This window comes from Pseudoalteromonas fenneropenaei, from assembly GCF_042643375.1.
GTDB lineage: Bacteria > Pseudomonadota > Gammaproteobacteria > Enterobacterales > Alteromonadaceae > Pseudoalteromonas > Pseudoalteromonas fenneropenaei.
This window is the reverse complement of the sequence record NZ_JBHRSD010000014.1, coordinates 57,672-173,014: the sequence shown is the minus strand read 5'-3', so window position 1 is coordinate 173,014 and position 115,343 is coordinate 57,672. Positions and strand designations below refer to the sequence as shown.

96 protein-coding genes and 1 CRISPR repeat array (2 of these 97 cut by a window edge) are annotated in these 115,343 nt (G+C 45.3%); of the genes, 42 read left to right on the top strand and 54 right to left on the bottom strand.

What is annotated here, in order from left to right:
- Together ACFOEE_RS08955 and ACFOEE_RS08950 are read left to right on the top strand one after the other, a co-directional pair.
- Window positions 1–243 carry the 3' portion of a ParB N-terminal domain-containing protein gene (locus ACFOEE_RS08955; RefSeq protein WP_377123355.1) on the top strand. 153 nt of this gene lie to the left of the window's left edge, so only the last 243 of its 396 coding nucleotides appear in the window; its start codon lies off the left edge, out of view; it ends in the stop codon at window positions 241–243.
- Between the two features lie 63 nt (window positions 244–306).
- Window positions 307–2,439 (top strand): TonB-dependent receptor, encoded by a 2,133-nt coding sequence (locus ACFOEE_RS08950; protein WP_377123353.1) that lies wholly within the window; start codon window positions 307–309, stop codon window positions 2,437–2,439.
- An 88-nt stretch (window positions 2,440–2,527) separates the two neighbouring features.
- Here ACFOEE_RS08950 and ACFOEE_RS08945 read toward each other — a convergent pair whose 3' ends face one another.
- Complete coding sequence (locus tag ACFOEE_RS08945) at window positions 2,528–3,247, bottom strand: DUF4097 family beta strand repeat-containing protein (RefSeq protein WP_377123351.1); 720 nt, start codon at window positions 3,245–3,247, stop codon at window positions 2,528–2,530.
- A 266-nt stretch (window positions 3,248–3,513) separates the two neighbouring features.
- On the opposite strand from ACFOEE_RS08945, the gene ACFOEE_RS08940 reads away from it, so the two are divergent.
- From ACFOEE_RS08940 to ACFOEE_RS08925, 4 genes are all read left to right on the top strand, one after another.
- A complete protein-coding gene (locus ACFOEE_RS08940; RefSeq protein WP_377123349.1) occupies window positions 3,514–6,519 on the top strand; it encodes a diguanylate cyclase in 3,006 nt (1,001 codons plus the stop codon).
- A gap of 556 nt (window positions 6,520–7,075) precedes the next feature.
- Window positions 7,076–9,451, top strand: coding sequence for a response regulator (locus tag ACFOEE_RS08935; RefSeq protein WP_377123347.1), 2,376 nt, complete (start codon window positions 7,076–7,078; stop codon window positions 9,449–9,451).
- Window positions 9,441–10,676: a hybrid sensor histidine kinase/response regulator gene (locus tag ACFOEE_RS08930; protein WP_377123345.1), complete on the top strand. Its 1,236-nt coding sequence runs from the start codon at window positions 9,441–9,443 to the stop codon at window positions 10,674–10,676. The genes ACFOEE_RS08935 and ACFOEE_RS08930 overlap by 11 nt, the downstream gene beginning before the upstream one ends.
- A 134-nt stretch (window positions 10,677–10,810) precedes the next feature.
- Window positions 10,811–11,377, top strand: coding sequence for a hypothetical protein (locus tag ACFOEE_RS08925; RefSeq protein ID WP_377123343.1), 567 nt, complete (start codon window positions 10,811–10,813; stop codon window positions 11,375–11,377).
- A 348-nt stretch (window positions 11,378–11,725) separates the two neighbouring features.
- On the opposite strand, the gene ACFOEE_RS08920 is transcribed toward ACFOEE_RS08925, so the two are convergent.
- From ACFOEE_RS08920 to ACFOEE_RS08900, 5 genes are all read right to left on the bottom strand, one after another.
- Window positions 11,726–12,739, bottom strand: coding sequence for a twin-arginine translocation signal domain-containing protein (locus ACFOEE_RS08920; protein WP_377123341.1), 1,014 nt, complete (start codon window positions 12,737–12,739; stop codon window positions 11,726–11,728).
- 2 nt (window positions 12,740–12,741) lie between these two features.
- Window positions 12,742–13,683 (bottom strand): hypothetical protein, encoded by a 942-nt coding sequence (locus tag ACFOEE_RS08915; protein ID WP_377123339.1) that lies wholly within the window; start codon window positions 13,681–13,683, stop codon window positions 12,742–12,744.
- A 34-nt stretch (window positions 13,684–13,717) separates the two neighbouring features.
- Window positions 13,718–15,409, bottom strand: a complete 1,692-nt coding sequence (locus ACFOEE_RS08910) for a thiamine pyrophosphate-binding protein (RefSeq protein ID WP_377123337.1) — start codon at window positions 15,407–15,409, stop codon at window positions 13,718–13,720.
- Between the two features lie 9 nt (window positions 15,410–15,418).
- Window positions 15,419–16,900, bottom strand: a complete 1,482-nt coding sequence (locus ACFOEE_RS08905; RefSeq protein ID WP_377123335.1) for a flavin monoamine oxidase family protein — start codon at window positions 16,898–16,900, stop codon at window positions 15,419–15,421.
- Between the two features lie 312 nt (window positions 16,901–17,212).
- Window positions 17,213–18,034, bottom strand: a complete 822-nt coding sequence (locus tag ACFOEE_RS08900; protein ID WP_377123333.1) for an alpha/beta hydrolase — start codon at window positions 18,032–18,034, stop codon at window positions 17,213–17,215.
- 286 nt (window positions 18,035–18,320) lie between these two features.
- Here ACFOEE_RS08900 and ACFOEE_RS08895 point away from each other — a divergent pair, with 286 nt between their 5' ends.
- Entirely contained in the window at window positions 18,321–20,882 is a 2,562-nt protein-coding gene (locus ACFOEE_RS08895) for an Ig-like domain-containing protein (RefSeq protein ID WP_377123331.1), read from the top strand.
- A 46-nt stretch (window positions 20,883–20,928) separates the two neighbouring features.
- Here ACFOEE_RS08895 and ACFOEE_RS08890 read toward each other — a convergent pair whose 3' ends face one another.
- Complete coding sequence (locus ACFOEE_RS08890; RefSeq protein ID WP_377123329.1) at window positions 20,929–21,831, bottom strand: LysR family transcriptional regulator; 903 nt, start codon at window positions 21,829–21,831, stop codon at window positions 20,929–20,931.
- Window positions 21,832–21,932: 101 nt separating this feature from the next.
- On the opposite strand from ACFOEE_RS08890, the gene ACFOEE_RS08885 reads away from it, so the two are divergent.
- Window positions 21,933–22,394 (top strand): carboxymuconolactone decarboxylase family protein, encoded by a 462-nt coding sequence (locus ACFOEE_RS08885; protein ID WP_377123327.1) that lies wholly within the window; start codon window positions 21,933–21,935, stop codon window positions 22,392–22,394.
- A 48-nt stretch (window positions 22,395–22,442) separates the two neighbouring features.
- Here the strand turns inward: ACFOEE_RS08885 and ACFOEE_RS08880 are convergent, their stop codons facing one another.
- Entirely contained in the window at window positions 22,443–23,810 is a 1,368-nt protein-coding gene (locus ACFOEE_RS08880) for a pyridoxal phosphate-dependent decarboxylase family protein (protein ID WP_377123325.1), read from the bottom strand.
- An 89-nt stretch (window positions 23,811–23,899) separates the two neighbouring features.
- Between ACFOEE_RS08880 and ACFOEE_RS08875 the strand changes: the two genes are divergently transcribed.
- On the top strand, window positions 23,900–25,318 hold the full coding sequence (locus tag ACFOEE_RS08875) for an aminotransferase-like domain-containing protein (RefSeq protein ID WP_377123323.1): 1,419 nt from the start codon (window positions 23,900–23,902) through the stop codon (window positions 25,316–25,318).
- On the opposite strand, the gene ACFOEE_RS08870 is transcribed toward ACFOEE_RS08875, so the two are convergent.
- Window positions 25,284–25,754 carry an OsmC family protein gene (locus ACFOEE_RS08870; protein ID WP_377123321.1) on the bottom strand — a complete coding sequence of 157 codons (471 nt, stop codon included), beginning with the start codon at window positions 25,752–25,754 and terminating at the stop codon, window positions 25,284–25,286. The genes ACFOEE_RS08875 and ACFOEE_RS08870 overlap by 35 nt on opposite strands.
- Before the next feature lie 132 nt (window positions 25,755–25,886).
- Between ACFOEE_RS08870 and ACFOEE_RS08865 the strand changes: the two genes are divergently transcribed.
- Together ACFOEE_RS08865 and ACFOEE_RS08860 are read left to right on the top strand one after the other, a co-directional pair.
- A complete protein-coding gene (locus ACFOEE_RS08865; protein ID WP_377123319.1) occupies window positions 25,887–26,792 on the top strand; it encodes a LysR family transcriptional regulator in 906 nt (301 codons plus the stop codon).
- Between the two features lie 98 nt (window positions 26,793–26,890).
- A complete protein-coding gene (locus ACFOEE_RS08860) occupies window positions 26,891–27,334 on the top strand; it encodes a YaiI/YqxD family protein (RefSeq protein WP_377123317.1) in 444 nt (147 codons plus the stop codon).
- 38 nt (window positions 27,335–27,372) lie between these two features.
- Here ACFOEE_RS08860 and ACFOEE_RS08855 read toward each other — a convergent pair whose 3' ends face one another.
- A complete protein-coding gene (locus ACFOEE_RS08855; RefSeq protein ID WP_377123315.1) occupies window positions 27,373–29,799 on the bottom strand; it encodes a TonB-dependent receptor in 2,427 nt (808 codons plus the stop codon).
- A 412-nt stretch (window positions 29,800–30,211) separates the two neighbouring features.
- Here ACFOEE_RS08855 and ACFOEE_RS08850 point away from each other — a divergent pair, with 412 nt between their 5' ends.
- A complete protein-coding gene (locus tag ACFOEE_RS08850; RefSeq protein WP_377123313.1) occupies window positions 30,212–30,391 on the top strand; it encodes a hypothetical protein in 180 nt (59 codons plus the stop codon).
- Between the two features lie 63 nt (window positions 30,392–30,454).
- On the opposite strand, the gene ACFOEE_RS08845 is transcribed toward ACFOEE_RS08850, so the two are convergent.
- Window positions 30,455–30,784: a winged helix-turn-helix transcriptional regulator gene (locus tag ACFOEE_RS08845; RefSeq protein ID WP_377123311.1), complete on the bottom strand. Its 330-nt coding sequence runs from the start codon at window positions 30,782–30,784 to the stop codon at window positions 30,455–30,457.
- Window positions 30,785–30,876: 92 nt separating this feature from the next.
- Here ACFOEE_RS08845 and ACFOEE_RS08840 point away from each other — a divergent pair, with 92 nt between their 5' ends.
- The 3 genes from ACFOEE_RS08840 (at window position 30,877) to ACFOEE_RS08830 (ending at window position 32,895) form a co-directional block, all read left to right on the top strand.
- Window positions 30,877–31,164 (top strand): YciI family protein, encoded by a 288-nt coding sequence (locus tag ACFOEE_RS08840; RefSeq protein ID WP_377123309.1) that lies wholly within the window; start codon window positions 30,877–30,879, stop codon window positions 31,162–31,164.
- A 218-nt stretch (window positions 31,165–31,382) separates the two neighbouring features.
- Window positions 31,383–31,949 (top strand): ribosomal protein S5-alanine N-acetyltransferase, encoded by a 567-nt coding sequence (gene rimJ / locus ACFOEE_RS08835; protein ID WP_377123307.1) that lies wholly within the window; start codon window positions 31,383–31,385, stop codon window positions 31,947–31,949.
- A gap of 231 nt (window positions 31,950–32,180) precedes the next feature.
- Window positions 32,181–32,628: a CRISPR direct-repeat array (repeat unit 28 nt; unit sequence TTTCTAAGCTGCCTGTGCGGCAGTGAAC).
- A 138-nt stretch (window positions 32,629–32,766) separates the two neighbouring features.
- Complete coding sequence (locus ACFOEE_RS08830) at window positions 32,767–32,895, top strand: hypothetical protein (protein WP_377123305.1); 129 nt, start codon at window positions 32,767–32,769, stop codon at window positions 32,893–32,895.
- Between the two features lie 116 nt (window positions 32,896–33,011).
- Here ACFOEE_RS08830 and ACFOEE_RS08825 read toward each other — a convergent pair whose 3' ends face one another.
- The 8 genes from ACFOEE_RS08825 to ACFOEE_RS08790 all read right to left on the bottom strand — a co-directional run bounded on the left by ACFOEE_RS08825 (window position 33,012) and on the right by ACFOEE_RS08790 (window position 40,018).
- Complete coding sequence (locus ACFOEE_RS08825) at window positions 33,012–33,938, bottom strand: prohibitin family protein (protein WP_377123303.1); 927 nt, start codon at window positions 33,936–33,938, stop codon at window positions 33,012–33,014.
- 350 nt (window positions 33,939–34,288) lie between these two features.
- Window positions 34,289–35,197, bottom strand: a complete 909-nt coding sequence (locus ACFOEE_RS08820; protein ID WP_377123301.1) for a hypothetical protein — start codon at window positions 35,195–35,197, stop codon at window positions 34,289–34,291.
- A 147-nt stretch (window positions 35,198–35,344) separates the two neighbouring features.
- A complete protein-coding gene (locus tag ACFOEE_RS08815) occupies window positions 35,345–36,079 on the bottom strand; it encodes a helix-turn-helix transcriptional regulator (protein WP_377123299.1) in 735 nt (244 codons plus the stop codon).
- 58 nt (window positions 36,080–36,137) lie between these two features.
- Window positions 36,138–36,452 carry a hypothetical protein gene (locus tag ACFOEE_RS08810; RefSeq protein ID WP_377123297.1) on the bottom strand — a complete coding sequence of 105 codons (315 nt, stop codon included), beginning with the start codon at window positions 36,450–36,452 and terminating at the stop codon, window positions 36,138–36,140.
- A 252-nt stretch (window positions 36,453–36,704) separates the two neighbouring features.
- Window positions 36,705–38,063 (bottom strand): sulfite reductase subunit alpha, encoded by a 1,359-nt coding sequence (locus ACFOEE_RS08805; RefSeq protein WP_377123295.1) that lies wholly within the window; start codon window positions 38,061–38,063, stop codon window positions 36,705–36,707.
- A 3-nt stretch (window positions 38,064–38,066) separates the two neighbouring features.
- Window positions 38,067–38,891: a DUF4198 domain-containing protein gene (locus ACFOEE_RS08800; RefSeq protein WP_377123293.1), complete on the bottom strand. Its 825-nt coding sequence runs from the start codon at window positions 38,889–38,891 to the stop codon at window positions 38,067–38,069.
- Between the two features lie 10 nt (window positions 38,892–38,901).
- Complete coding sequence (locus ACFOEE_RS08795; protein WP_377123291.1) at window positions 38,902–39,423, bottom strand: DUF2271 domain-containing protein; 522 nt, start codon at window positions 39,421–39,423, stop codon at window positions 38,902–38,904.
- 10 nt (window positions 39,424–39,433) lie between these two features.
- Window positions 39,434–40,018, bottom strand: a complete 585-nt coding sequence (locus tag ACFOEE_RS08790) for a PepSY-associated TM helix domain-containing protein (protein ID WP_377123289.1) — start codon at window positions 40,016–40,018, stop codon at window positions 39,434–39,436.
- Window positions 40,019–40,745: 727 nt separating this feature from the next.
- On the opposite strand from ACFOEE_RS08790, the gene ACFOEE_RS08785 reads away from it, so the two are divergent.
- Window positions 40,746–41,045, top strand: coding sequence for a hypothetical protein (locus tag ACFOEE_RS08785; RefSeq protein ID WP_377123287.1), 300 nt, complete (start codon window positions 40,746–40,748; stop codon window positions 41,043–41,045).
- A gap of 97 nt (window positions 41,046–41,142) precedes the next feature.
- On the opposite strand, the gene ACFOEE_RS08780 is transcribed toward ACFOEE_RS08785, so the two are convergent.
- The 7 genes from ACFOEE_RS08780 to ACFOEE_RS08750 form a co-directional block, all read right to left on the bottom strand.
- On the bottom strand, window positions 41,143–43,746 hold the full coding sequence (locus ACFOEE_RS08780) for a TonB-dependent receptor plug domain-containing protein (protein WP_377123285.1): 2,604 nt from the start codon (window positions 43,744–43,746) through the stop codon (window positions 41,143–41,145).
- 451 nt (window positions 43,747–44,197) lie between these two features.
- Window positions 44,198–45,172, bottom strand: a complete 975-nt coding sequence (locus tag ACFOEE_RS08775; RefSeq protein ID WP_377123283.1) for a TrmH family RNA methyltransferase — start codon at window positions 45,170–45,172, stop codon at window positions 44,198–44,200.
- 138 nt (window positions 45,173–45,310) lie between these two features.
- Window positions 45,311–45,745, bottom strand: a complete 435-nt coding sequence (locus tag ACFOEE_RS08770; RefSeq protein WP_377123281.1) for a hypothetical protein — start codon at window positions 45,743–45,745, stop codon at window positions 45,311–45,313.
- Window positions 45,742–46,716 (bottom strand): GlxA family transcriptional regulator, encoded by a 975-nt coding sequence (locus ACFOEE_RS08765; protein WP_377123279.1) that lies wholly within the window; start codon window positions 46,714–46,716, stop codon window positions 45,742–45,744. The genes ACFOEE_RS08770 and ACFOEE_RS08765 overlap by 4 nt, the downstream gene beginning before the upstream one ends.
- A gap of 22 nt (window positions 46,717–46,738) precedes the next feature.
- A complete protein-coding gene (locus ACFOEE_RS08760) occupies window positions 46,739–47,281 on the bottom strand; it encodes an isochorismatase family protein (protein WP_377123277.1) in 543 nt (180 codons plus the stop codon).
- Window positions 47,282–47,434: 153 nt separating this feature from the next.
- On the bottom strand, window positions 47,435–48,433 hold the full coding sequence (locus ACFOEE_RS08755; protein WP_377123275.1) for a cytochrome d ubiquinol oxidase subunit II: 999 nt from the start codon (window positions 48,431–48,433) through the stop codon (window positions 47,435–47,437).
- Window positions 48,426–49,769 carry a cytochrome ubiquinol oxidase subunit I gene (locus ACFOEE_RS08750; protein ID WP_377123273.1) on the bottom strand — a complete coding sequence of 448 codons (1,344 nt, stop codon included), beginning with the start codon at window positions 49,767–49,769 and terminating at the stop codon, window positions 48,426–48,428. Before ACFOEE_RS08750 ends, ACFOEE_RS08755 begins: the two co-directional genes overlap by 8 nt.
- Window positions 49,770–50,546: 777 nt before the next feature.
- Here ACFOEE_RS08750 and ACFOEE_RS08745 point away from each other — a divergent pair.
- Entirely contained in the window at window positions 50,547–51,470 is a 924-nt protein-coding gene (locus ACFOEE_RS08745) for a LysR substrate-binding domain-containing protein (protein WP_377123271.1), read from the top strand.
- On the opposite strand, the gene ACFOEE_RS08740 is transcribed toward ACFOEE_RS08745, so the two are convergent.
- Window positions 51,450–51,920: a DUF523 domain-containing protein gene (locus ACFOEE_RS08740; protein ID WP_377123675.1), complete on the bottom strand. Its 471-nt coding sequence runs from the start codon at window positions 51,918–51,920 to the stop codon at window positions 51,450–51,452. The two genes, ACFOEE_RS08745 and ACFOEE_RS08740, sit on opposite strands and share 21 nt — an antisense overlap.
- A 24-nt stretch (window positions 51,921–51,944) precedes the next feature.
- Window positions 51,945–52,829, bottom strand: coding sequence for a TetR/AcrR family transcriptional regulator (locus tag ACFOEE_RS08735; protein WP_377123269.1), 885 nt, complete (start codon window positions 52,827–52,829; stop codon window positions 51,945–51,947).
- A 124-nt stretch (window positions 52,830–52,953) separates the two neighbouring features.
- Between ACFOEE_RS08735 and ACFOEE_RS08730 the strand changes: the two genes are divergently transcribed.
- The 3 genes from ACFOEE_RS08730 (at window position 52,954) to ACFOEE_RS08720 (ending at window position 55,915) form a co-directional block, all read left to right on the top strand.
- Window positions 52,954–54,723 (top strand): ABC transporter ATP-binding protein, encoded by a 1,770-nt coding sequence (locus ACFOEE_RS08730; RefSeq protein ID WP_377123267.1) that lies wholly within the window; start codon window positions 52,954–52,956, stop codon window positions 54,721–54,723.
- A gap of 197 nt (window positions 54,724–54,920) precedes the next feature.
- On the top strand, window positions 54,921–55,151 hold the full coding sequence (locus ACFOEE_RS08725) for a hypothetical protein (protein ID WP_377123265.1): 231 nt from the start codon (window positions 54,921–54,923) through the stop codon (window positions 55,149–55,151).
- Between the two features lie 299 nt (window positions 55,152–55,450).
- Window positions 55,451–55,915: a GNAT family N-acetyltransferase gene (locus ACFOEE_RS08720; protein WP_377123263.1), complete on the top strand. Its 465-nt coding sequence runs from the start codon at window positions 55,451–55,453 to the stop codon at window positions 55,913–55,915.
- Here the strand turns inward: ACFOEE_RS08720 and ACFOEE_RS08715 are convergent.
- The 4 genes from ACFOEE_RS08715 to ACFOEE_RS08700 form a co-directional block, all read right to left on the bottom strand.
- Window positions 55,905–56,150, bottom strand: coding sequence for a Rho-binding antiterminator (locus tag ACFOEE_RS08715; RefSeq protein WP_377123261.1), 246 nt, complete (start codon window positions 56,148–56,150; stop codon window positions 55,905–55,907). The two genes, ACFOEE_RS08720 and ACFOEE_RS08715, sit on opposite strands and share 11 nt — an antisense overlap.
- Window positions 56,151–56,261: 111 nt before the next feature.
- Window positions 56,262–56,609 carry a hypothetical protein gene (locus tag ACFOEE_RS08710; protein ID WP_377123259.1) on the bottom strand — a complete coding sequence of 116 codons (348 nt, stop codon included), beginning with the start codon at window positions 56,607–56,609 and terminating at the stop codon, window positions 56,262–56,264.
- A gap of 119 nt (window positions 56,610–56,728) precedes the next feature.
- A complete protein-coding gene (locus ACFOEE_RS08705; RefSeq protein WP_377123257.1) occupies window positions 56,729–57,298 on the bottom strand; it encodes a uracil-DNA glycosylase family protein in 570 nt (189 codons plus the stop codon).
- Between the two features lie 222 nt (window positions 57,299–57,520).
- Window positions 57,521–57,769, bottom strand: coding sequence for a hypothetical protein (locus tag ACFOEE_RS08700; protein WP_377123255.1), 249 nt, complete (start codon window positions 57,767–57,769; stop codon window positions 57,521–57,523).
- A 15-nt stretch (window positions 57,770–57,784) separates the two neighbouring features.
- On the opposite strand from ACFOEE_RS08700, the gene ACFOEE_RS08695 reads away from it, so the two are divergent.
- Together ACFOEE_RS08695 and ACFOEE_RS08690 are read left to right on the top strand one after the other, a co-directional pair.
- Window positions 57,785–59,365 (top strand): PepSY-associated TM helix domain-containing protein, encoded by a 1,581-nt coding sequence (locus ACFOEE_RS08695; protein ID WP_377123253.1) that lies wholly within the window; start codon window positions 57,785–57,787, stop codon window positions 59,363–59,365.
- Window positions 59,362–59,709 carry a DUF3325 domain-containing protein gene (locus ACFOEE_RS08690; RefSeq protein WP_377123251.1) on the top strand — a complete coding sequence of 116 codons (348 nt, stop codon included), beginning with the start codon at window positions 59,362–59,364 and terminating at the stop codon, window positions 59,707–59,709. Before ACFOEE_RS08695 ends, ACFOEE_RS08690 begins: the two co-directional genes overlap by 4 nt.
- A gap of 460 nt (window positions 59,710–60,169) precedes the next feature.
- Here the strand turns inward: ACFOEE_RS08690 and ACFOEE_RS08685 are convergent, their stop codons facing one another.
- Window positions 60,170–61,885, bottom strand: coding sequence for a hypothetical protein (locus ACFOEE_RS08685; RefSeq protein WP_377123673.1), 1,716 nt, complete (start codon window positions 61,883–61,885; stop codon window positions 60,170–60,172).
- A gap of 60 nt (window positions 61,886–61,945) precedes the next feature.
- Window positions 61,946–63,826 (bottom strand): alkaline phosphatase PhoX, encoded by a 1,881-nt coding sequence (locus ACFOEE_RS08680; protein ID WP_377123249.1) that lies wholly within the window; start codon window positions 63,824–63,826, stop codon window positions 61,946–61,948.
- Window positions 63,827–64,071: 245 nt separating this feature from the next.
- Between ACFOEE_RS08680 and ACFOEE_RS08675 the strand changes: the two genes are divergently transcribed.
- On the top strand, window positions 64,072–64,632 hold the full coding sequence (locus ACFOEE_RS08675) for a DUF6942 family protein (protein ID WP_377123247.1): 561 nt from the start codon (window positions 64,072–64,074) through the stop codon (window positions 64,630–64,632).
- Between the two features lie 227 nt (window positions 64,633–64,859).
- Here ACFOEE_RS08675 and ACFOEE_RS08670 read toward each other — a convergent pair whose 3' ends face one another.
- On the bottom strand, window positions 64,860–65,468 hold the full coding sequence (locus ACFOEE_RS08670; protein ID WP_377123245.1) for a MarC family protein: 609 nt from the start codon (window positions 65,466–65,468) through the stop codon (window positions 64,860–64,862).
- Window positions 65,469–65,783: 315 nt separating this feature from the next.
- Between ACFOEE_RS08670 and ACFOEE_RS08665 the strand changes: the two genes are divergently transcribed.
- Entirely contained in the window at window positions 65,784–66,194 is a 411-nt protein-coding gene (locus ACFOEE_RS08665; protein WP_377123243.1) for a response regulator, read from the top strand.
- On the opposite strand, the gene ACFOEE_RS08660 is transcribed toward ACFOEE_RS08665, so the two are convergent.
- From ACFOEE_RS08660 to ACFOEE_RS08645, 4 genes are read right to left on the bottom strand one after another with little or no spacing between them, the layout of a single operon-like run.
- Window positions 66,136–66,804, bottom strand: a complete 669-nt coding sequence (locus ACFOEE_RS08660; RefSeq protein ID WP_377123241.1) for a class I SAM-dependent methyltransferase — start codon at window positions 66,802–66,804, stop codon at window positions 66,136–66,138. The genes ACFOEE_RS08665 and ACFOEE_RS08660 overlap by 59 nt on opposite strands.
- Before the next feature lie 11 nt (window positions 66,805–66,815).
- Window positions 66,816–70,481, bottom strand: a complete 3,666-nt coding sequence (locus ACFOEE_RS08655; protein ID WP_377123239.1) for an AAA family ATPase — start codon at window positions 70,479–70,481, stop codon at window positions 66,816–66,818.
- Window positions 70,478–71,689 carry an exonuclease subunit SbcD gene (gene sbcD, locus ACFOEE_RS08650; protein WP_377123237.1) on the bottom strand — a complete coding sequence of 404 codons (1,212 nt, stop codon included), beginning with the start codon at window positions 71,687–71,689 and terminating at the stop codon, window positions 70,478–70,480. The genes ACFOEE_RS08655 and sbcD overlap by 4 nt, the downstream gene beginning before the upstream one ends.
- A 56-nt stretch (window positions 71,690–71,745) precedes the next feature.
- Window positions 71,746–71,985 (bottom strand): hypothetical protein, encoded by a 240-nt coding sequence (locus ACFOEE_RS08645; protein ID WP_377123235.1) that lies wholly within the window; start codon window positions 71,983–71,985, stop codon window positions 71,746–71,748.
- A 396-nt stretch (window positions 71,986–72,381) separates the two neighbouring features.
- Between ACFOEE_RS08645 and ACFOEE_RS08640 the strand changes: the two genes are divergently transcribed.
- From ACFOEE_RS08640 to ACFOEE_RS08615, 6 genes are all read left to right on the top strand, one after another.
- A complete protein-coding gene (locus ACFOEE_RS08640) occupies window positions 72,382–74,820 on the top strand; it encodes a M1 family metallopeptidase (RefSeq protein WP_377123233.1) in 2,439 nt (812 codons plus the stop codon).
- Window positions 74,820–75,320, top strand: coding sequence for a DUF6702 family protein (locus tag ACFOEE_RS08635; protein WP_377123671.1), 501 nt, complete (start codon window positions 74,820–74,822; stop codon window positions 75,318–75,320). Before ACFOEE_RS08640 ends, ACFOEE_RS08635 begins: the two co-directional genes overlap by 1 nt.
- Before the next feature lie 90 nt (window positions 75,321–75,410).
- Window positions 75,411–75,998: an HAD family hydrolase gene (locus ACFOEE_RS08630; RefSeq protein ID WP_377123231.1), complete on the top strand. Its 588-nt coding sequence runs from the start codon at window positions 75,411–75,413 to the stop codon at window positions 75,996–75,998.
- Between the two features lie 75 nt (window positions 75,999–76,073).
- A complete protein-coding gene (locus ACFOEE_RS08625; RefSeq protein ID WP_377123229.1) occupies window positions 76,074–76,799 on the top strand; it encodes a YebC/PmpR family DNA-binding transcriptional regulator in 726 nt (241 codons plus the stop codon).
- 170 nt (window positions 76,800–76,969) lie between these two features.
- Window positions 76,970–77,938, top strand: a complete 969-nt coding sequence (locus tag ACFOEE_RS08620; protein WP_377123227.1) for a sensor domain-containing diguanylate cyclase — start codon at window positions 76,970–76,972, stop codon at window positions 77,936–77,938.
- Window positions 77,935–78,330, top strand: a complete 396-nt coding sequence (locus ACFOEE_RS08615; RefSeq protein WP_377123225.1) for a VOC family protein — start codon at window positions 77,935–77,937, stop codon at window positions 78,328–78,330. The genes ACFOEE_RS08620 and ACFOEE_RS08615 overlap by 4 nt, the downstream gene beginning before the upstream one ends.
- A gap of 110 nt (window positions 78,331–78,440) precedes the next feature.
- On the opposite strand, the gene ACFOEE_RS08610 is transcribed toward ACFOEE_RS08615, so the two are convergent.
- Complete coding sequence (locus ACFOEE_RS08610) at window positions 78,441–80,618, bottom strand: malate synthase G (protein WP_377123223.1); 2,178 nt, start codon at window positions 80,616–80,618, stop codon at window positions 78,441–78,443.
- A gap of 237 nt (window positions 80,619–80,855) precedes the next feature.
- On the opposite strand from ACFOEE_RS08610, the gene ACFOEE_RS08605 reads away from it, so the two are divergent.
- The 3 genes from ACFOEE_RS08605 (at window position 80,856) to ACFOEE_RS08595 (ending at window position 85,431) form a co-directional block, all read left to right on the top strand.
- Entirely contained in the window at window positions 80,856–82,460 is a 1,605-nt protein-coding gene (locus ACFOEE_RS08605) for an isocitrate lyase (RefSeq protein ID WP_377123221.1), read from the top strand.
- A gap of 320 nt (window positions 82,461–82,780) precedes the next feature.
- A complete protein-coding gene (locus ACFOEE_RS08600; RefSeq protein ID WP_377123219.1) occupies window positions 82,781–84,868 on the top strand; it encodes a tetratricopeptide repeat protein in 2,088 nt (695 codons plus the stop codon).
- Window positions 84,869–84,936: 68 nt separating this feature from the next.
- Window positions 84,937–85,431, top strand: a complete 495-nt coding sequence (locus ACFOEE_RS08595; RefSeq protein ID WP_377123217.1) for a hypothetical protein — start codon at window positions 84,937–84,939, stop codon at window positions 85,429–85,431.
- 62 nt (window positions 85,432–85,493) lie between these two features.
- Here ACFOEE_RS08595 and rmuC read toward each other — a convergent pair whose 3' ends face one another.
- The 6 genes from rmuC to ACFOEE_RS08565 form a co-directional block, all read right to left on the bottom strand.
- Window positions 85,494–86,951 carry a DNA recombination protein RmuC gene (gene rmuC / locus ACFOEE_RS08590; protein ID WP_377123215.1) on the bottom strand — a complete coding sequence of 486 codons (1,458 nt, stop codon included), beginning with the start codon at window positions 86,949–86,951 and terminating at the stop codon, window positions 85,494–85,496.
- A gap of 59 nt (window positions 86,952–87,010) precedes the next feature.
- The gene (locus ACFOEE_RS08585) at window positions 87,011–87,700 is read right to left on the bottom strand and encodes a response regulator (protein WP_377123213.1); all 690 of its coding nucleotides are present in this window, start codon (window positions 87,698–87,700) and stop codon (window positions 87,011–87,013) included.
- A gap of 24 nt (window positions 87,701–87,724) precedes the next feature.
- A complete protein-coding gene (locus ACFOEE_RS08580) occupies window positions 87,725–87,925 on the bottom strand; it encodes a hypothetical protein (RefSeq protein ID WP_377123211.1) in 201 nt (66 codons plus the stop codon).
- A 266-nt stretch (window positions 87,926–88,191) separates the two neighbouring features.
- A complete protein-coding gene (locus ACFOEE_RS08575; RefSeq protein WP_377123209.1) occupies window positions 88,192–91,314 on the bottom strand; it encodes a DEAD/DEAH box helicase in 3,123 nt (1,040 codons plus the stop codon).
- Between the two features lie 154 nt (window positions 91,315–91,468).
- Complete coding sequence (locus ACFOEE_RS08570) at window positions 91,469–92,434, bottom strand: transcriptional regulator (RefSeq protein ID WP_377123207.1); 966 nt, start codon at window positions 92,432–92,434, stop codon at window positions 91,469–91,471.
- Window positions 92,435–92,445: 11 nt separating this feature from the next.
- Window positions 92,446–93,684 carry an AAA family ATPase gene (locus ACFOEE_RS08565; protein WP_377123205.1) on the bottom strand — a complete coding sequence of 413 codons (1,239 nt, stop codon included), beginning with the start codon at window positions 93,682–93,684 and terminating at the stop codon, window positions 92,446–92,448.
- A 733-nt stretch (window positions 93,685–94,417) separates the two neighbouring features.
- Between ACFOEE_RS08565 and ACFOEE_RS08560 the strand changes: the two genes are divergently transcribed.
- Entirely contained in the window at window positions 94,418–95,629 is a 1,212-nt protein-coding gene (locus ACFOEE_RS08560) for a replication protein A (RefSeq protein WP_377123203.1), read from the top strand.
- Between the two features lie 42 nt (window positions 95,630–95,671).
- Here ACFOEE_RS08560 and ACFOEE_RS08555 read toward each other — a convergent pair whose 3' ends face one another.
- The gene (locus ACFOEE_RS08555) at window positions 95,672–96,541 is read right to left on the bottom strand and encodes a DNA replication terminus site-binding protein (protein ID WP_377123201.1); all 870 of its coding nucleotides are present in this window, start codon (window positions 96,539–96,541) and stop codon (window positions 95,672–95,674) included.
- A 371-nt stretch (window positions 96,542–96,912) separates the two neighbouring features.
- Between ACFOEE_RS08555 and ACFOEE_RS08550 the strand changes: the two genes are divergently transcribed.
- Window positions 96,913–98,277, top strand: a complete 1,365-nt coding sequence (locus ACFOEE_RS08550; RefSeq protein WP_377123199.1) for a class II 3-deoxy-7-phosphoheptulonate synthase — start codon at window positions 96,913–96,915, stop codon at window positions 98,275–98,277.
- A 35-nt stretch (window positions 98,278–98,312) separates the two neighbouring features.
- On the opposite strand, the gene ppsR is transcribed toward ACFOEE_RS08550, so the two are convergent.
- Window positions 98,313–99,122 (bottom strand): posphoenolpyruvate synthetase regulatory kinase/phosphorylase PpsR, encoded by an 810-nt coding sequence (gene ppsR / locus ACFOEE_RS08545; RefSeq protein ID WP_377123197.1) that lies wholly within the window; start codon window positions 99,120–99,122, stop codon window positions 98,313–98,315.
- Window positions 99,123–99,264: 142 nt separating this feature from the next.
- Here ppsR and ppsA point away from each other — a divergent pair, with 142 nt between their 5' ends.
- Window positions 99,265–101,643, top strand: coding sequence for a phosphoenolpyruvate synthase (gene ppsA, locus ACFOEE_RS08540; RefSeq protein WP_377123195.1), 2,379 nt, complete (start codon window positions 99,265–99,267; stop codon window positions 101,641–101,643).
- Window positions 101,644–101,685: 42 nt separating this feature from the next.
- Here ppsA and ACFOEE_RS08535 read toward each other — a convergent pair whose 3' ends face one another.
- Window positions 101,686–101,895: a hypothetical protein gene (locus tag ACFOEE_RS08535; RefSeq protein ID WP_377123193.1), complete on the bottom strand. Its 210-nt coding sequence runs from the start codon at window positions 101,893–101,895 to the stop codon at window positions 101,686–101,688.
- A gap of 140 nt (window positions 101,896–102,035) precedes the next feature.
- On the opposite strand from ACFOEE_RS08535, the gene ydiJ reads away from it, so the two are divergent.
- Window positions 102,036–105,089, top strand: a complete 3,054-nt coding sequence (gene ydiJ, locus ACFOEE_RS08530) for a D-2-hydroxyglutarate dehydrogenase YdiJ (protein ID WP_377123191.1) — start codon at window positions 102,036–102,038, stop codon at window positions 105,087–105,089.
- A 113-nt stretch (window positions 105,090–105,202) separates the two neighbouring features.
- Here the strand turns inward: ydiJ and ACFOEE_RS08525 are convergent, their stop codons facing one another.
- Window positions 105,203–106,417: a tyrosine-type recombinase/integrase gene (locus ACFOEE_RS08525; protein WP_377123189.1), complete on the bottom strand. Its 1,215-nt coding sequence runs from the start codon at window positions 106,415–106,417 to the stop codon at window positions 105,203–105,205.
- 99 nt (window positions 106,418–106,516) lie between these two features.
- Window positions 106,517–107,425 (bottom strand): DUF808 domain-containing protein, encoded by a 909-nt coding sequence (locus ACFOEE_RS08520; RefSeq protein WP_377123187.1) that lies wholly within the window; start codon window positions 107,423–107,425, stop codon window positions 106,517–106,519.
- A gap of 118 nt (window positions 107,426–107,543) precedes the next feature.
- Here ACFOEE_RS08520 and ACFOEE_RS08515 point away from each other — a divergent pair, with 118 nt between their 5' ends.
- Window positions 107,544–108,854 carry an alpha/beta hydrolase-fold protein gene (locus ACFOEE_RS08515; RefSeq protein ID WP_377123185.1) on the top strand — a complete coding sequence of 437 codons (1,311 nt, stop codon included), beginning with the start codon at window positions 107,544–107,546 and terminating at the stop codon, window positions 108,852–108,854.
- Window positions 108,855–108,864: 10 nt separating this feature from the next.
- On the opposite strand, the gene ACFOEE_RS08510 is transcribed toward ACFOEE_RS08515, so the two are convergent.
- Together ACFOEE_RS08510 and ACFOEE_RS08505 are read right to left on the bottom strand one after the other, a co-directional pair.
- Complete coding sequence (locus ACFOEE_RS08510; protein WP_377123183.1) at window positions 108,865–109,332, bottom strand: hypothetical protein; 468 nt, start codon at window positions 109,330–109,332, stop codon at window positions 108,865–108,867.
- The gene (locus ACFOEE_RS08505; RefSeq protein WP_377123181.1) at window positions 109,332–110,477 is read right to left on the bottom strand and encodes a PepSY-associated TM helix domain-containing protein; all 1,146 of its coding nucleotides are present in this window, start codon (window positions 110,475–110,477) and stop codon (window positions 109,332–109,334) included. The genes ACFOEE_RS08510 and ACFOEE_RS08505 overlap by 1 nt, the downstream gene beginning before the upstream one ends.
- A 344-nt stretch (window positions 110,478–110,821) precedes the next feature.
- On the opposite strand from ACFOEE_RS08505, the gene ACFOEE_RS08500 reads away from it, so the two are divergent.
- Window positions 110,822–112,942 (top strand): TonB-dependent siderophore receptor, encoded by a 2,121-nt coding sequence (locus ACFOEE_RS08500; protein WP_377123179.1) that lies wholly within the window; start codon window positions 110,822–110,824, stop codon window positions 112,940–112,942.
- 94 nt (window positions 112,943–113,036) lie between these two features.
- On the opposite strand, the gene ACFOEE_RS08495 is transcribed toward ACFOEE_RS08500, so the two are convergent.
- On the bottom strand, window positions 113,037–113,390 hold the full coding sequence (locus ACFOEE_RS08495) for a DUF3147 family protein (RefSeq protein ID WP_377123177.1): 354 nt from the start codon (window positions 113,388–113,390) through the stop codon (window positions 113,037–113,039).
- 171 nt (window positions 113,391–113,561) lie between these two features.
- Here ACFOEE_RS08495 and ACFOEE_RS08490 point away from each other — a divergent pair, with 171 nt between their 5' ends.
- The 3 genes from ACFOEE_RS08490 to ACFOEE_RS08480 form a co-directional block, all read left to right on the top strand.
- Window positions 113,562–114,437 carry an NAD-dependent epimerase/dehydratase family protein gene (locus tag ACFOEE_RS08490; RefSeq protein ID WP_377123175.1) on the top strand — a complete coding sequence of 292 codons (876 nt, stop codon included), beginning with the start codon at window positions 113,562–113,564 and terminating at the stop codon, window positions 114,435–114,437.
- Between the two features lie 17 nt (window positions 114,438–114,454).
- On the top strand, window positions 114,455–114,610 hold the full coding sequence (locus tag ACFOEE_RS08485; RefSeq protein WP_377123173.1) for a hypothetical protein: 156 nt from the start codon (window positions 114,455–114,457) through the stop codon (window positions 114,608–114,610).
- Between the two features lie 306 nt (window positions 114,611–114,916).
- Window positions 114,917–115,343, top strand: partial view of a hypothetical protein gene (locus ACFOEE_RS08480; RefSeq protein WP_377123171.1) — the 5' portion only. It continues 80 nt past the right edge of the window; 427 of the gene's 507 nt are visible here — the first part of the coding sequence; it begins with the start codon at window positions 114,917–114,919; its stop codon lies off the right edge, out of view.

The following is a 115,343-nucleotide window of genomic DNA, read 5'->3' as shown; positions in this document are numbered from 1 at the left end:
ATTATGGATGGCCATCATCGTTACACGGTGGCAATGCAGTTAGGCTTAAAAAGAGTACCTTGCCTGTTGCTGCCTTATGAAGAGGTGGAATTTTGGAGCACGCACCCAGACCTTGAGCTGACACCGCAAATAGTGGTGGAATACGCCAACGCGGGAGTGCGCTTACCGCCCAAAAGCACCCGCCATCAATTTAAAACACCGTTACCAGATTGTAACGTGTCCCTTAAACTGCTTCATTATTGATAATTGTTATCATTTGAATTATCATGCGTGTAATTTAATACGGACTAAGGAAATGCTCCCGCTATGAATCGCACGCTCTCTGCTATCACACTTGCGCTGGCCAGTACTTTGGCAATCTCTTCATTCCACGCTCATGCGGATGACGACGGTATCGAACGCATTGAAATCCATGCTGAACGTATGCCCAGTGAACTCAACGCCATTGCGCGTAATGTGACTGTAATTGATGAAGACACGTTACGGCAACAGTTCGCCACCGCTGCAAACTTAGCGGAAGTGCTCGCAAAAGTTGTGCCCGGCATGGCACCTCCTACTCCGGCTTTAACTAACTTCGGCACCACCTTACGTGGTCGTAATGCGCTGGTATTAATTGATGGCGTGCCGATGAATACCAACCGCAACATTTCGCGCGACTTACACAATTTACATCCAAGCCAAGTCGATAGAGTGGAAATTTTCCGTGGTGGTAATGCTTTATTTGGCAGTGGCGCAACGGGTGGGGTTATCTACATTCACACTAAAACGGGTCAACCCCAAACAGCTCAGCAAACCACTGTAGGGCTCAAGTCTAGCCTAACCGAAATTGATGGTGATGGTTTGAGTTATCTTGCTGGTCACACAGCTAGCGGCCAAGTACAAGGCTGGTTATACCGCGCCGCAGGCAGCATTGAACAAACCAATGGGTTTTATGATGCCGATGGTGACCGCTTAGCGCCAGAGCCAAGCCAAGGTGATAACTACGACAGCACCATTTACAGCTTTGATGGCAAACTGAGCAAAGAGTGGGATAACCAAAGCTTAACCTTATCTATGTTGTGGTATGCTTTAGATCAAGACTCAGATTATGCCAGTGATCCGAGTGCGGCTAAAGATCCTTACATCACCAAAGCACGCGCTATCAAAGGTTTGTCTCTTGATAAGCAAAATGAGATCAATAACTTAGTTTTAAATGCGCAATATCACAGAAATTTAACGGCTGATCACAGCGTCAATACCCAGCTTTATTATCGCGATTATGACGCACGTTTTGCGCCATTTGATGGTCGTAAGTTTGCCACTTGGAACCATTTGGCACAAACCTACCTTGAAAGCAGTAATCTTGGTTTACGCGTGACCTTTAACTCTAAGTTAAATGACAAGATTGAACTCGACTGGGGTATCGACGCCAGTGACGAGCGCAGCGAAATGCCAGTAACCACCTTTGATAGTGACATCTATAATGCATCACAAGGTTTAGTATTTAAGTCGCTGGGTGATAAAGCATTTGTGCCTGAGATCAGCCACAAGTCGCTTGCCGCATTTGTCCAATCACGCGCCAAAATCAGTGATGCAGTAGCACTTGAAGCGGGTGTACGTTACGAGCGTATCGACGCGAGCTTTAAACCGTTTACCACCCTTGGCTCACAAACTGCGGTAACAGGCAGTGCTTATGATTACAGCTCATTTGTGTACAACTTAGGCGCGACCTATAACTTAAATGACGACCATACTTTTTATATCGCCGCCAATGAAGGCTACGAGTTACCAGACATAGGTTTGCAAATTCGTTATGCCAACAGTCAGTTTGATTTAAGCCAATCTAATTTAGAGCCAGTTGAAACCACAGATTATGAACTCGGTTGGCGCGGTGTGATTGGCCCAGTGTCAGCAAACTTGGCTTACTTCACCTCAAGCTCTGACTTAGGTGGAGTTAAGAGCGAGAATATGGGCCTTAGTTTGACCCGTAACAAAGTTCGTATTGACGGCTTTGAAGCGTCGGCTAAATACTTAGTCCATGCCGCATGGGCACTAGAGCTGAATTACAGCCAAGTAGATGGTGAAGAAAAAGCCCAAGGCAAAACTGCATATACAGTGATGAACGGCTTTAGCATTCCACCAAGTAAGCTGAGTGCTGTGGTGAACTACGACGCAGGTAATGGCTGGACAAGCCAATTGACTTGGCTAAATGTCGCAGGTGACGATTATCGTATCGATGGCAAAAATGCCTTTGCACGCCGCGATACGCAAAGCTACAACGTGGTTGATTGGCAAAACAGCTTTGAGCTTGGCCAAGGCACCCTGACTGTGGGGATTGAGAATTTACTGAACAAGCAATACTTCTCGCTATACAGCCAGTTGCAACGCAACGGCAACAACACCAGCTCTATTCCTGGCCGTGGTCGGACCCTTGCGGTGCAGTATCAGTTTAACTGGTAATTTAACTCAGTCAGAGTAACTCAAGATAAACCCACGCGTGACACTCAGTTGCGCGTGGGTTTTGTTTGCTAATACAATTAGTCAGCGACTAGTCAGCGACTTTGACGTTACCTTTAACGTTGTGAATGCTCAAGTCACCAGAGCCTGCGTCGGCTATGGTAAGCCCATTAGCGCCATCTATGTGAATATCACCAGAGCCGTCATTAATATAAACACTGCCCTTGATGTTTTTCACCAGCATATCGCCACTGCCGTCTTCAATCGATACATCCCCTGTCGCATTCGATACCAAAATATCGCCCGAATCATCGTGGATAGTCACTTTAGCACCGCCACTGAGGACGATGTCGCCTGAGTCGTCTTCAATTGTAATGTCGCCCTGCAAACCGCTAATCGCAATATCACCGCTGTCATCATCGAGATCCAATGTAAAGCCTTGCGGTACACGCACCACTAAATCAATGCGTGGGCTGTTTCCTGAGTACCACGCAAAACCAGCAGGCTCTTTACCCCGTGCTTTGGCTATCAATTGCGCTTTGTCACCGTCGCGCTCGAGCGTAATAAGGTAACCGCGCGCATCCGTTGTTTGTATCTTTGCTAAGATTTCAACCTTATCTAGACCCTCGACGCCTTCAATACTTATATCACCCGCGTCAGTATCCGCAACTAAGCCCCGTAGCCCCGTCGCATCAAGCTGCAATTGTTCTGTTTCGCGCACATCTGCACGTTTACCGCTCTTACCATCAATATGAATAACACAGCCCGATAGTATTGCTGTCATGACAGCTGCAGAAAGTAACTTATACATGGTTAATCCTTAAAACTAATTATTATTGCTATAAACACAGTCCAGCAAATCACATACCAATTTTTATATACATATATTTCAGTAAGTTAAGAAAATGCTCATTCTTAATTTAAAGCTCTCTTGGTCAAACAAACCAAATTATTGTCAATTTGCCTAACTGTGTTGACTCCCTAGTCGTCAATAAAACCGCTTAAATCCTATGAAAAATTTGCGCTTTTTCAGCCGTTCGCCAACAATTTTCATAACATCTTATTGTGGTTAGGAAAATGATCCGCGTATTTGTGGTGCTTTATTTACTGATATGGAACGCTTACTTTGCCTGTACTCATGCGAAAGCCACTGAATTTTGGCCTTTGCAGCAATACGACTTACGTAATTGGACCGTCAACGACGGCTTGCCGCAAATTTCGGTCTACGACATTGTACAAGACGACAACAGCTATTTGTGGCTTGCCACTGAAAAAGGGGTCGTGCGTTTTGATGGTGAGCAATTTCGCACCTTTAACCGCAGCAATACCCCATTGTTGGAAAACCCTCGCATTCAACGTTTGTTGTGGACCAACCAACAACAAATGCTGATAGCCAGTTCGAGTGCGCTGACGCTCTGGCAGGACGACGTATTTACCGCTATAGAACTGAACCAAACCGAGTCTCGACGCGTGACAGATATGATCCAACTACCAAGCGGAGAGGTGATAGTCGCAGCAGGTCAACTTTATCGCTTAGAGCAAAATTCACTGCATCTTTGGCATACCGAAATTAATGATGTACAAAAGTTGTTGTTATGGGACCAGCAACTCTGTGTGATTAAAAACAACCATCTAGCCTGTTTGCAAGGCGCGCAATTTCAACTCCATGGCATGCCGATTGCCGACAATTTACAAGTTAACTTTGCCACTGAATACTTCGGGACTATTTATGTTGGCACGCAGGAGGGTTTATACAAACTTGCTGGCGACCAATGGTATGCGGTGACTTTACCTGAGCAATCCGCTATTCAAACAATGTTTACCGAATCGAATAAGACGCTTTGGGTCGGTTCAGACCATGCCTTATATCGGTTTGTCGATGGAAAGTTCACCGAAGCGTTAGATTACACCTCAAACTCACCTTTAAACCGTATTCGTAGTGGCTTTATCGATAAGCACCAGCGCCTGTGGCTCGGCAGCCAAACCTCGGGCTTGTTACGCCTGCATCTTAACCCAGCGTTGAATCTTGGCTCAGATCACGGGTTTCAAGAACCTTTTGTGTGGAGTATCTCCACCGCCGAGCAAAAGCTGTTAATAGGCACCAATGAAGGGCTTTATCAAGAAACCGCACCGCAGCAATTTGCGCCGTTATCGCTCCAGCCGCAACCCGATAATATGGCAATTTATACTCAATGGCTTAACCCGAAAGACAGCACCCTGTGGCTCGGTACTAAAGCTGGACTTTGGCGTTATCGATGGCCGGCGCTCACTTTGCTGGACACCTTCGACGCCCTTGCAGGGATACAAGTTAATGGTGTCATGGCAGACTCTACAGGCACCATATGGATAGCGACTCAGCAAGGGCTGTGGCGTTATGAACAACAACAGCTTACTGAAGTGGAAGAGTTCGCCGACAATCGTTTTGCAGGCATCCGGTATTTATATCAAAGTGGTCCAACCCTTTGGATTGGCACCGAAAAAGGCTTACTGCGTTATCACCAAGGGCGTTTCTCTGCGGTAGCACAAGAAACTCTCGCCAACGCGTTTATTTCGTTTATTGGCGAGATGCATGATGGCAAGCTGATGGTTGGCACATTTCAGCATGGTTTGTGGATACGCCACACTGACCACTGGCAACAATATAGCACCCCACAAGGCTTACCTATGGATAATGTCACCTATGCTGAGGATACTGGCAAGTATTTACTCTGGGCCGGCTTACAAGGGGTGATGAATATTGAACGCAGCAGTTTGCTACAGCCACCTCTGTTATTTGAATTGATCATTGACAATACCGGCTTTGACACCCGCAATGAGTTTCATCGCTGTTGTAACGGCGCCGGTATCGGAAAGGGCCTTGGGCGTGGCAACAGCAGCTACCTGCCCTCCGTGACGGGTTTAATAGAAATTCAACATGACTTATTGCATTCACCCAGCCGTCTAACCCCCCCTATCATTGAACAGTTTTTTGCCAATGATCAACTCGTCTCAAGCCCTGTGGTGTTATCCCCTCAGCAGCTCGATTGGCGCATTGAATTTACCGTCCCACACTATGAGCGTAGTGCTGGTATGGAGTTTCGGTATCAATTACAAGGTTATGATAAAGAATGGAAATACGCGCGGGGACTAAGAGAAGCACGCTACACTAACTTATCCGGTGGCAATTACTTATTTTTAGTTGAAGCTCGCCACAAAGGCTATCCAGTTTGGAGTACCGCCGCTACTTTACCTATAGTAAAACAACCTTTCTGGTTTGAAACTTGGTGGTTTTATATACTTACCATTTGTGCCGTGTCAATGCTGATAATATTGAGCTGGAAATGGCGAGCAAGGACTTTGCTTTCACGCCAAAAATCGCTCGAATTACAAATAGCCAACCGTACTGAAGAATTGCGCGAAGCCAATGCGCAATTACAAAAAGCGAATCAACAATTACTCCATGCCAGCTTGCGCGATGCACTGACGGGCCTACATAATCGCCGTTACTTAGAGCAAACTTTACCCACTTTATTAGTTGATGCGCGGCAAAAACAAATGCCGCTTGGGGTTATCATAGTGGATATAGATAACTTCAAAGCCATCAATGATGAGTTTGGCCATCATATCGGCGATGCAGTGCTCATCGCTATGGCAGATATTCTATTGCGTCATAGTCGTATGAACGACCATGTGGTCCGCTGGGGCGGCGAGGAGTTTGTGATCCTCACGGAAAATAGTAGCGACTTGGCTGCACTCATCGAACGTTTGTTTACTACCATTCGCCAAGCGCATTGGCCGCACGGAAAAACGGTGCGTTGCTCAGCGGGGGTGAGCTGTCATCCTTGCGATAGTGACCAATATTGGAGTATCGACCACACCTTTGAGCTGGCGGATAAAGCCTTGTATTTAGTTAAAAAACAAGGGAAAGACGACTGGTTGTGGTTACAAAGTAAATATCCTAATGAACCACAAGCAGCCGCTAACTTAGCACAGACAGACCCGCAAATGCTGTTGCAAAACCCAGCGATTACGGTAATTCGCTCTGGCAGTCAAAAGATGGCGGTGCAAAACAGACGCAGCCAATCCCAGCAAACGCCTGATTAAAGCTAGTTAGTCAGTAAAGTTTGGACGTATAGCATTGATATAGCGATACCAAAAACTACCTGCGCCACTTAAACGATATGTAGGTTCTGGCGTCCAACCAGCTGTTTGCGCTTCATCACTTAACCACTTGCTGGCACTAACTGTGTGATAGTCAAAAATGTTGTCGTAAGTAATCAGGTAAGTTCATTACGCTAACTAATTACATATCTGCACCAGCACGCTGGTAACTAAATTGTCATGACGTTTCACTTCAGTGGCATATATTTGATAGTCAATAAACCAAACCGAGCGCAGCAAGATTTAGACTCTCGCGTGGCGCGTTTTTCGGCAGTGGGTTTAAAGCATTTCACCAAGCGTTATGGTATCCACATCTGAGGGTGAAGTTGAGTTCCCCCAAGCTACTTTGAAAACCCAACCACACTGTATAACTCCTCAACCTTAGCTAAAAAGTAGCTTCCCTTAATAATTGGGCATTGCTAAGCGTTCGACTACACTTATTTAAGTGCTATTGATGCAGTGCTGGCAAGTTAAGCACCATCAACCGGAGACCGCAACCATGAGTGAGTTTGAATCCTTGTTTGGAGGGGAAGAGCAACAGGAAGCCAGCTCAACAACATCGACTTGGAAAGTGCTTATCGTTGATGATGAGCCGGATATTCACGCGCTCACCAAATTGGCACTGTCTAACTTCAAATTTGCCGATCGCAGTTTAGTCTTTATTGACGCTTATGGCGGCCAAGAAGCCCGTGACATGTTAGAACAACATAATGATATAGCCGTTATTTTACTTGATGTGGTGATGGAAACCGACACAGCAGGGTTGGAAGTCGCGAAATGGTGTCGAGAAGTCAAAGGTAACAAGTTAACTCGCATCATTTTGCGCACAGGTCAACCTGGAAGCGCACCCGAAAAACAAGTCATGCAAAAATACGATATCAATGACTACAAAAATAAAACCGAACTCACCAGTGAACGACTTTTTGCCACCCTCCTTGGCGCGATTCGCAGTTATGATGAATTAACGCGCCATGCGGGGTTTCACCAAGCCTTGTATAACATTGTGGAATGCAACCAAGCCTTGTTGCAATCCGCCAACGCTGAACAATTCATCAACACCTTAATTCTAACCTTACCCGATATGCTGCCGTTACTCAGTCGCGCAAAAAATCAAGTTGCACTGGCACTCTACGAATGCGATAGCAACAATTGCAAACAATGGGCAAGCCACGCCGATGCCAACTGGCACGGCTTAATTGAGCGACTACCGGGTTTAGAACACACCCTCAATTTACCCCTTCAGCAGCTTAATCCACAGCAAGTGTTGATTTGGTTGCACGACCAGCAAGCCGGGGAGCGTTTATTTCTAGCACTGAATTACCCAGCCGCCATCAGTGAAGACGAAATGCTGTTACTACATACCTTAGCCTCCAGCCTTGCAACGGCATGCAACAATATTTGGCTCACTGAGACGCTCTCACAAATGAACGATGAGCTAGAACTCAAAGTGGCAGAACGCACCCAAGAACTCACCATCGCCAATCAAAAAGCAGAGCAAGCAAGCGTTGCTAAAAGTCAGTTTCTTGCCAATATGAGCCACGAAATTCGCACCCCAATGAACGCCATTTTGGGGTTTGCGCAAGTGATGGCGCGCTCTAACCAACTTGCTACGGAGCATGTTGCGACATTAGATAAAATCACCAAAGCAGGGGAGCACTTACTCGATATCATCAACGATGTGTTGGAGATCTCTAAAATTGAAGCAGGTGCCATGGTGTTAAAACCGGTGAGTTTTTCGCTGATTAATTTACTGACTGAGCTTGGCGCTATGCTGGGGCTAAAATGCGAGCAAAAGGGGCTCAAATTTATCTTTGATAATCAGGTTGGTAAAGAAGTCGCGGTGTTTGCTGACCAAAGCAAAATCCGCCAAGTGATGATAAATTTACTTGGTAATGCGGTGAAATTCACCGATTCCGGCACCATTACGCTGCGTTTAAGCTACCAGCAGTCTCAGTTTTTATTCGAAGTGATAGACTCAGGCCCAGGGATAAGCTCACACGAACAAACACGGCTATTTAGCAATTTCAGTCAAGGTGAAGCGGGTCTTGCCAAAGGTGGCACCGGACTTGGGTTGGCGATTTCAGCACGGCAAGTGAAGCTGATGGGTGGCAACCTTGCGGTTGAATCAACACTGGGGCAAGGCGCACGTTTTTACTTCAGCCTACCTTTAGATGCAAGCCACGAACCAGTAGCCCACTCTCAACAACCAGATATTATCCAACTCCAGCTCAAACCCGGCCACTTTTTGCGCGCATTGATTGTTGATGACAATCAAGACAATCGCGAGGTGTTAGCCTCAGTACTACGCGGCTGTAACATTCAATTTGATGAAGCAGCCAATGGCGCTGAAGCATTACAACGTATTCAAGATATTCAGTACGACATTGCCTTTGTCGATTTGCTGATGCCTGTGATGCGCGGCGATGAACTGATAGAGCGCCTGCGGCAAGACTCAAGATTTGATAAGCTCATTTGTATTGCGATTTCCGCATTTAGCCTCAGTCACGAAATTCAGTACTATTTAAGTATTGGTTTTAATCAGTTTATTCCCAAGCCCTACCGCTTTAAAGAGATCTATGAATGTTTAGAGCATTACTTTGCCGAACAATTTATGGTGACGCGCCAACAGCCACAACTACCTGAGCTACCACAAACCGTCGTGTGCCTTAATTATCATTTGAGTCCAGCGCTCTATGACGAAATTCAACAAGCTGCGGCGATGAACCGCCTGTCAAAAGTGCGCGAGCTCATTACCCAGGATATGTTAAATAACCCAGATAACCGCCGCTGTGCTGATTATCTACTCGGGTTTATCGAAAACTATGATATGGAAGGGTTGCTAAGCGCCCTAGGAACGGTGGACCATGCGCAATAGTGGTTTGAAACTAGCTGGCAGCAAGATCCTAGTGGTCGATGACAAAAAAGAAAACCTTGAACTCATCACCCGTATTCTTGAAGCGGAAGGCTATGAAGTGGCCTTTGCCTTAAGTGGCGAAAAGGCCCTGCATATCGCCACGCTGTATTTACCGGAACTGATCCTGTTAGACGTTATGATGCCGGGCATAGATGGCTTTGAAACGTGCCGACGAATGAAAGCGCTGAGCGACTTAAAAGACATTCCAGTGATATTTGTCACTGCCAAAACGCATATCAGCGACATAGTTGAAGCTTTCCACAGTGGCGCGGTCGATTATGTGACCAAACCTATTCGTCAAGAAGAGCTGTTAGCACGGGTGTCGACTCACTTGCAGTTACGGCAATTGTTAGTGCTGCGGGACGACTTGATAGATCAACTGCGTGAACATAATTTGGAACTGGCTGAACTGAATAAATTACGCGAAGCACAACTCGAAGAATCAGAACGGCTCAGTCATTTAGGCGAGCTTGTTGGTGAGCTCACCCATGAACTTGGTACACCTCTTGGGGTTACAAATACCGCGATTTCCAGCATGCGTGACCATCTGTTGGATATCGAAACCGCTTTTAACGCGCAATCCTTAAGTAAAGAGCAATTGCTTGAGTTTATTCATTATGGCAAAGAATGTACTAAGCTGTCTGGCTCCAGCATGCACTACGCCAACCAACTCATCGCGAGTTTTAAAGATATCGTAGTGGGAGAGTTTAACGAAGCGGTAGTAGAGTTACAGCTACATCATTACTTGAATGATATTAAACACTTACTTATGCCCAAAGTAAAACGCACACCACATCACATCGACATTAAATGCGAACCGGAGCTCGCGATTACCACCCAAGCAGGTTCACTGTCACAAGTGATCATCAACTTAGTGAACAACGCCTTATTGCATGCCTTCGCAAACGACAGCCACGGCAGCATTACCGTTTCCGCAACCCAGCAGCAAGACTGTGTAATGATCTGTATTCAAGATAACGGACAAGGCATTGACGCTGAGTTATTACCTAAAGTGTTTGATAAATACTTTACCACTCGATTAGGGTCTGGCGGCAGTGGCCTTGGACTCTTTATCGTTCGTAAGCTCGTCGAAGATAAGTTGGCTGGCAGTATTACTTTGCACAGTGAAAAAAATCAGGGCAGCTGCTTTACACTGACTTTACCACTAAAACCACCATCACATTAAAGGGTTATATTTACTCAACAGCGTAATCCGAAATATTTAGCCACTTTTTATTTAATCATTACTTAAAAATAATATATCATGACGAGCGAGCAGCAATTGCTCGGTTTTTATTTAATTTAAGGAAGAATTACCTCATGAGTCTATTTAACAAATTCAAAACCCAAGCACAATCTATTGGCTCTAGCATTAGCGAGTCTACTAGCAAACTATCTAGCGATATTATCTCTTCTTCTAAAGACAGCGCTAAACTTACTGGTCTTAAAGCTGAAATCACCTCTATCGAAGGTCAATTGAATATTGCTTACCAAGACATTGGTAAAAAATACGTAGACAACTTAGTTAAAAATAACGGCGAAAAAGTTGAGCAAGTTTTGCAAGACACACTTAACCGCATTGAACCGCTGTTAGAGCGCAAAATGGCGCTCGAAGAAGAGTTGATCGAGATTGAAAAGCTGATGAAAGATCAAATTGTTATACAGGAAAAGGCAATTTTCCAAAAAGAATTTGATGATGAGAAAGAAAAGCTAGAAAAAGCCCTGAAGCTAGATGTGATCTCACAAGGAGAGTTTGAGACCAAATTAGCTAAAGCACGTGTGAAGTTAGATAACTTCGATAATATTCGCAAAACCAAAAAGCAACATGAAATGGGCCTGATCAGCAAAGAAGAAATGCAAGAGAAGCTCGCCGCACTCGGTGCATAATGCTTACATGCATAGCTTTTTCTCGCTCATATTTTTGAGTTAAAATAAACAAACTCGATTTTATATTCGAGTTTGTTTACATAAAAATCAACATTAAACACCACTAAACTAGGCAAAAAATAGAAAATTGATTAAAAAACCTCAAGCATTGCTTAAAATCAAATATTATTCTCCTTTATTCATATCCTCATTTCAATTTCGCTCCAGTACAGCAAAATAACACTGCAATTTATAAATTTCGCAGTTAATCGGACACAATTGCGCGATGTTGGATAGTGGCAGCCTCTGTCAGTGATTTTACGTCTGCGCTTATATCGGGTTGGTGGTAAACACCAACCCATAAAACCATTAGGCTGACATGGTTTGCTCGACGCGCTTTAAGCGAATGCCCGCTCTTAACAATCGTCGCTCAACTCCAGCTATCGTAACCGGATCGAGCGACTGTGCCACAGTGAGCCATTCTAATTGGTGAGAAATGAGCGGATTGGGTGCAGAGGGCGCCGTCACTGTGTGCAAATAACTGTCGACAAACAACTGCTGGGTATGAATATCGCTCGACATCACCAATAAACCGGGATGAAGATGCTTAGTAGTTAAGGTCTCTTTTGCGATCACCATTGCAGTATTACTAACAACCAAAGCGATTTTATTGAGTAGCGCCGCTTGTAACTGCTGGCTTTGTAACATCTGCGCCGTTAATTGCGAATAATCACGCTGAGTTTCGTCCGCAAACGCCAACTTGCTCAGTTGTGAGAAAATATGGCTAGACCCTCCTTGCGCATCCGTAGATTGTGTTAAGCAAATCAGCTCGTCTGCTTGCCCAACCACTTTGGCAAGCTTCACGGCTGGTAACTGTTTGGCCACCGACAGCAATTGCCAATCACAGTTGTCAGCTAAATTAATTAGTTCAGGCCAGCTTGCGCCCTGCTCAGCCGCTTTATTGGCAACAAATTGCGTGATGCGACGAGTCGCCGCTAAGCTTTGGCTGTGGTATGCAATAGTCACATTGGCGATTGGCACTTGCTGCATTTGTAAAGATGCCACGGTCGCCACCAATAACCTCAGATCCGTCGACCTTGGATAAGGGTGATCGGTGATTTCTCCAAGCAATATCAAGGTGCGACGTGAGGTACTGGCACGATAGCCAAGCGCGCTGGCTAAGCCCTGAAAATGCTGATTAAACTGGTTTTGCTCTAATAGTCCTGCATTGACTATGGCGGCCGTCGCAACACGCCCTTGCGAAGCCTTGGCAAATGAATCCAATGCCAAACTAGCAGTACTGGTAGACAATAATCCGACCCCAAGCCCTGCTCTTTTAAGAAATGCTCTTCTCGATAGCGGTAACGCTAAGCTTTCTTTCATTGTTAACTTACCTTCTGATAAAAAACGACATACTCGGGTAATGCAGCATGTTGATTAACTCGCACTCGATGTGTTTCGCTAAAGCCGTGGGCGGCAAACTCAGTCTGCCACCCAGATAAGGACTTCTGACGTGCACGATGGGTGAGTGCCTGTTGCCAACTTTGTCCCTCTAGCAGCAGCTGCCAATCAGCAATTACAGCGGCGAAATGGCTTTGTAATGGTGCACTCACATCGTACAACCGTGTTGCTAAGATGCCGTCGGCACTAAGACAATGGTGTAGATTGCCGAGCAAAGTGGTAAACGCGGCGCTGCTATAGCGCTCAGGACTTTGGTGCAGTGCAACACAATCGAAAGCCCCTGCATTATGCTTGGTGAGCTGCTCTAGCTGCGCTAAAGGCAGCTCTTCGACACCTGCGGTGCCGACTTTAGTGGCATAATTGGGCAACAAGTAATCGGCAGCTATCGGGTTGGTTAGCGCAACTTTTGGCCCCATAATATTGGCGCAATTTTGCACTGGGTCATAATCGCTATGGGGCAAGCCAATGCTCATGTAGCCTTGTACTCGACGCGCACCAAGATGTTGATTAAACAGCTCTGCCGCATGAGCTTGCCAAGCGCTGAAACGTTGCTGATTAGTTAAAGCCAAATTTAAGGGATGCTCAGCAAGCAAAGCCTGTAACCGAGCAAACACCAGCATTTCTTCGCTTTCCTCGCCACTGATAGTCTGCGCTTTGGCGTGAATATCAATGTCTTCAAACAGATAAAACTGTGCAGCCATAAAATTCAGCAAGTGCTGATACCACTGTGGATGTTGGTATATCACTTGATAACTATGTTGCTCGCGCAATACGCTGCGTAGCAGCGGTGAAGCAGAAAGCTCCATCGTTGCCATGCTACTGAGTGCCAACGCGCCTTTGATAAAATCCCGTCGCGAAAGGGACATTATTTCTTCCTTGTACATGTGATAACTCGCGTATTTACTCAAGTCCTAAAAAACGGCGGTTTTCTGCGGGTAAATCTTTCATAGGGATTTGCGCGGCAATAACGCAAGGTTGGTCAGGCCGTGCATGCGCATAGTTTAAGGCGCCGAGTAATCCAGCATAATCCGTTACCCGCAGCCCTAGCCCGCCATTATAGACATGAGGCATATTTTCGTATTTCCAGCCATTGAGCAGCACGTAAGGCAGTGCTTCGACATCTGGCTTGGTAAAGAAGCTTTCGTCTATCAGGAATTGTTCAATCGCGTATGAACCGTTATCAATGATCACAATAATGGCCGGAATGTTATATTTCACAAACGTTGAAAACGTCTGTGCGACCATTTGGAAGCCGCCATCACCCGTTACGATAAGCGGCCGTTTGCCAGTGGCGAAATGGGCACCAAGCGCCGCTGGCGTACCTTGTCCAATAGATAGCCATACTGGGTTAGCTAAAAAGCATTGTACGTCGGTCAACGGAATATCGGCCCCAGGGAAACTCGCCAAGCAGGTATCCAAACAAACATAGTAAGGTGCTGTTACTTCAGTAATAAATTCGCCGATAGCAGCAAAGATATCATCATGACCAAGCCCAAAAGGCTTACGCGCAAGTTTACCTTGCCACTGTGCACGGCGCTCAACGTAACTCAGCCCAGCAACCGATGGGATATGACGCGCGGTGGTATTGAGTAGCGGTAAAGCATTTAAGGTTTCAAGCGCTGCGCCTAACGACAGCGCGGGCAGGACTGTTTTCCCCTGCATGGCTTTGTGATACGCAACGCGGCACAACTTATTGCCGAGCGTCACCACTAAATGACGATGATCTATGCCAAACAAACAGCCTAATGCTATCACCGCATCAGCCGATTCAACCCCTTGAGTAATGGTCGACGGCGCTAAATCACTGTCATAAACACCACAAAAAAGCGGATGATCTTCACTTACCAAAGATTTTGATAACATGGTGGTGTAAAACGGCAATTGCTGAAATTCAACAAAGCGCATCGCTTCTTCAACTAGGCCAAAGCGGATAAGCTCTGCACCCAATAGCACTACTGGCCGCGTTGCAGTACGCAACAGCGAATGAGCAGTATGGTTAAATTGTGCTTGCCCAGCCGTAAAGCGTTTTGGCGTGTATTGTAGGTTAGGTGAAAACTCGCCAATCGGCTGCTTCCACAAGTTTTGAGGAATTTCCAAATAAACCGGACCAGAACCCTCAATAGCTGTGGTCAACAACTCATCAATAATGGCTGCGGCGTTGTCGAGTGTACGAATTTCCTCAGCGGCAAGGGCGAGGCTGGCAAAAACTTTTAAATCAGTTTTGCCAAACCCTGTACCATGGGAAAAGCGCACATCATATTCAGCTTCAATTCGCCAGTCTTTATCGGTTGGGCCGCCATTTATCACAATCAAAGGCACGCGCTCGGTTAGCGCACTTGCGATACCATTGGCCATACTCAACGTGCCAACCCCGTAAGCAACCGTCACTGCGCCCAACGCACCTTGGCGGCCATATCCGTCAGCAGCATAACCCGCTTCAAGCTCATTAACGGTATTGATAAAGTGCATATCCTCGTCAGCCATTAGGGCATCGATAAAATCGGAGCAAGAAGTTCCGGGCACACCGAAGACATGGCGGCAACCCAGTTGCTTTAAGCGCAAGGTGATAAATTCTGACACCGTATAAGACATGGTATTTCCTTATTTAAACTGATTTTTTAGGTACTGAATGGTGTTCCAAGCTGAGAGTAAAGCGCCTTGGATCCATGAGTGGTATAACGAACAATGTTCACCGGCAAAGCACAGTCGGCCTTCCGGTTCTTGCATTGCAGCAAAGTAATCGTGCTGATCACTTGGATTAAAAAACGCATAGGCGCCTGCGGAGTGCGTATGATTACCCCAACTCCAACGCATCACGCTCAGAATGTCGGTGAGTTCCAGATAAGGGTGCACTTTTTTTAATTCGAGGAAGATAAATTCTTTCAACTCTAAGTTGTTCATCGTATCTATGCGCCGTGCATGTTGCCCCCAAGTGTACGATGCCAATAAATAGCTCGGCGCATTGGAAATTCTGGGATCCTTGGCGCTGGCGTTGTCGGCGGGATACCAAGTGTGGCCTAAACCCGCATCGTATATGTTACCGCCACCATAGATTTTCTCGTTAAGCTCCCAAAAACGATTTTTAGTGCGGATCAACACCTTAGTCGCGGAGTCATAATTCACTTGGGAAAATGCCCGTTGTTTAACATGACTAATGCTGTTGGCAAAATCGATTTTCCCGAGTACCCCAAACGGTAGCGTACAAATGGCAAAATCCGACGACATTATGGATTTAGTCCCATCACGCAGCTGATAGCAGACATCAACTCGGTCGCTCTGATTATGGATTCCAACCACTTTGGCGCCCTGGTAGTATTTTATTTTCCCTTGCATGGCTGCAAACATACGCTGTGGTAATAGATCCGTTCCACCCACCACTTCGTCAAATCCGTTAAACCAAACGCCCTCTAATTCTTCGCGCAAATGCTCAGTGAGCGCGGTTTGCATCAGCGTGGAAACCCCATAAATCACCGTCACATATTCTCTGGCTTCGGCACTGAGACCCGCTGCGATAAAGGCATCTTTCAAAGACATGCGGTCTAATTCAATTAACTTTGGCGAAGTAAAGCGTTTGCTATAAAGCGCCTGTTTTTCATCGAGCGTCAAGCCGTCCAATACCGAAACAACCGCCAAATGCCACATATCGTCAACGGACATCAAACGCTCACTTTCGGTCAATGCGTATTTGGCCTTTAGTGCCTCATAGCCCGCCGCATTGCGCGCCACTTTTTGGCCTCGCGCCAAAGCAAAGACCTTGTCGCTTTCTTGCACAAATGGCCGCAGTTTAAGTCCAAGTGTTTCAAGATAATAACGGGTTAAATGGTGTCCTTTTGGGATACGCATTGCGCCCAACTCAGCGTATAAAGTGTCGGACTCTCGTAAAGTGCGAATACGACCACCAATATGTTGTGGGTCTGCCTCTAACAAAGTGACCAAAACACCCAGCTTTTGTAATTCGTAAGCACAACATAATCCGGTGATCCCAGCGCCAATAATCGTCACACTGGTAGGTGCAGCAAGCGGTTTGCTGTGCCGTAGTTGTTGGAGCCCAGCAATAGCTCGCTCAATAACAAGGTTATTCATGTAATATCCTTTACAATCGGGCTTTCAGACCCTTTTTTAGCACTCTTAGCCTATTTAACACGCCCTCCCGTAGTACCACAGCCATAGCTTCGCCCAAACGCGCAAAATTGGCGTTGTTCGTCGTCACGATGAAGAGCGCATGGTGTACACGGCGTATCTGGTCGTTACCAAACCAAGATAGGCAATTTAGGGAAGGTTAAGTTCACTACAGGCAGGCGCGAATAAGGTCAGCGACCTTATGTTTGCCTGCTCGGTTATACCCTGCCAACTTGAAGTAGCTTGGGTATATAAGAACTATTAATATGTACGCAATCACATACGCACTGCAGACTTAATCGCTTCTGATAATTCTTTTGGCTGAGATAGCATTGGCAAGTGGCCTGAATTTAAAATATATAAAGAAGCTGGATTGATAGAGTTGGCAATAGCGCGCTGACTCTCTATTGATATAATCTCATCATTGAGCGCAAAGATATAATGGGTTTTAATATTATTTAAATCTTTCAAAGTAATATTAACTTCACCATCACCAGTCACTGCTGGTTCATCAACTGCATTATTCAACACTTCATCACGCACCTGTTGCGAGGTCGAATTGGTAAAGGTATTTACAAAGGCTTGTTTGTCTGTTACCCGCAGCCAACCGTCACTATAAGTGACTCCTTTAAAATAACTTTCTTCATCTTTTTTACTCAATAGCGCAAAAGGTTTAGCGCCATCAAGCGGCGCCACGGCGGTCACATAAACGAGATCTGACACCACCACTTGCGGGCACTCTTTGAGCGCCGCATGAGCAACGGCACCGCCCTGGCTATGTACGACCAAAACCACTGGTTGCGGCTTAGCGACCAAGACTTCACAGAGCGCTTTAGCTGCCACGGGCAAAGTGATGCTTTTAGGGTCAATATCCGTGTGCCGGCCGGGTAAATCCACAGCAACACTCGCAATGTTACTGTATTTTAAATAGCTTTGTACTTGCTGCCAGCCAGATGCTTTAAAATGAGCGCCGTGGACAAATACGATATTTTTTTGCACAGTATTTGTTGGTTTTGCTAAGTTTGTGTTTTGCGCCTGACTTAGGCCAGAAATAACCAATCCACTACAAGCTAAAATGAGAGTTGCACGACGTAACATAAAACCTCCTTATAATAAAACTGCGTCATGATACCCAAAACAAATACAAAACAAAATCAAAAACAGCAATTAAATTAATGATTTTTTAACATAATTAAATAAAGCAAAATAAATAATAAACTGCATTATTGACCTAGCTTATAAAAACTCATGCATTGTAGTTACAAACTCACCTTGTACGCCGTATTTCCGTGAACTGAATGCAATAGTTTTCATTTGCTTAACACTTTACTTACCTATAAGCTGATTAAGCTTTGAGCAATAACAACATGTAAAGGAGTCAATCATGACAAAACGCACATCTCACTCGCGGCGCACTTTTGCGAGTGTCGCCACGCTTGCCGCACTTGGCATAGCACAGCCTGTGTTTGCATACGACTGTACCGGTCTTGCGGCATGGCAAAGTAATGCTGTTTACACTGGCGGTTCTAAAGTCACACTTGAAAATCAAGCTTTTGAAGCAAAATGGTGGACGCAAAACCAGTCTCCAGCAACCAATAGCGATAGCTATGGTGTGTGGAAATTGCTAGGTAACTGTAGCGGTAATCAAGCCCCAACGGTTGCTATGACCTCGCCTGCCAATAACAGTGTTTTGGCTGAAAATGACAACGCTGTCCTGAGAGCGAACGCAGCAGATAGTGATGGCACTATCGCTTCGGTTGCCTTTTTTGTCGATGGGCAATTACTCAGTACAGATACCACGAGCCCATTTGAAAGCAACTGGGTGGCAACTTTAGGCCAGCACCAAATTACCGCTACAGCTACCGATAACAGCGGTGCAAGCAGCACTAGCACGGCAGTGTCGGTAACGGTGCAAGCAGCCGATGGCAATATCCCACCGACAATTAGCATTCAAAGTCCAATGAGCAATGCGCAACTTGATCTCGACACCCAAGTGACATTGAGCGTCAATGCTGCAGACAGTGATGGTGCAGTAGCCCAAGTGACATTTTGGCTTGGTGAAACCTTATTGGCGACCGACACCAGTGCGCCGTATGAGCATCAATGGCAAGCGGCACCAGTTGGTGAACACACCTTAAAAGCCATTGTCAGCGATAACCAAGGCGCCACAGCGATGAGCACGGTAAATGTTAAAGTCGTTGCGAAACAATCGGGTGGCTGCGCGGGGCTGGCTAACTATGTTGCAGGCCAAGCTTATAGCGCAGGGCAACTGGTAGCACACAACAACTTAAAATATCGCTGTGATGTCGCAGGCTGGTGTAGTTCAAACGCGACATGGGCGTATGAACCAGGTGTTGGTCAATACTGGCGCGATGCTTGGACAGAAGCCGGCCTTTGCGCCGCAGTGCCAACAGTACAATTCCAATCACCCGCCCCAGACAGCACTGTGTTACAAGGTGCAGCAACGCAAATTTCAGTAAGCGCCAATGATGCCGACGGGCAAATTAGCCAACTTGATGTCTATGCTAACAACACTTTGCTGACCTCAGTGGCACAATCTAGCACCAGTTTTAGCTGGACGCCGACCACGCTGGGTAATGTGACTTTAAAAGCGCTAGCAACAGACAACGAAGGCAATGTAGGGCAAACTGAGCAGCAGCTTACTGTGACGGATAAAGCGCTAGTGACTTCACTTACAGCACCCACTCCGGGTAGCCGTTTGGTGCTTGGTAAAGCGGCGCAGTTGCAAGCTAATGCCACAGCTCTGGCTGGGCAAATCAGTGAAGTGCGTTTTTACGCCAACGGTGTGCTGCTAGGCAGCGACAATGCCGCGCCATACCAATGGACTTATACCCCAGCAGTAGTTGGTAATGTAACGCTTAATACAGTCGCCAAAGATACCGCGGGCAATGAAGCATCAAGCCAAGGGGTGGCGGTGGAAGTGGTCGATGCACCGCTTGGTAAAACCCATAAACTGATTGGTTATTGGCATAACTTTGTTAATCCGGCTGGTTGCCCCATCCCGCTGTCAGAGATGTCACCTGCGTGGGATGTGATTGATATCGCATTTGCAGAAAACGACCGTAACTCAACTGGCACGGTTCACTTCACCCCGTTTGAAAAAGACATTCGTTCCACTTGCCCAGCGATAGATCCAGTTAAATTCAAAGCCGACATCAAAGCTCTGCAAGCGCAAGGCAAAATCTTTGTCCTGAGTTTAGGCGGCGCAGAAGGCACTATCACCTTAAATACCGACTCTGATGAAGCCAACTTTGTCAGTAGCCTTACTGCTATCGTGCAGGAATGGGGTTTTGATGGTTTAGACATTGACCTTGAAAGCGGCTCGAACTTAGTGCATGGCTCACAGATCCAAGCCCGTTTACCGCGCGCGCTAAAACAAATTGAGCAAAATCTCGGTGGCAACATGTACCTGACTATGGCACCTGAACATCCTTATGTTCACGGTGGCATGATTGCCTATTCAGGCATTTGGGGCGCTTATATTCCACTGATTGATGCGCTGCGCGATACCTTAGACTTATTGCACGTGCAGCTCTATAACAATGGCGGTTTACCTAACCCGTATGAAGCCGGCAGTGCACCAGAAGGTTCTGTGAACATGATGGTGGCCCATGCAAAAATGCTGGTTGAAGGCTTTACCCTTGCCAATGGCCAACAATTTGCACCGCTACGTGATGATCAAGTCGCGATTGGCTTGCCTTCAGGGCCAAAATCCGCCAATTCAGGGCAAGCGCCAACGGCGAATATCATCGCTGCGTTGGATTGTTTAACCAAAGGTACACAATGCGGCACCATAGTACCTGCGAAACAATACAGCCAATTCGGTGGGGTGATGACGTGGTCAATCAACTGGGATAAATACGATGGCTACAACTTCTCTAAGCCTATCGGCGATAAACTCACGCAAATGAATCAAGGTCAGTAATAATTAACCTTAGATAAGTAAGGCCAGCAGCCTCGCTGGCCTTAATTTAACTCAATTCGCTTTGTAGCTGCTCTACTAGAAAATCTAAAAACGCCCGTAACAAAGGATTCGGAAACGCCTGTTTTACATAGACCGCATAGATACTGCTGTCATGGGCATCATTTAAACTCACTCGCCACGCGGGTAATAACTGCTGTAGCTCCCCTTGTTGCAACGCTGTTTGCACCATCCAACTGGTGAGTTGCGCCACCCCTAAACCTTGAATTGCCGCCTGCAGCAAGGGTGTGCCACCCGCTGAGGTCAAATTCCCTTTCACTTGCACCCGCAAGGTTTGTTGCGGAGTTTGAAAGTGCCAGTAGGTGTTTTGTCGCCCGCGATTCAAACATAAACAGTTGTGCGCTTCTAAATCATTCGGTGTCGTGGGCTGCCCATATTTTGCAATATAGCTGGGAGCGGCCACCAGTAAAGTATGGTTGGTCACTAACTTGCGAGCAATTAAACTGGAGTCCGCCAAAGTACCAATACGAATGGCTAAATCAATATTACCACTGTATAAGTCTTGCACTTGATTATCTAAGGCTAAATCAATCTGCACCTCAGGGAAACGAGTCAAAAATTCGGTCACGAGCGGTGCTATCCAAAGTCGGCCAAAACTCTCCAACACTGATATCCTAAGCCGTCCTGCAACGGTTTGCTGAGTTTGGTCGCTAAGCTGATGCAGTTGCTGATAGTGCTGCAACATTTGCTCTGCCCCAGCAATAAACTGCTCGCCTTTTTCAGTCAGAGTTAAGGCTCTAGTACTGCGAGTAAACAAGGTCAATGCAAAATGCTGTTCAAGCTTTTCGATATTACGTGCCACCGAAGAGGGCGCCATGCCCAGCACAGCACCTGCCTTGCTAAAGCTACCTTGTTCAACCACGGTGAGAAAAATTTGGATATTGTCGATCATATCTTTGCTTAATATGCAAAACAGTTTCAGTCATTATTTGGATTCTAGCCATTTACGCAAAAGCCTACAATCCTAGTCACTTACTAACAGGAGTATTACACATGTCGAACATCAGTTATCAAGCAGTACCTGGTCGGTTATTTGACTCAATGCTGACTTTACAACAACACATCAACCACCATTGTCCTCTTGATATCAAACAATTGGAACTGATCTACTGTTATGTTTCGAGTTTAAACCAGTGCAGTTATTGCCTAGATATGCACATCAAGGAAGGCCTAGCAGCGGGCGAAACTGCACTGCGTTTACAAATGGTAGCGTTATATCGCGACTGCGACTTTTACTCAGAAAGTGAAAAAGCGTTATTGACCTTTGCGCACACGCTGACGGTGTTAACTTTACCACAAACAGAACGCGACCAAGCATTTGTGGCTTTGAAAGCATTCTTTAATGAGCAAGACATTGCTGAAATCAGCCTAGCGATTGCCCAAATCAACAGCTGGAACCGCCTAATGAAGGCGTTTGCATTCCCTGCGGGGCATTACAAAGTTAACGCTCAGTAATACCAAGGCCCTTCACCCTTGGTGAAGGGCTTTCCCTGTCAAGCCCCTTTACAGCCGTTCAGCCAACTCACCCAATAATTTGATAACAAGCGCAACGTCCTCGTCCGTGGTTGACCAATTGCTAAATGCTGCCCTTATCGCCGCGCGCCCTTGCCATCGCCCTGGGGTCATAAACACTTGCTGAGTTGCATTAATGTCGGCCAGTAATTGCCTTACTTGCGCATCATCGCCGTGCTTTAAAGCAAACACCACCACGTTTAACTCACAAGGTTTAAGCAATTGATAGGCTTGTGACTGCGCCAGCCAATCTGCTAATTGCTTGGCTTGGTTCATATTTTTCTCAATTTGCGTTTTAATGCCTGCTTTACCGTAAGTATATAAGGTTGCAAATGCAGGTAAGGCGCGAAACCGTCGCGAGTTTTCAATGCCAAGCGACATAAACGGAATTTCGTCATCATCATTCGCCAAATAAGGCGCATCCACATGGCAAGTGGCTTTCAATACATCAATATGCTGGGTTAAAAATACCCCACAATCGTACGGCACATTAAGCCATTTGTGACAGTCTAAGGTGATGCTATCAGCAAATTCTAACCCTTGAGTTTTACCGTCTGCCCCAAACACCAAACGCTCGAAAATTCCGAATGCGGCATCGACATGTAACCAAGTTTGGTATTCATGGCAAAGCGCCGCAATGGCAACTAAATCATCATAATCCGTGCCTGTCACGGTTCCGGCACTGGCAATGACTATCGCTGTACTTGCGGGGTTATTGCGTTGGTGTGCCGCCAGCTGCGCGGCTAAATCGGCCACATCCATCGCCTCAGTACCCGCTAAACGCGCCACTTGCTGACATTGCTGTTGACCAAAGCCGGCAAAGCCGAGCGCCTTTTGCATACTGGCATGGGGCGTGGCACTAAACACTTGGCACGCCACACCATAAAACCCTTGTAGCGCCACGTTAATACCTTGCTGCTGGCCGGCAAATTGCCGCGCCGTCAACGCACCAAGCACATTGGCACTGGTCGCACCGGTGGTAAATAGGCCATCAAACTGGCTTGGCAGGGCAAAGAGCTCCGTTAACCAACGTACGGTGTGCCGTTCAATTGTAGAAGCGATTGAATCACCACCCTTAGAGACATTTTGATTAAAACTACTAACCAACCAATCGGCATAGGTCGCTACAGGATTAGCGCCCCCAGTGACAAATCCCCAATACCGCGGGCCGTTGCTGGCTGATAATTGCGGCGCGATGGTGGAGTTAAATGCTTCGCAAAATCCGCTAAAACCTTGCCCTAGCTCCGGTAATGGCTGATATGGATAGTGGCTGCCCGCCACGGTGACCGGTCTTGTGGTGACATTGGCCTGCTGGCTCAACTGTTGTTGTAAAGCGGCGATTAAATCCTGCTCTGTCATGCTGTGCTCCTCACAAGTGTTGACCTAATCAGTGTAAATCGGTGAGGATTAGATAACAGATACAGATTTTTTAAATTTTTAGATAACAGATGACAAAATCGGCTAAGTATCAACAACTCGCCCAGCTTTTACAAAACAAATTACAGCAAGGGGAGTATCAACCGGGGCAAGCTTTGCCGTCGCTGCGCCAATGTTGTGAATTACATCAAGTCAGTATGACCACTGCACTTGCTACCTATCGCCAGTTGGAATCGTTAGGGCTCATTGTTGCCAGCAATAAACGCGGGTATTTTGTTGCCCCCACACCGAAAATCACCAAGCAGCACTTTCCCAACTTTGTCGCGCAAACGGCCACCCCATTGCTGCGCCAACGTTTAGCGCAAGAACCCTTATTTGGTTTTGCCACCGCACAGCTCGATGAAACGTTAATGGACAGTGAGCATTTAGCAGCCAGCATTGCCAGAGTCAATCGCCACAGCAGCAAGTTGTTTAACTACGCTAACGTCGCGGGCAACAGCCAGCTACGCGAGGCGCTGTGCCAGCATTTTGCGGCGCAAGGTTTTAACTGCCAAGCCGCACGTTTGGTGATCACCCAAGGTTGTTTGGATGCAGTGATGACAGCGCTGCAAGTCACCACTCAAGTGGGAGATGTGGTCGCGGTTGCCTCCCCTTGTTATTCTGGTTTATTAAATACCTTGGCACTGTTGCAGCGTCGCGTATTGGAGATCCCAAGTACACCCGAAGGCTTAGATCTCACCCAACTCGAGCACGCGCTTGCCAACAACCAAGTACAAGCGTGTTTACTCACGGTTAATCAGCAAAACCCCACTGGTCATAGTCTGTCTACCAGCCAAAAACAGCAGTTGGCCGCCTTAGCCAAACGCTATCAGTGCCCGATTATTGAAGACGACGTATTTCGTGAGCTCAGTCACGGCGCTGCGATACCGCTGCCGCTAAAATATTATGATGAGGCTGGTTGGGTACTGTGGTGCAGCAGTGTGTCAAAAACCTTAGCACCAGGACTTAGGATTGGTTGGTGCGAGCCGGGGCGTTTTTATCAGCCATTTGTTGATTGCGTTGCCACTCGCTCATTGGGGGGCAATCAGCCACTACAGTTAGCGCTCGCCGATTATTTACAGCGCGGTCACTATGCGCGCCATTTACACCAAGTGAATCGCACTTTGGCAGCGCAAACTGAGCAATATTTGCAAGTCATGCAAAGTGAATTGCCTGCACCGTTAATTCCCCAAAAACCCCATGGCGGCTTAGTGTTTTGGCTCAATCTTGCGCCATTGATCGCCGTAGATATACAGCAATTACTCGCCAAACAAGGGATTGCCGTGCGCGATGGCGATGACTTTTCGACCACGCCGCTCTATCGCCATTATTTACGCTTAAACTTTGGCTTAAAGCTTACTGCTGAAATCGAAGCACAATTACGTTTAGCGCTGCGACTCATCAAAGCCGCTTATCTCAAGGCAACACAGGCTCAATCAAAATGTCAGTAAGGACTGAATTGGCAAGAAAACACAGCTCGTGTGCCTTATGATGCAAGGCATTAAGCTGTGCCTCGGTGACCTCAGTGCCTGCGGCAAAGAGCGCTTGCGGGCGCAGCCAAACTTGCGTCATGGCCATTCTCCCTTGCGGGTTTTTTGCCATTAACCCTTCAGCGTTATCTTGATAACGCTCCACCTGCCATTGTTGCTTGGCAGCAAGGCTGAGAAAAAACAACATATGACAACTGGAGAGCGCCGCCACAAAGGCTTCTTCTGGGTCAACATTGGCCGCCACGGCATGAGGCTCAGGGACGATACTAGGCGAAGCCGATGCAGGTACCACCACACCCCCATCAAACTGCCACTGATGAGCACGGCTGTAGCGGTTATCAATAAACGCTTCGTCCAAGCCACGTTGCCAGAAAACGGTTGCACTATACTTCGACATAACTCTTCTCCTAAATAACCTCACTACTTTTAAGGCGATTATCTTGCTGCAAAAGCAAAAAAGAACAAAGCGATCATTTCTCACCCTAACATGAGTTAAACTCACAACACTCGTTTAATTGTGGTGACCTTTATGGCCTTTTCCTACTCTGCCATTCATACCTTTACCGTGGTGGCAGAAACTTTAAGCTTTTCCAAAGCTGCGCTACTTTTGCATATCACGCCAAGCGCCGTGAGCCATCAAATGAAATTATTGGAGCAACAATTAGGGGTAAAATTATTTGTCCGCCAAGCCAAAGGTGTGCAGTTAAGTGCCGCAGGGATGGCCTTGATTGAACAGGCAAACCGCGGCGTAGCCATGATCCAGCAAGGCGTTCAAGCATGCCAGAGCGAAACGTGCTACATCACCATACAACTTGCCGCTATCCCCTCTTTTGCCCAGCACTGGTTAGTACCACGGCTGCCACGGTTTTATCAGCGCCACCCACACATCAATATTGAGCTCCATAGTCGCGATCAATTGGTTGATTTTGCGCATAGCCACTTTGATGCCCATTTGCATTTTGGCGATGGCCATTACCCGCAACATCATGTTGAGTTTTTATCACACGAATATGTTTTACCTGCTTGCCATAATGCGCTTTTACAAAGCTTATCTGTGCAGAATGAACTACAGACATTGCAGCATTTACTCATGCACCATGACCGCTTGGAATACCATGCTGGGCTTGAAGATGCGCCGGGCAACCTCAATTGGCCGTACTTTCTACGCCACTTGCAATGCAACTCGTCGCTGGCGGGCAAATTAAGACGTTTTAGCCATATAAATTTGGTGCTGGCAGCAGCAGAGCAGCAACAGGGGATAGCGCTTTTGTGGCAACGCTTAGCCAGTGACGCCTTGAACTCTGCGAATTTGCACGGCTTTAGTGAGTTACGTCAACGTTTGCCTTATCAATATTATTTGGTGTCGCCAAAACGCGCGCAAAGCCACGAGCTCGCGCTCTTTCGCGCTTGGTTAGTGGCAGAATTTAATCACTAACTTGAGCTTGCCTCAGCCTAAACTCACTGCGCTTGGCGGGGAAAACTGCTAAGCTGCGGCAAATAAACCAAACCAAGCTGAGTTTAAGAGCAAATATTATGCAAATTTGGGTAGATGCCGACGCGTGTCCTGTCGTCATAAAAGAAATTCTGTTTCGTGCCGCTGAGCGTAAACGTTTAGTCACCACTTTAGTGGCTAACCAGTCGCTACGGGTGCCGCCTTCAGCATTTATTAAAACCTTACGGGTGCAAGCGGGCTTTGATGTGGCAGACAACGAAATTGTGCAGCGCTGTGAAGTGGGTGACTTAGTTATTACCGCTGATATTCCCTTAGCGGCAGAGATCATCGCCAAAGGCGGTCAAGCGTTAAGTCCGCGTGGTGAGCTTTACACCCCAAACACCATTAAAGAGCGGCTCAATATGCGGGACTTTTTTGATACGTTAAGATCAAGTGGAATTGATACTGGTGGGCCTGCGGCACTCAATCAACGTGACCGAAAAGCCTTTGCCGATGAGTTAGATAAAATTCTAGCGCGGGTGTAATGGGCGCCACCGCGCCCATCCTAGTTTGCAGTGATTGCTTAGAACTGATAACTCACAGTCACTTTCGCATTGCGCTCGTTACCCGGTAAACCACCTAAAAATAGCGCTTTGCTATAGTAATGCTGGTTAAATAAGTTCTCGATATTGAACTGAACTTTCACTTGCGCGTTTTGATAGCGTAGCGCCGCATCCCAACGGGTATAACCGTCAACATACGCTTCTGGAATACCAAACGAGACCGAATTAATCGAACGCTCACTCTCGTAACTCATACCTAAGCTCAGTTCTAGTTGATCTTGCGCATCAAACACTGGCATGTGATAACTTAACCAAGCACGCGCCATCTGCTTTGGCACCCCTTTGGTTTGGCCAGAACGGGTGTTTGCACGGATCTCAACCGCATCTTGCACAATGCCGTTAAGGTTAAGCTTCCAACTGTCTGCTAGGGCCAAGTTTAAGTCAAGTTCAACGCCTTTGGTTGAATCCTCATCATCAAAGAAGTAGCGCGGTACATTGATGTTAAACTCAGGGTCGTTTGGATTGTCGTTATAATCTGGGTTGTTATAACGCAAGTTAGTGCGGCGGGTATCAAACCACACCAGCGAGCCTAATAAATCTTCCTGCAACGCGGTAAAACGAATACCAACATCAAACGATTTTGATTCAGAGTCAGGGCGGTTGGCTTCGTTGCTGGTGCTTTCATCTACCACACTACCCAGCACACTATAAGCGGTGCGCCCTTTAGCATAGTTCACAAAGGCTGCAAACTGTGGCGTAAACTGGTAGTTAACCCCCAAGTTATAAGTTACACCCGCATCGTCACTGTCTGCTTCTTTGGCAATTTCAGGCGCTCGGTCAGTACCTTTATGCTGGTAAGCTTGTTCTACTCGCGTGTAAGCCACACCAGCACGGGCAGTTAACGCATCGGTTAAATACAATACTTCTTGGAAGCTCGCCCCGTAAGCGCGCAGCGACTTATCGTAGTTGCTGGTCAGTACCGGTGAGTAATCCATAAAGTCGCCCGTAGGCCAGTTTGGTTGGCGGATGTCTAAAATATACGGAATGGCATTGGCACCCTTTTTCGCGCCATCGGCGTCATATGCCGACCAGCTTTTTACCGCCATATCGCGGTTTTCAACATTTACACTTAGCAAATGTTCACCTACCACGCTGCCCATATCCCAGCTTAGTTGTAAGTCCGCAAAGTATTGCCAAGTGCGCTCTGACGATACCTGACGACGATATTCCTGACGGCGCGCGGCAAATGGGTATAGCTCGCCATCAACCACTAACGGCGCACGCGGGTTAGCATTAACCACGCCACTACGCTGCCAATATACATAGTTATAGGCACCCGTTTGGCGCACAAAATCCGACTCATAATCGCGCCATAACAGCTGTTGCGTCAGTGTGCTGTTGGCGTCTAAATACCAATCGTGGCGTACCTTAGCGCGTAGCTCTTTACCCTCATTGGGCATTGACAGTGGCGAAATTAAATCACCTTTGCCTAAACGAAACGGCGACGTACCATCGCTTGGCAAAATCGAATCGGCCAATTGTTGACGCTGCGCGTCACTCAGCTGTAAGCCTTTTCCTTTTGCGTCGTTTGGTAATTGGTCAGCAGTTACAGGGCCTTGACCACCCGCAATATTGTCCCAGTTGATGATCCGCACTGGGTCGCCAATTGAATCAACTTGGTTACTATCGTCGATATACGCAGTTGAAAACAGTAAATTTTGGTTAGCAGCGGCTTTAAAACGTAAGCTGGCATAGACTTCGTCACGGCCACTACTCAAGGCGCGAAAACCATCGCTACGCTCATGATTAGCCACCAAACGGTAAGCCCAATCCTCATTTAGTGCATTAGTCGCGTCAAAGCCAACGCCATAGGTGTTCCACGCACCCGCTTTGGCATTAAGTTGATACGCGGCTTGGTCTTGCGGTTTTTTCTCGACCATATTGATCACCCCACCTGCCGCGCCAATGCCGTATAAACCCGTCGCAGGGCCTTTTAGCACTTCAAGGCTTTCAACGTTAGTCATAGAGCGGGTTGGGTTAAAGCTGTTGCCTAAATCCGCGCCGCCGTACATGCCATCATAGGTGTAGTTCACACCTAAGCCACGCATAATTAACGTGTCGCCAATACCGTAATTGTTGCCCGCTTGACCTAAACCACTGACATTACGCAGGGCTTCTTGCAAAGTGGTATTGTTTTGGCTATTCAATAATTCGCTGTCTACCACTACTACCGCTGCTGGCGTTTGCATCAGCGCCATGTTTGATTTAGTTGCCGTGCCTGAGGCCAAAATCAATTTATTGTGTTTACCGTAAACACTGATTTTTTCGATGGCTTGCTGGTCTTGTTCAGCACTGGCTAACGGGCTTGTCAACAAACAACCGACTAACGCGAGCTGTACAGCTTGCGAAAGTGGCGAGCGAGAATAAGTGGTGCGCGAGAATTGCATAAGTCACTCCAGACAATCAATTGAGAGTAATTATTCTAAAGAAGGCGCGCAGCTTACCACGCAACACAAATGATAACAACTCTCATTTGCGTTTCAATAAAGTTATAATTGTTATCAATTTGGGGGCATTTAGGCTGCGGTTTGCAACTCACTTAGTTTGTTTGCAATTTAGACACAATTACAGCTTAACCAACAGAATAAATGCGCTTTTTTAGCAGTTATCGAACTTACAGCTAAACTTAAATCACCGCGCGAGCTGGTTGCAATTGTGTGGGTTTAGCGCCGCATAATGTGTGTAGCCAATTTTCTGGTGTTAAGGATGTTGTCAGGTTAAGCACGGCAAACTTACTGCTTATTATCCTGATTTAGCCAACGCTGACAGGGCACTTAATGAGTCACCAAGGTTTAATTTATGAAAACATTAATATTAGCATTTTGTAGTCTCAGCTTACTGGCGGGTTGCCAGTTAACCCGCGTTGAGGGTGAAGTAAGCGACGTGAAAGTGAAAGTCGCTACCGACGATAACAACAAAAGTGAAAATTCCGACGGTAAATTCTGCCCACCGGGTCAAGCTAAAAAAGGCAAGTGTTAAGCTTTAGCTTAAAACAAGTTATGCGAAGGGCTTGCGCACTATACTGTGTGAGCCCATCACACCTTAACTGCTAAAACCCTTTTCCCATTCCGCTGCCCATTCTCGTAGTGGATTTAGCGTCTGCATTAACGCACTGCCCTGCGGGGTAAGTTGATATCCTTCCGTCGTTTTTAACACCAAATTGGCCTCACTGAGTTGCTTGATACGGCTATTTAACACCGAAGGCGACATATCATCGCACTTTGCCTGCAGCCCACGAAAACTGTGCGGTTGGTGGTTTAGCTCCCACAAAATACGCATGTTCCACTTACGTCCTAGCAGGTCAAATACCGCCATAATTGCAACGCCACTACTGGAACCTCGTACTGGCTGATTGGGGATAGGTGTGGTCATAACTGTTGCGCTTCTAAAAAAGTAGCGGTAAAGTTCGCTACGAAATACGTAGCACTTATTTTATACCGACCCACTTAAAAAGCGAGGGAATTATGTTTTTAGTCGATATGACCTTTACCGATGTCAGCCAAATTACCCCTGAATTAACCGAACAACACCGCAACTATTTAGCGAAAGAGTATCAATCACAAAATTTGCTATTTGGTGGCCGCAAAGAACCCAGAACTGGTGGGATCTTGCTCTCCAAGCACAGCAATGAAGCCACCCTTAAGCAAGTTTTGGACAATGACCCTTTTATCAAAAGAGGCCTTGTCCGCTATCACATCACCGAATTTACGCCAGTGATGGCATCCACTGACTATGTGCATTTGCTGGCGTAAGTAAGCCTAAATCGTGCTTTGCAACTTTATGTTTTGCAAAAACGGGTTGGGTAGCACAGTGTAAAGTTACCCCTGCGCATAGTGGGGATACCTTCACTCATGGTTAAATGCCGCTTTCAGCGCTAAAATAGCGGCTATTTCACAGGTCAATTAGGGTCGTTTTAACTTGAGACCGCTGTGATACCTTCTGTAATACAATCGCTTAGAAAGGAATGACTATGTCACCCGCAATTCCAGAAATAAGTACTGATAATCTTGTGATTACGCAGTTATTACCGCAAGATTTCCCGCTACTGGCCAAATACGAGCGAGAAAACCGAGCACATTTAGCCCCGTGGGAACCAAGTCGCGACAAAGACTATTTTAGCGATGCGGCCATTGAAAAAAGGCTGACACAGTTATTCGCTCAATTTCAGGCGGGCAATTCGCTTTTTTTGGTTGGCCTAAACCACTCTCGCAGCCAAATAATCTGCGTCTGTCATTTTTCCAACATCGTCTATGGTGCGTTTCAAGCCTGTCATTTAGGTTATTCCATCGCCGCCAGCGCGCAAGGCAAAGGCTTAATGTTTGAAATGCTTAACCCCGCTATTGACTATGTGTTTAAAAACTATGGGTTACATCGCATTATGGCCAACTACTTGCCACACAATCAACGTAGCGAAAACTTATTAATGCGACTTGGCTTTGAGCGCGAGGGCTACGCTAAATCCTATCTAAATATTGCCGGCACATGGCAAGACCATGTGCTAACTGCCAAGTTAAATCCAGAGCATATTGAGTCATAGAGAGGATCAATGGCGGTGAGCATGATCTATCGCCTATCCATCCTTGGAGCTTGGTTACTTCGGTCATTGCCTAAATGGATTTAGGTACTTAGGTTTTGTCGGGAACAAAAAACCTGCCATGACCTCACTTCCTAGCTTCGAAACTGCGTTGACTTCAGGCATCCTGCCTTACGCCAATAAGGCCGGCTACGCCGTTCAAAAATATTCCCGATATTTTTGTCGGTCGCTCGTCACCTAAGCTGCCTGTGCGGCAGTGAACTAAAGCTAATCAACCAAAACCCTGCAGTAAAATTTCTAAGCGGCCTGTGCGGCAGTGAACTAACGGGAGTACTGACCAACATTGGTTCAAATTTTCTAAGCTGCCTGTGCGGCAGTGAACACGGACTAAAACACCTTGCTCCGGGTGAGAATTTTCTAAGCTGCCTGTGCGGCAGTGAACAAGTGCTAAATCAGTACTTCGTTACACCGACTTTTCTAAGCTGCCTGTGCGGCAGTGAACATATTCCAACCACTGGGCAGGCTGGTGAACTGTTTCTAAGCTGCCTGTGCGGCAGTGAACCAGTTGCAGCGTAAACGCTAATTCCGCCAAATTTTCTAAGCTGCCTGTGCGGCAGTGAACCTTGGTTGAGCCTTTACCTTACTTGAATCGCTTTTCTAAGCTGCCTGTGCGGCAGTGAACTATAGAATAAATCAAAAAACGTAAGTTGCAACATGAGGTTAGGGCAAAAAACCGCTTTTTACCTATTAAAAAATCATATACTTTAACTTGTTGAATTAAAAGCACATTTTTAAAGAGCGAAAAAATAGGGTAAAAGTTGTGCGGGAAGTATTACTTAAACCCATTTTGATGGAGTTTTCAACTGCGCGGTTGTTGACCTTGATTTTGGCCTGTTATTTGGTGGTGATGTCTACTGTAGAGCAAACAGTGTTGAACAGCGCGATATAAAATCGCGCCGACAGCGTCAATCGCTTACAAGGACACCTCTTTGTGGTGTTCTTTAGATAAAATCGCGCCTTTAATTCTCTCAGATAAAGGCGGATTTTGTTCCCCGCTGCTGCAGTTTATTTACCTGATTCTTTCATATTCCACAGAATGCCTTGGCCTTCGCCCATAATGGTGGTGGGCATTTGGCCGTTCCACTGTTGGGCCTTGGTGTATTCCACCAGCATCTTGTTATTGTTTAGCGCTTCAGCTTTTTTGTGCATGGCTTCTGCTTCTGCCAAGCCTTTTAGACGAATCGCTTCGGCTTCAGCCTCGGCTTGTTTTAGGGTGGCGTATGCTTGGCCATCAGCACGGGCTTTAGCCGCATCACGGGCGGCTTCGGCGGTGTTTACTTCGCGCTGAGCTTCCAGTTTTTGGCGCTCTAAACGGTGTTTTTCCGCATCTGCTAAGTTCTTTTCGGTTTGTTTGGTTTCAATGCTTTGCAGATATTTTTCTGGCAGCACTAGGTTCTCAATTTGCACGCTGTCGAGTTTAACTGGGAACTCTTTCATGGTTTCAAGTAAGGTTTCTTCAATTTGCTGAATTACCTGCCCTCGGTTTTGCACGATTTGCTCGGCTTTATAATGGGCCAAGGCTTCTTTGGCTGCTGAGCGTAGTTTAGGGTCGAGAATACGGTTTTCAAACTGATCTAAACCACCGTAATTTTTAAAGAGTTCAAACGCTTCGCTGCGCACCACAGTCCAGTTAACCGAGACTTCAGCGTCAATTGGCATTTGTTCAAATGTTGCCGCGCGTAACCGCTCCACATTTTTACGGGTGCGGATCTCTAACCGCTCAACCGAGTCCGCCAATGGTACTTTAAACTGTAAACCAGGGTTCACCTGCTGTTTTGCTTCACCAAAACGTTTAACAATGCCAACATGGCCTTCATCTATAGTGTAAAACACCGAGGAAAGGGCAATCACTACCGCAAGCCCTATTGCCGCTTTGCCGAGATGTTTGCCAAAATTTGGGGTTTTTATTCGTGGGTTAGTATTACTGAGCATAGAAGTTCCTAACTGTATTTTATATTCCAAGTGATTGGGTAGAGAACATCCCTGCTTGATCGCCATAAATACTTTTAAAACAGTTACATAATAAGTGTGGCGGGGTGAGTTACCCAATTAAAGTACAGAGTACTCAGTTTTAGCCGTATCGGCAATAAGAATTATTGCGATTAACACCTATCTATTTTGAAAATAACATTTGTAATGTCTGTAATAGAGGTATTAGCCCAAGCTAACTACTCAAAGAAACCTGAGCTAACAAACAAGTACTAAAAACGCGCATTCTTAATCCCCCAATCACATAGGATATCTATGCTCATGGGGATTCGCTTACAAGATAACGCTGTACCTTAGTCAAAAGTAAACAACCCTTCGCTGTTTAGCTTAACTGGTGCGAGGCTTTGCTGCGTCTTTCTTTTGACTGTCACCCACACTCCGGTATCAACATAAGGTCGTGATGACCAGCTGCTACCAACACAGCCAAACTGACCGCCTGGCTGATAGTTGCGAAGCGAATCAAAATAAGTGCTATCACTACTGAGCGCCACCCAATGTAATGAGTTTACGGGTGTCGAAACTAACACTAAATTGAGTTCATCCGCTTGAGGTATTGGCATAGGAGAGTTTGTTACAGTAAATTTCTGCGGATCACCAAATACAAACGCTAACACCTCCTGAGGACTCGCGGTGGAGCCTAGTTCTTTTATCATTTTCTGTGCCAGCGTAGCAAAGTTGTCGTAAGCATCCGATGTAACAAAAAGTGTTGCTTGCAGACCTAAACTCTCTGCCACTTCAGCAACTCGTCTTGGCATACTTCCGCCTTTTTTAGCCTCTTCGAGCACACGTGCGACTTTTTCTGATCTTTCGGACTCACATTTAAGGTCAAATAATTTTTTGATCTCTTCAACATCAAACCGCGTCAAGGTAAAGAGTTTTAGCGCTAAAGTGCTGAAGTTGTCGTCACAGCTCAATGTGACCTTGGATGGGCAGCCCTCGCCTCGGGTAACTGCGATTGTTTTGTCTTCAGGTAGGATCCCAAACGTCGCTGCGACGGCAGTCAAGCTATAAGCCGCACAATATTGCGACGTGAGCGGTTGAGTCATACTTAAGCGGATCAAATCAAACGGTGCTGGTGAATATGCGTGAGCCATTTCATTGTAGTTGTGCAATTGCTGCTCAATTTGCTGTGGTGTATTCGGCAACTCGTTGATGCTAAAATTTTTAATATTACTCAAGCTGGTGTAGGTGATAATTGCCATGGTTATTCCTTGTGATATACGTTCAATGGACAACGAGCAGCATAATGCTCAAACAAGAAAAAACCATTACGGGTGATTACAAGCTAGGTACCTTATTGGTAAACCATCAGCAAACTCGGGTTCTAAGATAACGGCCAAACCAATCACTTAACTATTTTGTGCTACTTGCTGACAGGTTTCGGCTTCTTTGGCCATTTGCGCATAGCGAGCACGTACTAACTCTACATAATGGCCCATACATTTATCCGCAGAGGTCACAAACGAAGTTCGACTTAGGCTGAGTTCAACCATACGGTCAAGGCGAAATTCCCGATACCCTTGACGCAAACGGCAAAATGCCACCAGCGTCCATTTTCCGCCCCAAAACACCATACCCAATGGTTCAATCAACCTTTCGGTTAGCCGCTCCTCAACATCACGATAATGCAGCATTACACACAGACCTTGATTAATGGCGAGCCGCAGATCACGGTTGAAGTGTTGTTGCTGCAAAGAATAACCACTGCCAGCCACCATATAAGGCGAGTCATCTAACTGCTCTTTGAGCGCGCCAGGCAAGATTGCCTCGATTTTAGCCAGCGCACTTTGTGCTTGTTCGGCAAATAATGGATCAGTCCAGCGGCTCACCATTTTACTGCCCAGCAGTAACGCTTGCAGCTCAGCGATAGTGAACATCATGGGGGGTAAGTCGTACTCAGTAAGAATATAGCCAACGCCCGCTTCACCGCTGATGGGCACGCCTTGGCTTTGTAAGTCTTGGATATCGCGATAAATAGTACGCTCCGACACCGCTAATTTATCTGCCAGTTGCCGTGCGCTAATGGCAAGTCGGCGGCCACGCAACAAGTTGACCAATTGGAATAAACGCTCAGACTTATGCACCCTACCCTCCTTACCTAAAACAGGGTATTACGGCTCACGCCGTAATACCCAAGGCAGCTTAGCCATTACACGGGGTTTGTGCAATGATATGGTTAAGCGTCATCACCACACTGTCGGCGTCAATCACTGTCATCAGTGCTTGGCAGCGCGGTTCGGTGGCAAAAGCTTGTTGAACCCGCTCTGCATCAGCAAGACTGGCCCAATATACGACATCCACATAGGTGTCGCTGTCCGCTTGTTTGGCTAACGAGCGATACAGCAGACCCGGCATCGAATCCAAATAAGCTTGAAACGCATCATGCGTTTTGACAAAGTCTGTCTCATTAACTCCATTAGCCAGTTTAAAAGTAACGATTTCTAGCACATTGCTCATATTTGATCTCCTTGTGATTAGTTGAATTGCTTAGAGCACAACTAGTAGACCATAAGGCACTGTCAGGGAATGTCAGGAGTGATTTATATCGACCTACTTTGCGCCTACCCGCAACGCCAAGTCATGTAAGTACGCAATAGGGTTTTGCATAGGGCTAAGCACATTTATCGATTCAAACAGGGGGTTAAATAAGAGAATTTTAAAAGGAGATTTAAATCAGGCCGCACTGTGCGACCTAATTTACTGAAGAGGTTAATAAACGTCGCGGCAATAGCGGCCTTGCGCTTCCAGCGCACTTAAACCACGTTCACCGAGTAGTTCGGTAAATAGCGCCTCAACATCACCCGCCATGCCTTGCAGGCTGCCACAAATGTACACCGCAGCACCTTCTTCTAACCATAACAGCAGTTGCTCGCTGTGGCTGCGCAGCACATCTTGCACATACCCTTGTTGCACTCGACCAGCAAGTACAGGCAAAGGTAACGCCGCGCGCGAAAAGGCACGGTCAAGCTCCGCCAATACGCCAGTTTTCAGCCAGGTTTGCAACTCGTCATCCCAAGGTAAGTCATGCTCGGGGCTACGCTCGCCGTAAATCAACCAATTATCGTAATGACCCTGCAGCGCTCGCTGTTTAATATGCGCACGTAATCCGGCTAAGCCACTGCCATTGCCAATCAAAATCATTTTGCGATTGGTTGCAGGGGCATGAAATTTTACATTACGGCGAATACTCAATAGACTCGTTGCGCCAACTGGACTACGTACACATAACCAGCCAGAGCCAAGCCCTAAACGCCCATCAGGATGACGCTGTTCACGCACTAATAAACGTAATTCCCCCTCAGCTGGAACACTGGCAATACTGTATTCACGCATTTTGTGGTCGAGGTGCAAACACGCGATATCACCTGCTTGCCAAGTTACATCGGGCGGGAGCGAAAACGCGATGTCATACAAAGGAGCGCCTTGGCTACCAACGTTGAGCCACTGACGCCGAGCGAGAGTAAATTCAGCGCCAAGGTAGGCCTTAGGCTTTAGCGCTGCAGGCTCTGCTGCCAAGATCTGGGCTTGTTGTAAGGCTTGATACCAAGTATGTAAGCTGTCGCTTGCCAATTTATCCACCAACACTGGGGCAAATAACGCTGTAGCGCCACGCTCCGTCAGTGCGGCATCCAAGTTAAGGCCAAATTGACAAAACTGCGGGTAATCTCGGTCGCCAAGCGCCAATACGGCATAGGCTAAATGATTAAGCGTAACTGCGCTGTGTGTTAAACGCGCAATAAAATGCCGACCATTATCGGGGGCTTCGCCTTGGCCGTAAGTGCTGGCTAGCACCAATAATTTTTGTGTTGTGCTTAGGGTTTTATCGGTCAGTTGGTTTAAGGTTAAGCATTGGCATGATAAGCCTTGGGCGACTAATTGCTGACTTAACTGCTGGGCCAATGTTTCTGCAGCGCCACTTTCACTGGCATAAGCAACCACCAAAGGTACGGTGCCGTGCTGATTGCGCAGCCAACGTCTTTGTAGCGATGCTCGGTAACACCACAGGGTAAAAACAGTGTAGCCAGCCACTAATAGGCTGGCATAAAGATATGGCGCTGCGCTTAACATAGCTTAGTCTGGCAATACCTCAAGCACCACGACATACGTACCACGACGCTGCGTTGCCGGCGCTGCCGCCGCGGTGTCTTGGTATTCTGCTTCTAAGAAATAGCGACCTGCACCATTCCATTTAACGCTGACTTCGCCTTGCGCATTAGCTTGCATCACAATTTCTTCTTGGCTGTTGCGATAGCGCGTGCCTTCACGAATTGCGGTCACCTCGGCACCAATAGCAGGCTTGCCATCAATCAAAAACTTAAACGTTGCCACTTCGCCAGCATAAAGCTCATTTGGATGAGTTACCGCAACCAGTTCAAGACCGGCATTGGTTGGCTGTAAGGTATTTTTGCTTGGCGCGCCTAACGTTACAAAGGTTTCCATGCGGCGCGAGAACTGCGTTACCGCCAGTTTATCGGCACTTTTTGGCACGTTTTGCTCAAACCCAGCTTGGCTGAAAGTTTCGCCGCGGCCTGGGTACATACGACGTTTGCCGTTCTCTTCCCAGCTTGCCTGTAAGCCACTGCTGGCCGTAAATACGCGATAGGTGCCTGATTTTTCTAATGGTAAATCGAACACAGTACGGTATTTACCAACATGCAGATTTTGCACCGCAGCTGCGCTACCATCTGGTGCCTGCACTTGTACGCCGCTAAAGCGACCTGCGTTATGATTGGCAAGGAAAATATCATTCGACACCGCAGCATCAAAGCTCACCCAACGGTTCTCACCTGAAAGTAAAGTCTCTTGTGGCACAATCCACGCACGGTGGGCTTCAACACTCAGGCTGCTCAGCACTAAGCCACCCAATAACAATGATTTAAATACAGTTGCCTTCATGTGGTTTTCCTTATGGATTTATCGTTAATGCAATATCGCCAAGCTCAGAATTGCCCGACGCTTTGAGTGTCACAGCAGCTTGCTGTGGCCAGCTAAATGGAATGTTTAATAGCTCACGGCCACCGACTTCACGCGCGGCTTCGACGCGTAATTGGTAATCGCCCGCCGCTAAACTTTGTAGTGGGGCTTGTCCTAAAGTAAATTGCAGTGCGTGTTGACCCGGCCCGCGAGTGGCACCAGTCACACCATCTACTGGCATAGTGAGCGTACGACCAGTACGACGCCACCATTGGCGCATGTCTTTAAGCCATTTTTCGCCTTCGCCGTTACGCATGTCTTCGTCGTACCACACCGCCAGATTGCTCACTACCTGATTTTGGCTGTCTTCAATCCATACTGCGAGGTAAGGTTTATGGTATTCAGCAACAGACATTTTAGGTATTTCTACTGTCACGTTTAACTCGCTGGCCGCTGCGCTGAACGTCGCGGCAGCTAAAAACAAAGGCGCAACCACACCTTGCTTGATATTCATAATCGCATCCTTAATGAGCACTCAGAATCAAAATCAACAGCGGCGCTAATGCCCCCGCCAAAACCAGCGGCCATGTACTGGGTCGCTGACGCGCATAACGCACCAATAACCACATGCCACTGAGGGAAAAAATGACGCATAAAGCGGAAAATACATCAATAAACCAGCGCCATGCTGTGCTGGTGTTGCGGCCTTTATGCAAATCGTTAAGATAAGAGATGATTCCCCTATCTGTGTCTTCAAACAGCACTCGACCAGTTTCTAACTCAATGCTCAGCCAAGCATCACCACCGGGTTTGGGCATGCCAAGATAGACTTCGTCGGCTTCCCATTCCGCATCTCGCGCTGGGGTGGCAATATCATGTTGTTGCAATAACCATTGCCGTACTGCAAGTGGCAGTGGGCCTTGTTCACGGCCTTGCAAGGCCATTCGTAGCCCTTCGCTCAGCTCTAATTCCACAGTGCGAACTTGCGGCTCGGCGCGAATATCTGCCGCGTGATTGAGCGTGATGCCAGTGACAGCAAACAACAACATGCCGATTAAACAGATTGCCGAACTAATCCAGTGCCATTGCCGCACAGTGCCCAAAAACATTTGATACTTCATTGAAATTACGGTCTGGATAAGTCTGAATAATAAAGATTTCGCCAGTATAACAAATACTATACTAATGATAAGTATTTTTATTTATTAAATAATTTAACAATAATCGTCTTCAAGCAGGCTTATCGAACCATCGATGGACGTAAAATGCGCAACAGTTCCTTTTTATACAACAAATCTAAGCGTTATCTAGGGCTTGCGTTGTTACTTCTTCAATCACTTACAACGGTTAGTGATATTAATTCGCATTAGCATTGATGTTACTTTTATTCCCATTTAGAGCACAACGACTTTTGATTTACAGATATTCAAGAGATTAAACCTTATGTATTCACCTCTGCGCCTTACTCTCCTTGCTACCGCGCTTGCCGCAACTTACGCCCCTAACCTCGCCGCGAAAACACATTTAAACGATAAAATTGAGCGTATCGTGGTTAAGCGTCAGTGTGACCTTCTAATCTTAGCCAATTTATCGGCGCCGCCTTGGCGCCGATAAAAACCTTTGCCAAGAGCGCAGCACTTTGCTGCGCCTTTCTTAAACGTCTACCCAAACTACTTGCAGTTGCAGATAGGCGGCAAGTGCGTAATTCCCTATAAACAGAGATCTCCTATGTGGTTTGGGTGTGCAAACGCAGCCGACAGCACTGCAACTTTAAATAGGCGGGTAAAACAGAAATTTTCAGCTACGCTTAAGACTCCACACCATGGAGGAACGAATATGGCTGATTTTTCCAAGATGCATAAACATTCCGAACCTTTATTGCAACAACTGATGAGCGCTTTTCCGGCAGCGTTTACACCTAGCTATCAAGCGGTGCATGGCGATACAGGTTCTACTGAAGACGAAAACACCTTAAAAGAAGTGGTGCAGTTTTTCCTTACTGAAGGCTTAGTGAGGCCAAGCCAAACACAAGCTGCAGGGCTAGTATTAACAGCGAAAGCGTTTGATTTGGTGGGCTGTGGCTTAAACGATATTTTGAAGCCGAAGCGGCTAGCAAAAACCACTCGCTATGGGTGATGAACAGTTGCGAGCGGAACCATTAAAATTGCTCGCTAGAAAGATTGCAGATAAAAAAGCGCAAGCCTTGGCTTGCGCTTTTTTGAGCGAAAACAGCTTAGAAGCTGAAAGTCACTTTAGTATAAATATAGCGACCACGCGGGTTATGTACTTTGCCAACATAACCATAGAGGTCGTCATCACCGTTACCAATTGCAAATGGTGGTTCTTCGTCCAGTAAGTTATTCACGCCGAGTACCAGTTTTACGCCATCATTGAGGCGATATGAACCTTGTAAATCAAGCAGAATTTGTGAGTCGACCTTACGTGTTGAGTGTTGCTCAAAATCCAAGGTACCATCAAAGTCAAAATCAGGTTGATCTTCAAACTCGCCGATATAACTGATGTTTAAGTTCACAGCCATATTGTCTAGCATCCAGCTGTTGGTTAATACCCAACGGTGTTGTGGATAGCCATATTCGCCAGTGTAATCCAAGTCGTCTTTTTCAAAGTTATCCAGGTAGCTGTATTCCAAGTTGAATTTCAGGTCACCGTTGTCACCCATGCTGTACAAGTAGTTAGCCGAGACATCAACCCCTGAAGCATCTTGTGAGGTCACGTTTTTATATTTTGCGCGAATTTTATCAAGCACGCCTAAAGATTGACCCGCTTCTGGCGCTAAACGTAAACAGATAGTGCTATTTTGGTTGTTACATTCTGCATCATAGATAGGACCATAAGGGCCCTTATCAATTTTGTTGTCTTGCGTAATACTCCATACATCAACACCAAAACCAAGCTCAGCTGATGGCGCCCAGAAAATACCTAAGTTCATCGACTCAGACTCTTCAGCTTCCAAATCCGCATTACCCGTATATTCAATGTTATAGTCGAGTGGACCGCAGTCTTTGCCGGTTGCAGCACAGCGATATTGATCTTCAAAGAACACGCTTTCTTCAGATGGGCCTAAACCGATTTGCGCTAATGACGGAGCACGGAACCCTTGCGCCCAAGAACCACGAACTGTGACATCTGAATGCGGTGTCCAACGAAATGCCACTTTGGGATTGGCAGTTGAACCAAAATCACTGTAATCATCGTAACGGCCAGCAAGTTGCAGTTCAAATTGTTCAGACAACGGAATTGAAAATTCCACATAAGCTGCCCATTGGTCGCGCTCAGCTGCAGCTGCAATAGACTCAGTACCAAAAATAAGACCACGGATAAATTGGTCGTCCGGTGCATCGCTGACATCTTCTTCACGATATTCAAGGCCAGCAGCCATCATGACTGGCATATCATTAAACGTAAATGCTTCGCCTGTGATGCTCGCATCATATGATGTCATATGCGATTCGCCACGACGCACTAAACTGGTGGTAATACGGTCAATCACTTCTTTAGAGTTATAAGTGCCACCAAATGGATTGTAGTTACCTGCATCAATTTCAGCTTGTAGGTAATCGACTCGCACCCAACCTTGCTCTTTTGAACCAGTTTGCTCTGACTTACTGCGACCTTTTTGCGCTGCAACTTCCCAGTCCCAATCATTGATTGTGCCACGTAAGCCTGCAACTATACGCAGTGTATCTGAGCTGATATCCCAGCCACGAGCACCCGCATCAACCGTTCTATAACGACCAATTTTAATGTCTTTGCCATAAGGGTTGTTAGGATGACTGCCTGGCACAGTAAGGCCCGCTTTTTGGTCAAGCGGTGTAGGAGCACCTGCTGCAACTGAAGTATTGTGCTGTACAGCAAACTCAACAAAACCCGTCATGCCGTTAGCAAACTTTTGCTCCGCCTGAACAATAGCGCCGACCCGCTCAGCTTCTGGAATAATATAGCCAAAAGGACCATAGTCGAATAAACAGAAGTCATCAGCGACTCGGTCTGCCGGACAAGCAGGATCGATTGTGTCTTTGCCATCAACCACAAAAAAGCCCGGAAAACCGCGGCTAGAGCGAAAGTCCTTACCGCCGTATGGCGTTTGATTGGCTGTTCCTAAAGTACCAGCCTCGTTTGAGGATAAAGATGAGTTATTGAAGTAATCTAAAATAATGGTTACGTTGCTGTCATCAGTACTGCTCCCCCAAAGTAGGCTTGCCGTTTTTTCTTCGTAACTTGGGCCGTCTGTACCGCCGTAACCTAAGTTGACTTCCATCCCATCAAAATCTTTTTTCAGGATAACGTTGACCACACCCGCCACCGCGTCAGAGCCGTAAATCGCTGACGCGCCGTCTTTAAGAATATCGATACGTTCAATCGCAGACACTGGAATACTGTTAATGTCTACAAATGAATTTGTAATGCTTTCAGCAAATGCACTGACTGAAGCTCGACGGCCATTGATAAGCACGAGCGTTGCATCTGGGCCTAAGCCACGTAAGCTTACCGCGGCGCCACCATTGGCGGTTGAATCTTGGTTGTTACCACGCGTTGAGAAAGTACCACTACCTGCTACTGGCATTTTTTCTAGGAGTTGTTGTAGGTTGTCGTAGCCGTAAGACGCGATTTGATCTTTACCAATCGATTGAATAGGAGATGGCCCTTCCATATCAGTACGTTTGATACGTGAACCTGTTACCTCAATTCGCTCGACTTTATCGGCATTTTCTTCAGCTGCGTAGACATAAGAGCTTGAGGTATACGCTGTTGCTAAAGCTAAAGTGAGGGCTGTTAGACCATATTTTTTTGTTGGCATGTTATTTCCCTGTTGCATAATGGTTATTATTCACCACAACAAGTTAACAATGCGAGTGCGTAAAAGCAATCTTTATAAGATAGACTAAGGCCAAGAAAATTGTAACGATAACTTACACTACGCAAACCAAAACGGAATTATCTTTTCAGACAATTCCGTTTTGGATATTTGAGTTATTCAGCCAAATTATCAACGATTGCGACAAGCTTGTGTGCGGCACTCGTCGTTTAATTCCAACTGTTTGGTCAAAACTATTTGTATAACCATCGCTATCGGTTACTTCATATAGCCACACCGTAACGCGAGTACCATTTACCTTCAAACGATAGCGAACAATTGAACCAGCAAAATCTAGAAAATAAAAACAAGCGTACTAATTGAATACATTATTACCCACTAATAATGTAAGAAGCTTGTAAAGCCCCTTTACGGCAAAATGCGGGAGCTTGCGCCCGCACTAGCATTGTGTTTATAACTTATGCTGACGCCAGAATTCACTACAAAGCAATGCTGCAGCAACACTCACGTTAAGGCTTTCGACCTTGCCGCTACCTTGAATGATGACATTCTTGTCACTTATTTTTGCCAGTTGTGGATCTACCCCTTCACGCTCTTCACCAAGAATAAAGGCCGCGCGTGCTGGTAATGTGGTGCGATATACATCCTGACTATGGTATGAAGAGGTTGCCATCACGCAAAATCCTGCGCGTTGTAGTTGCACCACAGCTAAGGCCATTTCATCGGTTTGCAATATTGGCATGTGAATAGCACCGCCTTCAGAGGTGCGCACTGCTGCGCCACTTTGTAATGCCTGAGGGTCGCAAGTTACTAGCGCGAGCACATCATAGTGTGCAGCCACACGCATAATTGCCCCTAAATTATGGGGATTACCTACTCGGTCAAGCAATAGCACCATGCCCTGTTGCTCGGTTGGTAGTTGCCTTAACCAATTGTCCAAACGCTGTTGCGGCGGCGCTTTGACCAACAGACAGATCCCTTCATGGTGTTTTGATTCGGTAACTTTTTCAAGTTCAGCATCACTCACCACATGGTAGGCCTTTTTGTTTGCCACAAACCATTTAAGCAATGCTTTAAACTTACTTTTTGCTGCTTGTTCAGTGACATATGCGCGAACCATCAGCGCCGGATGCGCTTCAAAAAATGCCAAACAACTATTAATGCCGTAGAGTTTCAGCTCTGCGCCATTTTGCACTTTTTGTTTGGCGCGCGATTCAGAACTATAGTCGCCACTAGCCCTAACAGCCTTCTCTGGCTGTGGTTGAGCGCTTCTAGCTCTATCATCACGTCGCTCAGCAGCAACTTGAGGACGCTTGTTTTGCGACCAAGGTGATTCGCTTGATTTGGCATTTGAATGTGATTGACGTGAAGGTTTTTTGGCTGATTGAACAGATGAATGACTACGCTTTGGAGCAGACTGCGCCATGAAAATTACTCGAACTGAGAACAGGCGCTGATTTTAGCTGAGCCGGTGGTTTTTCGCACTAGCCACAGCTAAATATTTTCATCTTGCCATCATGCTATTTAGCTCAGATGCAGAGCTTGGCTAACGTGTGCATCAAAGTTAACTCGCTTGATATGCGCGCCATAACCCAAGCAGATGCAAGACTCCAAGCGCCAGACAAATCGCTGAGCTCCAAAACCAAAATGTGGGGGAGTTTTCTTGAGTGGCAGGAATGCTAAAAAACACCGGTAAAAATCCCGCAGCGCCGCGCACGCAATATATTGTAGTCACAACGATTAACAGTGGTTTTTGCGATGGCAGCGCAGGCAACAAACCCGCAGTGGAAAAAGCCAAGATACCCCATACCGTTAGTAGCGTAGCAATAGCGGCCGTGATTAATGCTGGCTGTAATGAACCTGAAGCAGCCAACTGCGCCATTTTTTCGCCCGCACCAAACCAGCGATACCAATCTGGCCCGCCAAAAATAACCGCCACATGCAATAGCGCCGCGATAATACTGCCGACTCCAGCATAAACTAATAGAGGATTACTCATACTTGCTCCTTGTTTAGATTAAAAGCTTGTCGAAATTGCAGCGGTGAAAGCGGTTCAAATTGTTGCCAAATACGGCGAAAATGGCGGCTACTGGCAAAACCGCACAGCTCAGCAACCTGCTCTATGCTATGCTTGCTTTGCGTCAACAACTGGCGCGCCAGAGCCATTTTTATCTCATGAATATAGGCTTGTACTGTGATCCCCAAAGTATCATGAAATAAACGGCTTAACTGCCGAGTAGAGATCCCCACTTGCTGTGCTAACTCGGTGACGGTGAAATCCTTATGCACTGCTTGGCACACCAAATCTTGTACTTTATGTACCGCGCGGTGCATATGATTACGATGATTCAGCCACACACTGTGTTGGGTTTCATGACCGCTGCGGCGAAAATACACTAGCATTTCGCGCGCGACCTGCATTGCCCGTTGTTCACCAAATTGCTCTGCAATAAAAAATAGCGTTAAATCAATGCCAGAACTAATACCTGCACTGGTGTACATATTGCCGTCTTTAACAAAAATACGATTTTCCAGCACTTTACATTCTGGATATTGTAGCTGCATGCGAGCGGTCAGTTCATGGTGGGTAGTACAGTATTTATGAGCCAATAAACCTGCTTTGGCTGCCAGCAACGCGCCAGAACACACAGTTAAGACCGCTTGCTTGGTAATAACGGTACGCAACCACGCTGCGGTCACTTCACCAATTTCCGCTTGATATCGATGCGCTGAGCCATAACAACCGGGGATAACAACGATAGCATTGACTGGGAGTGATGGCGGCAAAGGCGCTAACTGAGCCAACATCAGCCCACCACCTAAGTTACTTTCACTTGCTGCACCGACGTAATGAAAACTCAGCCGCTCACCTGCTTTTTGCGCCTCCAAAAAGGCCTGTAATGGTCCCGCCAAATCAAGCGGTAGAACTTCAGGAGTCAAAACAAAATACACAGGAATGACGGCTGTCATCGGCTTTCCTTACAACAAACTGTTATTTATAGTCATGGCTATTGGTTATGGTGGCAAAGCGTTTATTTAACACCAATTGGGTTCTGGCTTTAATATCGTCCGTACTATAGTGCTGACCCGTTATATCACATACCATAGGGAATGTGAGCGTTGCATCTAGCACATATTCAACTTGATAGCCTAAGTCACTCGCCACGCGTGTGGTGGTCTCACAGCACTGCTCTGTGCGGATCCCAGTGATCACAAGCTTAGTTATGCCTTCACGCATTAACCAACGCGCCAAACCGGTATCGGTAAACGCATTGTGGACCGATTTATAAATGACTTTATCGTAATGCACTGGTAAAAACGCCATAGCCTTTACCAATCCACTTTTGGGGTTAAACGGACTATTTTCGACATCTTCTCTTGAGTGCAAAACTTTTACTATCGGCCAGTTTTGCTGTTGGAAATGCGTGACGACTTGAGTTAAATTAGCGCGAAATTCAGCGAACTCATCCTCTCGCCAGTAGTCAGTATGGAAGAAAGAATCTTGCGTGTCGATAATGATCAGGGCGGTTTTCATGGTTTTATTCTCCTTGTGTTGGTAACAACACTATAGTGACTTTGAGAAGGGCTGAAGAGACCGGTTCAAGACAACTAGCGGACCTTTTCGGCCAAGTGGCTTGGCATCCTTGCTAACCACTGTACGGTTATTGGTAAGAGTTAGTAGTACGCCCTAGTAATAACTAAGCGGCGTCACTTTGCCCCAAAATACCCGATAAGAATAAAGGGTGTACGCAATAATCGTGGGCACCACAAATACCACGCCGAACATCAAAAAGTTAAGTGACTCAGGCGCAGACAAAGTTTCAAAAATAGTTAACTTACCCGGTACTACATAAGGAAAAAAGCTATAAGCCAAGCCAAAGAAGCACAAGCAAAACACCATAGCGGCAATCGCGAATGGCAGCCACGCGCCCTGCTCTGGCCGCTGTGCTAATTTCGGTAAGGTCAGCTCTAATAGCACTAACAAACCAAAACAAATCATCGGCATCGGCAGTAGCACCAGCGCCATGGGTAATTCAAACCATAGCGCCAACACATTAGGGTGAATAATTGGGTTTACGATAGAAACCAGTGCTATGCCGATAGCAGATACCCGCAACGCAGTTTGACACCAATGAATAGCCTGTTGCTGTAACTCGCCTGTGGTTTTCATGATGAGCCAAGCCGCACCAATAAAACGATAAGCCGTGACAACCCCAATACCACTTAAGATGCTAAATAAGTGCGCCACTATGGTAGTTTCAAAACCCATCACATAACTGCCAAGCATATACCCTTGGCTAAAACTGGTGAGGTAAGAGCCGCCTTTAAACACCTTGTCCCACATGTCTTTACGTTTCGATTTGGCTTTGGCGCGAAAGTCAAACGCCACTCCACGTAAGATCAGCCCAACTAACATAAAAGAGGCAGGTAAGTACAAGGCCTGTAAAATCACGCTATGCGCGAGAGGAAAAGCGATAAGCACCAAGCCAACCGCCAACACTAACCAAGTTTCGTTGGCGTCCCAAAACGGCCCTATCGACGCAATCATAGTATCAGCTTTATCTTGCTCTTGATTGGGTAGCAACATCCCAACGCCTAAGTCGTAACCGTCCAAAATTGCGTAGACTAAAATCGCCAACGCCATTAGACCTGCGAATAATAATGCGAGTTGTTCTGCATTAAGCATATTTGCCCCCTGTTAATTGCGTTTGTTCGTACTCTTCCACTCCTACGGACTTCTTCGCGGTAAAGAATAAGGTGCGGATATACACCACCAACAGCACCGCATATAAGGTCAAATACATAGTTAAAGTAATCGCAACGTTTTCGCTGGCCAGTTTGGTGACCGCTTCTTCGACCCGCAATACCCCGCTAACTAAGTAAGGTTGGCGACCAATTTCCGTAACATACCATCCAGCTAAAGTTGCCAGCCACCCAGAAAAACTCATTGCCACTAAAGTTTTTAATTGCCAAGGTGCAAGTGTTTGCTTGCGATGTAATTGCCAACGTAACCCTACTGCAACCAAGATCATCAGCATACCCATGCCAACCATAATACGAAAACCAAAAAACACCGGTTTAACAGGAGGATGTGCATTGGGAAATTCGTTCAACCCTTTTAACTCACCATCATGATGATGGGTTAAAATAAGGCTCGCCCCATTAGGGATAGAAATAGCAAAATCATTGCGCTGTTCTTTTTCATTCGGAATAGCAAATAACACCAGCGGCGCGCCTTTTTCGGTATGCCAAATACCTTCCATCGCAGCAATTTTTTGTGGCTGATGTTCTAAAGTATTTAAGCCATGTAAATCACCAACAAAGGCTTGTAATGGCGCCAATATTGCCGCTACTGTTAGCGCGACCTTAAGGGTCAAACGCGGAGCTTGTTTGTTATCGCCTTGCAACAGGCGATACGCACTGACACCTGCGATAAGGAAAGAGGCAGTCAGACCACTGGCGAGCAACATATGAAAAAAGCGATAAGGGAATGAAGGGTTAAAAATAATCGCCAACCAATCGGTCGGATAAGCTACGCCATCTCTAAGTTCGAATCCTGTGGGGGTTTGCATCCAGCTATTCAAACTCAAGATCCAAAACGCGGATAAGGTCGTACCCACAGCGACAATTAAACATGCTAAGGTATGAACTTTATTGGGCACGCGGTTCATACCAAAAAGCATGATCCCCAAAAACGTTGCCTCCATAAAAAAAGCTGTCAGTACCTCATACCCTAATAATGGCCCTGCAATATTACCAACACGCTCCATAAAGCCTGGCCAATTGGTGCCAAATTGAAAGGACATGGTAATGCCACTCACCACCCCTAGGGCAAAGGTTAAGGCAAAGATTTTGACCCAAAAACGGTAGGCGCGCAGCCAAACCGGATGACTGGTTTTATCATAGCGCCATTTAAAAAAGACCAGAAACCACCCAAGTGCGATGGTAATGGTGGGGAACAGAATATGGAAGCTTATATTCGCAGCAAACTGAATGCGCGATAACAGCAAAGTATCAAGCATAACGCACCTACCCTAACGGATGACACACTTCAGCCTGTAAGCCCCCTTTACACTTGTTAGCTACCTTATTGCTAAACGACCACGGCTTGCGCCTTGTTATCTTTAAAGTGCTGTAAATTATGGTAAAAGCAGGCAATCCTTCAGGCCAACAAATTTCACCACAGCAGCAAGTTGATAAATCGAGCCATCAGCCTGCATACTCGGTAAATCGCGATTGTGTTTAAGTTCACAATCCCGCTGCCCTCTTAACTCCGTTCGAAAATTAAGATTTAGTTATTATTAATTAGTACGTTAAGAAGAATGAAGAAAATAAAGACGGCAACTTATTTAACTTTCAGTAATTTCTGAAAGTTAAATATATGGCTAAATTTGATTTAGATCAAGTGAATTTGCAAAACCACAGAAAGTATCGAATTTGCCGCTCCACGCCCCAGTATGGGTGTACCAATGCGCCAATTTTGTACTGCAGTATGAAACTAAGCCTCTCTTCCATTTACTGTAAGCCAAACTTATATTAGCTGTTATTTGAATTGGCTTTGCTGTGCCAGCGCTAATTTGCTCCCGATAGCATTGAGTAATGCTGCTAGAGTTACCCTGTGAACGTGCTGCTGCGGCTTACAATCATTACAAAGATGTTGTGTTGGCTGGTGTGATAGGCTCACCATATCATTCTCCTTAGGTTTGTTTTTTCACCTTCAGTATGACTACAATAAGCACACAAAACGAACGATATAAACTTACAGTTACTATAAGATCAACTTATGTTACAGCAACGCCATGTATAAAGAACTAAATCACTTTACGGCACTGCGCTGTGTTGAAGCCGCGGCAAGGCATCAAAGCTACAGTGCCGCAGCAACTGAACTGCACGTGACCCAAGCTGCAGTCAGTCAACAGATCCGCTTGCTCGAAAGACAGCTAGGTTGTAAATTATTTTTTCGCCAAGGCCGTCAAATGCGCTTAACCGAACAAGGTCAACGACTTGCACTGTCACTAAGCAAAGGGTTTGATGAACTGGTGCAGGGCTTACGTAGTATTCAATGCGAACCTTTAAATGGTCCTCTCACCGTTACAACCACGCAATCATTTGCCACTATGGTATTGATGCCAAACATGTGGAAATTTTCCTTACAGTATCCAGACATTGTGGTACGCGTGCTGGTGTCAACCACCCTCGAAGATGTCCAACATGGTAAGATTGACGTTGCTATTCGCTACGGTTTTAGTGAGTTTCCAAGCCTTGAACAGCATATTTTATTTGAAGACAAAACCGTTCCGCTGTGCTCGCCAAAACTGGCCGCCGATATCGACTTTAGCACCTTAGAAAGCCTAAAACAGTGTTGGCTGGTTAATTACACCCATAGCAACTATTGGCAAACTTGGTTTGCAGAAGCAGGCCTCACCTTAGATAACAGCTATACCAAGTGGATGGAAGTCAGCAACTTAGACATTGCGCTCAGTGCCGTCATCGCGGGTAATGGCATTTGTTTGGCGCCCGCAGCGCAAGCGCGCCATTATTTGGAGCAAGGCCTGCTGATTCAGCCCTACCCTATCAGCTCCTTACCAAAAGTTCGTTACACCTTAATGTATGATGCCAACTCACCTCGGTCTAAACGCATCCGAGTATTTAAAGACTGGCTGCTTGAGATCATGGCAGGCAAATGCAAAACCGATTTTGACTCACTTAAGCACAGCGAGTAACTCGTTTATTTGATGTTGACTGAACACTTGCACACCATGCTGGCGCAATAATGCCGTTACCACCCCTTCACCAGCTATTTGTTGGCCTGTAAAGCTACCATCATAAATGCGCTTGCTACCACAGCTCGGGCTGCCTTCAGTGAGCACTGCAAAACCAATATTTTCCCGCAGACAAAGGTTGAGAGCCAATTGCGCGCCAGCAACAAAGCTTGCGGTTTGGTCACTCCCATCACTTCCTACAATTCGTCCTTGCTCGGATAATACGGCTGCGCCACCTCGACCTTGGATCTCCGCTGCAACTCTTGGGATCGGCAGGCCAGCGGCCACTTCAGGGCACAAACGGTATATTTGATGGTGATGTTGTAACTGCTGCAAAGCTTGCAGAGCAGCAGTTACACACGAGCCATTATATCTTACGGGTTCGCCCAGTAGACAAGCACTGACAAGAATTTTAGCTATGGCTTTTCCCTCCCACTAATCAGCAAAACCCAGCCGTTCACTTAACTCAACCCGTTCTTTACTTAACCCACGAAACTCTTTTAGTACAGCCAACAATCCACGTACCAAGATTGCATCGAATTGCTCTTGATCGAGTTGTTGCTGCAAACGCTCAATGGTTGCAAGCGCTAATTGCTGTTTTGCTTCGTCTAACTTCAGCTGCTGCGCTTTTTGTAACAAACGTTCGACACTTTGCAACTGTTGCTGTTTAGCGATGACTTGACGCTTCTTTTGCACTTCAGCAAAAGATGGAAAATCTTGTAACCCAAACACTTGTTGAGGAGCTTGAGCTATACCAGCAACAATTTGATCCATGCAGAAAACCACCCAATTGACCATGCGGTCAATATCAAGCTGAACTTCCTCTATTACTTGAGTCGAAAGATAATTACCCACTATGCCATCCAAGGTCAGTGCTAAGTCCATCTTCCAGGGCTCAATCGACGCGCCATAATGCTGACTCAAAAAGGCGCGTTGTAGCTCCATCCAAGATAAACGAAAGTCTTGATAAAACACCATTAAGGAGTGTGACACTGTCAAAGACTCATCACTGACCAATGCGCGGAATAATGCCTGATACTTTTGTAAGTCTTGATATTGAAAACGAATTTGTGCTGCGAGTTTTTCTTTAGCCGCGAGCGAAGTGCTTTGTAAAATGGTCTTTACTTCTTCCAGCATCTGCTCTGTTTGCCACTCAAAAACAGCCAATAACAGCGCATCCTTTGACTTGAAATGCAAGTAAATCGCACCTTTGGAAATCCCCACTAAGTCGGCCACTGCCTGCATGCTGGCAGCGCCAACCCCTTGCTTGAGGATCAATTCATAGGCGCTAGTCACAATACGTAGACGTTTATCTTTCATCTTATTCTCTATTTATCATTCATATTCAGTATACCCTTGCAAAAACCAATGACCCAATGTATTTTTTAAAAATGACCATTCAGTCATTTTAATTAAAAAATAACAATCACTCTGGAGTAAGCATATGCCATTCTCAACTCATCCTAACTACGCTGCGCTATGGTCTATACTGCGGCGTACCAAACCAACAAATGCTCTCATAGCCATCACGGTTGCGCTCATTATCTGTGCGACTGGTTTATCTTTATGGGTACCTTTACTAACTAAAGCTTGGCTCGATAACCTCTCTGCAACCCAACAATTCAGCTGGTCAGCATTATTTGGGCTAGCGGCAGCGCTAATCGGCGGCGGAATTTTATCTGGTGTTCAGTATCACCAGCTCGGTAAGCTCGGCAACCTACAAAAGCGCAATCTACGCAATGAACTATTTGACCATGTGGTCAATCTACCTATCGCTTTTTTTGACCGTACTTTATCAGGTGAACCCGCTAATCGGATTGTTAAAGATACAGAGATCATTGAAGACTTAGTGAGTAATCAGACTGCCTCTATGCTTTCAGGGCTGTTACAATTGCTAGGCTCATTCTTTATTTTGTGGTTTTTAGACTGGCGTCTTACAGCTGTGCTGTTCCTAGCAATAGTGCTGAGTTTTCTCGCTATTTTACCTTTTACCGCCAAACTAGCGGCGATATCTAAGCAACAGCAGGATAGTGAAGCTTCTTTAATGGCGAATTTAACCGAATGGTTTGCACAGATCCGCCTGTTACGCAGTGCTACCGCTCACAGCCAAATTAACCAAGAAGTACAGTGTAAAGTTAAACAGCTCTTTACCTTAGCAATGCAAGAAGTCCGCACCGTTGCCATGATGTCGCCGCTGGTCAACACCGCGATTATGGCATCTATCATTGCGGTGCTTGGTTTTGGCGCCACTTTGGTCGCCAAACAGCAGATGACTATCGGCACTTTTGTCGCCTTTATCATGTTCCTGCTCAACATCGTATTTCCTGTGATGCAACTCAGTCTGTTTGCAGCCGCATTTAACAAAGCCGCAGGGGCTGCGCTAAGGCTTGCTGAGCTATTTGCCGAACCTAAACGTCATCTGGGGAATCTCCAACTTAAAATTGCAGGGCAAGATATTCAGCTACATAACTTGAACTTTGGCTATGACAATAATGCAGCTGTGCTAAAAGGTCTAGATATGACGCTCGCAGCAGGTAAAACCACCGCCATTGTAGCGCTGTCTGGGGGCGGGAAATCCACCTTATTTGCACTCTTGCAGGGCTTTTATCAAGCCAAGCAAGGCGCCATTTATATTGGCACAGATAACCTTGCAGAGGCAGATCTCGACCATTATTTAGCACAAACTGGCTACGTCGCCCAAGACGCACCTGTGTTATCCGGTACCTTACGCGACAACTTAGTACTTGGGCTAGACGCCCTACCAAGCGCTGAGCAACTTACTAGTGCACTTAACGACGCAGATCTGTACGAATTTGTCAGCACTTTGCCACAAGGTCTAGAAACCTTTGTGGGTGAACGAGGTGTTACCTTGTCAGGAGGACAACGGCAAAGGCTCGCACTCGCACGCTGTTTATTGCGAAAACCAAACTTATTGTTACTTGATGAGGTCACCGCCAATCTTGATGCGCTAAGTGAAACCCGCATTCAACATGCCCTAGCCCAAGCCGCTCAGGGTAGAACGACGTTAATTGCCGCGCACCGTTTGAGTACCATACTTAGTGCCGACTGCATTTACGTCATGGAGTTTGGCAAAATCATAGGTCAAGGCAATCACAATGCGCTGATGCAACAGCTGCCGCAATATAAACAATTGATAGACAAGCAATTCAGACTAGAACAACAGAACTCGTACGACTCGTTACCCGTTACATAAAGTGACAACATCCAGTAATCGGAGAGTTTCATGTTGCACTTTTCGATTACAAATTTCAGATTTTTTACACAAAAAACTAGCAATTAGTATGATAGTAACGTATAAATACCATACTTTAATCGCAATCAATTAGTCTAGTGCTCGAATATAGTATTAGGTTTTGCAGTTTGCGTTTTAGATCGCATGTGAGGTTGCAGATGGAATTGCGTAAACATGATTGTTGTCGTTATGAGGTCAATATGGGCAATTTCCAACAACCACAGCGCAGCCATAAAAGTCGCGCAAGTCTTCCACTAGTGCTCAGTGCTACGCTCGCTTTATTACTGTTTACGTTGATAAGTGGTCAAGCTAACGCCCATCATCACAGTGACTTACCCACGATTTCACACACTAACTTAACGCCATTGACAAAGGTTAATAATAGCTAATTGCTGAGGAAGCACAGTACAACCATGAAGCGCGTTCATGTTGTGGCTGTAAAATGATGACAAAAAGCGAGTACTGCTTTAGCCTTTATCATTGCAGTTTGAAATTCAGATTTCATAACAAATAGTTACAAAAATTATATCCCCCCTAACTAACAGCCTTTAGGTGTAATTCTTAGGCTTGCGGCACTGCTTTGTGGTTACCATCCAGCGAAAAATTTTGTGTTCCAGAATTATCTCTGTATAGTCTCAGCTCGACATAACAATAACAATCACGTTTACATCTTGTCCTAGGATTGACAATGCAGCTAATCACTTTGCAACCAGAAGATGAGCGCGTACAGGCACTCTACAGCGAAATAGACCGGCTGATGAATAAGCTCTACCCTATCGCCAGTGATCAATCTTTGTCACTGCAGGAGCTCAAACAACCCAATGTTAAAGCCATTGGTTTAGCCAACGAAGATGGCATAGTCGCTTGTGGCGCAGTAGTAAAAAAGTTTGATAAGACCACTCTCTATGGAGAGATCAAACGTTTATACGTTAAACCGAATTACCGTGGTAAAGGCTTGTCGCGGCGTATTATGCAGACTTTACTGCATTATGCTGGCGAGGCGCAGATCCCGCTTATTCGCTTAGAAACGGGCAGTAAACAGCTCGAATCAATTGCACTTTACGAGAGTTTAGGATTTGAGCGTTGTCCTTGCTTTGGTTTATATCGCGACAACCCGCTGAGTGTGTTTATGGAGCTAAAGCTCAGTCAGTAGCAATGACAGTGTCGAAATACGGATTCTGAGTCAGTGCACTTAATTTTGAAATGCTCGCAATGTCGACATAATTCAGTGTGTCGACTTGCTGTAAAACCAAGCAATGTTGCTTTTCTCGGTACAGCAAATCTTGAGCAACCCCAATCTCTACCTTGCCATCTAACAACTCAACTTTTAATTCGTAATGATACAAACAAGCGACCTCAAGAAAATCATGCTGGCTGCAACTAAGCATACTCCGCCCCATTATGTTAAATATGCGTTAAAGCAATAACTATACAGCCAAGTATAAATGACTTTCGTTTTGGCGCACACTGCTATGTAAAGCCCCTTTACATAGCGGACATTATTTAAGTGAAGACAATAAAACTGAATCTTTTTTGGCAAAAATCGTGCTCACCGTAACAATGATTGCAAAGATGCCATACATGCTCAGTGTATAAAGCCAATCCTGTTCATTGAATAAGCCAAACAAATTAGTCGCATCATTGGTGCCCATAATATTCACGCTCGCTAGTGCAAGCACCGGAAAATAGTAGTTTTTCCCATGTATTGCTGTCACTAGCGAAGCGACCAGTACAGAGGTCAAAGCTAGGTAAAAACTGATTATGGAATAAGCCCCAACTGTCACAGACAAAGGCAGAGAACAGATCACAAGAACGATGGCTAATAAGCCTAAAAATTTAAATAGCATATTCTTTCCTTGCCGCCATAGGGAATAAAAAATCGACCACCCCGTCAATATGCCTTGATTATGAATGAGTTAATTTAGATACGCAAGAACCTAGTGGAAATTTAGTTAAAATTATGTAACTAAATTAAACTCGCTACGCGCGCTTGTAATTGGGGTATCACTTCCTGTTCAAACCACGGGTTTTGCGCCAACCAATAGCGATTACGAGGGCTTGGATGAGGAAGTGCGATTTTGCTCGGCAGCCATTGTTGATATTGTTGAACTAAGGTCGTGACAGATTGTTTTGCCATATGAAATTGCTGGGCGTAACTACCAATACAAATTGTAAGTTGAATGTTACTGTTGAGGGCGAGTAAACGCTGATGCCAAGTTTGCTGACAGATTACAGGTGGGGGATTGTCACCACTTTTACCTCGACCCGGAAAACAAAAAGCCATAGGTACAATAGCAAAGCAACTTGGATCATAGAATTGTTGTTCATTGACACCTAGCCAACGGCGCAGCAGCTCACCACTGGGATCCGCAAAAGGTCTACCGTGTAGTCTTGCTAGTCGACCGGGAGCTTGCCCAGCAAGCAGGATCTTCGCCTGTGACGAGAATTGCAAGATAGGTTTTGGTGCATCCGGCAAATTGTCTGCACATAATTGGCAACGCTCAATCTGCGCTAACACAGTAGCCAACTCAGCCATTTATTCTCCTTCCTATCGGAGCACTTAGTTTAACGTTAACTGGGGATATTTGCTATTTAGGACGTAAAGTCGTATAGGTTGTGAGCAAAGCAAATACAATAAGGCAAATGAGAATTACTATCCTTTTTAGCTACTATCTATCATAATATGAGTTAATTGCTATTTTGGGATAAGGACCGTGTTTTCATACTATTTTTCACACTTTCGTTCCTCTCACTGGCACTACCGCACCTTGGTTAGCGCGCGTTTTTTCGCCGCCATAGTCGCAGGGTATGGCTTTACTGCCTTGACGGTTAGTTTGTTGACTTTGCTGCTACCACTAAAACCAATTGACGCTGTATTGGTCGCTACAACGTTGAGTATTGCCATATACGCAGCAACTTTTATCGCGATTTTTGCCATCCGTTCACTACGCAGGGTATGGCTTTTATTACTTTGCACCGCATGTTTAGAAGGAGCATTGCTGGTCATCTTAAAGGCTTGGATATGAAAGACTCATTTTTTCGTTCAATGACTTGGCTTCACACTTGGGTCGGATTGCTGGCTATTTGGCTGCTGCTACTGATTTTTTTCGCCGGTACGATCAGTTTTTTCCGTCACGAAATCACGCTTTGGAGTCAACCTGGGTTTCATCGCAGCATCAATCCAGAGCTGCCCCAACAATCGCAGCGCACGCAACTTGAACATAGCCTTGCTCGCCTGCAACAACAGGCGCCGCATGCTGCAAGTTGGTCAATATCGCCAGCCACCACCAGACAGCCGTTTTTGTATGAATCTTATCGTTTGCCAGCAGCATCTGGCGAGCGCCGAGGTAAACAAGTAGAAACCTATTACGACGCATCAGCACTCGACACAGCACTAACATATCAAGATTCCAAAGGCGGCAATTTCTTTTATCGACTCCATTTTGACCTCCATTATCTTGATGTGATCACCGCGCGTTGGCTAGTGTGTTTGGCGTCCTTGTTTATGCTCGTTGCGCTCATCAGCGGTATTGTCATTCATAAACGCATTTTTAAGGACATGTTTCAGCTGCGCGGTGGCAAAGGCGTGCGAACTTGGCTTGACGCCCATAATGTGTCGTCAGTACTAGCGTTGCCGTTTCATTTAATGATCACCTATACAGGTCTAATTACTCTGATTTTTATGCTATTTCCCTATCCAGCGTTAACTCAGTTTAATGGCGATTTCCGGGCCTTTTTTGAAGCACAAAATCCAACCCGAGCCGTGACTAAGGCCAGTGGCGAGGCTGTAGCTATGTTACCAGCGCCAGCACTTTTAGATCAGGTTTATACTAGGTGGCCGGAAGTTACGCTCACTCGAGTGATCTTAGAGAATCCGAACGACCGCAATGCGGTGTTAAAGGTCTACGCCAGTAACGGCACGCAAATACAGGATGAAAAGCCTGTACTTAAATTAAGTGCCGTCGATGGCACGCTTATCGCGGCTGCGAACGAACAGCTCTCCGGCGGTGAAACATTTTACGACGCCATGAACGCATTGCATGCTGGTCGTATGGCCGAGCCGTTATTGCGTTGGTTGTTCTTCGGTTGTGGTTTGCTTGGTTGCGCCATGTTAGCAAGTGGTGCAGTAATGTGGGCAAAACGTATTCGTGAGCGCATGAAAACAGCAGACTCAGCGAGCTTTGGTCTGCAGTTAGTAGAAAGCCTAAATCTTGCCACCATTATGGGGCTACCGCTGGCGTGTTGCGCGTTCTTTTATGCCAATCGCTTACTACCAAGCACGGTAGCGGGTCGCAGCGAAAAGGAAATACTTGCCTTCTTCTTAACGTGGCTGGCCTGCATTATTGTTGCAAGCAAACGCAAAGATACCACGCAATGGCGCCGTTTTGCCCTGCTCAACGCCTGTTGCTGGGCACTGTTACCCTTAGTCAGCGCACTACAAATTGATACTAACCTAATTAATGCCTTTATGTCTGGCAAAACCTTACTTTGGGCATTTGATGTGGTTTGCTTTATCACTGCTGCGGTTTTTGGCTATCAGGCGCTACATCTGCGTAAACACCAACTGCGTACTGCTTGGCAATTGCAAACGGTGCGCGCATGATGAGCTTGTTTGTTACAACCTTACTATTTGCCTTAACTGGGCTTGCTATCAATGCATTTGCGCTGGCAAAGACGGGGCATTTCAAGGATGTATTGGGTAAACGACCGACCCAACAACAAAGCCAGAATTTACTGTATTTTGCCTGGATCACGATTTTACTAAGCTTAGGCGCTTGTCTATCTACCGCAGGTGCCTATGGCAGCTTAGTATTTTTCGGGTTTCTCACTTGTACTGGGGTGCTCGCTACCACGCTGTTAAATACCAAACCACGCTGGCTTAAGCTGCTTTGCGCAGTATATGGCACCATCATAGTGGTTTTTGCAGCCTTGGCATTCCTCGGCTAACACAGGGATCCACAAGCGAGCTGAAGACAGATCATCATTTTACCAACCGGCGCCATTTTATGGCGCTTTTTTCTTTATTCCTTTGGCCAACTTTGCCTCAAACTGGGTTTTTCAGCGATTTAGTTAGTAAAAATCCGATCTCAAAACAGTTTATTGATGTTGACCCAGCCAAAACAACCAAGAGCTTGGTAAAAATCTGATCTCTGGCAGTTATCTATCATGCTTGGGTAGGCTCTGTTAGTAAAAACTTGATCTGAAATTGGGACAAAGCACAGTTGAACTCAGCAAACTCAGTTGTTAAGCCGCAATTGTGCACTGCAATGGCTTAAAAACGATACTTAGCTTAGTAAAATAATGATCTGGAGCTCAGGGGGAGCTGCTCTCAAAGCAAAAAATGACAGATCACAATTTTACTAACTCGAACTTGTGCTGTTAGTAAAATCGTGATCTATAACCCGACTTAGTCCAGTCTTTGCGCGCTTGGTTGCAGCACGACGCCGCTGCCTGACCAGTCTAATTGCATATCCCAAACATACCTATGCTCAGGCAATAAAGGAGGCTGGGACTCATCAACTTGGTGCAGCACGTTACGCGCTTTGCTAATTGTGGCATCACGGCCAAAGATATAGCTTTGCTCTTTGACTATCGTACGATAGGCCTTGTTTAAATCTAAAGCTCGGCGAGGAGAAGGGGTGATGAGTTGGTATAAAGAGGGCACTGCAGCGACTTTTTCTGCATTAACACTGCCATCGGCATTGAACCACCGCGCCAACATTTCCTGATTTTGACGAAATTCATCGCCACCGCCCACTCGCTGAAAGTAGGTTAAAAACTCGCCTTGGCTTTCGCCAAGATTTGGCACATCGGTTTGTTTACGAAGATCCAAATACCCCCAACCAGCAGCACCAGTGACTTTGCGCGCAAAGGAAAAGGTTTGATCGTAAGTTGAACCTACTGTTTTATGGCAGCCATTACAAAATGCTAACTCTTGACTGACTTGTGGACGTAGTTGACCTTGCTCATCCTCAATATAACCGTTGATAGTCCAACCAAAGGTGTTGTTAATGCCTTTGTCCCCCAAATATAAGGTTTGTGGCAGATTTTCGAAGGCTTTTTCTTTGGCTTCACGATAGTAGGACGAAGCTAAATGCTGGCGGGTTTTGAAACTGTGCTTTTTCATATAGCGCACTTCTTTCATCCTTGGCGCATTGTAGATATTACCTTGCTGATCGACCCCGATATAACGCACGGTATGCAAAAACTCAGTCCCTTCTGGGTAGAGCTGATGTGCCAGCGGTACGTTAATAGCATCACCCAAGTAGTGGCTTAATCTTGGTAAAACACTGATCTCAGTTAACTGGCCATCATCGTTTATATCCGTACCCAACTGCTGCTCATGCAAGGTCGGCACTGTGATCTGTGGCAACCCTTTTAATGCCATTTCGACTAAGCTTAAATTCGCCAAATAGATGTCACGATTGGCTTTACCCTGTCGCTGTTGAAAAGCCTTAGGTAAACGTATCATCACATCGCCAGTTGAGCCATTGGTTGGCCAAAAAGTACTTGGAAACGGCTTATAATTGAACGCCACCCAGCCACTGCCATCTTTTGCAAAACCTTGTCTATCAAATGCTAAAGCAGGGTAGGGGAGCTGCTGTAAGGGCGTAAATTCGCCGCGCCAAGTTTTGTCGGTGCGTAATTTTTCGATAAATGGCGTATAGTTGTCCGTGTTTACCCAGTTAGTAATATCTTGATCTGAAATCTCACCAATCAAGGTTGAGCGGTCAACAAAGAGGTTCTTCCAATGGTTAGTGACCCCCAACTCCGAAAACTCATAATTGCCTTGTAAATCGCCGTCTCTCATTTGATTTGGGCGCGTGCTGTCATGCGCATACGTCTGGTGGCAGGCATAGCAAGGGTTATTCACACCGTCGGTTTTGGTGTAGCACTGCGGTGGGATCACCGACTCTTCGTTATAGATCTCTTGATGTTGCAAATAAGCTAGAGCCGAGTAGTTATTTTTACTAACTGATTGCGTGTCGGGCCGCTCAATAGTAAGTGAGGCATCGGATAAAGCAACAGTTTGTGTTGTCGCTAGGGTCAATATAGGGTCTTTGCAGCCGGTTAAAGCTACTAACACTGAAAGTGAAATAAGTCGTAGCGATTGCACTTTTATGACTCTCAATTTTAGCTAAAAAAATGCGGTGCTAAGCACCGCGCGATAAGCAAGTATTGGTTATTTTGCTTTTGGATCGTACAGCCACAAAGTGTTGTTACCTTGGAAGCCATCTTCACCGATAATAATGCGGCCATCTTGCATTACGATGACGTTATCAGGTTGCGACAGTTGGTTGACGTCACAGCGCTCCGCGCCGCTTAACGTTGAACGATAGGTGCCACCCATAACCACAGGTTCGATGCGTGTTAAGTTATAATTAGTGTCGATATGGGCACGGTAAACACCACCACAATCTTTCACCCGACTTGAGAGCTGCATATCACCTTTGCCGTCGATCATGGTGTTGTCGATATCAGAAATACCTATGTACATGTAAGCTTTTTCTACGATTTCACCAGGCACGACATCTTGACCTGTAACCGCTTCAAGCGCGCGGTTGTGGTTGATAGCTAAACCTTCTAGTTTACGCCATTCCGCTGTTGCACCTTTCAACCGTGCAGCTTGACGCGATTCTAAAAACGCTACGCGGTTATCCATAGGTTTACCCGCGGTCACTGGGCTGCCACCTTCAGCCTCAGTTGGGTAAGTGGCTTTGCCATCGGCCCAAGCCTGTACATCAGCCATAGAAATATAACTGGTTTTGCCTGCAACATAATCAGCTGTGGTGATGTTATCGTACTCAGCAATCCAAGCTTCAATGTTAACATTTGTGCCACTAGCCAATTTAATCCACTCAATATCAAAACCCGTCACAGCTGGGTCTGTTAAACCAGCGTCCTGTTTAAGTTTTGAAGCGTAAAGTGTACCTGAACTTAAATCTTCGGGTTGATCTGCAACAAACTTAAACAACACACCGCCAGTATCATCCTGTGAGGAGTAGACAGTGCGCTTGTCAGGCATCACAACCGCGTTTTCGTGCTCATAGCGACCAATGGTAAAATGCTTCACCGCTTCTGGTGCCGTTGCAGTTGGACTCTTAATTTCGGCGATATAACCGTAACGATAAGGATTCGGGAAGGCTGGTGCCATTAATGCTTCCATTTCATCCGTGTTATGGTCATCAGGGTTATTCCATTCAGGATTAGTAGTGGTGTCTACTGCTGAGTCAACAATCCACTCTTCAGAAGTCAGCGGCGTGCCCCAAGGAGATACCGAGCCGAAGCAGTTAGCCGCAGTACCATGCACTAAATCAAAGTTAACCATCATGGCTTCTTCAATTGACCATTTACCTTGGGTGTTTTTGCTCATTTTTAGACGACTAACACCACCTGGATATGCTTCCCAGTTAGTAAATAAGTAACCTGAGTTTTCACCAGTGCTGATAAAGCCATTAAAATCAGGATTATCATTTTTGATGATTTCTTGCTTAGTATTAATGCCGTAATGTACACCTAGACCGCCAGCTAAACCTTTGTCACCTAATTCAGCAAAAGTGTCACCTGTTTGACCTAAAATTTGATATTGACCAACCGCGCTCATGACGATTTGTTGCTCAGCCGTTGAGGCTGGCACTGGCGTGCTCACAATATTACGTGGCAATTGATTGAAATTAACCCCGGTTAATACCCCTACAGTACCAGTATTGTAAGGTCGTTTATTGAAACTCTCAGTTTGCGTATTAGAATCGGCTGGATGTTGTACGTTAAAGAACAAATCACCAGCATCGTTTAGGAATAAACCCGTGACTTCAGCACCAGCGGGTACGGTGGCAATGCGAATTAAACCAGCACCATTGGCGCCGTTTGAACCATCTTTACCGTCTTGACCATTTTGCCCGTTCTGGCCATTTTGACCGTTTTGTCCGTTAACGCCGTCTTGACCTGCTGTGCCTTGCTCGCCTTTCGGGCCTTGCGCACCCATAGCGCCGTCGTCGCCGTTACAACCAGCCAATGACAGGGCAATTGCCGAAGCAATTAAAGATAATGCTACACGCTTCATGAGAGTCTCCAGTGAGGTAATATAATTATTCTAAAGCGGGCAACAGTGTGTCGAGTTCCTGTTACAGATAACCGACGCTTACATGAAAGTTTTCAGACAGATATAAGACAAACTTATGAAAATCCAGCGATTAAGAGAGCTGCGCATTGGAGTCGTAAACCCCCTTTACAGCTAAATGGCAAATACCCTTGTACGCGTTCGCGATTTTTAACTACACTGCCAACCCATTATCAGGAGGAATTGCCATGCAACCGATTGGCTTTGGTCAAGCGACAGGTACGATTGCGGTTTACGTTGAAAAACGTCCCCCCATCGCAAGTTTTAATACAATGACCAGTATTCTGCCGTTACAAACGGGTGAAATTGACTGGATTAACGCACAAGCTGGAAATGGCTGGCGAAAACTGTTTAATGTCTATGCTAAGTTAGTGCAAACATTGGCATTGCCACAGTATCAAGCCTATCGCGATTTAAGCTGGCAACAGTGGCGAGACCAATACTTGCTACAACGATCCGGACAAGAAGCGCTGCTGTTTAGTGCCCCTGATTTAGCCGCTAACCAGTATCTTTATCATATTATTGCGGGGCGCACCTATGGCAAGCAATTGTTGGCAGGGCCTCTTGCTGGTGTTGAGATGGTTTGGCTTGATGAAGAGTTTGCTATCTGCGCCGAACATAGATTGATCATTTGCCCTTATTTTGATTATCGTCAGCTGAGCAATGTAAAAATCTCGTTTTTGTCCGATTTAGTAAAAACTCTAGCACCTGGTGAACATACCCACATTACTTCACAATATTCGCAATAAAGATGGGGCAAATAAGTGAATCACATTAGGCATACATGTCTGATGTGATAGGGGAGGGAGCAGCCAATACCGCAGCAACTTCAAGTAAGAAGGGAATATCTCGATAAGATTTGAGCTAGGCTCTGCTTAGCAACGCTCTATTGCGCCGCCAAGCAGTTTGAAACTATCGAAATAATAGTAAAAGTAAGAGTGACAACCGCAGATCCAAGTACCGCTGATGCCATCGCTCAAAGCGCAAAATATTCTTTCACCCCAGCGAGCACATTCGATACGGCAACCGATGCTAATATCAACCCCATCACTCGGCTAATAACGCTAGCACCGCTATTACCAATAAAACGGTGGATCCAACTTGCGCCTAACATCAGCAACAGTGCAATTGTCAGCACCACTAACATCACCAGAGTCGTTTGCGCTTGCTCCCACAAATTAAAACGATGGTTTTCTGTTAGTAGCACCGCGGCCAACATGGCGCCTGGGCTTGCCAATGAAGGGACGGCTAGGGGAAAAATAGCGGTTTCACTTTCTTTGCCAATTAAACGCAGCTCTTCATCTGGTTTGCTTTCGCCGAAAATCATCGACATCGCAAAAATAAACAACACTAACCCGCCTGCTATCTGAAACGCCAACAAGGGAATATTTAGCGCCGTAAGCAGGATTTCTCCCACTGCGACAAAAAACACCAAAATTAACATTGCCACCAGTGTCGCTTGTACGGCGATTTTCCGCTTAGCTTTGGCAGCAAAACCGTTGGTCACCGCCAAAAATACAGGCACTGTGCCAATTGGATCTATCACCGCAAAAAAGAAAATAAATACCGCAACAAAATCTATCATAGGCAATTCCTGTCGAAGTCTGTGAGATTGAGTATGTAAGTGATTGTCGCATGACGTCACCCATCTTTTCGCATCCGCGCCATGCACCACTATACTAATACTTAAGCACAATTGGCATCAAACGCGGTAATGACATGTTCAAAGCAGCCTGCCAGTGTATCGCAAACGGCTGACCATCAGCTGAATCAATACCGTGATTTTTCATACAAAAACTGACAAGCAAACCGCTTTACGCTAAGGTTAAAGGGAAGCAATGAAACGTATCAGAAACCTTTCCCTCACAGTCGCAATCTTAACTTCACGCAAGGAGTGTCCATGAAAATTCTGGTTGTTGATGACATGCCGTTAATGCGCCATGTATTGATTAACATGCTCAGGAAACTGGACTACAGCGATATAGTCGAAGCCACTGATGGTCAGCAAGCTTTGACTTTGCTAAAACAAACTCCGTTTGAATTAGTCATTACAGATCTGCACATGCCTCGCGTCAACGGGAAAGAATTGGTTGATAAAATACACGCAGATCCACAGCTCGCCCATTTACCCATTATGGTAGTAACTTGCGAAGACAATAAAAAAACCATCCATGAGCTGATCTCAGCCCAAATAGATGGTTTTATTATCAAGCCTTTTTGTTTAACTACCCTACAAAAGCAACTTAAGTATATTAAGGCAAAGCGCGACTCGTTATTGCCGCAAAACCAAGCGCCTGAAAATAAGGCTTAGCAGTGTCAAACCCAGCATTATCAAGCAATTCAGCCAAGCGCATGTTATCAAGTGGATAAAATTCGTGTGTTAAGTTGTGGCGCATACGCTCTACACCCACATCACTCAAGCCTAAGGTTTTGCACACGGTCAGTTGTGCTTCTCGTTCAAAGCCGCTGTGCGGCGCCATTAAATCAGCCAAAAATAATTGCCCACCGACTTTTAGCTGGCTTGCCATCGCGGCGAGTAAATCAGCCTTATCACCATTGTCGGGCAAAAAATGCAGTACTAATAAACACAGCACCGCATCGTATTGTCGTTGTCCCCGCACTAAGGGGGTAGGTAAAAACGTTATCCTATCATCTACTTTTGCCGCAACTGCGGCCTGATGTGCAATCGCCAGCATATCTGCTGAAATATCTTGCGCCACAAACTGCCACTGCGGCTGTTGTGAGGCTAACATCATAAGTTCTTTGCCGGTACCTGCACCCACGACTAAAATTTGCGCCTGCTCTGGTAACAAAACCTGCAACTGCGCTGTAGTAAGCTGATGTAACAACTCATATCCCGGTACTAAGCGGGTAATACGGTTATCATAATGAACAGCTTCTTCAGCTTGAAAAGTTGGCATAACAACTCCTTTTAAGCTTGTTTAATCGTCACTTTCGAGCTGCCACCAGGACGCTTTTGGACATGGATCTGCGTTGCAACTCGCTCTGTCATTTCTGCCACATGGGAGATCACCCCCACTTTACGACCTTGCGCCTGTAAAGCATCTAGCGCATCTAACGCCACACTTAACGTTTGTGGGTCCAAAGTGCCAAATCCTTCATCAATAAATAACGAGCCAATTTTAACTTGCTCTGACGACAACGCCGCCAGTCCTAAGGCCAAAGCCATAGAGACTAAAAACGATTCACCACCTGAGAGCGTGTTAACCGAACGCTGTTCGTCTGCCATATCCCGGTCAATAATAGCGATATCTAAACTGTGGTTAATATGGGTGAGGCGATAACGTCGACTCAATGACTGTAATTGTTGATTGGCATAACTTAATAGCAGTTTTAAGGTTTGCACTTGGGCGAGATTGCGCAGCTTTTTACCCGTTGCATCCCCGAGCAATGAATTGAGCTGCGACCATTGCTCAAACTCAGCTAACATTAGCTTAAGCTTTTCCTGTTGCGCACCAAACTGCGCAACATTTTGCTCGTGGCCGGTCAGCTTGGCTTTTAACGTCACCCATTGTTCCTGCAAGGAATCCATCACCTGCTGCGTTTGCTCAGCCTGTTGTTGTAATTGCACAAGTGTATACTCAGGTTGCAACTGACTGTGCTGCTTTAATTGTTTATCTAGTTGCTGCAATGCGGAATTAGCAGTCAGCAAGTCTTGCTGGAGTTGTTTGGCTTGCTGCAACCATGTCTCTCGGGTGGTATCAGAAAGCGCCAATAATGCCGCCAAATCGCTTTCTTGCAGCTTAGGATATTGCCCTAAAAAGCCATTTAACCAATGTCGGTAGCGGCTGTCGTTTTCTTGCTGCTGGCGCTGATTTTGCAACAGCTGAGTATCAAGATGTTGCAATTGGATACGTTGTTCATCGCGTTGCTTATGTAATTGTTGTGCAGCTTGCTGAATGTCGTCTCGTTGCTGCTGGGCTTGTTTTACTTGTTGCTCTAACTCGCTGAACCATGATTCCACTTCCAATTGCTCGTCAAGTAAGGCTGCTCGACTCTGCTTAAGGGTACCAATCTCCGCTTGCATACGCTGATACTGAGTATCGAGTTGCTGTAATTGCAGGTTCAATTGCTCTGTTTGCTGCATGTTTTGCGTTTGCTGTAGCTGTAATTCTTTGAGCCGCTCGCTGAGGGTATGCTGTGTTTGCTGCCACTGCGCCGCTTGTTGCAATGCGTTTTGCGCCGCATGTAAGTGCTGTTGTGGCGCTGTGTCAAACTGCGACCACCACGGCAGTTCAAGTAGTACTGGGTCAAGCTCTGCTTTTAATGTTATCAGCTCAGCATCAAGTGCTTGCGCTTGTAGCCTAAGGCTATTTAAATTCTGCTCGACTGTCTGTAAACGTTGTTTTGTTGTTTGCCATTGTTCATTGTACTCAGTGAGCAACTGATGCTGATGTTGCTCCTCAGCGATTAAAGCAGACTGTTGCTGTAACTGTTGTTGCTGAGCATTTATCTCATTTTGTAGCTGCTGCCACAGCCCCTTACAGTTAACAAGCGTCAGATCATCCGGTAGCGCAAGTGCATGCTGCAATTCCTTCATTGTCTGCAACACTTGTTGCTGTTGCTGCTTAATGTGCTGCTGTTGCTGGCTAGTTAGACTATGCCGCGTTGTTAAACGTTCGCACAACGCCAGCTTGTCTTGATATCGCTCTTGCGCTTGTTGCTGAGCTTGCTCAGCCGCTTGTAATTGCTGGCCAAAATCTTTCAGTAATGCCAACCAATGAGTATCGATTTGCTCAATCGCGTAGGGGTGATGAGTTGCACCACACACCATACATTCCTCGCCGCTACGCAACTGCGCACGCAATTCGCTGACGCTGGCGCTACTGCGAAAGCGGATCTGTTCTAAATTGCCGCGCGTCAGCACCACACGCTGCTGATGTAATTGCAGTTGCCCTTGGGTATCTTTGAGCTGCAACTTGGCAGCCTCTAGCTGCATTAACAGTTGCTTGCTTTCGCTCTCGTATTCTAATGCTTGCTCGGCCAATTGCTCCTTCGTTTGCAGCTGGTGCAGCAGCCCTTGCAGTTGTTGCGAACGCTGTTGCAACGCACTGACATCAGCAGCTTTGAGCGCAGCTTGGAGTGTCTGTAACTGGTTTTGTAACCTTATGACAGTTTGCTGCTGGTGTTGCCATTGTGTCTGTTGTTGCTGAGCATGCTGTGCCAAAGTGCTTTGCTCAGCCTGTCGATGCGCAAATTCCTGCTGATTGTCTGCCAACATTTCCAATAACTGTTGTAAACGTACTAAACGTACCCGCACACCTGACCACTCTGGCAGTAACTTTAAATACGGCGCATGTGTCGGTTGCTGTGCTGCATTTTGTCGCTGTGCTGCGAGCAGTTCAGCTTGTGAAGAGCGATCTGTATCTTGCTTTTGTTTACAAACCTCGAGCTGTTGCTGCATCGAGAGTCTTTGCGCCGCGAGATTCCCAGCTAATGCCTGCTGCTGGCCGATTTGCGCTTCAAGTTGGCGCAACTTGTGCACTACAGGTTTAGCTTGTTGTAGGCGATTATCATGTTGTTTGAACAGCTCAATAGCTTGCTGTAACTCAAGTTCACAGGCCTGCAGTGCCGCGTCATGGTCAAGCGCTTGTAATTGCGTTTTAGCTGCATGCCATTGCTGTGCAGATGCCGCTAGTTGCTTAGCTTGCGCGCGATTATCAGCAATAGTTTGCGCCGCAGCGCTTTGCTCTGCGGTCATAAAATCTTGTTGCCGCTCGGCGTAGTGTTGTTGTAGTTGGCTCAGCTGTTGCGCCAGCTCACTACGCTCTTGCTGCCATTGCTGTTGTTGCACATACCAACTTTGTTGGTTCCCCAATTTGGCCTGTTGTTGCTGTAGCGATGTACGCTGCTCGCCAAGCTCCTGCAATGATTGCTGCAATTGTGCCAAGGCTTCATCACTTAACAGCTCAAAATCACCTAATCTGAGCTGCTGTGCAGCCAAAGCTTGCTCGTAATGTTTATGGCGGGCAAAGATGGCTTGGCCGATTTGGCTGAATTGTTCCGTACCCGTTAAACATTCCAATAACTGTGCGCGCTCATCTGCACTGGCGCGTAAAAATGCCGCGAATTCATGCTGGGCTAGCAATACGGCGCGAGTAAACTGCTCGAAGTTCAGCCCGAGTACCTGCTCATTCTGTTTCACTACCTGCACTGAGCCCTCAACGAGCAACTGTCCGTCCGCATCAAAGAGCTGCTGAGTGGCGGCTTTCAATTTACCATCTAACTTACCACGGGCACGCCCGACACTCCACACGGCGCTGTAACACTTACCATCGTTACCTTCGAATACCACTTTACAGCTGGCTTCAGCGCTACCGCGACGCAGCAAGTGGCGTGGGTCGTTTAGCTTAATATCGTCGCCGTTAAATACCACCTTCTGTTTTTGGTCGTTACGTAGTCGTGCAGTTTTACCGTATAGTGCCAAACAAATGGCATCCAGAATGGTACTTTTACCTGCACCGGTATCACCAGTAATAGCAAAGAGCCCCGCATCGGCTAATGGTGCTTTGGTAAAGTCAATTTCAGCTTCAGGGATGGAAGCAAGGTTTTTAATGACAATCGCGAGCAGTTTCATAGCGACTCCTCCGCCAGTTCTGTTATCACTTGCGCCAATAGCTGTTGTAAGGATTCAGGCGCCAACGCATCGCTTTGCTGATGCTGGCGATAGGCTATGTCGAGCAACTGCGCGGGGGTAATTGCTGCGCTAGTGAAGTGTTCATCAAGCTCTGCTGAGCTTGACTCTGCGCTTTGTCGTGCCACCCGTTCAATTCCGCAAAATTGCACATCCAAATGACTCATCGCCGCTTCAATACGAGCTCGAAAATGCGGATCGGTCTCTCTCGCGTCGAGGCGTAATCTTAGATAATTACCGGCGTTAGCTTCATCTAGCTTAAGCATTTCAAGCGTATTACAGAGTTCATCAAGCATCATAGCGCCTTGCTCCGGCACTAGATAAAGCCCCTTAGTACGAGGTACGTAAAGGGGCTTTACAGCATGTAGCTGCGCGCCAGAAAACGTCGCAAGCAGCACTTGATGCTGATAGTGGCGTTCAGCAAACGACATGGGTAAAGGCGTGCCGCTGTAGCGAATATGTTCCGTCTTCGCTACACGCTGAGCTTTATGCAAATGTCCGAGCGCAACGTAATTAGCCTCTGGAGGGAAAACACTGGCATTGATTGCGTCATAACCACCTATGGTGATATTACGCTCTGAGTCTTGGCTGATGTCCCCGCCTTTGGCATGTAGGTGTCCCATTACCAATAGAGGAATATCCGGTGAAGCATGATATTGCTCTAGAGCTTGTTGATACGCCGCGGCTACAGCTTGCTGATAGTGGCTGTCGCCATCACCACAATGCAAATCACTTGGGCGTAAAAACGGCATGCCCAAAACCATAGCAGTGCCATTTGGAGTGTCTAGCTGAATAAGTGCTGAGTCGGGTTGGGCTTTATTAAAGCGACCTATAACATGGGTATCAAAATGGCGCAGTAAGGGTTTGGCAGTTTCAATGCGCGCGGCAGAGTCATGGTTGCCGGCGATAATGACGATGTGTAGGGCAGGGCATGCAATTTTTGCATCGCGAACAAATTCATAGAGCAGTTGTTCAGCTTGCGCAGGAGGCGTTGCAGTGTGGTAGATATCGCCACTGACTAACAGAATATCAACGGCTTCAGTGCTTAATACTGATACCAGCCAGGCCAGAAAGGCTTGTTGCTCTGCTGCTCGAGAATGTTCGTAAAACTGTTGTCCTAAGTGCCAATCCGATGTGTGCAATACCCTCATTGCGCGTTCCCTGAAATACCATAGAACGCTTAGTGTACACTGACTCGTTCGTCAGGTTAACGGGTTAATTGCATCCACGCAAAAATCACTAACGGTACTACTAGAATTAACGCAACGGCAGGCGCTTTGAAGGTTTTAGTTTGTCTAGTCTGTAGCGACTTTAAAGCGGATTGCTCATTACAGGCGGCCACTTTGTCAACATAGGAAAAGCCTTGTTCTAAGTACTGCTTACAGTTTTGCTCATCCGCAGGGATGGCGATGATCTCTTGTTGCTTTTTTAGTATGTAGAAATCCATACTGCTCACCACATTTGTTTTAGAAAAACGGGTATCAATACCGAGCAAAACCAGCGCCAGTTTTACTCAAAATTAAAAAAGTGGGCGATTCTAAAGATAAAACGGTACAAATATCAACATAAAAACCTATTTTATTTATTTATTTGCAAAATACCCCTCATAAACTGATGAAATATTCTTCAATTTTAAGTGCTTCGCCACATCATATAAGAAAGAGAACAATCAACAGCAGTGCAGCGCAGCAATTGGCATGCACTACCGTTGCGTTAGAATTTTGACACCTATTCCATCATCTCATCTAACTGTGGGTTAGTCGCTAAACGATTGCGTGTCGTTAACACATTTGCAATGGTGCCAGCTGGGCTTTCGCCATTTGTTCATGGATAAAATATAATAATGAAAAAAATCATCACACTGCTTTCACTGTGTATGCCTTTGTTGGCAAGTGCCAGTGCCGTACAGCAAACAAAAGGGAACTTTGTTGACAAATTCCGTCAACTTGACGAAATATTGCCAACACCCAATGTCTACAGAAGTGCAGCCGGCGAACCCGGTGAACACTATTGGCAACAACAAGTTGACTATAATATTGCGGTTAAATTAGACGAACAGCAAAGACGCCTGCAAGGTTCGCAAACCATCAGTTATAAGAACAATTCCCCACATACCCTTAAATATCTGTGGTTACAGTTAGATCAGAATATTTTTAAAAGTGATTCACTGGCTGAACGCAGTAAAAGCTTTGATCAAACCTTGCAACCAGAGCCTAAGGCCAAAGCCGCTAAGCTAAGCCTTGACCAGTTGCGCCGCCAGCAATTTATGTCCGACAATCAACTCGGCTACGAAATTGCTAATGTTAAAGACAAAAATGGTAAAGCGTTAACAATCACTATTGTAGATACGCTGATGCGAGTGGATTTAAACGAGCCGCTTAAACCCGGTAAAACCCTATCGTTTGATATGGATTTTGCTTTTAATATTGTCGAGGAAGATGCCGTTGGTGCACGTTCTGGTTACGAACACTTTGAAAAAGACGGCAATGACATCTTTTTGTTAGCCCAGTGGTTCCCGCGCTTGGCCGCTTATACTGACTATGAGGCCTGGACCAACAAGGCTTTTCTCGGCAGTGGTGAATTTACCTTAGAGTTTGGTAATTATGAGGTGGCTATCACAGTGCCTGCAGATCACATTGTGTCCGCGACTGGGGAGTTGACCAATGCCGATAAAGTGCTGAGCAAAACCCAACTCAAACGCTTAAAAGAAGCGCAAGATGCCAAACGCCCAGTATTTATCGTGACCGAGGAAGAGGCGCTCGAAAACGAAAAAGAAGGTACCAGAGAGAGTAAAACTTGGCACTTTAAAGCAGACAATGTGCGCGATTTTGCTTGGGCATCGTCGCGTAAATTTATTTGGGATGCCAAAGGCTACCATCAGGGCGGCAAAGAGCAACCACTGGTGATGGCGATGTCGTTTTATCCTAAAGAAGGTGGCGACCTTTGGAAAAAGTATTCCACTGAATCTGTGATCCATACCATGGAAGTGTATTCACGCTACTCGTTTGACTACCCTTACCCAGTTGCGCAATCGGTGAATGGCCCAGTCGGTGGGATGGAATACCCGATGATCACCTTCAATGGCCCGCGCACTAAATTGCAAGACGATGGTAGCCGCACTTATTCGCTGGCAGAAAAGCGTTTTCTGATAGGCGTAGTGATCCATGAAGTAGGGCATATTTACTTCCCAATGATAGTTAATTCCGACGAGCGGCAATGGACTTGGATGGACGAGGGGCTGAACAGCTTCTTAGATGGCGTTGCTGGCCGCGAATGGGATCCAAATATTCCGTGGGGCGTGGAGCCGCGAGATGTGGTGGCCTATATGAAGTCTGACAGCCAAGTGCCGATTATGACACAATCAGACAGCGTGCTGCATTTAGGACCAAATGCCTATACAAAACCCGCTGTTGCCTTAAATATTTTACGTGAAGTGATTTTAGGCCGCGAGTTGTTCGATTTTGCATTTAAAGAATATGCAACACGATGGAAATACAAACGCCCAACACCGGCTGATTTTTTCCGTACTATGGAAGAAGCATCGGGGGTTGACCTCGATTGGTTCTGGCGCGGCTGGTTTTACACTACAGATCACGTTGATATCTCTATTGACCGGGTATATCAGTTAAGACTCGACACCACCAACCCAGATATAGATTATGGACGCCTGCGCGAAATTGAAAAAAACAAACCCATGCCGCTGTTTGTGGAGCGCAACCGTGAAGAAGGGAAAACACTATGGATAGACAAAAATCCTGACGTAAAAGACTTTTATGATGATAACGATCAGTTTACCGTCACCAACAAAGAGCGCAATAAGTACCAAATGTTCTTAAAAGATTTAGAACCTTGGGAACGCAAAGTGTTAGATAGAGCCGTCGCCGAAGACAAAAACTATTACGTCTTTGAATTCAGCAACAAAGGCGGCTTAGTGATGCCTATTTTGCTTGAGTTGACTTATCAAGATGGTAGCAAAGAAAACCGCGTGCTCCCTGCAGAGATTTGGCGCCGCAGTCCAAAACAAGTCAGCAAACTTATCATTACCGATAAAGACAAGCCGCTACAATCTATCGTGGTAGACCCACGCTGGGAGACCGCAGATGTGGATGTGGAAAATAATCACTATCCACGTCGTATTATTGAGTCACGAATTGAAACCTTTAAACGCGAAAAAAGTAAAGATAAAGTGAACCGTGATATCATGCAGGATATTAAAACGGAACTGAAAGACCCTAATGATAAAACCGAAGAAAAATCAGGTAAGAAGGAGCAACAACCTTGATTACTAGGCTTGTCGCGACGGTCTTATTGCTCAGTGCCAGCACCCAAGTGCTGGCACACCAGCTAAAAGCCGCAGTGAGCACTGTACTGTTTAATACCCGCAGCGGCCAGATTGAACTGATGCACCGTTTTTATCTTCATGATACTGAACATGCCGTCGAAATGTTGTTTGGTGGTCAAGCAGATATTTTCAATAATCGGGCGGATCAGGAAAAGTTTGCCAAATACGTACAAAAACGTATTGCGCTCAACATTAATGGTGAAGACATCGACCTCAGGCCTATCGGTTATGAACTTGATGGAAAGTTTCTTTGGGTTTACCAAGAAACCTCCCTAATTGCTGCGGTCCACACCATCAAAATGCGCCATGATGCGCTGCGAGACCTATGGCCCGCACAGATCAATTTGGTCAATTTTGAAGGGTTAGGCGAGCTGGCAAACGGCAAGGTTCGAACTTTAACCTTTGATAACGATGACAGCTGGTTAGAACTTAAGTTTTAAATATTTCCCCAACCAACGCGTGTTGCAGTCAGGCCTCGGATCACAGCATAATAAACTCCCCGATGACCTATAAAACACGCGTTTTTATTTATGCTAAAGCCTAATTACCAAGGTGTCATATTCGATCTCGACGGCACGCTGATGTCATCTCAACTGGACTTCCAAGCTATCCGCAACGCCATTGGCTGTCCGCCGCAGGTGGATATTCTCGCTTTTGTAGCAGCTGGCGGGTCACATAGTGCCCGTTTACTGGCAAAAGTCGTGGACTTTGAACTAGCGGATGCAGAACAAGCTAGCGTGTTGGATGGTGTGTTAGACACGCTCGACCACTTTAGTGCGCTAAAACTACCAATGGCGATTGTAACCCGTAATTGTCGCGCCGCCAGCGAGCTAAAACTCGCTAGAGGCAAGTTGCCTATCTCTTTACTGCTCAGCCGCGAAGATGCACCAGCCAAGCCAGATCCAACTGCGTTACTACAGGTAGCCTCACAATGGCAACTGTGCCCAACGCAATGTCTCTATGTTGGCGATTATCTTTATGACATTCAAGCGGCCAGCAATGCCAAGATGGCAAGTTGCCTCTACGCCCCTGAAGAAATGCCGGATTATGCGCATCTTGCAGATTGGCGGATCAGCGATTTTCGACAATTAATTTCGATTGTCGCCTCTGGAGTATAAAACGACTATAGCCCTTAAGCGTTTGTCTTGTTAAAATCTCGCTAATTCAATTAAATCGGCAATAGAGAATTTAAGATGGGCAGAGCATTTGAAGTCCGCAAGAACGCCATGGCAAAAACGGCAGCGGCAAAAACCAAAGTAAACTCAAAATACGGAAAAGAAATTTACGTGGTGGCAAAAAACGGCAGCCCAGATCCAGAGACTAACTTGTCACTTCGTCGTTTGATTGATAAAGCTAAAAAAGACCAAGTTCCTGCTCACGTTATCGAAAAAGCCATTGAGAAAGCGGCTGGCGGCGCAGGTGAAGATTACTCACCAGCACGTTACGAAGGTTATGGCCCAGGTAACTGTATGGTTATCGTTGACTGTTTGACTGACAACCCGAACCGAACCATCAAAGACGTCCGCTTACCTTTTACCAAAACAGACTCTAAAATTGGTAACCCAGGTTGTGTAGCGCACATGTTTGATCACTTCGCGATTTTAGGCTTTGAAGGCAACGATGACGAAGCGGTACTTGAAGCCTTGATGATGGCAGACGTGGATGTTACTGACGTGGAAGTGGAAGACGGTCATGTTTCAGTATTTGCGCCGCACACTGAATACTTCAAAACCAAAACGGCACTGACTGAAGCATTCCCAGATATCACCTTTGATGTTGATGAAATCACTTTCGTGCCACAAACCCATATTGAAATCAGCGACCCTGAAGTGATCGCCAACTTTGATAAATTTATCAATATGCTAGAAGATTGTGATGACGTCCAAAACGTTTACCACAATGCGATTGTGATCCGCTAAGTATCCGCAAATTAATCATAAAAGGAGCTACGGCTCCTTTTTTATTACCTTGCGTAAAGCCCCTTTACAGCTCAGAGTCAGACATTGTTCGCATTCCATTCTGCGTAAAATTCACTTAAAGTTAAGCCAAATTTTTTATCTTGAGTACTATTCCACACTGGAGTCTTGGTTTGCAGATCCCACAAAAACCCCTGCAGGAAGATTTACGCCTAGCAACACTAAAAGGCCTCGGATTATTAGACAGCAAGCCGGAGGAGCGCTTTGACCGAGTCACACGCATAGCCAAACGCTTATTTGATGTGCCGATAGTGCTCGTCAGCCTAATTGATGACGAAAGACAGTGGTTTAAATCCTGTGTTGGTCTAGATGTGCAGGAAACCTCAAGGGATATCTCGTTTTGTGGCCATGCTATTCTCGGTGATGAGGTTTTCGTGGTTAACAACGCCTTAGAAGACGCACGTTTTGCCGACAACCCTTTAGTGCTGCAAGCACCCAGCATTCGCTTTTATGCTGGGTGCCCAATTCAAGCTGAAAATGGTCAAAAGCTCGGTACTTTATGTTTAATCGATAGCCGCCCACGTTTCTTGCCTGAAGAGGATATATTACTGCTCAAAGATCTCGCAGCGATTATAGAACACGAGATCATCGCTTACCACTTAGCCACCCAAGATGAGTTAACACACCTTAGTAATCGACGCGGCTTTCTGTCGCTTGGTCAATATGCGTTAGAGTTATGCCAACGGCAAAATTTCCCCGCCAGTATCGTGTTTTTCGATTTAGATGGATTGAAAGCGGTCAATGATCAGTTTGGTCACGAGATGGGCGATAATGTGCTGCGTTTCTTTGCTGCTCACCTAAAAAATTGTACAAGGCGCTCTGATCTGTTGGCCCGCTTAGGGGGAGATGAGTTTGTAATGCTGTTGATAAACGAGGATCAACAGTATGCGACTGCCTTGGTTGAGCAATTTGCACTATCGTTGAATGCCGCAGAAAATAGTGCGCATTTGCCATGCAAAGTAAAATTTTCAAGTGGTATTGTGCACTTCGATGGCTCAAACCATTGCGAACTGACTGAGCTGATAGCCGCAGCCGACAAAAAAATGTACGTCAGCAAAAAAGCCAAAAAGCGACTGTCATGAGTATTCAAGGCGTTAATCATATCACGCTAACCGTCAGCAATTTAGACAGAGCGCTACACTTTTATTGCCAAGTATTAGGCTTCAAAGCAGAAGTAAAATGGGCAAAAGGCGCTTATTTATCAGCGCCAAATGTATGGTTGTGTTTAAATTTGGGTGAACCACAACCCGCTCAAGATTACAGTCATATCGCCTTTAGTGCCTCAATTACGACTATCGATAAGCTCAAACAACAATTATCGCCAGACCAGCTCTGGCAAGACAACCGCAGTGAAGGAGCATCACTGTACCTGCTCGACCCTGACGGCCACAAGCTGGAATTACATCATAGTAGCCTCAGCTCTCGGCTTGCTGCGCTAAGCATAAAACCCTATCAAGATCTTGAGTGGTTGTAACTCCTATAAACCAGTTCGTATTGATGTTTAATTTACTGTCACAATGGGCATTTCGCTTTGCGATAAAAAAGCCTGATCATTATCAGGCTTGGCTTTGAACGACACAACAATTAAGCACGTTGCTGCTTATAGCGCAGCCGATAAGCATGTAACAAAGGTTCAGTGTAGCCATTGGGCTGGGTAGTGCCTTCAAACACCAGCGCAAGTGCCGCTTGATAGGCAAGGTTTTGCGCTAATGACGCGCTACTCTCAGCCATGGCATGGTAATGAGGATCATGCTGATTTTGACCATCAACGACCTTGGCCATGCGTGCAAAAGTCGCTTCAACTTGGGCTTTGGTACAAATGCCGTGAAATAGCCAGTTTGCGATATGTTGGCTAGAGATCCGAAGCGTAGCTCGGTCTTCCATCAAGCCAATATGGTTAATATCTGGCACTTTCGAACAGCCGATACCTTGATCTATCCAACGTACCACATACCCTAAAATACCTTGCGCGTTGTTGTCTAACTCAGCCTGAATGTCTTCTCGAGACAGACTTTGATTTCGCAGTAGCGGCGGAGTTAATAGTGCATCAAGCGCAGCTTGCTGACGCGTTTGCAGCGCAGCTTGTACGGCAAACACATCAACTTGATGATAATGTAGCGCGTGTAAGGTTGCGGCGGTAGGAGAGGGCACCCAAGCGGTATTTGCTCCCGCTTTAGGATGGGCAATTTTTTGCAGCATCATGTCTGCCAATTTATCAGGAATAGGCCACATCCCTTTGCCAATTTGTGCTTTACCGCTAAAACCACAGGCTAGACCAATATCCACGTTGCTATCTTCATAAGCTTGGATCCACGGCTGGGTTTTGATCTGCGCTTTTGGTAGCACCGGCCCCGCCAGCATAGACGTGTGGATCTCATCACCAGTACGGTCTAAAAAGCCAGTATTAATAAATACCACACGGGCACGTGCAGCATAAATACAGGCTTTAAGATTGACCGAAGTACGCCGCTCTTCATCCATGATCCCAAGCTTTAAAGTATTGTGTGGCAAACTTAACGCCGCTTCCACTTGGCTAAACAATTTCACCGTAAAAGCGACTTCTGCCGGGCCATGCATCTTAGGTTTAACAATATTAATACTTGCCGCGCTGGAGTTACGAAACGGACTATTGCCCTGCAAATCGTGCAGCGCCGCGAGCGAAGTCAGCATCGCATCCATGATCCCCTCAAATACAGGCTCACCGTGGGCATCAAGAATTGCAGGGTTGGTCATAAGGTGACCCACATTGCGTACAAACATCATGCTGCGGCCTTTAACCAGCAATCTTTGGCCATCCGGGGCAGTATATTGTTTGTCAGCGTTGAGTGTTCGAGTTGTGCTCTCACCCTGCTTGTCAAACGATTCGCTGAGCGTGCCCTTCATCAATCCTAGCCAGTTACGATAAACCTGAACTTTGTCCGCCGCATCTACCGCCGCAACTGAGTCTTCACAATCCATAATGGTGGTGAGCGCCGCTTCCAGCATCACATCTTTAATACCTGCTTTGTCGCTCTGTCCAACCGGATGGAAAGGGTCAAAGACAATTTCAACGTATAAACCATGATGTTTAAATAACAGAGCAGTAGGGTTCTGCGGTTGCCCCTGAAAGCCAATAAATTGTCTGCTGTCAGCCAATTTCACTTGGCTAGAATCACGCAGTGTAACGACGACCTCATCGCCAAGCACCGCATAATTGCTACTTTCTATATGTGAGCCATGCGCCAACGGTAACATCAAATCGAGCATTTGCCGCGCGTAAGCCATCACTTTAAAACCACGCACTGGATTATATTGTGCGGTGCGCTCCGCGCCATCGGCCTCTGAGAGTACATCGCTGCCATACAAAGCGTCATAGAGAGAGCCCCAACGTGCATTGGCTGCATTCAGCGCAAAACGTGCATTGCTCACTGGCACAACCAATTGCGGCGCTGCCGACAAGGCAATTTCCGGCTCTACGTGTTCAGTCTCGATGTGAAACGTTGGCGGCTCTGGCTGGAGATACCCAATTTGCTCTAAAAATGTCCGATATTCAGCAGCGCTATAGGTCTGGTGGGTACGATGAAAATCATCAATTTGCGCTTGTAGCACATCACGCTGTTGCAACAGTGCACGGTTTTCTGGCGTCAGTTCAACGATAACAGTCGCAAAGCGCTGCCAAAAGTCATCGCGGTGAATGCCAGTACCAGGTAAGGCTTCATCATTAACAAAGTGATAGAGTAGGGGGTCTATTTGTAATCCTGCTTGCTGTACCAAAGCGGCCATGAGCAAATCCTTCACGAGTCTGAACGGGTAACATGTAATAAAAACCATACCGCAAAATTGACAAAAACAAACGCACCAACTCATTCATAAAAAATATACTCACAATAACAAGTATAAATTTAAAAAATCTACAAATCCGGCCTAGTTTAAAAAGCAGGCAAGCAATGCACTCTCACAAGCCGCATTGCAACTGACTTTAATTTTGAAAAACTTGTTACTCGTTCAAAGGATACCGTTATGACTCGCTACCAGACTCAACTCGATCAGTTCAGCACTTTGTGCACTAGCCAAGGTAAAACTTGGCACGCCATCAACCCTGAATATGCGAGCCGCATGTACCTGCAAAACCGTTTTAAAACTGGCTTAGAGATTGCAAAATACACAGCCAAAATCATGCGTGAAGATATGGCTGCCTATGATTTAGACCCAGCTAACTACACTCAATCGTTAGGTTGCTGGCATGGTTTTGTTGCCCAGCAAATGCTGATGGCGGTAAAACGTCATCGCCACACCACCAAACGTGCCTATGTGTACTTAAGTGGTTGGATGGTTGCGGCGTTACGCTCAGAGTTTGGCCCACTTCCTGATCAAAGCATGCACGAAAAGACCTCAGTTCCCGCTTTGATTGAAGAGATTTATACCTTTTTAAAACAAGCCGATGCGCGTGAGCTGGATCACTTATATAAAGAGTTGGATAAAGCCAGAGCAACTGGCGGTGACGTCGCCGCCGTGATGGCAAAAATAGACAACTTTGAGACCCATGTGGTGCCGATTATTGCGGACATCGACGCTGGTTTTGGTAATGAAGAAGCCACCTATTTGCTGGCAAAAAAGATGATTGAGGCGGGTGCCTGCGCGATTCAAATCGAAAACCAAGTATCAGATGCCAAGCAATGCGGTCACCAAGCGGGTAAAGTGACCGTGCCACATGAAGACTTCCTAGCCAAAATCAACGCTGTCCGTTATGCCTTTTTAGAACTTGGCGTAGAGGATGGAGTGATTGTAGCTCGCACCGATTCACTCGGCGCAAGCTTAACTCAAAAAGTACCCGTCTCACGTCAGCCTGGTGATTTAGCCAGTCAATACACAGCGTTTCTGGATACTAAGCCAGTTCACTCGATTGCCGCCCTGCAAGAAGGTGAAATGGCGATAAAGCTCAATGGCGAGCTGTGTCAACCAGTGCGCTTGGACAATGGTTTGTTCCAGTTCCGCGCCGGTACAGAAGCAGACCGCGTGGTATTGGATTGCGTCACAAGCTTACAGGCCGGTGCCGATTTACTGTGGATAGAGACAGAAAAGCCAAACATTGCTCAAATAGCGGAACTCGTAAATCGCGTGCGTGAACAAGTACCCAATGCGAAATTGGTCTACAACAACTCACCATCATTTAACTGGACGCTGAAGTTCCGTGAGCAAGTCTATGCTGAGTGGCAAGCTGCGGGTCGCGACCTCAGCCAATATCCAGATCCAAGCGTCGATGCCAAAGCGCTGATGGCGCCAGAGCTGGATGGTTCAGAGCTTGCCAGCACGGCCGACCAACTGGTGCAAAACTTCCAGCGTGATGCGGCAAAACAAGCGGGCATCTTCCACCACTTGATCACCTTGCCAACTTATCATACTGCAGCACTCAGCACAGATATTCTCGCTGAAGGTTATTTTGGTGACATGGGAATGCTGGCGTATGTGCGTGATGTTCAGCGCCAAGAGATCCGTCGTGAGCAAGCATCAGTGAAACATCAAGACTTAGCAGGCTCTAACATTGGCGATACCCATAAAGAGTATTTTTCTGGCGAAAATGCCTTAAAAGCAGGGGGCGAAGCCAATACCATGAATCAATTTTAACTGATTGTCGTCATAACAAGTTCCCTTTAAACCAAGGACCGTAAGGTCCTTTTTTCATGGCGATAGGTATAGATCAGACTTTTATCAAGTGCGCTTTTAGGCCCAAAGTGCCAAAGCGCTACTACCTAAAATCAATGTCTTAGCGTGGTGAGTACATCAATTTAGCTAAACATACTCACCTCTCAGAACAAATTTTTACCAACCTCTTCTTACCACGTTACTGTCAACCCCCTTTACACTTTAGCCTGTTCATTTCCTCCACAATTACACCACATTTAATCGCTACCCTAACTATGTGTAATTCTAAATACAGAAAAGATATGAAACACATTGCTTTAATTTTAGCTCTGACGGCACCTGGAATAACGGCTGATGCAAACGTTATCCCCAAGGAAATTGAACAACTGGTCACTGACGGTCAATACGACAAAGCACTGGTTGCGCTGCAACCATTGCAAAGTGCCAGTAATGCCGAACTGAGAATTGAAGCGGCGTTAGAAACTGCGTTGATTTATTACAAACAAGGTAAATATGAAACTGCGCTCAATCATTTAAATGATTTAGCACAGGAAAAGAGTTTATCGCTTGCCTCACGCCATGAATTAAGCAAACTTATTGGGATGAACGCAAGAAAGCTCGGTAATTACCAACAAGCCCAAGAAGGCTATGAGCGCGCTTTAGAACTAGCCAAAATCTTACAAGATGAAGATAAAATTGCGAACTCTTACGGTAATCTGGGCGTATTGGCCGACAGCCGAGGAGAATTAAAGCAAGCTTTGGCATTACACCTGCAAGCACAAAAAATGTTAGAGGGCAGCGAAAATTGGCAATTCCGCGGCGCAAATTATTATAACTTAGGCGACATCAGCAAACGTCTGGGCGATTTACCACAAGCCGAACATTTTCTTAGCCTAGCACTCGACAACGACAAACGCAGTGGCGATTTAGTCAATGTCTCGGGCACCGCAATATACCTTGCGGAGATCCAAATGGCGCAAAACCGCTACCCTGAAGCGAAAGCCTTACTCGAGGAGGCCATTGCCATATTGGCGCCGGTTAATGGGCATTTAAGTTTGTCGCGGGCTTATAATTCGCTGAATCGACTTTATCGTGCAGAGGGAAACCTGCACTTGGCATTAGATAGCGCGCAAAAAAGCTTAAACCATGTGTTGCAAACTCAATCGCCAGTGCAGCAAGTCTATGCTTACTTACATTTAATTGAATTACATTTAGCGCTCGGCAATGGCGATTTAGCGCAACAGTTTCTTGAAACGACGCAGCCTTTGGTTAGTAAACTAGACAACTTAATACTGACGGAAAAATACCATAACTTTGCAGCCCAAGTAGCCATCCAACGCCAAGATTACGCCAATGCAGTGGTGCTCTTGCAACAGCAACTCGCCGAAAACAAGCAATTGTCCGCACAGCAGCTAGAAAAACAATTACAAGAACATCGCCGCTCCATGGACTCACTGACTCAGCAGCAAAAACTCTTAGAAGTAGAACAAGACCGCAAATATACTATTACGCAGCTTGAAAACTCTCGCCTTTCTCAACAGCGCTGGGCGTTAGCTTTCGCCTTAGCATTAGTCTTTGTTTGTACTTTTATCTACCTTTACATGCACAAACGTCGCCATGCGGCGCTCAAAGCTGAGCTATACGAAGCCAGTATCAGACAAAAAGACCAAATGCTAGCAGATATTTCCCATGAGCTAAGAACACCGCTTAGCGTTTTGAAGCTTCATATTGAAGCTATGGAATACAATCTGATTGATGACAAAACCTTAGCCTATAGCAAAATCAACGACAAAATTAATCAACTGAACCATCTTATTTCTGACGTCTATCAGCTGTCGCAAGCTGAGAACAATTCACTCACTATGTACAATGAATCACATAACATCTATGAGCTGATGATAGGTTACAGTTACGATATGCAGCGCATGGTAAGCCAGCATAAATTGCGCTTCTTCTGCGATATTATGGTCGCACGTGATGTGTTTATTGAGGTCGATAAATCTAAACTTGACCGTATTATTAATAACCTTACCAAAAATGCCTGCCTTTATACTGACAGCCCAGGACAAGTACGTTTGAAAGTAAGGTTGAATCCGTCAATGTTGTTTATTCAAATAGACGACTCATCACCTGGGGTCACTGACGAACAACTGGAAAAGCTATTTGAGCGTTTATATCGTGTCGATACGTCGAGAAGTCGCGCCTCTGGAGGCTCGGGGCTAGGTTTATCGATTTGCCAAAGCTTAGTCAAATCTATGCAAGGCAAAATCGCCGTGATGCATGGTAAACATGGCGGGATATGTGTACGCATTCTGCTTCCTTATCAGTTTCCAACCGAGCCAGAGGCGGCAACTACACGTAAAAATTATATTAAGAAAGTTGAGATCTAACCACTGCCTCCATTTTTCTTCCACATTGCGTTGCTTAAATACGTAATATAGAGAACAGGAGCAATCGCATGGAAAACCGCACTATTAAGCACGCCGAATGGCTTAAAATTGTTGAATCTCGCTCAGATAAAATAACCCATAAGCAAGGCAAGTCTGTCGCACGGACGCGACCCTTTTACAAGCAATTTTTACTTGCTTTTACTTGCCTTATCATCATAGTTGGGGGCTATCGCGCTTTTGCACCAACTTCACCAAATATGCAGTTAGCAGCACTCAATAAAGACGCTCAGCACCGCATTGAACGCTACTTTTCAAAACAGTTTATGATGGGTAGTTGGCAGCTGAATCGAGTTAAGTTTGGTGATGAAGAAATCGGCGTATACATTCAGATCCCAACTGAGCTGGCCTTGTCTGAAGAAGAACAGCGCCGCTATATTCAACAGTCACTATGTCCGCAAGGCGACAACTTTATTTGGCAAAGTATTGGTGAATATGGGCTGTACATTCACCTTTATACCAATAATTTGCGCAACAGCCACTATGCCCAGTGTGTTAAAGCCTAGATTTCTTATTAGTAAATGCAACCAAGCCCCTCGCGGGGCTTTTTTATTTTAGAATATGCTTGTTAATCCAGTTCAAGCTGGGCTTTTTCCAAGCTTTCCGCTGGCAGCTCTTTATTGACCGACACACCGAGCTCCTTAAATTCCGACGCTTGTTTAATGAGATTCGCTTTCCCTGCATAGAGCTGCGAAAACGCTTTGTCGTAACTCTCCTTGGCTTTATCGAGCTGTTTACCAACCCCTTCCATGCTCACTAAAAAACTGTTGAGCTTAGTGTAAAAGCGCTCGGCACGCTGCGCCAGCTCACGAGCATAATGGCTTTGCGCTTCAAAACGCCACAGTTGTTTAATGATGTTCAAACTGGTCAGTAAAGTCGTAGGGGTGGCGACTAAAATATTGCGCTCCAATGCCTGCTGATAAAGCTCTGGACGACATTTCAGCGCCTCAACGAAAGCCGATTCAATCGGCATAAATAAGATCATCACTTCCGGTGAATTTAAGCCAGGTAGTGTATGGTAGGATTTATCCGCCAGCTCATTAATGCGGTCGGACACCGCGTTAACATGATCTAACAGCGCTTGCTTAGCGGCTAACTCAGTTTCAGCATTCACATAGCGCGTGTAAGCATTGAGCGAGGTTTTAGCGTCAATCACTAAATGTCGCTGCTCGGGCAGATACACAATCACATCTGGGCGAAAACGTCCTTCATCGGTGTTAAAGCTCACCTCGCGCTGATAGTCTTGGCCTAATCTTAGGCCGGCACTATCAAGCACGTTTTCAAGCATCAGCTCGCCCCAGTTGCCTTGAGTTTTTTTCTGACCTTGAAGTGCGGTGGTTAGACGCTCAGCTTGCTCAGTAATGGCTTTGTTATTGGCTTGCAAATGGAGTAATTCGGTGCGCAGTGCGGCGCGCTGTTTAAGCTCTTCGGTATGGATAAGCTCCATTTTATCGCGAAAGCCTTTCAACTCCCCCTGCACAGGTTTAAGGAGTTGTTCAATACTTTGCTGACTAAGCGCATTGAATTTTTGTGCTTTTTCTTCAAATATTTGATTGGCCAGCAAGTTAAACTCCTGCTTTAACTGCTGTTTGCTTTCTTCTAATTGTGCGAGTTGATCGTTAAAAGCCTGTTCTTTCAATGCCAGCGTATTGCGTAACCCGTGCAAGTCTACTTCCAATTCCTGATTGTCTTGCTGGAGGCTTCTTATCGCTTGCTGAGCTTCATGCCACTGCTGTAAGAGCTGCTGGTTATGTTTATCTAGCCCTTCAGCTCGGGTGCGAAAATGCTGTGCTATTTCTCGGTGCTGTGCTGATTTTTCGAGTAATTCTTGCTGTTTTTGCAGTGACTCCAGCTGTTGCTGTTGTAAAAACTGAGTCTGCTGGCGCATTGTATCTAGCTCTTGCTGCAATAAGGCGGCCCGCTGCCGATGGCGCGAAAGCACAGTGATCACCAGTGGAGCCAGTACAACACTACTGGCAACAAATCCAAGAGAAAGAGAGATTAAGTCTACCGAAGTGAATTCCATAACAAAGCCAAAGTATTGATCTACTTATAAATCATACACGATGTTAGGAAATTGGCCTATCACTCAGGTTGTAGCTGCTGGGCGTTATAGCGGTAACCCGCACCGTAAACCGACTCAAGAATTTTTGGTGAACAACTTATTTGTTTGATTTTTTTGCGAATATTTTTGATATGACTATCAATTACGCGGTCTGAAATATCAAAATTGTCAGGCTGGATATGATCTAAGATCTGCTGTCTTGAAAACACCCGGCTTGGCGCTTTAAACAGCAATACAAACACTTCAAACTCAACTTTGGTTAACGACAGCTCTTTGCCGAGCAATTGGACGCTCAGCGCATCTTCGTCAACGATAATATCTTTAACTTCCGCTTCAGCACTTGAGGTGTTCACACAGCGGCGTAAAATTGCTTTTACGCGCATCACCAGCTCTGCTGCGCTAAAGGGCTTACAAACGTAGTCATCGGCGCCGTATTCAAGGCCTTTGAGGCGGTCGGCTTCTTCTACCTTAGCGGTCAGCATAATGACTGGCACCATGGAAAAAGCGCGGATCTCGGCTAAACAGCGCACCCCATCTTTATTTGGTAGCATCACATCGAGCAGGATCACATCCGGTTGATTGTGCCTGACCCAATCGACGACCTGACCACCATCATCAATATGGGTTGTTTCAAAACCACTAGCACCAAAGAAGAGGTTAATTTGCGAAGCGATATCGTAGTCGTCTTCAACAATCAAGATATGATTCATGACTGATGTATTACCTTGTAAAACCTATTGTAGTTGTTGTAATTGGTGCTTTACTTGACGTTTCAACGTCAGCGATAGTGTTTCATCAAATAATAGCATAGTCAAAATGCTTTTAAGATCTTCGCTGTTTGCAACTTCCTCAAGCAACAACTTATCTAAATCCGATTGCGGTTCAAAAAAAGTCAGTTCTGTTGCTGTTTGCTGTTCTGGGTTGGCGTATAACATGGTCAGTGTTCCTGCATTGTGCTTCCTATGCTGTAAGTAAACCGCAACAATGTGGATCAAATATGGAAAGGTGGCACGCCAATGAAAAAGTTAATAAATTGTTTTTGAAAACTTCGGGCAAATAAAAAGCCGACATTAAGTCGGCTTCATTACAAACACGTAATCAAAAAGGGGGAAATCAACATATGCTTGCGGCTATTTCTAGCACCTAGCACTTAAATAGACTCACCCCTTGCTTGATAAGTTCAGTGTTTTTTTAAATATTTTTAACTTTTTAACAGCGCTAACATTTGCTGCTCATCAAACTTGTTTAAACTCATAGCCTTATCTTCAAAAATCACATCAACCAGCGCCTGCTTGTCACGCTGCATTTGATAGACTTTTTGTTCGATTGAGTTATTCATGATCAATTTATAAACAAATACCGGTTTATCCTGACCAATGCGGTAGGCCCTATCGGTGGCTTGTGCTTCAACCGCAGGGTTCCACCAAGGATCAAAATGGATCACTGTGTCGGCCTGAGTTAAGTTAAGTCCAGTACCGCCGGCCTTTAGGCTGATAAGGAAGACATCACACTGGCCTTGGGTAAACTCAGCTATCACTTTATCGCGATGCCGCGTCTGGCCTGTTAGCATAGTAAAATTAATCTGCTCAGCCTCACACTGTGCTGCAATTAAATCTAGCACTGTGGTGAATTGGCTAAAGATAATGACTTTACGGCCTTCACTCAACATGATTGGCAAATGATGCGCTAACCATGCAAATTTAGCACTTTGCGCCTGAAAGCGTTCATCAACTAAGCTTGGATGGCAACAGATCTGACGCAGTTTTAACAGCGCATCCAAAAAGGCGAGTTTACTGCGCTCAACCCCTTGCTCTCGGAACAGATCCAACAACTTCTGCTCAAGGCTAGTGACTACCGCCTGATAAAGCTGCTTTTGTTCAGGCGCAAACTCCAGTTCTTTGAGCAGTTCAGTCTTATCTGGTAGCTCTTTTACCACGTCGGCTTTGGTACGCCTTAAAATAAACGGTGCCAATAGCTGTTTCAGTTCGATAGCGCGCTCACGGTCGTTATCCCGCTCAATAGGCAGTTGAAAATAATGTTTGAACTGCTGCTTAGTGCCAAGTACATCCGGCATAACAAAATCGAGCAGAGATTTTAGTTCTAGCAGATTGTTTTCAACTGGAGTGCCACTTAAACACAGTTTAAACTCGGCATTCAGCTGTTTTACGCATTTAGAAACCTGAGCTGATTCATTTTTAATATATTGCGCTTCATCGAGCACAATAGAATCAAAATCTAACCCTTTATATTGCCCAAGGTCTCGCTTCAATAGTGGATACGTAGTCAAAATAAACTTAGCTTTTGCCAGCTCTGCAAAATGTTTGTCACGCTGACTGCCGTGAATGGTCAGAAGTGGTAAGTGCGGCGCAAAACGGGCAAACTCAGCCTGCCAATTACCCACTAAACTGGTTGGGCACACGATTAAGCTCGGTTTACTATTAAGCACGTTGTGCTGACTGATAAAGTAAGCAATCACTTGCAGTGTTTTGCCAAGCCCCATGTCATCGGCAAGAATACCGCCGAGTTTATGACGGTTTAAAAAGCTCAACCAACGCAGGCCTTGTTGCTGATAATCCCGCAACACGAAATTCTGTTTGCCGAGATTCTGATATGCTTGGCTATCTTGCTGCGGTTGATTGATCTCGGCCAGATAATTGAGTAATAACTTGTCTTTGCACTCAGGGTTGAGCGCCTTTAGGTCCATCAGTTTACGCGCATAAGAAAGCGGGAACTTAAACTGTGAGCTAGAGCTGTAATAACTAAAGCGCTGTTGCAAATCAAGTAGCGCCTGATAGCTCTCTAAATGCAGCGCATAAGTCTTGTCTGAGAAAGTCACATAATGAAAACGGTTGGCGAACTGGTTTGTTTCCGCTTCTTGGATTTTTGCCCAATTGAGGGTGATAAGCACGCCATCGAACTTCACTTTGCCTAAAATATGGTGGTGACTATCACGCTTTAGCTCCAAACTGACTTTAGGGCTGACCACTTTACTCTCAACGCTACTTCCTAAGATTTGCCAACCTAACTGAATAAGCTGAGGTTTGACTTCATGTTCAAACCAATGTAACGCCGCAGTTTCCTGCACAGGTAAAGAAAAACTCCGTTGCTCTATATCATCAACACTCAGGCCTAACCCTTTTAATTGCGCAGTATATTTATTGAGTAGCGCCTGTGCTTGCTCGTTGGCAACCTGTTTTGCTTTAACTAGGCCAAGCGTTAGCGACAATTTGCCATCCAAATCTTTTAACACTAAGCTCGCGGCGTGGCTATCAAGCCCCTTATTCGCGACCTTTTTCGAGAGATGTTTAGGCGCAGGCACTGCTTGCGCGCCTAAGGTCTCTCTGAGGCGCGTTACCACTTGCGATAGACGCGCTTCGGGCACAGCTGGCATAGTTTGAATATGCGCCAGCTGACGACTGGTTAAGGTCGCTTGGACGTGGCCAAGCACGCCTTGCTGAGTATCTAAATACATTGGCGGCTCGGTTGCCACCATCATGGCCTGTGTTTGCCCACCGAGACTAAGCTGAAGTTGCCATTGCGATTTTTGCTCTTGCCACAGCAGCTCTGCGCTACGAGCTTGCCCTAATTGTAACGGTTGACGAGAAGATGAGTGAAAGAGACGCTTGGTTTTCGCCATTAAAGTAAGTGCTTGCACACCCCATTCACCAGAAAGAATCAAATTACCCGGTAAATTTTGCGAGCGAACCCAACTTAAGATCCGAAAATCTGATTCCAGCAAGCCTTTAGGCGGCACTTGACTGCTTAGCTGCTGCTCAGTCAACGCTCGTCCCAACGGATAGATACCATCGGCACGGTATGGGCTCATTTTCGGTAGCAGGAGTAACTCGCTACCGCGTTGTTCAAGCACAAACAGCAATACTTGTTCTTCGACCACAACTTTGCTCTGGCTTAAATCTTCAAGCTCATTTAACCAATCGTTAAGTAAATATTCTTCCCCAAAACCGCCTGAATGGTCTATCTTCAGTTTTAGCAGCACAGCAGCGATATGGCGGCATTTATTGTTACTTGAGCATGTACATTCGGCTTCAACCGCAGGCTCACCTTTAATGCGTTTAATTTCGATATGTTGGGAGAATGTATTACCTTGATTGCCTAGCAATTGTGCGTCAATCACAGCAAAGTCAGGGCTATGTTGCAGAAAACTGATCTGGCCATCTTGCAGGTATTCTTTCGCCTTTGCGAGCAGAGTAGGGTTAAAGAACTGCTTTAAAAAGCGTTCAGAAAGAGGAAACTGTGTTGCTTGTTCTTGTTTAATCTCAGCAAACAAGGCAAGCAATTGCGCTTTAGACAACTGCGAAGACATCGACTCGACAAGATGGGAGAAATATCCGGCCAGTATATGATCTTGTGCGATTGAGCTAAAGTAAATTCGTGCCGAAAATGCGCTTATTTCGACTGGTAGGATGTTTTAAGGCCCTAAATGGGCCTTAAAACAACAGAACAAGAAAAACTGCCTATTAGTTATAGCTTGCTAGCAGCTTCTGTAATTGTTCCAAACGCTTATCGGTGAGCACACGATTATCGATTTTGACAGTCACGTCGCCATTCTTCATGTTCCGTTGTAACTTGATAAAGTCGCCATCGAGCAACACCTCATTGCGCTGTACTTTTTCTTCTTCAAAGGTAGTAAGAAACTTAGTCACCACCATGGCTTTTTTGTCATCTGATAAACCGTCATCAAGCTCAGGCTGCGCTTCTAACTCAGCAACTTTTAGCCTAAACCGCTCTGGCTGTTCGGTAATTGCGAGGATTAACTTCTTCGCAGCTTCACGACCCAAGTGATTTGCCGTTGGATAAAACTTCAGCACTTGCTCAGGAATAACTTCATAAGCTTTCAACGCATCGGCAATTGCGGTGTGAGACACGCCCTCAAGCTGCGCAATCTCGCGGTACGAACCTTTCTTGCCTTGCGCCTGCAATTCGTTTTTCGTTTGCTGATAAGCTTGTCCTAGCTCCCATAGGCTAGGCGCAATGTATTGATCAGACGACACCGCTAATACCTGAGCATCGGCTTCGGTAAAGTCAGCGGAGCGCAGCACAACATAGTCCGCCTTTGCTAAAATACAGGCCTTCCGGCGTCTGGTGCCTGAAAGTACATGGCAAACATCGCCTTGTTGCCAACACAGCGCAGGGTGTAGATTGCGTCCATCGTGCATAATTGCAGGCAATATGTCAGCAACCGACCGTTCATTTAGCAACGATTGAACACGGCGGTTTTTACCATAAACTTGTGTGCGTAGTTCGATTTCGGAAAATGGGATCACTTCACACAATAAACGGATCTGACGATTTGGATCGCTTGGCGCCGGCATAGTAATGACATCGCCAACCTTAGCTTGCTCTAATAACGCATCTAAACTGCCAGCCTCTACAGGGCTTGCAAACGGGTCAACCCGAGTGTCGTTTTTTCTTTTGGTAGCCACTGCTTACTCCACTACGCGGTTTCTTCAAATTGCGACTGGGTTGATGTCCAGTTTGCTCTAATCAACATTTCCAGTTCATCAACCACATCTTTGATATTTTCTTGTGCTTTGATAAGCGACTCGCGGCTAGCTAGGCTATCCGACACTTTTTGATCAAAAATGGTATTGAATGATGATGAGCTGGCGGTAATTGCAGCGCTATGATTAATTGGATAGCTCATCACTTGACGACCAAACGCGCTTCTTACGTCCTTAACGATATCACGCTGAGAATGGTTACCTTTAACGTAATTGGTAACTAAAAACTGCATAAAATCCCAACCGTGATGACCAAGCGCCGCAACGGTGTGATAAATCTCACCTAAGCGTTTGAGATATTTATTGTTTGCGTCGAAATCTACCGCTTCTGGATGAACTGGGATAAGCATTGCAGTGGAAGCCATCAAGGCATTGTAGAACATAAAGTTTAGCGATGGCGCCGTATCGATAAGAATAATGTCAAATTCATCTTCAATAGGCTGAATGACTTTTTCGAGCAGTTTATGATAGTGCCGAGTTTGTTCATAACCTTTGTTTTCGCGCAGGATAGTTGCTGTTTCATGCTCGAAATAAAAATCATCCATACCTGAAGGTAAGACACGGATATTGGGAATATGGGTTTCTTTGAATGATTGGCTAACCAAAGATTTCCAAGTTTCACCTTCGTCAAGATCGATACAGTCACGCATTAAATCGCCAACTGTAATAGGTTCAGGATCAGCAAAAGGAAAGAAGCTTGAAGATGAACCTTGGGGGTCTAAATCAATAATACCGATACGATAGCGCTTTATGTTGGTTGTTGCTAATGCGGCTGCAACATTGACCAAACTGGTGGTTTTACCACATCCGCCTTTTAATGAGTTTATTACTATAACCTGCAACTTATCGCCTTTTTGCCGATGATCAGGCTTAATTCCCATCACTTCAGCCATTTCATAAATATTGCTTAAAGTGTAAGCATAGTGACCATTGGCACCTTTTTTGATGTCCAGTGCATCAAAATCACCTTGGTCGTGACGACGTTTTAAAGTACGGTTATTACAGCCTAATAGATCCGCTGCAGCTTTCTGCGTAAATGTACGCAGCTCTTTTTCCTCAGTCTTAAGGTGCGCCCGATAGTGCTGGATACGACCTTCCAAAGATTGTTCTGCAACTTCAGCAGTTGCTTTTAACAATCTATAGGTCGCCAGTGCTTTATTATTAATAGACATACATCTAATCCTCAATGTAATGTAATTCATTATAATGTCCATATCTTTATATGTAAAACAATAAATATGTGGACATCATAGAAATAAGTTCATTACTTGCCTTGCCTAAGATTAGTAAGAAAGATTAGATATGGTTAATAATATAGGTAATAATAGGTTAGACGCTAATAAACATAGTTATCTAATTGTTTTTAAACAATAAATTCAATAAAATAAGATCCAATTTTTACCAAGTTAAGATCTGATCTTTAGCTACTGCGAGATCAGTAAAATACTAAGCTAAAATCTTGGGTCGATAATCATAAACAGTTTATACACAGAATTGCTCACAAAACGGCACTTGCAGATCGAATTTTTACTAACTAAAACAAAGAAGTAATCCACAGTCGCACGGTAAATTGGCTTATTTAGTAGTTATAGATCGGATCTCTACTTAGTTGAGATCCGATCCCTACCTACAATAAACTTAGTTATCCACAATGCAGCTAAAATCAAAGTGTTTTCAAACAAAAATAACGGGTTTCAGTGGCTTTAATTAGCTTCAAGTAAGTAAAAAAGTGATCCATATAAGGCTGCTTAGTATAAAGTTGATCTGAATTATGAGCCTCACTTAGTAAAAAGATGATCTTTAGCGCAGAATAACTTCGGATCGAATTTTTACTAACTTAAAACATTAACTTTTGCCTCCGAATGTGGTGATATAGGCTGTCAGATATTTTAAGGAATTGGAACAATGAACCGTAAGGTCAACATCTCGGTTGAGAATTTGCCAGATACGCTACGTGGGCAGATTCACGGGGTGGAAAGTGCAGTTGATAACGAAAGCCTTGCTTTGTTTACGGACAACAAAGATGTCCGCGTTACACTCGAAAATGCCAAGCAAGGGTTACGTGCTTATTCAAACACTTTCAACCATTATGATTTGTGGGGAAGGTTTGTTCGTTCCGGTCACAAGAAGCTGCCTTTAGAAGAAGCGCCGAAAAAAACCATAGTGACACGCCGTATTTCGGAAAAGGTGGACGGCATCCTATACGAAGGGGAAATAAAAATTACCCCCGCGGTGGTCAGTAGTAAAAAAGAAGGTGATGAAGTTGAATATCTGATTTGGCCATCTGACCGTGAGGAAAAAGTCGAACGCGCACTTATTCGCCTGGCATCGAAAGGCAAAATTGTAAAAATCAATTTTAAGTCCGGTATTCAATACGCGGTAATTTTTTCGATGAACGAACTTGCTCAAGAATTGAAAGCGGTTGGACAGTCGATGCCTTATCCGCAAATCAAAGAATCGTTAGAAGCTCTTCAAGGTTCAAAACTGTCATTTAAATACACCGCTACGGATACCCGCAATCCTGAAATTGATGATTCGTTTTATGAGTCAAACATGAACTTTTTGTCATCACTGCATTTCAGCGGGAAAAAAGGGCAGGGTGGTAATATTAAATGTGTCGCATGTTTGAATGCCTTCGTGCACAACATGATAGATAACCTTGAATACAAAGGTTACTACTTTAACAGTGCACAAGAGTTAAAACGTGGTCTTTCTCGCTGGATGATGCTGCGTCTTTATCATTTATGGCGCTACGCAGCACCTGGGAAGACGTACCATTTTCGCTTAATCTCAATTATGGAAAAATACGGCACTATTTCAGTTGATGATGTGATCACGGAAAATAAACTTAAAGCACTACGCCGTGATATGACCACAACTATGAAAGATTTGATTGATAAAGGTGCCATCTCTTCTTATGAGATCACTAACATCAAAGAAGGTGAGAAGATCATAGATTATGTTTATGAAATGCATCCTTCAGCACAATTTTGTGATGAGATACTGGCGCTTAATAAACACCATAAGCGTATCGAGATCCAAGGTGGTAAACGTATCGTTGAAACGGTGGAAGTCATTGACGAAGATACCTTAGAAGAAATCGTAAAAGACGACTAATTATCAAGAAAGGCCACAATCGTGGCCTTTTTAACATAATCACTACTTGTTCTCTTCCAAATAAATTCTGTCGACTAAATAGTTATAATCTTTTTTCCGCGGGTCGCTTGATGATTTTTGATAGTCCGGTAAATCACCAATAATAATATCCGGCGTAGGATTTAGTACTATAAATGGCAATGCGCCGCTTACGTGATATCTGTGTGTCGCAGAAAAACGTACGTTCACTTCTGGGCTAACTCGTGTTGGTCTACGAATTCGCAATTTGGCATTTGCACTGAGTGATGCGACACGAGCTTGTTCTTGCCCAACCATACTTTGCCAAGTCGCTTGATCTATCATTCTTGGATTGGAATAACTGGATGAACGCTCTAACATTTCCAGCGCTATAGATTTTGTCAGAGTTTTTGTTGAATGTTTTTGCATCCAAGTGAAGCGAACCGAGTGGGGGTTGTCGCACTCAAAATGTATCTGCCGATAGGCTGCTAAAGTAATCAGGCCTGGGACCGCAGCGTGAACAGCTTCGAAGCGTGCATCGTTATTGGTAATCTTCAAAATTTGTTGTTTGAAACTCAGTTTTGCCTGATTAATTTGCCGAATACGGTTTTCGAGAGTTTTATCTGGGTCGTTAACTAATAATATGCCGGGGTAGCGTTTAATTACTTTACCGCTCTGGTTTTCTTGTAAAAACATATCTTTAAATGCAGCGATACTTTGGTCAATCGCCACCTTACCGGAAACTTTCACCACGTTTAGCGATTCGGCAATATGTGACTCATCACCTTTTTCGGTAATTGGTAACTGAAAGAAGTTAGCTAAAACAATATCAGCCGAGCGCAATTCCTCAGAAAAAAGTTCAAGGCAGGAATTGAGATGCGCAAAACCAGCGCTTAAGGAAAATTTAGAAGCCATAAGAACACATCATACAAATTTTGTTAAGTCTAGCTTACTTTGAGAACTAATGCACTTTCTTATGGTTATCTTTACCTAAATTGCTGAAAATTTGCTGAGGTTTTGTATGTATAAGCATAGAAGTATGATGTGTTCTTAATGGTATTCTATTAATGCTGCTCTATTTGATGCTAAGCATTAATTAAAAGCCTGACATATCGCAATAGTTTGCTGAATCGTCCGATAGTTTTTATTGCAGGTGCCAATCTATATTAAGTTTACCTATTATGTAAGATGTGTTCCTTGCTTTCCCTTATTTTACTTGATCCACAGCTTGCCTATGAGGTACCTTCATAGGAGTGGAGTACCACAAATTGGAATGAGGAAAATTAATGAAATCTTGGAATCCGAACAGTTGGAGAAACTTCCCAATTGTCCAGCAGCCTGAGTACCCAGATCAGGCTGTTTTAAAGTCGATTGAAGCCGAACTGAATGCTGCACCACCATTGGTCTTTGCTGAAGAGACTCGTAGCTTATATAAAAGTTTAGCTGATGTTTGTGAAGGCAAAGCGTTTCTTTTACAGGGTGGTGATTGTGCCGAGTCGTTCAGTGACTTTAGTGCTACAAATATTCGTGACACATTCAAAACATTATTGCAGATGGCAGTGGTGTTAACATACGGCGGTAAATGCCCTGTGGTAAAAATCGCACGCATGGCAGGTCAGTACGCCAAACCACGTTCGTCAGACTACGAAACCTTTGACGGCGTTACGCTACCTTCATATCGTGGCGACATCATCAATAGTTTTGAATTTACGGAAGCAGCCCGCATTCCAGATCCTGCGCGTTTGATGAAAGCCTATCACCACAGTGCAGCCACCTTAAATTTATTGCGTGCATTTGCGCAAGGTGGTTTAGCCGATTTACATCAAGTGCATCGTTGGAATATGAGTTTCGTTGCCGCAAATCCATTGCGCGACAAATTCCAGAAAGTTGCCGATCGTATTCAGGAAGCGCTTGAGTTTATGGAAGTGTGCGGCATCTCAAGTAGTAATGCACCAAACCTGCGTGAGACTTCGCTCTATACGTCTCATGAAGCCTTATTACTTGGGTATGAAGAGGCACTTACTCGTCGCGACCACCTTACTGGTGACTGGTACGATTGTTCTTCTCACTTTGTTTGGATTGGTGAGCGCACACGTCAATTAGATCATGCACATATCGAGTTTTTCCGCGGCATCAATAACCCAATTGGGGTGAAGGTTGGTCCCGGTATGAAACCTGATGAACTAATTGAATTAATTGACGCGTTAAACCCTGACAACAAAGCAGGTCGTTTAACGCTTATTACTCGTATGGGCGCCGACATATTGCCTGAAAAGTTACCTGCTCTTGTTCGTAAAGTACAGCAGGAAGGCCGTAAGGTTATTTGGAGTTCAGATCCAATGCATGGCAACACAGAAAAGGCCAGCACAGGTTATAAAACGCGTAACTTCAATAACATCCTTACTGAAATCAGTCAGTTCTTCGCTGTGCATAAAGCCGAAGGTTCATACCCAGGGGGCGTACATTTAGAAATGACCGGCCAGCATGTAACTGAGTGTACTGGTGGAGCTTATGGCCTATCGGACGAAGATTTAGCACAGCGTTATCGCACACAGTGCGACCCGCGCTTAAATGCCGATCAAGTTCTAGAACTTGGATTCTTGATTGCTGATTTGCTCAAAGATGCCCGCGCACATCGCGCCAAGAAATAGATGAGAAAGGAGCCTACTGGCTCCTTTTTCAATCGTTAGTATTTTCGCCGCTCGAGCCCAGCCTCAGATATGATCTTAGCCGAGATTTCTTCTACCGAAAAGCACGTTGAATTTAAGTAGGGCGTGCGGTTTTTCTTAAATAGCCTTTCAACTTCCATGACTTCCATACGACATTGGCGGATAGATGCATAACGCGAATTGGCCATACGTTCTTCCCGAATCGCAGATAAACGTTCAGGACTTATGGTTAAGCCGAATAATTTATGTTTATACGGCAATAAACAGCGAGGATAACTTCCTGATTCCAAATCGTCTTCTGTCATTGGGTAATTCGCTGCTTTAATACCGTATTGTAAGGCTAGGTAAAGACTAGTCGGGGTTTTACCACTACGGCTTACACCGACTAATATAATGTCTGCTTTTTCATAGTCTTTAACGTTGGCGCCATCGTCATTGGCTAGCGCATAGTTCACCGCGTCAATTCGATAATCGTAACTTTTCTCGTGCATACTGTGGGTACGATGTACTTTTGGCACTGGCTCAAGCTTAAGTTCATGTTTAATTTGTTCACTAAATACTGAGAGAAAGTCATAGCAAACCGCATCGGACGATTTAATGATTTCCGATAGTTTATGGTTCACAAAGGTAAAAAACACCAGTGGCCGTTCACCTGATTTGGCTGCAGTTTGGTTGATCACCCGTTTTATTTCTTCTGCTTTTTCAGGCGTTTCAACAAATGGTATGGTGCGATGATTAAACTCTGTGGGGAATAAAGATAAAGTGGCGTGGCCAAATACTTCGGAAGTAATGGCTGTGCCGTCAGATATATAGAATGCAGTTCTCATTTTAACCTTTTGTTTCAAATTGGCGCCGATTTTGCGCCTGAAGGTTTACGGACATAAGGCCTCCAGTGTAGAATGCATGGGACCTTTTGGAAAGGGTCACTTTTCTCTCACATTATATACAAATTGTTTTGGAGACAGTTCCGTGCAAGACTACGTTCTCTGGTACCAAGAATTGGGCATGAATGATGTCCCAAGAGTGGGTGGTAAAAATGCTTCACTTGGGGAAATGATATCTAACCTAGCAAATGCAGGTGTACAGGTTCCCGGTGGATTCGCAACGACTGCAGCAGCTTATAACGAGTTCTTAGAGCAGTCCGGCATAAATGAGAAAATCCACGCAACTCTGGATGCCCTCGATGTCGATAATGTAACTGAACTCGCTAAGGTCGGTGCCCAAATTAGACAATGGATTATCGACACACCCTTCCAACCTGAACTAGACCAAGCCATCCGTGAGGCTTACCAAACTCTCCACGGAAATCCTGAATCTGATGTCTCCTTCGCTGTTCGTTCATCTGCTACCGCAGAAGATATGCCAGACGCTTCTTTCGCTGGCCAACAAGAAACTTTCCTTAACGTTCGTGGTATTGATGCAGTAATGACTGCAATTAAGCACGTATTTGCCTCTTTATTTAATGACCGTGCAATTTCTTACCGTGTTCACCAGGGTTATGACCATAAAGGTGTTGCATTATCTGCAGGTGTGCAGCGCATGGTGCGTTCTGATAAAGCATCCTCAGGTGTTATGTTTACCATTGACACTGAATCTGGTTTTGAAGATGTAGTATTTGTTACCTCAGCCTATGGTTTAGGTGAAATGGTTGTACAGGGTGCAGTTAACCCAGATGAATTTTATGTTCACAAACCAACGCTCACCAAAGGAAAGCCTGCGGTTGTACGTCGTAATATTGGTTCAAAAGCCATTCAAATGGTTTACTCAAACGATCTATCGCACGGTAAACAAGTTTCTATTGTTGATGTTGCATCAGAACTTTCAAACCAATTCTCAATTACTGACGAAGAAGTCCACGAACTGGCAAAACAAGCCGTGATCATTGAGAAACACTACGGTCGTCCAATGGACATCGAGTGGGCAAAAGACGGCAACGACGGTAAACTTTATATCGTACAAGCGCGCCCGGAGACCGTGCGTTCAAATGAAGACGCCAATGTGATGGAACGCTTCCAGCTTAAAGCACATTCAAAAGTTGTCGCTGAAGGCCGCGCCATTGGTCATAAAATCGGTTCTGGTGTAGTACGAGTACTTAACTCAATCGATGAAATGGACAAAGTGCAACAAGGCGACGTACTTGTTACTGACATGACAGATCCTGATTGGGAACCTATCATGAAACGCGCCGCTGCAATTGTCACTAACCGTGGTGGCCGTACATGTCACGCTGCGATTATTGCGCGTGAGCTTGGTATTCCAGCGGTTGTTGGCTGCGGTAATGCTACCGATCTGATTAAAAACAATCAATTAGTTACTGTTTCATGCGCTGAAGGTGACACTGGTTACATCTATGACGGTCAGCTAGAGTATGATGTGTTAACTTCGCGTGTTGATCAAATGCCTGATTTGCCGATGAAAATCATGATGAACGTAGGTAATCCGGACCGCGCGTTTGACTTTGCAAAATTACCGCATGCCGGCATTGGTCTTGCGCGTCTTGAGTTTATCATCAACCGCATGATAGGCGTGCATCCAAAAGCCTTATTGAACTTTGATGCACAAGACACTGACTTACAAACGACTATCAAAGATATGATGGCTGGTTACAGTTCACCAGTAGAATTCTATATCAGCAAACTCGTTGAAGGTATTTCTACCTTAGCATGTGCTTTTGCACCTGAGCGTGTGATTGTGCGTATGTCGGACTTCAAGTCGAATGAATATGCGAACCTTGTTGGCGGTCATCAATACGAGCCTGAAGAAGAAAATCCGATGATAGGTTTCCGCGGTGCATCGCGCTATATCTCTGAAGATTTCCGTGAATGCTTTGCACTTGAATGTAAAGCCATCAAGCGCGTACGCAATGATATGGATATGACTAACGTCGAAATAATGATCCCATTCGTGCGTACACTAGAGGAAGCAGCTCGTGTTATCGAATTACTTGAAGAGCACGGCTTGAAACGCGGTGAGAATGGCTTAAAAGTCATTATGATGTGTGAATTACCATCAAATGCGTTATTGGCAGAAGAGTTCCTAGAGTACTTTGATGGTTTCTCAATTGGTTCAAACGACTTAACGCAGCTAACGCTTGGCCTTGACCGTGATTCTGGTCTTATCGCTCACTTATTTGATGAACGTAACCCAGCAATTAAGAAATTACTTTCTATGGCTATCCAAACTGCAAAAGCCAAAGGCAAATATGTCGGGATTTGTGGCCAAGGACCTTCTGATCATGAAGACTTCGCTGCATGGTTAGTAGAGCAGGGGATTGATTCAGTTTCATTAAACCCGGATACAGTGTTAGAAACTTGGTTGTACTTGGCAGATAAATTCAAAGTGAATTAATCTCCATTCTCTTAAGTATTGAAGCCAGCGTACGCTGGCTTTTTATTTTTTCAGCCAGTTATCCATTTTGACACAGGCGATCTTGAATCCTTTTTGAGTTTTACGTAAGTAAGTCTTTGCTTTCTCGTTTACCATTGAAAAGCTTAGTAAAGCCGCGAGTAGGAATAGGATAGAAGGCCCAGGTACAACAACAAAAACCAAAGCCAATAATACAAATAGTGAACCAATAGCATAATAAAATAGTTTACTCATAATGCCTCCAAACTGAGTTTCTTTAACTATATTCAAACTGGCGCTGAATTCTATTTCAGATTGTTACAAAACATGAAAATCTCAATATTCAAACTGCAACAACATGCTACAATAGCGCAAAGCAATAATTTATTACCGTCATGATAGCCCAGCTTAGTCAACAACATACCGGCACCGCATTACTAAATCAGTATATCGCTACCATTAAAAAAAATGGGTTTAGTGGTGAAGCAGATACCAGTTATGCAACTCGTTTGGTAAACGCCACAGATAACAGTGTTTACCAAGAACTACCTCAAGCTGTAATTTATCCAAAAACCGTTAAAGACATTCAGGTTGCCATGCAAACCGCATCGTCCGAGCCTTTTTTGTCGTTAACTTTTGGCCCTCGCGGTGGTGGTACTGGCACCAATGGCCAGAGCCTAACACCAGGTATCGTTGTTGATTTATCAAAACATATGCGCGACATTCTTGAAATTAATGTCGAAGAACGTTGGGTAAAAGTTCAAGCCGGAGTAATTAAAGATCAGCTCAATGACTTTTTAAAACCATATGGGTTTTTCTTTGCACCCGATCTTTCAACCAGTAACCGCGCTACTATCGGCGGAATGGTAAATACCGACGCATCTGGACAAGGTTCGCTCGTTTATGGCAAAACGAGTGACCATGTACTTGGCTTAACTACTATTTTAGTCGATGGCACTGAGTTACATACCAGCCGAATGGAAACTGCCAAAGCAGAAATTTTGGCGGAGCAAGAAGGCAAAGTAGGTGAGATCTACCGTACCGTATTGACCACTTGCCGTAATAAACGCGAGCAAATTTTAGCTAAATTTCCGCGCTTAAATCGTTTCCTTACAGGCTATGACTTAGAACATGTCTTTAGTGACGACTTACTTACTTTTGATCTTGGCCGTGTCATTGCCGGGTCTGAAGGGTCACTTGGCATAGTCACTAGCGCTAAATTAAACATAACGCCTATCGCACCATTTAAAACGCTGATTAACATCAAGTACGACAGCTTTGATTCCGCACTACGCAACTCACCATTTTTGGTTGCTGCAAAAGCTACTTCGGTTGAAACCGTTGATAGCAAAGTGCTGAATCTTGCACGCGAAGATATTATCTGGCACTCAGTATCGGACTTAATTACCGACGTACCAGATAAAGATATGCAAGGCTTAAACATGGTCGAGTTTAACGGCGAAACACCGGAAGAAATCGCTGATAAAGTCGAGACTTTGTGCCATAAGCTGGACGAGTTAATTGCCAATAAGCAAGCTGGTATCATAGGTTATCAACGTACCAGTGATAAAGCCGATATTTTAAAGGTTTACGCAATGCGTAAAAAGTCGGTAGGCTTGTTAGGTAATGTAAAAGGCAAGCAAAAGCCAATTGCATTTGCAGAAGATACAGCCGTACCACCGGAAAACTTAGCAGATTTTATCGTCGAATTCCGTCAACTTCTTGATAGCAAAGGTTTGTACTACGGTATGTTTGGTCACGTCGATGCTGGGGTACTGCATGTTAGACCAGCTTTGGATATGTGTGACCCTGAACAAGAAAAGCTGTTACGCGAAGTTTCAGATCAAGTCGTAGCACTGACTGCCAAGTATGGCGGTTTGATGTGGGGTGAACATGGCAAAGGTTATCGGAGTGAATATGGCCCTCAGTTTTTTGGCGAAGAATTATTTACCGAGCTGCGCCGCATTAAAGCTGTGTTTGATAAAAATAATAGACTTAACCCAGGTAAAATTTGCACTCCACTGGACAGTAACGACAAACTAGTTTCTGTTGATGGACAAAAACGTGCTTGGTTCGATAAGCAAATCGATATTCAAGTAAGAGACAGTTTTGATAATGCTATGACCTGTAATGGTAACGGTCTTTGCTATAACTATGACGAACAATCGCCTATGTGTCCGTCATATAAAGTCACCAAAGATAGACGCTACTCGCCAAAAGGCCGTGCGGGTCTAATGCGTGAATGGTTAAGACTGCAAGAAGAGGCTGGCGTAAAACTACTTGAAGAAGAACAGCAATTATTGAAAGGTGAAGGGAATTCATCTTGGTGGGAACGATTTGTTTTCACTCGTCGACGTAATAAAGGCGAATATGACTTCTCACATGAAGTAAAAGATTCCATGGACCAGTGTTTAGCTTGTAAAGCGTGTTCAACAGCCTGCCCAATAAAAGTTGACGTACCAACTTTCCGTGCTCGGTTTTTAAATTACTACCACAGTCGTTACAATCGTCCAATCAAAGATTATTTAGTTGCCGGCATTGAGCAATCAGCGCCATTGATGGCCAAAGCTCCTCGCTTACTCAATACGATAACACAACTTGCACCTGTGAAATTATTGATTGAAAAAGGCATCGGCTATGTTGATACGCCGCAGCTCAGTGTGCCCACATTAGCAAATAGAATATCGGACATTTCGAAATTCGACCAAGTTCAATTTGAAACATTAAGTGAAGCCGAGCAGAGGAAAGCGGTATTTATAGTCCAAGATCCATTTACCAGTTTTTATGAAGCCGAATTAGTTGAAGCTTTCGTAAAATTAATTAAGGCACTTGGCTATACGCCGTATTTGTTACCATTTTTACCAAACGGAAAACCTCAACACGTAAAAGGTTTTCTAAAAGAGTTTCGTGCAACAGCAAAGAAGGCAGCTGACTTTTTAGAATCAGTCTCTGAATATGGCGTCCCGTTGGTTGGGCTTGATGCATCTTTGGTTATGGTATATCGCGATGAGTACAAGCAAATTCTAAATCAAAAAGAGCGCGGTGACTTTAACGTGTTGTTGGCACATGAATGGCTAGCAAAAGTTGATGCTACTGCACTCAAGATACCTTCTACACAAGAGAAGTCTTTTACGTTGTTAAGCCACTGTACTGAAACCACCGCATTACCCAATACGACCAAAGTCTGGCAACAGTTATTCAAAACTCTCGGCTTAGAGTTAAAGACACCAGCTACTGGGTGCTGTGGTATGGCAGGAACTTATGGCCATGAGCAACAACATCAAGAAAACTCAAAGCAACTTTATGACATGAGTTGGCAGCCAATTATTGCGAAACATCAACCAAATCAAATTCTGGCTACCGGATTTTCTTGCCGCTGTCAGGTAAAACGATTTGAAGGGCAAAAGCCAAAACATCCGATTCAAATGTTGGCTGAATTGCTTAATTAATTGCGTAACCAGAAATTGAAAAGAGGGGTTATACCCCTCTTTTACTTCAACAACACCTAATTTAACATAATTTAAGAGTGAGGTAGATTTGACTATTTTCTCAACTTATTGAATTAAATCTTCCGCTTCAAACCAGACTTTGCGCGTTCCTTAATATTAGTTTGAATATAAATTTGATCCGTTGTGGCTATTTTAGCGTGGCCTAAATCTTCAGATAAATGCTTTAGAGGTCGTACTTGCGCGTCATGAGTTGCACCGGTATGACGAAGCCAGTGCGCAGTAGCCGCTTCTAATTGCTCAGCTTCATCAGTAAAACCATCACGTAATAGCGAATCACGCGCAAGATCAAAACTTTCTTGTACTAGCCTACGAAGTTGCCTTACCGTCATGCCTCCTTTACCACGGATCTTATGAATAACAGGGAAGGGCTCATCAACGCGGGGGAGGGCAGTCAAGCCACGATATAAACGGTATCGTTTTAGATAAGTAAGGAAGTCTTCACTTATCGTAACATCCCTAAGTTTGTTACCCTTTCCCATCACTCGGAAAAACCAAAAACCGTCTGCATCTTGCCAGAAATGGCTCATCACCGGTGACCACTGCGGCCGCTCTGATAATTCTGAGATACGCAGATACAATCCTTTTAAGCAGGCAAGGGTGAATAGATTCCGCTCAAGCTCTGGCCTTTGTTCACACAAGTCTCGAGTCACGCCAAAAACATATTCCCATTGCAAGTTACTCAACGTATCTGGCATGTTAATCTGTGATTGCACCACAAGATATGGTGAGTTCTTTTTTACTACTGGTACAAAGTTGGCAGAGGTTTTTTCTTCTAAGATAGCAAATTTGTAAAATACATTTAACGCAGTAAACATCGCAGCCAAAGTTTGTTGGCTAACTTGATGATCTTTAGCGATAAAAGGGCGCCATAGCGGATTAACCTGACGAATACTCAAATGCTCTTTGTAACGCCATTGGACCGAATCAGAACACCAATCAGATTTGGGTTCAAGCATAAAATCAACATAGGCTTCGATATCTTCGCGCTTTAACTCCAGCACTGCTTGGCCATTAATCAGCCATGCCCAAAGATAAAAGCGTTCCAACTCATTGCGAAATCGGTTAAAAGTACCTTCTGACTTACGCCCATAAACATACAGAAACTGGTAGAGAAACAGCAACTCTTGTTCAGCGTTTGGGATCTCTTCATTTACTTTATCAATAAATGAGGCGAGTTCAGGGTATTCAGACGCCAAAGTCGCATCTTCGAGATGCGCAATTTGATAGCGAAGTTGTTTTAAGGTGTCTACCAATGGAGTGAGCTGCATACAATCTCAAAGCAAAATGAGTGTGCTGTTATTTTAGTGATTATGTCCGATACTGTCTAGTATTGGACATTGTAAAGCAAAGCTTTTGTAAAAGTGTGGCTAGTTGGATTTACTTAATAATTGATAGAGCTTAATTGCAGCTAATACCACTCCACCAACCACAACACCAATAATGAAGTTTGTAACTAACTGCAAAGGCAACTCAAGCCAGCTTTGATCTTGGCTGATTAAACTTACAACCGTTTCTGCGGAATGATGTAGCGGCACAATGCCATGAGAGAAAATTTCCCCGCCAATGAGCAAACACGCCAGCATACCGATAAAAGATAACGACGTCAGCAGATATTGAGAGCCAACAAGTAAGGTTTGGCCAAACTTTAAGCGCATTCCAACCTTAGCTTTTGCTTGTTGGTTACGGATAATCGCCAGAGCCATATCATCCAATTTCACAATAAGCGCAACCAAACCATAAACTCCAACCGTCATTAACACCGCGATTAAGCTCAGTACCGCTATTTGCTTGGTAAACGCTTCCGACTGAATTGCTCCTAGCGCAATGACAATAATTTCTGCGCTTAATACGGCGTCCATTTTAATAGCCGCGCGGATCTTGGTTTGCTCAAATGCTAATAGTTGCGCAGGCTCCCCTTGAACCGCATCAATAAGCTGTGTTTGATGACTGTCATCTTCGCTTTGACGATAATGCAGTAACTTTTCCACGCCTTCATAACAGAGAAATGCCCCACCGAGCATCAAAAGCGGCGTGATAAGAAATGGCATAAAATAGCTGAGTAGCAAAGCCACCGGCACTATCACAGCTTTATTGAGTAACGAGCCTTTTGCAACCGCATAGACTACAGGTAGCTCTCGCTCTGGGCGAATATCACCGGACAAACTTTGCGCGTTTACCGCTAAATCGTCCCCTAATACTGGCGCAGTTTTACTCGCTGCGACTTTGGTTAAGAATACAATATCGTCAAGAAGCGCAAAAAATGAAGTACCAGCCATTTGTTTTATTGTCCTTGAAAAGCGATTAAACCACTCTAGCCCATCAAGCTTGCAATTACTATGAATTCACATACATTTATGCTGGGTTATTGATATTGCTACCAACTTGGAGCGAACAATGCAATTGCGATACTTATTGCCGATGCGCCTACTCCTATCTACTGGGCTATGTGTGCTAACTGCTGTAGCTTGGGCAAACAACACTGCCGAGGCAATTAAGTTACGACAAGATGTCTTCCAGTCTACTATCTCCCTGGCAGACTTAAAGGTTGTACATCATGACTTTATTCGCGCCACGCACTTCAACGAGTTGTTTGCACTACTGAGCCAAGGGCCTCATTTTGCAACCAACAACAGCCTTCCGCGCTTTATAAAACAAAGTTACAAGTCCAAACAGAATGTGCGATTTCGTTATTCAATTCGCTTACCCCATGATTATCAGCCATCTAAGACTTATCCATTATTGGTTTTTTTACACGGCGGTATAGACCGCCCAGCTTGGCAAAACTCACAGCAATGGTGGATTGATTTGCCTAACGAATTTGCTGATCAGGCAATTATATTGTACCCCTCAGCTTGGCGCGATAAACCTTGGTGGCACTTTGCACAGCTTGAAAATATACGCGAGCTACTTAAGCTTGTTAAACAAAGTTACGCGGTAGATACTAATAAAATATATTTAAGCGGGATCTCCGATGGCGGCTCAGGCAGCTATTATTTAGCGTCTCACCTTGCGGACCAATTTGCCGCAGTGGGCCCATTTATTGGCAGCCCAACAGTACTTGCTGCACCACGCAATCAAATGCAGGGCAATGTATTTGAACTAAATCTTGCTAACTTGCCTTGGTTGATCATCAATGGCGAGCAAGACAAGTTATACCCCGCAGAACAAGTAGGAAAGTTTATTGATTATTTGCAACAGTTTGGTGATGGCTTTGAGTTCGCAGCGGTGCCAGGCGGGCATTCGCTGCACACCGTCCGCGAAAACTGGCAACAAATGGCAGAGTTCTTGAAGTCCCAACAACGACCGCCACTTTCTCAGGACGTCAAACTACAAGTTGAAAGCAATTCCCTTTACAACCGCCACAGCTGGCTGATTGTTAACTTTTCAGGAGCAACCCATTTGGCAAATATCCCTAATGGGCTAAAACGAGACTCTGCACCGAGCGTTATAGTCTATGCGAAACAAACCGACAATCACGTGACATTACAAGCTTCACAAGCAACTGAGGTGATTTTGTTATTGTCGCCTTCACTGTTTGATTTTACCAAACCCATTACAGTAACAGAAAACGGCAAGACACTATTTTCAAAACAGCTTGAGCCAAGCAAAGCCACACTGCTTAAGTGGGCAAAATCTGATTTAGATCCAAATAGATTGTATGCCGCTGAACTTGAAATTCAGCTAAGCGGCAATTCAATACAATAACCGATATAGGCTAACTTTCTAGGAATTGCGTAGGGAGCGGCCATGCTGTTTGTAACACCTCGCCGTTCCAAGTTTCTATAGTGAGCCAAATTTTATCTTCACTATTGAAAGTTTGGCTAGTCAAGGCGTGAACGTGCTGACCATGTTTTGTACCGTGCAAAATCCCCAGTTCATAACTGCGAAATTCATTCAACGATAATGCTTGCGCACCAATGTTTACATAGGCTTGACGAATGTTGTCTACCTCGCCTTGGTTGAACATAAACAAAAAATCTTTCACGTACAAACCATCATGTCGATATGGTGCTCTTTCATCAAGCGGCATAGGGACAATAGTAAACTCACCTATAGTTTGCGCAGTCAACGCTTCCGGGAACTTGGGATTTAATGTTTGGTAAAAATACCAAGCTGGCAGCACCAGTAAAAATGCATTGAGCCAATATTTGTAACGATCAAACAAACGCTTGAATGTATTCACTAGTTAGCTCCTACTAAGGTTTCACTAAGCCCGGTTTGCTGCATCCTCTTATTGCGAATTGAATACATAATAAACCCAGTAATAGACATCGAAGTTAGAATAGCACCAAACAAAAACCATACTAGCTTGCTCCAAAGGCCGCCCCAAGTGCCGTAATGGAGTGGGTCGGCAATATGCAATAAAGTTTGCACTAGGTTCATGTCGTTCGGGGAGCTTTGCGCAACAATGTGTTGGGTAACAGGGTTAACCGCGACATTGATGCTGTAATCGTCGTAGAGCACATAACCGTCTGACGCGCTGATCTTAAGCGTATCGCGATTGTGTTCAGGCATCATAATATAGCTCGGCCTCAGCTCTGGAAATATTGGCTCAAGTGCTTGTAATGTTTGGTCAATAGTCAGGTAATTGCTGTTACTGTCAATGGGCGCGGTTGGCATTTCATCTGCAGCCAATACGGTATGAGGCTCAAGTTCATAACCACTGTGCCACATTATGCCTTGCGCTAAATACCAACCGCCAGTCAGCGACATAACCGCCATAAACCAAATTGACCAAACACCGCTGAGTTTATGAAAATCAGCAGCGAATGTACGTGGCCCTTGGTGGGTACGAAGTTTAGGATTAAATAAGGCTTTCCAAAACTTTTTGTAGACAATTAAACCTGTGATCAAAGCGCCCAACAATAAAATCGACATTGCAGACACTAAGTAATAGCCCACGCTATAACCTTCTTGCCACGGGAATAGCAGCCAACCATGGAGGTAACGCATAAAATTGATAAACGTGACACCATTATTCACTTCCTGCACTTCACCTGTGTATTGGTTGAGATAGGCAAGTGCATAAGGTTTATCGCTATCGGTAAACATCACTACATGGGTGAGATAAGGCTCGCGTAAATTCAGCCCCATCACATCCGCACTTGGATGTTGCTCTTGAAATAAACGCAACAACTCACCCGCAGAGCGCTCCGGTAACTGTTCAGGGTTCACCGCTCGAGCAGCAGGGTTGGTTAACCAAGTTAGTTCGTGGCTGATAACAGCGATAGTACCTGTTAAGCAAATCACACAAAACAGCAGCCAAATTGGTAAAAAACACCAGCCGTGTAATTTGAACCAGAACTTATTTGTCAATTTTTTTGCCATCAATCGCACTCTGCATTTTTTGTTATAACCAAACTGGAACGGTTTGAGTTGTTTTATCAATAAGCTAACAATTATAAAATCCAAAGTCAGATAATAGCAATAGTTATCATTTATCTTTACGGTGAGTTGACTTAAAACATCGATAAATACATATAAAATCATCAGGAAAGTGGAATAACTTCTCCTAGACCAACCAGTCTCAACATAGTAAATGTTTGATACACTGTCGGAATTAAAATAAGAACATTCCAAAAATTCCTGCTACTTTCATCGCTTTGCTATTGCTAATCATTACTATTTACAATAGCATTGTTTCATTCTTTGCATCAAACTTACTAAACATAATGAAAAATGCGCTTCCAAATTTAGTCTCTACCGCTGTTATCACAGCACTTGCAAGTTTTTGCGCTTCAAGCTTTGCCGAAACCAATCAAGACATTGAAAAAATCACTGTTACAGGTAAGTACACGGTTAATGAGGTAATAGATACGGCAACGGGACTTGGCTTAACACTGCGCGAAACCCCGCAGTCAGTCAGTGTATTAACAGAAAAACGCATTCAAGATCAAGCACTTGATACTTTGGTTGATGCTGTACTCAATGCAGTTGGGGTTTCAACTAAAGAGATAGATAACGTTCGTAACACCTTGCAATCACGCGGCTTTGATATCAACAACTATCAAATTGATGGCGTACCACTTTCTTGGAGTTTGGCAGGCGATTCTGGCGAAACCATTGCCGATGTGGCGATTTACGAGCGCGTTGAGTTTGTGCGTGGCGCCACTGGTTTATTGACTGGTGCGGGCGACCCATCTGCCTCTATCAACTTAGTGCGCAAACATGCTGACAGCACTGAGCTTACTGGTTTTGTTGATCTTGCGATTGGCAGTTGGAATGACCGCCAAATTACCGCAGATGTTGCCAATGCGCTATCTGCGGATGGCAGCTTACGTGGCCGTGTGGTGGTAAAGCATGAACAAAGCAACTCCTACACAGATTTGTTATCAGATAAAAGCAGCGTACTTTATGTGGTGGCAGAGAAAGACTTATCTCCTCAAACCTTATTGCGTGTAGGGGCGAGTTACCAAAACAACCAACCAACCAGCCCTACTTGGGGTGCGTTGCCAACCTTTTTCTCGGATGGTAGCAAAACAGATTGGCCGGTAGAAAAAACCACCGCCGCGAATTGGACGCAGTGGGAAACCACTGGCACTAACTTTTTTGCCAATATTAACCATACCTTTGGCAACGGCTGGATGTTAGTTGCCAATTACAACAAACTCACCTACGAGCAAGACACCGAATTACTGTACCTTTTTGGTACAGTGGATAAAACAAGCGGCGAAGGGCTTTCGTCATGGCCATATAAAAGTAGCGGTAAAAGCCAGCAAGATAGTTTTGATATCCAATTAAAAGGCCAATACAGCCTGCTAGAGCGTGAGCATGACTTTGTGGTTGGCGCGCTGTATAGCGAACAATCTGCTGACACCAAAACATTTGCGCCACTCACTAACGCCTTTTTACCTGTGGGCAACTTTTATGAATGGAATGGTGTGTTCCCAGAGCCAGATTGGAGCAACGAAAGCACAGTAGCGCAAGATATGGATACTGAGCAAAAAGGCTTTTACGCTGCTACGCGCTTAAACCTAACCGACAGTTTTAAACTCATTGCCGGCGGTCGCATAGCCAGTTGGCAACGTGAAGGCGTCAGCTATGACGTAACCACTGACTTTGGTGATAACGGCGTATTTATTCCATACGCCGGCGCGCTCTACGACCTTACTGAACAGCACCGCGTTTACGCAAGCTACACTGAAATCTTCCAGCCACAAAATGCTCAAGATAGAAATGGTAAATTCCTTGCGCCGATTAAAGGTAAGTCTTATGAAATCGGCCTAAAGAGTAGCTATTTAGACGATAGATTACATACCACTTTTGCTCTCTTTGAAATTCAACAAGACAACCTAGCCCAAGACGATGTCGGTTTTATTGTACCTGGTACAGTTAATACCATTGCCCAACTTGCGGCAGAAGGCGCAAACAGTAAAGGCTTTGAATTTGAAGTGGTTGGTCAACCTGTCGATGGCTGGAACATTCACCTCGGCTATTCACAATTCAAAGCGCAAGATGCCGCAGGCAAAGAGATCAATACCGACAACCCGCGTAAACAGCTCAAGCTATTTACCACCTATCAATTCATTGATTTACTGCCTGAGCTGACCTTGGGCGGCGGGGTTAACTGGCAAAACGATACCTATTCAGCTACTAATATCGACCCGATTGTGCAAGATGCTTACGCAGTCATCAACTTAATGGCAAGTTACGAGGTTACCAGCAATATCAAAGTGCAACTCAACCTTGATAACCTAGGTAATGAGAAATACTACAGCCAGATAGGATTTTTTGACCAGTACCGCTACGGTGCACCAAGAAATTACTCTTTAAGCTTAAACTATCGTTTCTAAGCTTATGTAGTTGTACTAAGTTAATCGCTAACTCATTGAAAAGGCGCCAAATCTGGCGCCTTTTTGGCTTAAAATTGTCAAAAACAATTGGCTGTTAAGGCAGCAAATCTATGCCAAACATTTTAACTACCCAAGCAAATAGCCAAAAGCATCCAACTGTGACCACTGCACTTAACCCTAAGGCAGGCCAAAAGCCAAACTTATTGATCAGCATTGGAAACAATAAAAACATCGGTAGCGTTGGCACCACATACCAAAATGTATACCACGCATGGTTGGCAATTTTTTCATTAGGTTGTTGCTCAACATAAAGCCAAATCATCGCCAAAATCGTCACCATAGGTAGCGCTACTAACAATGCACCCAATTTATCGCTGCGTTTGGCAAGCTCCGACACCGCTACAATAATCGCAGCGGTGATCAGATATTTAGTTAAAATCCACGCCAATTGCTTATCCCCTTAGTGTTATATTTACAAGATTATCACTTAACTTAACGATTGCACAAAACACTATTCGCCAGTCACCACAGGTACAAACCACAGCCATGCGTTAGATGGCTAGGCCAACTTAGTAGGCGAATGATAATATGGCAGTAAAAAACTAGGCGGATAAAAACTTTGCATATCCTTATAACGGGCAGCGCAGGTCGAGTGGGGCGCGCAATCTACATTTATTTAATGCGCGAACACCTAGTCACCGGCTTAGATACAACCCCTTGCTCAACCACAGATATAATCGGCGATATTCGCGATGAGCAGCTAGTGGCAAAAGCGCTACAAGGTGTTGATGTAGTGGTACATACCGCTGCTTTACATGCCCCACATGTTGGCCTTGTAAGCGAACAAGCGTTTATTGATATTAATCTCACTGCAACGCTTAACTTAGTAAAACTTGCCAAGCAAGCGGGTGTAAAACAGTTTATTTTTACCAGCACCACCGCCTTATACGGTCATGCCTCGACACCAAGCAATTGCGCTGGGTGGATAAACGAAACCGTTACGCCTCAACCAAAAACCATCTACCACCGCACAAAAATCGACGCTGAACATGCACTTTTAGCGTTTTCACGCCAAACCGCCATGCCAGTTACGGTACTGCAAATGTCACGCTGCTTTCCAGAGCGAGCTGATCTAATGGCCGTTTATCGCCTGACCAGAGGCATAGATGTACGTGATGTCGCAAGCGCCCACGCCTGTGCTATTCAAGCGCAACTTACTGGCTTTAACCGGTTTATTATTTCTGGCAAAACCCCATTTTCCCAAGAGCATTGCACCGATTTATATCACCAAGCAGATAAGTTGCTGCAACAATACGCACCCAACCTTTGCCACGCATTTGCCGCACGTAATTGGCCATTACCAACCCGTTTGGACCGCGTATACGACTCAAGCCGCGCACAACAACAATTAAACTGGCAACCAAAGCACGGCTTTGACGCGGTGCTAAAGATGTTAGATGAAAATATTCCGGAAGTTTTGCCTGTGATTAGATAGTTAGTAGCGGCGAAAGTATGTTAGCAACAATCTGCAATTACCTACTCACTAAGCTTGAAACAGAAGTGCTTGTTAAGCGCGTGTGTTTGGCCACCGCCAAACACTTAGCAGCCAAATCAACCAACAAGCAGGATGATGAACTGGTAAAAGCGTTGGATAAAGCCCTTAATTAAGAGCTTCAACGTTACTATTTGTAACTTTTTAAATCTGAAACTATCCTGATATTCATGGCAGTCTATTGTGAGCGATTTGCAGACGCTTGACCTTTTCCCTTATCGGCTATCCATTTGCAAGTTTCCTGTATAGTTAGGAAAACGAGCGATTTGGTCGTTTTTATCCTCAAGCAATTTTAGCTTTGAAGGCATAAAGCTATTTGTAGCAATAAGTTATCCAATATGATAGAAACTCGAGACGGTTCACGGCAGAAAAATGACCGAATCGCTCGTAGATTAAGATTGTTATAAATTCGGAGAGATAGTTTGGAGTATTTAAGCCCATTTTTATTGAGCGTAGTAAGCTCAATATCCACTGTTGGTATTTTGGCTTTTGTGGGCTACATCTTCCGTTCATGGATTGTTGAAAGATTAAAGGCTTCCATCAAACATGAATATGATCTAAGGATGTTGGAAATAGAGAGCCAGCGAGAAGTACGACTCAAAGGTGAGATTGTAGCAGAACTACTAGCCGAATGGATAAAGAAAAACGGCTCCCATGATTATCACCAACTGAACCGGCTGTCTTTCCAAGCCTATCTTTGGCTTCCAAAAGAGCTGGCTGAAGATTTGTCCAATTCTTTAGCTCATAAGCAAGGCGCAAAAGATGTTCGCCTTCTCTTGAAGGAAATTCGGACTTACCTTCAAGGTGAAGACGATGGTCTGGCTTCATGGCATGTTATCGTTTTCGATG

Excerpts from the sequence above, each read along its gene's own strand:
- ACFOEE_RS08860 (WP_377123317.1), top strand. The coding sequence starts at position 26,891 with ATGCAAATTTGGGTAGATGCCGACGCGTGTCCTGTCGTCATAAAAGAA.
- ACFOEE_RS08875 (WP_377123323.1), top strand. The coding sequence starts at position 23,900 with ATGACAAAATCGGCTAAGTATCAACAACTCGCCCAGCTTTTACAAAAC.
- ACFOEE_RS08765 (WP_377123279.1), bottom strand. The coding sequence starts at position 46,716 with ATGACAGCCGTCATTCCTGTGTATTTTGTTTTGACTCCTGAAGTTCTA.
- ACFOEE_RS08755 (WP_377123275.1), bottom strand. The coding sequence starts at position 48,433 with ATGCTTAATGCAGAACAACTCGCATTATTATTCGCAGGTCTAATGGCG.
- ACFOEE_RS08515 (WP_377123185.1), top strand. The coding sequence starts at position 107,544 with ATGCAATTGCGATACTTATTGCCGATGCGCCTACTCCTATCTACTGGG.
- ACFOEE_RS08680 (WP_377123249.1), bottom strand. The coding sequence starts at position 63,826 with ATGAAGCGTGTAGCATTATCTTTAATTGCTTCGGCAATTGCCCTGTCA.
- ACFOEE_RS08615 (WP_377123225.1), top strand. The coding sequence starts at position 77,935 with ATGAGTATTCAAGGCGTTAATCATATCACGCTAACCGTCAGCAATTTA.
- rmuC (WP_377123215.1), bottom strand. The coding sequence starts at position 86,951 with ATGGAATTCACTTCGGTAGACTTAATCTCTCTTTCTCTTGGATTTGTT.
- ACFOEE_RS08915 (WP_377123339.1), bottom strand. The coding sequence starts at position 13,683 with ATGTCCCTTTCGCGACGGGATTTTATCAAAGGCGCGTTGGCACTCAGT.
- ACFOEE_RS08500 (WP_377123179.1), top strand. The coding sequence starts at position 110,822 with ATGAAAAATGCGCTTCCAAATTTAGTCTCTACCGCTGTTATCACAGCA.
- ACFOEE_RS08735 (WP_377123269.1), bottom strand. The coding sequence starts at position 52,829 with ATGAAAGATAAACGTCTACGTATTGTGACTAGCGCCTATGAATTGATC.
- ACFOEE_RS08505 (WP_377123181.1), bottom strand. The coding sequence starts at position 110,477 with ATGGCAAAAAAATTGACAAATAAGTTCTGGTTCAAATTACACGGCTGG.
- ACFOEE_RS08555 (WP_377123201.1), bottom strand. The coding sequence starts at position 96,541 with ATGGCTTCTAAATTTTCCTTAAGCGCTGGTTTTGCGCATCTCAATTCC.
- ACFOEE_RS08720 (WP_377123263.1), top strand. The coding sequence starts at position 55,451 with ATGCAGCTAATCACTTTGCAACCAGAAGATGAGCGCGTACAGGCACTC.
- sbcD (WP_377123237.1), bottom strand. The coding sequence starts at position 71,689 with ATGAGGGTATTGCACACATCGGATTGGCACTTAGGACAACAGTTTTAC.
- ACFOEE_RS08750 (WP_377123273.1), bottom strand. The coding sequence starts at position 49,769 with ATGCTTGATACTTTGCTGTTATCGCGCATTCAGTTTGCTGCGAATATA.
- ACFOEE_RS08560 (WP_377123203.1), top strand. The coding sequence starts at position 94,418 with ATGAACCGTAAGGTCAACATCTCGGTTGAGAATTTGCCAGATACGCTA.
- ACFOEE_RS08790 (WP_377123289.1), bottom strand. The coding sequence starts at position 40,018 with ATGTTTTTGGGCACTGTGCGGCAATGGCACTGGATTAGTTCGGCAATC.
- rimJ (WP_377123307.1), top strand. The coding sequence starts at position 31,383 with ATGTCACCCGCAATTCCAGAAATAAGTACTGATAATCTTGTGATTACG.
- ACFOEE_RS08485 (WP_377123173.1), top strand. The coding sequence starts at position 114,455 with ATGTTAGCAACAATCTGCAATTACCTACTCACTAAGCTTGAAACAGAA.
- ACFOEE_RS08580 (WP_377123211.1), bottom strand. The coding sequence starts at position 87,925 with ATGTTATACGCCAACCCAGAACAGCAAACAGCAACAGAACTGACTTTT.
- ACFOEE_RS08705 (WP_377123257.1), bottom strand. The coding sequence starts at position 57,298 with ATGGCTGAGTTGGCTACTGTGTTAGCGCAGATTGAGCGTTGCCAATTA.
- ACFOEE_RS08885 (WP_377123327.1), top strand. The coding sequence starts at position 21,933 with ATGTCGAACATCAGTTATCAAGCAGTACCTGGTCGGTTATTTGACTCA.
- ACFOEE_RS08665 (WP_377123243.1), top strand. The coding sequence starts at position 65,784 with ATGAAAATTCTGGTTGTTGATGACATGCCGTTAATGCGCCATGTATTG.
- ACFOEE_RS08920 (WP_377123341.1), bottom strand. The coding sequence starts at position 12,739 with ATGAAAGAAAGCTTAGCGTTACCGCTATCGAGAAGAGCATTTCTTAAA.
- ACFOEE_RS08760 (WP_377123277.1), bottom strand. The coding sequence starts at position 47,281 with ATGAAAACCGCCCTGATCATTATCGACACGCAAGATTCTTTCTTCCAT.
- ACFOEE_RS08655 (WP_377123239.1), bottom strand. The coding sequence starts at position 70,481 with ATGAAACTGCTCGCGATTGTCATTAAAAACCTTGCTTCCATCCCTGAA.
- ACFOEE_RS08940 (WP_377123349.1), top strand. The coding sequence starts at position 3,514 with ATGATCCGCGTATTTGTGGTGCTTTATTTACTGATATGGAACGCTTAC.
- ACFOEE_RS08730 (WP_377123267.1), top strand. The coding sequence starts at position 52,954 with ATGCCATTCTCAACTCATCCTAACTACGCTGCGCTATGGTCTATACTG.
- ACFOEE_RS08945 (WP_377123351.1), bottom strand. The coding sequence starts at position 3,247 with ATGTATAAGTTACTTTCTGCAGCTGTCATGACAGCAATACTATCGGGC.
- ydiJ (WP_377123191.1), top strand. The coding sequence starts at position 102,036 with ATGATAGCCCAGCTTAGTCAACAACATACCGGCACCGCATTACTAAAT.
- ACFOEE_RS08595 (WP_377123217.1), top strand. The coding sequence starts at position 84,937 with ATGGAAAACCGCACTATTAAGCACGCCGAATGGCTTAAAATTGTTGAA.
- ACFOEE_RS08810 (WP_377123297.1), bottom strand. The coding sequence starts at position 36,452 with ATGAGCAATGTGCTAGAAATCGTTACTTTTAAACTGGCTAATGGAGTT.
- ACFOEE_RS08935 (WP_377123347.1), top strand. The coding sequence starts at position 7,076 with ATGAGTGAGTTTGAATCCTTGTTTGGAGGGGAAGAGCAACAGGAAGCC.
- ACFOEE_RS08890 (WP_377123329.1), bottom strand. The coding sequence starts at position 21,831 with ATGATCGACAATATCCAAATTTTTCTCACCGTGGTTGAACAAGGTAGC.
- ACFOEE_RS08840 (WP_377123309.1), top strand. The coding sequence starts at position 30,877 with ATGTTTTTAGTCGATATGACCTTTACCGATGTCAGCCAAATTACCCCT.
- ACFOEE_RS08775 (WP_377123283.1), bottom strand. The coding sequence starts at position 45,172 with ATGGCGCAGTCTGCTCCAAAGCGTAGTCATTCATCTGTTCAATCAGCC.
- ACFOEE_RS08610 (WP_377123223.1), bottom strand. The coding sequence starts at position 80,618 with ATGGCCGCTTTGGTACAGCAAGCAGGATTACAAATAGACCCCCTACTC.
- ACFOEE_RS08725 (WP_377123265.1), top strand. The coding sequence starts at position 54,921 with ATGGAATTGCGTAAACATGATTGTTGTCGTTATGAGGTCAATATGGGC.
- ACFOEE_RS08925 (WP_377123343.1), top strand. The coding sequence starts at position 10,811 with ATGAGTCTATTTAACAAATTCAAAACCCAAGCACAATCTATTGGCTCT.
- ppsR (WP_377123197.1), bottom strand. The coding sequence starts at position 99,122 with ATGAGAACTGCATTCTATATATCTGACGGCACAGCCATTACTTCCGAA.
- ACFOEE_RS08690 (WP_377123251.1), top strand. The coding sequence starts at position 59,362 with ATGATGAGCTTGTTTGTTACAACCTTACTATTTGCCTTAACTGGGCTT.
- ACFOEE_RS08825 (WP_377123303.1), bottom strand. The coding sequence starts at position 33,938 with ATGCTCAGTAATACTAACCCACGAATAAAAACCCCAAATTTTGGCAAA.
- ACFOEE_RS08805 (WP_377123295.1), bottom strand. The coding sequence starts at position 38,063 with ATGTTAAGCGCAGCGCCATATCTTTATGCCAGCCTATTAGTGGCTGGC.
- ACFOEE_RS08585 (WP_377123213.1), bottom strand. The coding sequence starts at position 87,700 with ATGAATCATATCTTGATTGTTGAAGACGACTACGATATCGCTTCGCAA.
- ACFOEE_RS08640 (WP_377123233.1), top strand. The coding sequence starts at position 72,382 with ATGAAAAAAATCATCACACTGCTTTCACTGTGTATGCCTTTGTTGGCA.
- ACFOEE_RS08630 (WP_377123231.1), top strand. The coding sequence starts at position 75,411 with ATGCTAAAGCCTAATTACCAAGGTGTCATATTCGATCTCGACGGCACG.
- ACFOEE_RS08745 (WP_377123271.1), top strand. The coding sequence starts at position 50,547 with ATGTATAAAGAACTAAATCACTTTACGGCACTGCGCTGTGTTGAAGCC.
- ACFOEE_RS08905 (WP_377123335.1), bottom strand. The coding sequence starts at position 16,900 with ATGAATAACCTTGTTATTGAGCGAGCTATTGCTGGGCTCCAACAACTA.
- ACFOEE_RS08700 (WP_377123255.1), bottom strand. The coding sequence starts at position 57,769 with ATGACCAGCAATGCTCCTTCTAAACATGCGGTGCAAAGTAATAAAAGC.
- ACFOEE_RS08675 (WP_377123247.1), top strand. The coding sequence starts at position 64,072 with ATGCAACCGATTGGCTTTGGTCAAGCGACAGGTACGATTGCGGTTTAC.
- ACFOEE_RS08820 (WP_377123301.1), bottom strand. The coding sequence starts at position 35,197 with ATGGCAATTATCACCTACACCAGCTTGAGTAATATTAAAAATTTTAGC.
- ACFOEE_RS08870 (WP_377123321.1), bottom strand. The coding sequence starts at position 25,754 with ATGTCGAAGTATAGTGCAACCGTTTTCTGGCAACGTGGCTTGGACGAA.
- ACFOEE_RS08565 (WP_377123205.1), bottom strand. The coding sequence starts at position 93,684 with ATGTCTATTAATAATAAAGCACTGGCGACCTATAGATTGTTAAAAGCA.
- ACFOEE_RS08535 (WP_377123193.1), bottom strand. The coding sequence starts at position 101,895 with ATGAGTAAACTATTTTATTATGCTATTGGTTCACTATTTGTATTATTG.
- ACFOEE_RS08710 (WP_377123259.1), bottom strand. The coding sequence starts at position 56,609 with ATGCTATTTAAATTTTTAGGCTTATTAGCCATCGTTCTTGTGATCTGT.
- ACFOEE_RS08600 (WP_377123219.1), top strand. The coding sequence starts at position 82,781 with ATGAAACACATTGCTTTAATTTTAGCTCTGACGGCACCTGGAATAACG.
- ACFOEE_RS08715 (WP_377123261.1), bottom strand. The coding sequence starts at position 56,150 with ATGCTTAGTTGCAGCCAGCATGATTTTCTTGAGGTCGCTTGTTTGTAT.
- ACFOEE_RS08950 (WP_377123353.1), top strand. The coding sequence starts at position 307 with ATGAATCGCACGCTCTCTGCTATCACACTTGCGCTGGCCAGTACTTTG.
- ACFOEE_RS08795 (WP_377123291.1), bottom strand. The coding sequence starts at position 39,423 with ATGAATATCAAGCAAGGTGTGGTTGCGCCTTTGTTTTTAGCTGCCGCG.
- ACFOEE_RS08900 (WP_377123333.1), bottom strand. The coding sequence starts at position 18,034 with ATGTTACGTCGTGCAACTCTCATTTTAGCTTGTAGTGGATTGGTTATT.
- ACFOEE_RS08645 (WP_377123235.1), bottom strand. The coding sequence starts at position 71,985 with ATGGATTTCTACATACTAAAAAAGCAACAAGAGATCATCGCCATCCCT.
- ACFOEE_RS08575 (WP_377123209.1), bottom strand. The coding sequence starts at position 91,314 with ATGTCTTCGCAGTTGTCTAAAGCGCAATTGCTTGCCTTGTTTGCTGAG.
- ACFOEE_RS08625 (WP_377123229.1), top strand. The coding sequence starts at position 76,074 with ATGGGCAGAGCATTTGAAGTCCGCAAGAACGCCATGGCAAAAACGGCA.
- ACFOEE_RS08855 (WP_377123315.1), bottom strand. The coding sequence starts at position 29,799 with ATGCAATTCTCGCGCACCACTTATTCTCGCTCGCCACTTTCGCAAGCT.
- ACFOEE_RS08845 (WP_377123311.1), bottom strand. The coding sequence starts at position 30,784 with ATGACCACACCTATCCCCAATCAGCCAGTACGAGGTTCCAGTAGTGGC.
- ACFOEE_RS08865 (WP_377123319.1), top strand. The coding sequence starts at position 25,887 with ATGGCCTTTTCCTACTCTGCCATTCATACCTTTACCGTGGTGGCAGAA.
- ACFOEE_RS08910 (WP_377123337.1), bottom strand. The coding sequence starts at position 15,409 with ATGTCTTATACGGTGTCAGAATTTATCACCTTGCGCTTAAAGCAACTG.
- ACFOEE_RS08770 (WP_377123281.1), bottom strand. The coding sequence starts at position 45,745 with ATGAGTAATCCTCTATTAGTTTATGCTGGAGTCGGCAGTATTATCGCG.
- ACFOEE_RS08880 (WP_377123325.1), bottom strand. The coding sequence starts at position 23,810 with ATGACAGAGCAGGATTTAATCGCCGCTTTACAACAACAGTTGAGCCAG.
- ACFOEE_RS08695 (WP_377123253.1), top strand. The coding sequence starts at position 57,785 with ATGAAAGACTCATTTTTTCGTTCAATGACTTGGCTTCACACTTGGGTC.
- ACFOEE_RS08550 (WP_377123199.1), top strand. The coding sequence starts at position 96,913 with ATGAAATCTTGGAATCCGAACAGTTGGAGAAACTTCCCAATTGTCCAG.
- ACFOEE_RS08785 (WP_377123287.1), top strand. The coding sequence starts at position 40,746 with ATGGCTGATTTTTCCAAGATGCATAAACATTCCGAACCTTTATTGCAA.
- ACFOEE_RS08605 (WP_377123221.1), top strand. The coding sequence starts at position 80,856 with ATGACTCGCTACCAGACTCAACTCGATCAGTTCAGCACTTTGTGCACT.
- ACFOEE_RS08850 (WP_377123313.1), top strand. The coding sequence starts at position 30,212 with ATGAAAACATTAATATTAGCATTTTGTAGTCTCAGCTTACTGGCGGGT.
- ACFOEE_RS08780 (WP_377123285.1), bottom strand. The coding sequence starts at position 43,746 with ATGCAACAGGGAAATAACATGCCAACAAAAAAATATGGTCTAACAGCC.
- ACFOEE_RS08670 (WP_377123245.1), bottom strand. The coding sequence starts at position 65,468 with ATGATAGATTTTGTTGCGGTATTTATTTTCTTTTTTGCGGTGATAGAT.
- ACFOEE_RS08520 (WP_377123187.1), bottom strand. The coding sequence starts at position 107,425 with ATGGCTGGTACTTCATTTTTTGCGCTTCTTGACGATATTGTATTCTTA.
- ACFOEE_RS08660 (WP_377123241.1), bottom strand. The coding sequence starts at position 66,804 with ATGCCAACTTTTCAAGCTGAAGAAGCTGTTCATTATGATAACCGTATT.
- ACFOEE_RS08800 (WP_377123293.1), bottom strand. The coding sequence starts at position 38,891 with ATGAAGGCAACTGTATTTAAATCATTGTTATTGGGTGGCTTAGTGCTG.
- ACFOEE_RS08895 (WP_377123331.1), top strand. The coding sequence starts at position 18,321 with ATGACAAAACGCACATCTCACTCGCGGCGCACTTTTGCGAGTGTCGCC.
- ACFOEE_RS08525 (WP_377123189.1), bottom strand. The coding sequence starts at position 106,417 with ATGCAGCTCACTCCATTGGTAGACACCTTAAAACAACTTCGCTATCAA.
- ACFOEE_RS08930 (WP_377123345.1), top strand. The coding sequence starts at position 9,441 with ATGCGCAATAGTGGTTTGAAACTAGCTGGCAGCAAGATCCTAGTGGTC.